General features: G+C 65.1%; 103 protein-coding genes and 2 pseudogenes (2 of these 105 only partly in view). 39 read left to right on the forward strand and 66 right to left on the reverse strand.

Annotated elements, in window-relative coordinates; all coding sequences use genetic code 11:
- Both BC1002_RS08155 and BC1002_RS08160 read left to right on the forward strand, forming a co-directional pair.
- Nucleotides 1–291, forward strand: partial view of a hypothetical protein gene (locus BC1002_RS08155; protein WP_013089580.1) — the 3' portion only. Its footprint begins 81 nt before the window's first position; 291 of the gene's 372 nt are visible here — the last part of the coding sequence; its start codon lies beyond the left edge, outside the window; its stop codon occupies nt 289–291.
- 75 nt (nt 292–366) lie between these two features.
- Complete coding sequence (locus BC1002_RS08160; protein WP_013089581.1) at nt 367–615, forward strand: hypothetical protein; 249 nt, start codon at nt 367–369, stop codon at nt 613–615.
- A 44-nt stretch (nt 616–659) separates the two neighbouring features.
- Here BC1002_RS08160 and BC1002_RS08165 read toward each other — a convergent pair whose 3' ends face one another.
- Together BC1002_RS08165 and BC1002_RS38780 are read right to left on the reverse strand one after the other, a co-directional pair.
- Nucleotides 660–2,042 carry an MFS transporter gene (locus BC1002_RS08165; RefSeq protein WP_013089582.1) on the reverse strand — a complete coding sequence of 461 codons (1,383 nt, stop codon included), beginning with the start codon at nt 2,040–2,042 and terminating at the stop codon, nt 660–662.
- Nucleotides 2,043–2,395: 353 nt separating this feature from the next.
- The gene (locus BC1002_RS38780; RefSeq protein ID WP_049870205.1) at nt 2,396–2,647 is read right to left on the reverse strand and encodes an SDR family NAD(P)-dependent oxidoreductase; all 252 of its coding nucleotides are present in this window, start codon (nt 2,645–2,647) and stop codon (nt 2,396–2,398) included.
- Between the two features lie 258 nt (nt 2,648–2,905).
- On the opposite strand from BC1002_RS38780, the gene BC1002_RS08175 reads away from it, so the two are divergent.
- A complete protein-coding gene (locus BC1002_RS08175; RefSeq protein WP_013089583.1) occupies nt 2,906–3,796 on the forward strand; it encodes a helix-turn-helix domain-containing protein in 891 nt (296 codons plus the stop codon).
- Nucleotides 3,797–3,832: 36 nt separating this feature from the next.
- Here BC1002_RS08175 and BC1002_RS08180 read toward each other — a convergent pair whose 3' ends face one another.
- The 5 genes from BC1002_RS08180 to BC1002_RS38395 form a co-directional block, all read right to left on the reverse strand.
- Nucleotides 3,833–5,023: a 4-hydroxybenzoate 3-monooxygenase gene (locus BC1002_RS08180; RefSeq protein ID WP_013089584.1), complete on the reverse strand. Its 1,191-nt coding sequence runs from the start codon at nt 5,021–5,023 to the stop codon at nt 3,833–3,835.
- A gap of 253 nt (nt 5,024–5,276) precedes the next feature.
- Nucleotides 5,277–6,848, reverse strand: coding sequence for a threonine ammonia-lyase, biosynthetic (gene ilvA, locus BC1002_RS08185; protein ID WP_013089585.1), 1,572 nt, complete (start codon nt 6,846–6,848; stop codon nt 5,277–5,279).
- Between the two features lie 363 nt (nt 6,849–7,211).
- Complete coding sequence (locus BC1002_RS08190) at nt 7,212–8,477, reverse strand: virulence factor family protein (protein WP_013089586.1); 1,266 nt, start codon at nt 8,475–8,477, stop codon at nt 7,212–7,214.
- Complete coding sequence (mprF, locus tag BC1002_RS08195) at nt 8,474–11,065, reverse strand: bifunctional lysylphosphatidylglycerol flippase/synthetase MprF (protein WP_041734633.1); 2,592 nt, start codon at nt 11,063–11,065, stop codon at nt 8,474–8,476. Before mprF ends, BC1002_RS08190 begins: the two co-directional genes overlap by 4 nt.
- Before the next feature lie 428 nt (nt 11,066–11,493).
- A complete protein-coding gene (locus tag BC1002_RS38395; protein WP_013089588.1) occupies nt 11,494–11,637 on the reverse strand; it encodes a hypothetical protein in 144 nt (47 codons plus the stop codon).
- Between the two features lie 232 nt (nt 11,638–11,869).
- Between BC1002_RS38395 and BC1002_RS08200 the strand changes: the two genes are divergently transcribed.
- Nucleotides 11,870–13,273 (forward strand): MFS transporter, encoded by a 1,404-nt coding sequence (locus BC1002_RS08200; protein ID WP_013089589.1) that lies wholly within the window; start codon nt 11,870–11,872, stop codon nt 13,271–13,273.
- Nucleotides 13,274–13,336: 63 nt separating this feature from the next.
- On the opposite strand, the gene BC1002_RS08205 is transcribed toward BC1002_RS08200, so the two are convergent.
- From BC1002_RS08205 to BC1002_RS08225, 5 genes are all read right to left on the reverse strand, one after another.
- On the reverse strand, nt 13,337–13,831 hold the full coding sequence (locus BC1002_RS08205) for a DUF421 domain-containing protein (protein ID WP_013089590.1): 495 nt from the start codon (nt 13,829–13,831) through the stop codon (nt 13,337–13,339).
- Between the two features lie 89 nt (nt 13,832–13,920).
- Nucleotides 13,921–14,586 carry a glycosyltransferase family 2 protein gene (locus BC1002_RS08210; RefSeq protein WP_013089591.1) on the reverse strand — a complete coding sequence of 222 codons (666 nt, stop codon included), beginning with the start codon at nt 14,584–14,586 and terminating at the stop codon, nt 13,921–13,923.
- Entirely contained in the window at nt 14,583–15,188 is a 606-nt protein-coding gene (locus tag BC1002_RS08215; protein ID WP_013089592.1) for an SAM-dependent methyltransferase, read from the reverse strand. The genes BC1002_RS08210 and BC1002_RS08215 overlap by 4 nt, the downstream gene beginning before the upstream one ends.
- Before the next feature lie 34 nt (nt 15,189–15,222).
- Nucleotides 15,223–16,419 (reverse strand): acyl-CoA dehydrogenase family protein, encoded by a 1,197-nt coding sequence (locus BC1002_RS08220; protein ID WP_013089593.1) that lies wholly within the window; start codon nt 16,417–16,419, stop codon nt 15,223–15,225.
- Between the two features lie 120 nt (nt 16,420–16,539).
- The gene (locus BC1002_RS08225) at nt 16,540–18,510 is read right to left on the reverse strand and encodes a PAS domain-containing hybrid sensor histidine kinase/response regulator (protein WP_013089594.1); all 1,971 of its coding nucleotides are present in this window, start codon (nt 18,508–18,510) and stop codon (nt 16,540–16,542) included.
- A 254-nt stretch (nt 18,511–18,764) separates the two neighbouring features.
- On the opposite strand from BC1002_RS08225, the gene BC1002_RS08230 reads away from it, so the two are divergent.
- Nucleotides 18,765–19,025: a hypothetical protein gene (locus BC1002_RS08230; protein WP_013089595.1), complete on the forward strand. Its 261-nt coding sequence runs from the start codon at nt 18,765–18,767 to the stop codon at nt 19,023–19,025.
- A gap of 64 nt (nt 19,026–19,089) precedes the next feature.
- On the opposite strand, the gene BC1002_RS08235 is transcribed toward BC1002_RS08230, so the two are convergent.
- Complete coding sequence (locus BC1002_RS08235) at nt 19,090–20,148, reverse strand: NAD(P)/FAD-dependent oxidoreductase (protein WP_013089596.1); 1,059 nt, start codon at nt 20,146–20,148, stop codon at nt 19,090–19,092.
- Between the two features lie 242 nt (nt 20,149–20,390).
- Between BC1002_RS08235 and BC1002_RS08240 the strand changes: the two genes are divergently transcribed.
- Nucleotides 20,391–20,828 carry a carboxymuconolactone decarboxylase family protein gene (locus BC1002_RS08240; protein ID WP_013089597.1) on the forward strand — a complete coding sequence of 146 codons (438 nt, stop codon included), beginning with the start codon at nt 20,391–20,393 and terminating at the stop codon, nt 20,826–20,828.
- Between the two features lie 42 nt (nt 20,829–20,870).
- Here BC1002_RS08240 and BC1002_RS08245 read toward each other — a convergent pair whose 3' ends face one another.
- On the reverse strand, nt 20,871–21,731 hold the full coding sequence (locus tag BC1002_RS08245) for a LysR family transcriptional regulator (RefSeq protein WP_013089598.1): 861 nt from the start codon (nt 21,729–21,731) through the stop codon (nt 20,871–20,873).
- 149 nt (nt 21,732–21,880) lie between these two features.
- Here BC1002_RS08245 and BC1002_RS08250 point away from each other — a divergent pair, with 149 nt between their 5' ends.
- The 5 genes from BC1002_RS08250 (at nt 21,881) to BC1002_RS08270 (ending at nt 26,308) form a co-directional block, all read left to right on the forward strand.
- Nucleotides 21,881–23,281, forward strand: a complete 1,401-nt coding sequence (locus tag BC1002_RS08250) for a DHA2 family efflux MFS transporter permease subunit (protein WP_013089599.1) — start codon at nt 21,881–21,883, stop codon at nt 23,279–23,281.
- A gap of 94 nt (nt 23,282–23,375) precedes the next feature.
- Nucleotides 23,376–24,305: a LysR family transcriptional regulator gene (locus BC1002_RS08255; RefSeq protein ID WP_013089600.1), complete on the forward strand. Its 930-nt coding sequence runs from the start codon at nt 23,376–23,378 to the stop codon at nt 24,303–24,305.
- Between the two features lie 78 nt (nt 24,306–24,383).
- Complete coding sequence (locus tag BC1002_RS08260) at nt 24,384–24,611, forward strand: hypothetical protein (RefSeq protein WP_013089601.1); 228 nt, start codon at nt 24,384–24,386, stop codon at nt 24,609–24,611.
- Nucleotides 24,612–24,834: 223 nt separating this feature from the next.
- The gene (locus tag BC1002_RS08265) at nt 24,835–25,953 is read left to right on the forward strand and encodes a glycosyltransferase family 2 protein (protein WP_013089602.1); all 1,119 of its coding nucleotides are present in this window, start codon (nt 24,835–24,837) and stop codon (nt 25,951–25,953) included.
- A gap of 133 nt (nt 25,954–26,086) precedes the next feature.
- The gene (locus BC1002_RS08270; RefSeq protein ID WP_013089603.1) at nt 26,087–26,308 is read left to right on the forward strand and encodes a hypothetical protein; all 222 of its coding nucleotides are present in this window, start codon (nt 26,087–26,089) and stop codon (nt 26,306–26,308) included.
- A 134-nt stretch (nt 26,309–26,442) separates the two neighbouring features.
- Here the strand turns inward: BC1002_RS08270 and BC1002_RS08275 are convergent, their stop codons facing one another.
- The 13 genes from BC1002_RS08275 to BC1002_RS08340 all read right to left on the reverse strand — a co-directional run bounded on the left by BC1002_RS08275 (nt 26,443) and on the right by BC1002_RS08340 (nt 45,128).
- Entirely contained in the window at nt 26,443–27,750 is a 1,308-nt protein-coding gene (locus tag BC1002_RS08275) for an MFS family transporter (RefSeq protein WP_013089604.1), read from the reverse strand.
- 286 nt (nt 27,751–28,036) lie between these two features.
- On the reverse strand, nt 28,037–29,560 hold the full coding sequence (locus tag BC1002_RS08280) for a SpoVR family protein (protein WP_013089605.1): 1,524 nt from the start codon (nt 29,558–29,560) through the stop codon (nt 28,037–28,039).
- 237 nt (nt 29,561–29,797) lie between these two features.
- Nucleotides 29,798–31,069: a YeaH/YhbH family protein gene (locus tag BC1002_RS08285; RefSeq protein ID WP_013089606.1), complete on the reverse strand. Its 1,272-nt coding sequence runs from the start codon at nt 31,067–31,069 to the stop codon at nt 29,798–29,800.
- A 162-nt stretch (nt 31,070–31,231) separates the two neighbouring features.
- Nucleotides 31,232–33,154: a PrkA family serine protein kinase gene (locus BC1002_RS08290; RefSeq protein WP_013089607.1), complete on the reverse strand. Its 1,923-nt coding sequence runs from the start codon at nt 33,152–33,154 to the stop codon at nt 31,232–31,234.
- A 721-nt stretch (nt 33,155–33,875) separates the two neighbouring features.
- Nucleotides 33,876–34,637 (reverse strand): 2-keto-4-pentenoate hydratase, encoded by a 762-nt coding sequence (locus tag BC1002_RS08295; protein ID WP_041734634.1) that lies wholly within the window; start codon nt 34,635–34,637, stop codon nt 33,876–33,878.
- Nucleotides 34,638–35,001: 364 nt separating this feature from the next.
- Nucleotides 35,002–36,768 (reverse strand): methyl-accepting chemotaxis protein, encoded by a 1,767-nt coding sequence (locus BC1002_RS08300; protein WP_013089609.1) that lies wholly within the window; start codon nt 36,766–36,768, stop codon nt 35,002–35,004.
- A 283-nt stretch (nt 36,769–37,051) separates the two neighbouring features.
- A complete protein-coding gene (gene rbsK, locus BC1002_RS08305) occupies nt 37,052–37,981 on the reverse strand; it encodes a ribokinase (RefSeq protein WP_013089610.1) in 930 nt (309 codons plus the stop codon).
- 48 nt (nt 37,982–38,029) lie between these two features.
- On the reverse strand, nt 38,030–39,073 hold the full coding sequence (locus tag BC1002_RS08310; protein ID WP_013089611.1) for a LacI family DNA-binding transcriptional regulator: 1,044 nt from the start codon (nt 39,071–39,073) through the stop codon (nt 38,030–38,032).
- Between the two features lie 115 nt (nt 39,074–39,188).
- The gene (locus BC1002_RS08315) at nt 39,189–40,268 is read right to left on the reverse strand and encodes an ABC transporter permease (protein ID WP_013089612.1); all 1,080 of its coding nucleotides are present in this window, start codon (nt 40,266–40,268) and stop codon (nt 39,189–39,191) included.
- Nucleotides 40,268–41,860, reverse strand: coding sequence for a sugar ABC transporter ATP-binding protein (locus BC1002_RS08320; RefSeq protein ID WP_013089613.1), 1,593 nt, complete (start codon nt 41,858–41,860; stop codon nt 40,268–40,270). Before BC1002_RS08320 ends, BC1002_RS08315 begins: the two co-directional genes overlap by 1 nt.
- A gap of 353 nt (nt 41,861–42,213) precedes the next feature.
- A complete protein-coding gene (locus tag BC1002_RS08325; RefSeq protein WP_013089614.1) occupies nt 42,214–43,188 on the reverse strand; it encodes a sugar ABC transporter substrate-binding protein in 975 nt (324 codons plus the stop codon).
- Between the two features lie 312 nt (nt 43,189–43,500).
- Complete coding sequence (corA, locus tag BC1002_RS08335) at nt 43,501–44,478, reverse strand: magnesium/cobalt transporter CorA (protein WP_013089615.1); 978 nt, start codon at nt 44,476–44,478, stop codon at nt 43,501–43,503.
- Between the two features lie 188 nt (nt 44,479–44,666).
- Entirely contained in the window at nt 44,667–45,128 is a 462-nt protein-coding gene (locus BC1002_RS08340) for a hypothetical protein (RefSeq protein ID WP_013089616.1), read from the reverse strand.
- Between the two features lie 260 nt (nt 45,129–45,388).
- Between BC1002_RS08340 and cydX the strand changes: the two genes are divergently transcribed.
- Entirely contained in the window at nt 45,389–45,535 is a 147-nt protein-coding gene (cydX, locus tag BC1002_RS35875; RefSeq protein WP_013089617.1) for a cytochrome bd-I oxidase subunit CydX, read from the forward strand.
- Entirely contained in the window at nt 45,532–46,113 is a 582-nt protein-coding gene (locus BC1002_RS08350; RefSeq protein ID WP_013089618.1) for a P-loop nucleotide/nucleoside kinase family protein, read from the forward strand. The genes cydX and BC1002_RS08350 overlap by 4 nt, the downstream gene beginning before the upstream one ends.
- A 105-nt stretch (nt 46,114–46,218) precedes the next feature.
- On the opposite strand, the gene BC1002_RS08355 is transcribed toward BC1002_RS08350, so the two are convergent.
- Both BC1002_RS08355 and BC1002_RS08360 read right to left on the reverse strand, forming a co-directional pair.
- Nucleotides 46,219–47,316 (reverse strand): saccharopine dehydrogenase family protein, encoded by a 1,098-nt coding sequence (locus tag BC1002_RS08355; protein WP_041734636.1) that lies wholly within the window; start codon nt 47,314–47,316, stop codon nt 46,219–46,221.
- 258 nt (nt 47,317–47,574) lie between these two features.
- Nucleotides 47,575–48,033 carry an Lrp/AsnC family transcriptional regulator gene (locus tag BC1002_RS08360; protein WP_008922942.1) on the reverse strand — a complete coding sequence of 153 codons (459 nt, stop codon included), beginning with the start codon at nt 48,031–48,033 and terminating at the stop codon, nt 47,575–47,577.
- Nucleotides 48,034–48,340: 307 nt separating this feature from the next.
- Between BC1002_RS08360 and BC1002_RS08365 the strand changes: the two genes are divergently transcribed.
- Complete coding sequence (locus tag BC1002_RS08365) at nt 48,341–48,862, forward strand: Spy/CpxP family protein refolding chaperone (RefSeq protein WP_013089620.1); 522 nt, start codon at nt 48,341–48,343, stop codon at nt 48,860–48,862.
- 112 nt (nt 48,863–48,974) lie between these two features.
- On the forward strand, nt 48,975–49,412 hold the full coding sequence (locus BC1002_RS08370; RefSeq protein WP_013089621.1) for a PGDYG domain-containing protein: 438 nt from the start codon (nt 48,975–48,977) through the stop codon (nt 49,410–49,412).
- Nucleotides 49,413–49,430: 18 nt separating this feature from the next.
- Here BC1002_RS08370 and BC1002_RS08375 read toward each other — a convergent pair whose 3' ends face one another.
- From BC1002_RS08375 to BC1002_RS08410, 8 genes are all read right to left on the reverse strand, one after another.
- Nucleotides 49,431–49,796 carry a DUF3022 domain-containing protein gene (locus BC1002_RS08375; RefSeq protein ID WP_013089622.1) on the reverse strand — a complete coding sequence of 122 codons (366 nt, stop codon included), beginning with the start codon at nt 49,794–49,796 and terminating at the stop codon, nt 49,431–49,433.
- A 96-nt stretch (nt 49,797–49,892) separates the two neighbouring features.
- The gene (locus BC1002_RS08380) at nt 49,893–50,789 is read right to left on the reverse strand and encodes a YhfC family intramembrane metalloprotease (protein ID WP_013089623.1); all 897 of its coding nucleotides are present in this window, start codon (nt 50,787–50,789) and stop codon (nt 49,893–49,895) included.
- Between the two features lie 84 nt (nt 50,790–50,873).
- Nucleotides 50,874–51,947, reverse strand: a complete 1,074-nt coding sequence (locus BC1002_RS08385) for a LacI family DNA-binding transcriptional regulator (RefSeq protein WP_013089624.1) — start codon at nt 51,945–51,947, stop codon at nt 50,874–50,876.
- 54 nt (nt 51,948–52,001) lie between these two features.
- Nucleotides 52,002–52,967, reverse strand: a complete 966-nt coding sequence (locus BC1002_RS08390; protein WP_013089625.1) for a 2-hydroxyacid dehydrogenase — start codon at nt 52,965–52,967, stop codon at nt 52,002–52,004.
- A complete protein-coding gene (locus tag BC1002_RS08395; protein WP_013089626.1) occupies nt 52,967–54,256 on the reverse strand; it encodes an MFS transporter in 1,290 nt (429 codons plus the stop codon). The genes BC1002_RS08390 and BC1002_RS08395 overlap by 1 nt, the downstream gene beginning before the upstream one ends.
- Before the next feature lie 123 nt (nt 54,257–54,379).
- Entirely contained in the window at nt 54,380–55,363 is a 984-nt protein-coding gene (locus BC1002_RS08400; protein WP_013089627.1) for a sugar kinase, read from the reverse strand.
- Nucleotides 55,364–55,461: 98 nt separating this feature from the next.
- On the reverse strand, nt 55,462–56,256 hold the full coding sequence (locus tag BC1002_RS08405) for a sugar phosphate isomerase/epimerase family protein (protein WP_013089628.1): 795 nt from the start codon (nt 56,254–56,256) through the stop codon (nt 55,462–55,464).
- Nucleotides 56,257–56,424: 168 nt separating this feature from the next.
- Nucleotides 56,425–57,315: a LysR family transcriptional regulator gene (locus BC1002_RS08410; protein WP_013089629.1), complete on the reverse strand. Its 891-nt coding sequence runs from the start codon at nt 57,313–57,315 to the stop codon at nt 56,425–56,427.
- Between the two features lie 137 nt (nt 57,316–57,452).
- On the opposite strand from BC1002_RS08410, the gene BC1002_RS08415 reads away from it, so the two are divergent.
- The 6 genes from BC1002_RS08415 (at nt 57,453) to BC1002_RS08440 (ending at nt 63,702) form a co-directional block, all read left to right on the forward strand.
- Complete coding sequence (locus tag BC1002_RS08415; protein WP_013089630.1) at nt 57,453–58,532, forward strand: YeiH family protein; 1,080 nt, start codon at nt 57,453–57,455, stop codon at nt 58,530–58,532.
- A 202-nt stretch (nt 58,533–58,734) separates the two neighbouring features.
- Complete coding sequence (locus tag BC1002_RS08420; protein WP_013089631.1) at nt 58,735–59,472, forward strand: glutathione S-transferase; 738 nt, start codon at nt 58,735–58,737, stop codon at nt 59,470–59,472.
- A gap of 112 nt (nt 59,473–59,584) precedes the next feature.
- Nucleotides 59,585–61,318: a ClcB-like voltage-gated chloride channel protein gene (locus BC1002_RS08425; RefSeq protein WP_013089632.1), complete on the forward strand. Its 1,734-nt coding sequence runs from the start codon at nt 59,585–59,587 to the stop codon at nt 61,316–61,318.
- Between the two features lie 152 nt (nt 61,319–61,470).
- Nucleotides 61,471–62,808 (forward strand): C45 family autoproteolytic acyltransferase/hydrolase, encoded by a 1,338-nt coding sequence (locus BC1002_RS08430; RefSeq protein WP_013089633.1) that lies wholly within the window; start codon nt 61,471–61,473, stop codon nt 62,806–62,808.
- A 216-nt stretch (nt 62,809–63,024) separates the two neighbouring features.
- Nucleotides 63,025–63,279: a hypothetical protein gene (locus BC1002_RS08435; protein ID WP_013089634.1), complete on the forward strand. Its 255-nt coding sequence runs from the start codon at nt 63,025–63,027 to the stop codon at nt 63,277–63,279.
- Between the two features lie 192 nt (nt 63,280–63,471).
- Nucleotides 63,472–63,702 carry a DUF2795 domain-containing protein gene (locus BC1002_RS08440; RefSeq protein ID WP_013089635.1) on the forward strand — a complete coding sequence of 77 codons (231 nt, stop codon included), beginning with the start codon at nt 63,472–63,474 and terminating at the stop codon, nt 63,700–63,702.
- Nucleotides 63,703–63,916: 214 nt separating this feature from the next.
- Here the strand turns inward: BC1002_RS08440 and BC1002_RS08445 are convergent.
- Nucleotides 63,917–64,799 (reverse strand): annotated as a pseudogene (locus BC1002_RS08445) (LysR family transcriptional regulator); the annotation flags it as partial.
- A gap of 266 nt (nt 64,800–65,065) precedes the next feature.
- Here BC1002_RS08445 and BC1002_RS08450 point away from each other — a divergent pair.
- The gene (locus BC1002_RS08450) at nt 65,066–65,278 is read left to right on the forward strand and encodes a hypothetical protein (RefSeq protein WP_013089637.1); all 213 of its coding nucleotides are present in this window, start codon (nt 65,066–65,068) and stop codon (nt 65,276–65,278) included.
- A gap of 85 nt (nt 65,279–65,363) precedes the next feature.
- On the opposite strand, the gene BC1002_RS08455 is transcribed toward BC1002_RS08450, so the two are convergent.
- Entirely contained in the window at nt 65,364–65,981 is a 618-nt protein-coding gene (locus BC1002_RS08455) for a TetR/AcrR family transcriptional regulator (protein WP_013089638.1), read from the reverse strand.
- Nucleotides 65,982–66,199: 218 nt separating this feature from the next.
- Between BC1002_RS08455 and BC1002_RS08460 the strand changes: the two genes are divergently transcribed.
- The 3 genes from BC1002_RS08460 to BC1002_RS08470 are packed head-to-tail and all read left to right on the forward strand — an operon-like array spanning nt 66,200 to nt 72,062.
- On the forward strand, nt 66,200–67,348 hold the full coding sequence (locus BC1002_RS08460; RefSeq protein ID WP_013089639.1) for an efflux RND transporter periplasmic adaptor subunit: 1,149 nt from the start codon (nt 66,200–66,202) through the stop codon (nt 67,346–67,348).
- Nucleotides 67,345–70,473, forward strand: coding sequence for an efflux RND transporter permease subunit (locus tag BC1002_RS08465; RefSeq protein WP_013089640.1), 3,129 nt, complete (start codon nt 67,345–67,347; stop codon nt 70,471–70,473). The genes BC1002_RS08460 and BC1002_RS08465 overlap by 4 nt, the downstream gene beginning before the upstream one ends.
- 14 nt (nt 70,474–70,487) lie before the next feature.
- Nucleotides 70,488–72,062 carry an efflux transporter outer membrane subunit gene (locus BC1002_RS08470; RefSeq protein WP_013089641.1) on the forward strand — a complete coding sequence of 525 codons (1,575 nt, stop codon included), beginning with the start codon at nt 70,488–70,490 and terminating at the stop codon, nt 72,060–72,062.
- A gap of 390 nt (nt 72,063–72,452) precedes the next feature.
- Here the strand turns inward: BC1002_RS08470 and BC1002_RS08475 are convergent, their stop codons facing one another.
- Nucleotides 72,453–74,954 (reverse strand): penicillin-binding protein 1A, encoded by a 2,502-nt coding sequence (locus BC1002_RS08475; protein ID WP_041734364.1) that lies wholly within the window; start codon nt 74,952–74,954, stop codon nt 72,453–72,455.
- Between the two features lie 558 nt (nt 74,955–75,512).
- Between BC1002_RS08475 and BC1002_RS08480 the strand changes: the two genes are divergently transcribed.
- The 3 genes from BC1002_RS08480 to BC1002_RS08490 all read left to right on the forward strand — a co-directional run bounded on the left by BC1002_RS08480 (nt 75,513) and on the right by BC1002_RS08490 (nt 78,677).
- Complete coding sequence (locus BC1002_RS08480; protein WP_013089643.1) at nt 75,513–76,184, forward strand: hypothetical protein; 672 nt, start codon at nt 75,513–75,515, stop codon at nt 76,182–76,184.
- Between the two features lie 460 nt (nt 76,185–76,644).
- Nucleotides 76,645–77,325 carry a PspA/IM30 family protein gene (locus BC1002_RS08485; protein ID WP_013089644.1) on the forward strand — a complete coding sequence of 227 codons (681 nt, stop codon included), beginning with the start codon at nt 76,645–76,647 and terminating at the stop codon, nt 77,323–77,325.
- A 167-nt stretch (nt 77,326–77,492) separates the two neighbouring features.
- Complete coding sequence (locus BC1002_RS08490) at nt 77,493–78,677, forward strand: tetratricopeptide repeat protein (protein WP_013089645.1); 1,185 nt, start codon at nt 77,493–77,495, stop codon at nt 78,675–78,677.
- A gap of 92 nt (nt 78,678–78,769) precedes the next feature.
- On the opposite strand, the gene BC1002_RS08495 is transcribed toward BC1002_RS08490, so the two are convergent.
- Nucleotides 78,770–79,438 (reverse strand): TetR family transcriptional regulator, encoded by a 669-nt coding sequence (locus BC1002_RS08495; RefSeq protein ID WP_041734638.1) that lies wholly within the window; start codon nt 79,436–79,438, stop codon nt 78,770–78,772.
- Between the two features lie 211 nt (nt 79,439–79,649).
- Between BC1002_RS08495 and BC1002_RS08500 the strand changes: the two genes are divergently transcribed.
- Nucleotides 79,650–81,140, forward strand: a complete 1,491-nt coding sequence (locus tag BC1002_RS08500) for a flavin-containing monooxygenase (RefSeq protein WP_013089647.1) — start codon at nt 79,650–79,652, stop codon at nt 81,138–81,140.
- Nucleotides 81,141–81,167: 27 nt separating this feature from the next.
- On the opposite strand, the gene BC1002_RS39370 is transcribed toward BC1002_RS08500, so the two are convergent.
- From BC1002_RS39370 to BC1002_RS08520, 5 genes are all read right to left on the reverse strand, one after another.
- Complete coding sequence (locus BC1002_RS39370) at nt 81,168–81,293, reverse strand: hypothetical protein (protein WP_013089648.1); 126 nt, start codon at nt 81,291–81,293, stop codon at nt 81,168–81,170.
- A gap of 45 nt (nt 81,294–81,338) precedes the next feature.
- Nucleotides 81,339–82,157, reverse strand: a complete 819-nt coding sequence (locus BC1002_RS08505) for an ABC transporter permease subunit (protein ID WP_013089649.1) — start codon at nt 82,155–82,157, stop codon at nt 81,339–81,341.
- Nucleotides 82,154–83,086, reverse strand: a complete 933-nt coding sequence (locus BC1002_RS08510; protein WP_013089650.1) for an ABC transporter permease subunit — start codon at nt 83,084–83,086, stop codon at nt 82,154–82,156. The genes BC1002_RS08505 and BC1002_RS08510 overlap by 4 nt, the downstream gene beginning before the upstream one ends.
- Nucleotides 83,083–84,249, reverse strand: coding sequence for an ABC transporter ATP-binding protein (locus BC1002_RS08515; protein ID WP_041734641.1), 1,167 nt, complete (start codon nt 84,247–84,249; stop codon nt 83,083–83,085). Before BC1002_RS08515 ends, BC1002_RS08510 begins: the two co-directional genes overlap by 4 nt.
- A gap of 90 nt (nt 84,250–84,339) precedes the next feature.
- Nucleotides 84,340–85,440, reverse strand: coding sequence for a polyamine ABC transporter substrate-binding protein (locus BC1002_RS08520; protein ID WP_013089652.1), 1,101 nt, complete (start codon nt 85,438–85,440; stop codon nt 84,340–84,342).
- A 535-nt stretch (nt 85,441–85,975) separates the two neighbouring features.
- Between BC1002_RS08520 and BC1002_RS08525 the strand changes: the two genes are divergently transcribed.
- From BC1002_RS08525 to BC1002_RS08535, 3 genes are all read left to right on the forward strand, one after another.
- Entirely contained in the window at nt 85,976–87,277 is a 1,302-nt protein-coding gene (locus BC1002_RS08525) for an Nramp family divalent metal transporter (protein ID WP_013089653.1), read from the forward strand.
- Nucleotides 87,278–87,397: 120 nt separating this feature from the next.
- Nucleotides 87,398–87,601 carry a DUF1289 domain-containing protein gene (locus BC1002_RS08530; RefSeq protein WP_013089654.1) on the forward strand — a complete coding sequence of 68 codons (204 nt, stop codon included), beginning with the start codon at nt 87,398–87,400 and terminating at the stop codon, nt 87,599–87,601.
- Between the two features lie 58 nt (nt 87,602–87,659).
- A complete protein-coding gene (locus BC1002_RS08535) occupies nt 87,660–88,598 on the forward strand; it encodes a uracil-DNA glycosylase (RefSeq protein WP_238537885.1) in 939 nt (312 codons plus the stop codon).
- A gap of 101 nt (nt 88,599–88,699) precedes the next feature.
- Here BC1002_RS08535 and BC1002_RS08540 read toward each other — a convergent pair whose 3' ends face one another.
- A complete protein-coding gene (locus BC1002_RS08540; protein ID WP_013089656.1) occupies nt 88,700–90,292 on the reverse strand; it encodes an ABC-F family ATPase in 1,593 nt (530 codons plus the stop codon).
- A 93-nt stretch (nt 90,293–90,385) separates the two neighbouring features.
- Nucleotides 90,386–91,327 carry an NAD(P)-dependent oxidoreductase gene (locus BC1002_RS08545; RefSeq protein WP_013089657.1) on the reverse strand — a complete coding sequence of 314 codons (942 nt, stop codon included), beginning with the start codon at nt 91,325–91,327 and terminating at the stop codon, nt 90,386–90,388.
- Between the two features lie 266 nt (nt 91,328–91,593).
- Here BC1002_RS08545 and BC1002_RS08550 point away from each other — a divergent pair, with 266 nt between their 5' ends.
- The gene (locus BC1002_RS08550; RefSeq protein WP_013089658.1) at nt 91,594–91,803 is read left to right on the forward strand and encodes a dodecin; all 210 of its coding nucleotides are present in this window, start codon (nt 91,594–91,596) and stop codon (nt 91,801–91,803) included.
- A gap of 108 nt (nt 91,804–91,911) precedes the next feature.
- Here the strand turns inward: BC1002_RS08550 and BC1002_RS08555 are convergent, their stop codons facing one another.
- The 4 genes from BC1002_RS08555 to BC1002_RS08570 all read right to left on the reverse strand — a co-directional run bounded on the left by BC1002_RS08555 (nt 91,912) and on the right by BC1002_RS08570 (nt 96,834).
- Entirely contained in the window at nt 91,912–93,006 is a 1,095-nt protein-coding gene (locus tag BC1002_RS08555) for a BMP family ABC transporter substrate-binding protein (protein ID WP_013089659.1), read from the reverse strand.
- A gap of 61 nt (nt 93,007–93,067) precedes the next feature.
- Nucleotides 93,068–93,997, reverse strand: coding sequence for an ABC transporter permease (locus BC1002_RS08560; RefSeq protein WP_013089660.1), 930 nt, complete (start codon nt 93,995–93,997; stop codon nt 93,068–93,070).
- Between the two features lie 39 nt (nt 93,998–94,036).
- A complete protein-coding gene (locus BC1002_RS08565; protein ID WP_013089661.1) occupies nt 94,037–95,143 on the reverse strand; it encodes an ABC transporter permease in 1,107 nt (368 codons plus the stop codon).
- A gap of 92 nt (nt 95,144–95,235) precedes the next feature.
- Complete coding sequence (locus tag BC1002_RS08570) at nt 95,236–96,834, reverse strand: ABC transporter ATP-binding protein (protein WP_013089662.1); 1,599 nt, start codon at nt 96,832–96,834, stop codon at nt 95,236–95,238.
- A 273-nt stretch (nt 96,835–97,107) separates the two neighbouring features.
- Here BC1002_RS08570 and BC1002_RS08575 point away from each other — a divergent pair, with 273 nt between their 5' ends.
- Nucleotides 97,108–98,040: a LysR substrate-binding domain-containing protein gene (locus BC1002_RS08575; RefSeq protein WP_013089663.1), complete on the forward strand. Its 933-nt coding sequence runs from the start codon at nt 97,108–97,110 to the stop codon at nt 98,038–98,040.
- Nucleotides 98,041–98,128: 88 nt separating this feature from the next.
- On the opposite strand, the gene BC1002_RS08580 is transcribed toward BC1002_RS08575, so the two are convergent.
- Complete coding sequence (locus BC1002_RS08580) at nt 98,129–99,517, reverse strand: 8-oxoguanine deaminase (protein WP_013089664.1); 1,389 nt, start codon at nt 99,515–99,517, stop codon at nt 98,129–98,131.
- A gap of 485 nt (nt 99,518–100,002) precedes the next feature.
- Between BC1002_RS08580 and uraH the strand changes: the two genes are divergently transcribed.
- From uraH to BC1002_RS08600, 4 genes are all read left to right on the forward strand, one after another.
- Nucleotides 100,003–100,356 (forward strand): hydroxyisourate hydrolase, encoded by a 354-nt coding sequence (gene uraH, locus BC1002_RS08585; RefSeq protein ID WP_013089665.1) that lies wholly within the window; start codon nt 100,003–100,005, stop codon nt 100,354–100,356.
- 170 nt (nt 100,357–100,526) lie between these two features.
- Nucleotides 100,527–101,720: a urate hydroxylase PuuD gene (locus BC1002_RS08590; protein ID WP_013089666.1), complete on the forward strand. Its 1,194-nt coding sequence runs from the start codon at nt 100,527–100,529 to the stop codon at nt 101,718–101,720.
- 274 nt (nt 101,721–101,994) lie between these two features.
- Nucleotides 101,995–102,261 (forward strand): helix-turn-helix domain-containing protein, encoded by a 267-nt coding sequence (locus BC1002_RS08595; RefSeq protein WP_013089667.1) that lies wholly within the window; start codon nt 101,995–101,997, stop codon nt 102,259–102,261.
- Nucleotides 102,258–103,604 carry a type II toxin-antitoxin system HipA family toxin gene (locus tag BC1002_RS08600; protein ID WP_013089668.1) on the forward strand — a complete coding sequence of 449 codons (1,347 nt, stop codon included), beginning with the start codon at nt 102,258–102,260 and terminating at the stop codon, nt 103,602–103,604. The genes BC1002_RS08595 and BC1002_RS08600 overlap by 4 nt, the downstream gene beginning before the upstream one ends.
- Before the next feature lie 95 nt (nt 103,605–103,699).
- Here BC1002_RS08600 and BC1002_RS08605 read toward each other — a convergent pair whose 3' ends face one another.
- The 11 genes from BC1002_RS08605 to BC1002_RS08655 form a co-directional block, all read right to left on the reverse strand.
- Nucleotides 103,700–104,212 carry an ureidoglycolate lyase gene (locus BC1002_RS08605; protein ID WP_013089669.1) on the reverse strand — a complete coding sequence of 171 codons (513 nt, stop codon included), beginning with the start codon at nt 104,210–104,212 and terminating at the stop codon, nt 103,700–103,702.
- Nucleotides 104,209–105,219, reverse strand: a complete 1,011-nt coding sequence (gene alc / locus BC1002_RS08610; protein ID WP_013089670.1) for an allantoicase — start codon at nt 105,217–105,219, stop codon at nt 104,209–104,211. The genes BC1002_RS08605 and alc overlap by 4 nt, the downstream gene beginning before the upstream one ends.
- Before the next feature lie 67 nt (nt 105,220–105,286).
- Nucleotides 105,287–105,808, reverse strand: coding sequence for a 2-oxo-4-hydroxy-4-carboxy-5-ureidoimidazoline decarboxylase (gene uraD, locus BC1002_RS08615; protein ID WP_013089671.1), 522 nt, complete (start codon nt 105,806–105,808; stop codon nt 105,287–105,289).
- The gene (gene puuE / locus BC1002_RS08620; RefSeq protein ID WP_013089672.1) at nt 105,805–106,755 is read right to left on the reverse strand and encodes an allantoinase PuuE; all 951 of its coding nucleotides are present in this window, start codon (nt 106,753–106,755) and stop codon (nt 105,805–105,807) included. The genes uraD and puuE overlap by 4 nt, the downstream gene beginning before the upstream one ends.
- Before the next feature lie 209 nt (nt 106,756–106,964).
- Complete coding sequence (locus BC1002_RS08625) at nt 106,965–107,747, reverse strand: aspartate/glutamate racemase family protein (protein WP_013089673.1); 783 nt, start codon at nt 107,745–107,747, stop codon at nt 106,965–106,967.
- Nucleotides 107,748–107,803: 56 nt separating this feature from the next.
- Complete coding sequence (locus tag BC1002_RS08630) at nt 107,804–109,285, reverse strand: NCS1 family nucleobase:cation symporter-1 (protein WP_013089674.1); 1,482 nt, start codon at nt 109,283–109,285, stop codon at nt 107,804–107,806.
- A gap of 366 nt (nt 109,286–109,651) precedes the next feature.
- Nucleotides 109,652–110,365: a GntR family transcriptional regulator gene (locus tag BC1002_RS08635; protein WP_013089675.1), complete on the reverse strand. Its 714-nt coding sequence runs from the start codon at nt 110,363–110,365 to the stop codon at nt 109,652–109,654.
- A gap of 320 nt (nt 110,366–110,685) precedes the next feature.
- Nucleotides 110,686–111,612, reverse strand: a complete 927-nt coding sequence (gene ldcA, locus BC1002_RS08640) for a muramoyltetrapeptide carboxypeptidase (protein ID WP_013089676.1) — start codon at nt 111,610–111,612, stop codon at nt 110,686–110,688.
- Nucleotides 111,613–111,638: 26 nt separating this feature from the next.
- Nucleotides 111,639–112,388, reverse strand: a complete 750-nt coding sequence (gene tadA / locus BC1002_RS08645; protein ID WP_013089677.1) for a tRNA adenosine(34) deaminase TadA — start codon at nt 112,386–112,388, stop codon at nt 111,639–111,641.
- A complete protein-coding gene (locus BC1002_RS08650) occupies nt 112,385–112,786 on the reverse strand; it encodes a DnaJ family domain-containing protein (RefSeq protein WP_013089678.1) in 402 nt (133 codons plus the stop codon). The genes tadA and BC1002_RS08650 overlap by 4 nt, the downstream gene beginning before the upstream one ends.
- Nucleotides 112,787–113,305: 519 nt before the next feature.
- Nucleotides 113,306–113,899 carry a 2'-5' RNA ligase family protein gene (locus BC1002_RS08655; RefSeq protein WP_013089679.1) on the reverse strand — a complete coding sequence of 198 codons (594 nt, stop codon included), beginning with the start codon at nt 113,897–113,899 and terminating at the stop codon, nt 113,306–113,308.
- A 184-nt stretch (nt 113,900–114,083) separates the two neighbouring features.
- On the opposite strand from BC1002_RS08655, the gene BC1002_RS08660 reads away from it, so the two are divergent.
- Nucleotides 114,084–114,512: an amidohydrolase family protein gene (locus BC1002_RS08660; RefSeq protein ID WP_238537886.1), complete on the forward strand. Its 429-nt coding sequence runs from the start codon at nt 114,084–114,086 to the stop codon at nt 114,510–114,512.
- A gap of 45 nt (nt 114,513–114,557) precedes the next feature.
- Here the strand turns inward: BC1002_RS08660 and BC1002_RS38785 are convergent.
- Nucleotides 114,558–114,797, reverse strand: a pseudogene (locus BC1002_RS38785) (DUF2827 family protein); the annotation flags it as partial.
- Nucleotides 114,798–115,343: the 3' end of a glutamine-hydrolyzing GMP synthase gene (gene guaA / locus BC1002_RS08665; protein WP_013089680.1), read on the reverse strand. Its footprint extends 1,038 nt past the window's final position; 546 of the gene's 1,584 nt are visible here — the last part of the coding sequence; its start codon lies off the right edge, out of view; it ends in the stop codon at nt 114,798–114,800.

Consider the following 115,343-nt stretch of genomic DNA (forward strand, 5'->3'; position numbering starts at 1 on the left):
CACGTCGATGTCGGCGTGAATATCGGTGTGCCGGGCATCGCTGTCGCGCCCGCCATCGTCGAGGCGCCGCCGCCCCCGCCGGTGTATGTGCAGCCCGCGCCCGTGTATGCGCCTCCTCCGCCGCCGGCGGTCGTGATCGCGCCGGGCTGGTACGGCGATCGCTACTACGATGGTCGTCGCTATTGGGAGCGTCGCGAGTGGGAACGTCGTCACGACGAATGGCGCGATGCACGCGGCCCGCATCGCGACTGGCACGACAACGGCTGGCACGGTCACGGGCATGACCATTGATAGAAGGCCGGTGGCGTCCATCGCGCCACCATGCCGCGCTTGCATTCGCGCCACCCCTTCGACAGGAGCGACGACGTGCTACGCAATGATCCGAGACGAGTAAGTGCACAGGTCGACGGTGCGCACATCTGCGCCGAATACAGCGAGCTGACCGGCCAGCTGTGCCTGCGCCAGGACGGCACGCTGATGCGCGAATGGTTCCCACCGCATTCGTGGATAGCGATCGCGTCGGTGGCCGGTGCGCGCCACTGGGGCACGCGGCCGACCGACGACGAATTGCTCGCGCTGCTGCACAACGAAATGGCGTTGCTGCGCGCGACCTGAGGTCGCGCGTTGTTGGGGCGTTGCGGCACGCCCGAGGCCGCACTTCACTCGATCGCGATGGCGCCGACGTTGTCATCGACCGATGCATGATCGGGCGGCTCGCGCCGTATCATCAGCACCACCCCACCCGCCGCGATCACGGCCGGCACCGCGAGCAGGCTGAACACCGCGCCGAACTGCCAGCCGAGCCCCATCAACGCCGCGCCGACGAGCGCGCCCGCCACGCCGCCGACCCGGCCGATTCCCAGCATCCACGCCACGCCCGTCGCGCGCGCCCGGGTCGGGTAGAAGCTCGCCGCGAGCGCCGACATCGACGTGACCGCGCTGGTCGCGACCGTGCCGGTCAGGAAGATCAGCGTGCCGAGCCAGACCTGATGGCCGACGCCCCGCCCGACCAGCAACACGAGCGCGCCAACGAGGACATAGGTGAACGCGATCACGCGATGGCCGGCGAAGCGATCCATCACCCAGCCGACGCAGAGATTGCCGAGGATGCCGCCGAGCGGAAACAGCGACGTCATCAATGCGGCCTTTTCACCGGAGAAGCCGGTGTCCTTGAACAGCGTCGGCAGCCAGTTGGTCAGCAGGTAGTAAATCAGCAGCCCCATGAAGTAGGCGAGCCACAGCATCAGCGTGCCGAAGCGGTAGCGCGTCGACAGGATGATCGCGAGCGCCCACTGCGAGCGCGCGTCGCCGCCATTGCGGCGCACGTCGACCGCGAAAAAGCGGCATCCGTCGAAGCGGTCGTGCGGCGCGATGCGTTGCAGGATTCGCGCGATCCGTTGATCGGCCCGCTTGCGCACCGCGAGGAATTGCGCCGATTCGGGCAGCATCAGGATCAGCAGCACGCTCAGCACGATCGGGCCGACGCCGCCTGCGACCAGCACGCTCGGCCACCCGAAATGCGGAATCAGCCATGCGGACGCGAAGCCACCGAGCGCAAGCCCGCCTGAAAAACCGCAGAACATCGCATTGACCGCGACCGCGCGAATCCGCGCGGGTGCGTACTCGGACATCAGCGTGACCGCGTTGGGCATCGCCGCGCCGAGACCGAGGCCGGTGAAAAAGCGCAGCACGGTCAACGATTCGATCGACGTCGCGCGGGCCGCCGCGAGACTCCACACCCCGAAGAAGAACACCGACAGCACCAGCACCGTCTTGCGTCCGATCCGGTCCGCGAACGGGCCGGCCGCGAGTGCGCCGATGCCGAGTCCCACCAGCGCCGCGCTCATCACCGGGCCGAGCGCACTGCGCGCGATGCCCCACTGCTGCACGAGCGACGGCGCGATAAAGCCGACCGCGGCGGTGTCGAAACCATCGGCCGCGACGACCAGAAAGCAAAGCACCAGAATCGTCCATTGAAACGGTGAGAAACGCTGTCCATCGATAAAGGCCTGCACATCTACACTGCGTTCGGAGCGGTTCATGTGCGTGCTCCTTTCTGCCTGGTCATTGCTATGTCTCCTTGAGATGAAGAGGTGTTTTTCTTGTTGTTCGAATTGCCTGGTCGCCTGCCGCCATCGACGCTCAGCACCATGCCCGTGATATAGCTGGCTGCGTCAGAACGAGAAAGCCGATCGCGTTGGCGATTTCTTCGGGACGTTCGAGCGCTTGACGAATGCGGTCGCGCGCATTCACAGGCGAGCGATCCCGTCATCGCGACGATCCCGGTCTTGGCCGCGCCGTATGCGTTGCGCGACGGAATGCCGGCAAGCCCCGCAATCGAGCCGAGGTTGACGGCGCACCGACGCGACATGCACGAGCGCGCCAGTGCCGCGCTTCAACGTGCGTTGACGGAATTGCTGCGAGCACAGATGTAGCCAGTCAAATTCACGCGCAGCATCGCGTTCCATGGATCGAGTCCGATCTCTTCAATGCCGCCCGGCCGCAGCAGACCCGCGTCGTTCACGAGCAGATCGGCGATGCCAAGGCGCGCTTCGACATTCGATACCGCGCCGCGCACGCTTTCGATGCCGCCGATATCGCAGGCCAGCGTCAGCGCTTCGACGCCGCTCGGGTTCAACGCTTGCACGACGTCACGGCACTTCTGCCCATCGCGATCCAGTGCCGCGCGTTACCGTGTGCGTCGCGCCCGTCTTCCCGCTGATCCATTTGCTAAGTCCTCCAGATCTCCATGCTCACGGTAGCCGCGAACGCGCATTGGCTGACCTCCCCAAATTGGGTCATTCGGCCGCGTCTTCGATGGAAAAAGTATAGCCACGCGCTTCGGGACGAAATTGGACAAAGGCCGCACATCGCAGGACAATTCGAACATAGGAGACAAAACCGCATGAGGAATATCCCTAACTACGATCTGTACGGAGAGTCCGCACGGCCGCCGTGGTACGACGCCTTCAATTTCGAATGGATCGTCGAGCGCAGCCGTCCGAACGCCTGGCATATCGCCGCGCACCGGCACGATGCGTTGCTGCAGATTCTCTATATCCGCAGCGGTTCGGGCCACGTGCTGATCGAAAGCGAAAAACTCGCGATCGAAGCGCCATGCCTGATCCTGCTTCCGGCGCAAACGGTGCATGGTTTCGTGTTTTCGCCGGAGATCGACGGCCTCGTGATCACCGCCGCGCAGCGCGCGTTGGAGTCGATTTCGAAAGCGGTGTCGCCGGGCCTCGTGCCGGTGCTGCAACGGCCCGCGCTGATTCCCGTGCGCTCCGCTATCGGCGAGCGCACGTTGATGCCGTTGTTCGGTTTGCTTGAGCAGGAGTTTCGCGGCAGCGCGCGCGGCCATATCGCCGCGGGCATGTCGCTGATGATTGCACTTTTTGTGCAGGTCGCGCGTCTGACCGATGCCGTGTCGAGCACGGGTGCGACCGTCAATGACCGGCGCGCCGCGCAGATCAAACGGCTACGCGAACTGATCGCCGCGCACGTGCGCGAGCATCTGCCAATCGATTTTTACGCGGAAAAATTGGGGGTGACCGCGGCGCAACTGGGCCGCATCTGTCGTGAGGAGCTTGGCCATTCGCCGTTGTCGCTCGTCAACGACCAGTTGATACGCGAGGCGCAGCGCGACCTGGTGTACTCGGGTTCGAGCATCAAACAGATCGCGCATGCGCTCGGTTTCGAAGATGCGGCCTATTTCAGCCGCTATTTCCGCAAGCAGACCGGGGTCACGCCCAAGGAGTTTCAGGCGGCCGCGCATCGGGATCTGTCGATCAATTAGCGATACCGATGACCACGCGGTGCTTGCGGTGGCGTTTTACAGATTCACCTGCATCTGCGCGCCGGCGGCGCCGACGTAGTTCTCCGCCAGTACCGTCGCGGCCGTGCGCGACGTTGTGACGTATTCGAGCTCGGCAACCTGCAACTGCTGCTCGAACGCCGATGCGCCTTCGATACGATGCAGCATGCTGGTCATCCAGTACGAGAAGTGCTCGGCGCGCCAGATGCGCTTGAGCGCGGTTTCGCTATAACGGTCGAGCAGATCGGTGCGGTTTTCCTTGTAGAACGCGTCGAGCGCCTTGCTGAGCACGTTCACGTCGGCGACCGCGAGGTTCAGGCCCTTCGCGCCGGTCGGCGGCACGATATGCGCGGCGTCGCCAGCGAGGAACAGGCGGCCGTACTGCATCGTCGTCGACACGAAGCTACGCATACCGACGATATTCTTCTGGAAGATCTTGCCGTCGATGATCTTGTGACCTTCGTCCGAATCGGCGCGCGCATGCAACTCGGCCCAGATGCGATCGTCGGACCAATTGTCGACCGAGTCCTTCGGATCGCACTGGAAGTACATACGCTGCACGTTCGGCGAGCGCGTGCTGATCAGCGCGAAGCCACGCTCGTGGCGCGCGTAGATCAGTTCGTCCGACGACGGCGGGCCTTCGCACAGAATGCCGAACCAGCCAAACGGATAGACCCGCTCGAAATCCTTGCGCAGCGCTTGCGGAATCGCCTGACGCGATACGCCTTGCGAACCATCGCAGCCGATCACGAAATCACATTGCAGTTCGTGCTCCGCGCCTTCGTGGCGATAGCGGATCGACGGCATATCGGTATCGATGCCGTGCACCGACGTGTCCGACACGCCGAAACGCAGTTCGGCGCCCGCGGCGACGCGCGCCGCGACGAGATCCTTGATCACTTCGTGCTGGGCATAAACCGTGATCGCCTGACCGGTGAGGTCGGTCAGATCGATGCGGCGGCGCTTGCCTTCGAACGCGAGTTCGAAGCCGTGATGGAGCGCGCCTTCGGCCTTCATGCGTTCGCCGACACCGGTTTGCGTCAGCAGGTCCATCGTGCCCTGTTCGAGCACGCCGGCGCGAATTGTCGATTCGATCTGATCGCGGGTGCGCGTTTCGAGCACGACCGAGTCGATACCGCGCAGATGAAGCAGATGGGAAAGAAACAGGCCAGCAGGCCCGGCACCGATGATGCCAACTTGGGTGCGCATAGATGTCTCCTGAATGCGGTGATGAAATTTGCGCTCAGTGTGACGATCGTGACACCTATCCCGCAATGCGATATGGCGGATAGGCCGTATCGCGCTGCGCGATAGAAGGTGTGAGGCGGGAGCGGGTGCAGCGCGGCCGGATCGGCCGCAAACGCAAGACTGTGGGGCTTTCCGACGATTTGGGCGACACCCGGCTCGTTTTGCCGGCGTGGCGCCCCCTCAGGTAAACCCCGATCCGCAAAACGAGCTTCGACTAGCCGAGAAACAGTCGGTAGACCGGGTTTTTCGTTTCCTCCCAGCACGGGTAGCCGAGCGTTTCGATGAAGCGCTCGAACGCTGCATGGTCGCTCTCGGGCACCTGAATGCCGACCAGAATCGAACTGTAGTCCGCGCCCTGGTTGCGATAGTGGAACAGGCTGATGTTCCAGTTCGGCGCCATCGACGACAGGAATTTCATCAGCGCGCCCGGACGCTCGGGAAACTCGAAACGGAACAGACGCTCGTCGCGCGCGAGCGGCGAGCGGCCGCCGACCATGTAGCGGATGTGCTGCTTCGACAGTTCGTCGAAGGTCAGATCGACGGTCGCGAAGCCGTGCGCTTCGAATGCGTCGGCGATCTGCGCCGGTTCGCTGCGGTTGCGGATCTGCACGCCGACGAAGATGTGCGCCGAGTTCGCGTCGGCGATCCGGTAGTTGAATTCGGTGACGCTGCGCGTGCCGACCAGTTCGCAGAAGCGCTTGAAGCTGCCGCGCTCTTCGGGGATCGTCACCGCGAATACCGCTTCGCGTGCTTCGCCCACTTCGGCGCGTTCGGCGACGAAGCGCATACGGTCGAAGTTCATGTTCGCGCCCGACGTGATCGCGATCAGCGTCTGGTTCTCGATGCCTTCCCGTTCGGCGTACTGCTTGGCGCCCGCCACCGCGAGCGAGCCCGCGGGTTCGAGCACGCTGCGGGTATCCTGGAACACGTCCTTGATCGCCGCGCACAGCGCATCGGTGTTCACGAGCAGCACTTCGTCGAGATATTCGCTGCACAGGCGGAAGGTTTCCTCGCCGACGAGCTTCACCGCGGTGCCGTCCGAGAACAGGCCCACTTCGTTCAGCGTCACGCGCTCGCCCGCTTTCAGCGACGCAGCCATCGCGCACGAATCATCGGTCTGCACGCCGATCACCTTGATCTCCGGGCGCACCGATTTCACGTATGCAGCGACACCGGCCGCGAGACCGCCGCCGCCGATCGGCACGAAGATCGCGTGAATCGGCCCCTGGTGCTGGCTCAGGATTTCCATCGCGACGGTGCCCTGGCCGGCGATCACGTATGGATCATCGAACGGATGCACGAAGGTCAGGCCGCGTTCTTCCTGCAGCTTGACCGCGTGACCATAGGCATCGCTATACGATTCGCCGAACTGCACGACCTCGACGGTCGGCCCGCCGTGCGTGCGGATCGCGTCGACCTTGACCTGTGGCGTCGTCACCGGCACGACGATGATCGCCTTCACGCCCATGCGTGCGGCCGACAACGCCACGCCCTGCGCATGATTGCCCGCCGACGCGGTGATCACGCCGCGATCGAGCGCTTCGGCCGGGATATGCGCCATCTTGTTGTACGCGCCGCGCAGCTTGAACGAGAACACCGGCTGGTTGTCCTCGCGCTTCAGATAGACCGGATTGCGCAGCCGTGCCGACAGGTTCGGCGCGCGTTCGAGTTCGGTCTCGCGCGCCACGTCGTAGACGCGCGCGGTCAGGGTCTTTTTCAGGTAGTCGTGGGACGGCGCGACGCGCCTGGCCGCCGCGGCGGCCTGTTCGAGTTCGGTTAACAGCACGGCAAGCTCCTGGATGGCAACGTTCGATGCAACAACGAATCAACCGCGATCGACATCAAACGATCGCAATCGCAGCATGTTCGCCAGGAGGCAGGTAGAGAATGAACCTGAAAGCGGACATAAAAAAACCCGCCTCGTTTGGCGGGTTATGTGTCACTGCAAGTCGACGCGCGCTAACCCACCATTCGATGAATGATGCTAATAATCAGCGCAATACGGATGTCGAGGCAGTTCATGCCGGCGATCTTCGTCGACTTGGCAGGCTTTGTCAATCTTTGCGGACCACGGTTCCGGCCAGAACGGACCAATAAAAAAACGGGGCGCGCCAGCAAGCGCGCCCCGCTGATACGGCCAACGCCGCGATCAATCGCGCACGCCGCTTTGCTTCTTGAATGCCACGAGAATGCGTCGCTCCAGCGCGTTGTAATCGCCGCCGAAGTGATGATCGCCTGAAGTGCGGATGACTTCGACACCGCTCTTGTCGAGCGCGGGACACAGCGTGTCCGTCTCGCTCTCGCCATAGAAGCATTGAACGATCGACGGCGGCACATGCGTCAACTCGGGTCGCACGTTCAGCGCCTTGTCGCTCGCGGGCATGCCGAGCCAGCCGCCGACGCGGATCTGGAAGTCGGCGTCGGGCGCGAAGCCGAGCAGCGACATCAGCGACACCTTATCGCGCTGCGCCTGCGGCAGGCGGTTATACGCGAACGGCATCACGTCGGCGCCGAACGAATAGCCGATCAGCGCGATGTGCTGCGCGTGCCAGCGCTCGCCATAGGTCTGCATCACGCGCGCGAGATCGCGGCTCGTTTGCGCGGGCGGCTTCTCGCTCCAGAAATAACGCAGGCTGTCCCAGCCGACCACCGACACACCATCCTTTTGCAACGCCTGCGCGATCGTCTTGTCGAGATCGCGCCAGCCGCCATCGCCGGAAATCACGATCGCCATCAGGCCGTTCGGATGCGCGGCCGGCAGCTCGATCAGCGGCAGATCGGACACGTCGTCGGCACTCGTCGAGACCGACTGCAGGTGCGGCGTCAGCAAAGCGACGAGACGCGCGCGATCGGCGTTGCCCGTGCTCGCCTTTTCGACGAAGCCCGGCACCTTGTCACGGATCACGGTCGGGTCGGGTGGGCACGGTTGGAAGCGCGCGTCGAGCGTGCGGTCGGCGTCGACCGACACCGCGCCCGCGATCGTATTGGACGGCGCCTGCTCGAGCACGTGCATCGCCAGCGTTGCGCCCTGCCCGGTACCCGCGACGATCGGCGCGAAGTAGCGGCTCGACTGCGATTGCCGTTCGAGCTGATGACTCAGCGCCTCGGCATCGCCCACCAGTTGATGGCAGGTTTCCTTCTTCGCGGCAAGGTTGGCCTCGTAGCGCGCGGTATCGACGCCGACCGTCATCGCGCCCGCTTTCGCGAGCGCATCGGCGCTCTGCTGATCGGCTGCGCTCCAGCCGCTCGCCTGCGAATACAGCACGACGAAGCCGCGCAGCGGCCCCTCGGGCTGCGTGACGCGGACGTCGCCATAGCGGCCGCCCGGCACGGTGGTGGTGGCCGCGTGCGCGAGCGCGCCGCAGCTCAAAACGCTCGCCGCGACGGCGAGCCGGAACAACGGATGCAATGTCATGAACGCCGGCCTCCTGCCAGCAGCGACAGGTCCGCGAGCGTGAAGAACACGCCCGAACCGGATGCCGCGAGATAACGCGGCTCCCAGCGCGGCTGGAACTTGCTCTTGAAAGCACGCAGTCCGCGGAAGTTATAGAAGCGGCCGCCGAAACGCCACACGATGCCGGCCAGCCGATGCCAGCGCGACGCGAGCGGAGTCGGCTGCACGCCGGAGAGCGGCGCAATGCCGAGACTGAGCGAGCGGAAGCCCGCCTGCTTCAGATGCAGCGCGAGCTGCGTGAACAGATATTCCATCGCGTACGGCGACGCGCTTTCGACGTGACGCATCACGCCGACGGTCGCCTCGGTATTCATATCGGTCGTCATGAAGGTCACGAACGCGACCGGCTCGCCGTTCTGGCGCACCAGCATCACCGACTGCGCGGCGAGGTATTCGTCGTGGAAAGCCGCGACCGAGAAACTCTTCTCGCGCGCATCGTGGCTGCCGAGCCAGCCGTCGGAAATGCCGCGCAGCGTTTCGAGCGACGCCGGCACACGCGCCTGATCGATCACTTCGACGCTAAAGCCGTCGCGCTCGCCGCGCTTGAGCGCATAGCGCAGATGCGCGCGGTGCGCGCCCTTCAGATCGAAGTCGTCGAGCACGACGTGCGCTTCCTCGCCGAGCTTCATCAGCGTGAGGCCGGCGTCGAGATACAGCGGCAGCGCATTCGCGCGCACCTGGTAGAACGCGGCGCGACCGCCGTGCGCATGTGCGAGCGCGACGAACTTTTTGATGAGGCCCGCCCACTCTTCGCGCGGCCCCACCGGATCGTGCAACGCGGCCCACGTGCGGCCGTATTTCGCGTACATCAGGAATGCCTCGCGCGATTCCGAAAACAGGAAGCTCTTGTCGCCCATCAAAGCGAGACCGGCATCGCTGCGTTCCTGCGCGCGCACGATGCGCGCGGCGTCTAGCAGATCTTCGGGCGCCGGCTTCACGAAGCGGCCCGGCGCCGGGCGCAGCAATTGCCAGAACGAGAAGGTCGCGGCGAACACGCTCGCGGCGAGCGTTGCGCGCAGCGCGCGCGGCGCGCGCTCGTCGAACGCGAATTGCCACCACAGGTCGCGCGTGTACGGCACGTCACGGAAAGCGAACAGCATGACCCACGTCGCGAACATCAGCACCATCGCGATCGATACGAGCCAGCCGGCCGTGAAACGCTCGGCGAACAGCGACGAATGACGGTTGAAGCGCTTGCGCGTCGCGAGCAGCAGCACGATCAGCATGCCGAGCACACCGGCTTCGACGAATGCGAGACCCTTGGTCAGCGACAACGCAAGGCTCAGCAATGCGAGCGCGAGTGTCATCCACCATGCGGCATCGAGCCGCCGCAGCAGCCCGCGCGCGACGAACAGCAGCAGCACGCCGACTACGCTGCACAGCAGCGCCGAGCTTTCGAGCACCCACAGCGGCACCACGTTGCGCAGCATACGAATGCGCTGCCAGAACGCAGGCGTCGCGCTCGAGATGACCAGCATGCCGCCGACCACGAACGTGACGAGGCTCAGAAACAGCGGCGCGAGTTCCGACACGCGCTCCGCCTGCAGCATCGACAGACGGTTCTTCAGCGCGCGCCCCTCGAAGCCCGCGAGCAGCGCCGCGGAGACGATCAGCGGCAGGCCGAAATAGATCGCGCGATAAGCGAGCAGCGCGGCAACCATCTGATGCATCGGCACGCTGCCGCTCAGCGTGAACACCATCGCCGCCTCGAACACGCCGACCCCGCCGGGCGTATGACCGATCAGGCCGAGCAGCATCGCGGCCGCGTAGACGGTGATAAAGCCGATGAAGCTGACGTTCGCATGCGGCAGCAATGTCCACAGCGCGAGACCTGCGGCGACCACGTCGAGCACCGCCAGCGCGACCTGCGCGAGCAGATCACGGCGCGCCGGAATATCGAACGAGAGCCACTGCCAGCGCGTGCGGATCGGCCGGGTTTCGCGACGGCACGCGGCGGCCGCCAGCGTCAGCGCGATTAGCAGCGCGGCGCCGCTCCAGCGCAGCGCGACCGGCGACAGATGCAGCATCGGCGCGAGCTGTCCGGCCATGCCGAGCATGCCCAGCGCGGTCATCAAAACGAGGGCGAGCGCGAGCGACACGCTCGTGAACACGGTCATGCGGCCGATCTGCGCGGGCGTGATGTTCGCGACGCCGTACACGCGCGCGCGCACCGCTCCGCCCGTCAGCGCGCCGAAACCGGTCGCATTGCCGAGCGCCGAGCCGGCCGTCGCGCCGACCCACAGCGCCGCGCGCGGCACACTCGCGCCGAGATAGCGCAGGCCGACTGCGTCGCGCCCGACCAGCGCGACGTAGCTAAGCGCGGTCGCGCCGAGCGCGCCGATCCACTCGCGCGGCGACAGCTGGCGCAGTTCGCGCATCACCGAACGGTAATTCACCGCCTCCGACAGATGCTGCAGCACGACCAGCAGGAGCCCGCAGATGACGAGCGCGAGCACGGGCGACAGAAGTCCCCGGCTGCCAAGCACTTTCGCGGCACGGCCGAGCAGCGCGCACGGGCGCTCGAAGCTGTGTTGAAGTCGGTGGAACATGGTCAATGCGGGCCTTGCGAGAGCGGTCGCGGCGACGGGCGCGTCACGCGCGGTATCGCCTGTGGCGGCGATTACAAAGTGATAACGGCAAAACGTGCAAAAGGTTGACAGCATTAGCAATTTTGCTGTCGGTTTACCGGTGCGCGGCGCGTCAAAAGCGCGCGATTGTAATGCTTCGTCGCGCGATGCGAGGGGGGCGGGGCCGGCTGGGCGAGCCGTAATCAGGCGCGAAAGCGCGATATCTGGAAGGGAAACGGCGGGCCAGAACTGGCCCGAAGCGAGGGCCTTTCGTGGGACCGATGTCGACGGCGCAGCTGAGGAGCCGAACGCGCCCCGCCTGGCGGGGCCAGAAAGCACAATGCCCGCTACTCGGGCGGGCATCGACACTGTGAGCCGGGGCTTGCGCGACCGGCGCGGGTAACACGCGCTTATTGGGGGCGACGATACGCTTCGGCGATCACCGCGCAGTTCTGCAGATGGAGGTTCAGCGCATGCAGCGCCAGCGCACGCAGCTTGCCGAAGAACGTGGTGGCGGCGGGGGTGGAACGGACGACAGTCGATGCGGTGTTCATGGCGGCTCCTTATTAGGGTTTCTACCTAAGCAATAACCCGATTATAACCCTCTCGTGCCGCAGCGCAACAAAAATCAATATTGATTGGCGCTATTGCAACGCCGCAGTCGCGCGTCGGATACAGAAATTTGGAAAGGGGCGGTATCGGCCGCGCAGGTATTAACAATCCGCACCGTACAGGTGCAATAAATACCCTTTTGCCTGCGACGCTTCGCCGCACCCTCCCGCCGTCATGACCGTCGCCCAGACCCCGAAAGCTCTGATTGCGCCCCTTATCGTCGCGTGCGCGATGTTCATGGAAAGCGTCGACGCCAATGTGATCGTCACCGCGCTGCCGGCCATGGCGCGCGATTTCGCCCGCGATCCGGTCACGCTGAAAATCGCGGTCACGAGCTACGTGCTCGGGCTCGGCGTGTTCATCCCGGTATGCGGCTGGCTCGCCGACAAGTTCGGCGCCCGCTCGGTGTTCCGCACGGCGATCGGCATCTTCATCACGGGCTCGCTGTTGTGCGCCGCGTCGAACTCACTTGCCACTTTCACGGTTGCGCGTTTCATTCAGGGCGTCGGCGGCGCGATGATGGTGCCGGTCGGGCGGATCATCATCTTTCGCGTGGTGGAGAAAGCCGACTTCATCCGCGCGATGAATTATCTGAGCGTGCCCGCGATGCTCGGCCCCGCCGCCGGTCCGCTGCTCGGCGGCTTCATCACCACGTACCTGCACTGGCGTCTGATCTTCTTCATCAACGTGCCGATCGGCATTCTCGGCATCTATCTGACCAATCGCTATATCGCCAATACGCGCGAACCCGACCCCGGCCCGCTCGACTGGATCGGCTTCCTGCTGTCGGCGGCGGGTGCGGTGCTGCTGCTGCTCGGTTTGTCGCTGGTCGGCGGGGAACTGATTTCGAATACCGACGCGTTCGGCATGTGCGCGCTGGGCGCGGTGCTGCTCGCGATCTACGTCGCGTACGCGCAGCGCGTCGCGCTGCCGCTGCTCGACCTGCGCTTTTTCAAGGTGCCGACGTTCCAGGCGAGCGTGCTCGGCGGCTCGCTGTTTCGCATCGGTCTCGGGGCATTGCCGTTCCTGCTGCCGCTGCTGCTGCAGGAAGGCCACGGTATGAGCGCGTTCCAATCGGGGCTGATCACCTGCGCGTCCGCGTTCGGCGGCATGTTCATGCGCACGATCGCCTCCACCGTGCTGCGCCGCTTCGGCTTTCGCCAGGTGCTCGTGTTCAACGCGGCGCTATCGGGCATTTCGATCGCCGCGTGTGGACTCTTTTTCCCGCACACGCCGACGTGGATCATCTGGGTCGTCGTGCTGCTCGGCGGCTTCTTCCCCGCGTTGCAGTTCACCAGCCTCAATTCGCTGACCTACGCGGAGATCGCGAGCCGCGACGTCGGCCGCGCGACGAGCCTCGGCAGCGTCGTGCAGCAGATGTCGCTCGGTCTCGGCGTGACGGTCGGCGGGATCGTGCTGCAGATTTCGCGCGCGCTGCATGGGCATCCGAGCATCACGTGGTCCGATTTCTGGCCTGCGTTTCTGGTGGTCGGGCTGTGCTCGTTCGCGTCGATTCCGGTCACGCTGCGCTTGCCGCGCGGCGCGGGCGCGGAGATTTCGCGAGGCGGGCGCGGCTGAGCCGCGCGTCGAGCCCATACAGCGCGCCCGAACAAGCGCCCCGCCCTTCACGCGTTCGGGCGCTCACGCGCGCTTGCGAATCACGCTCACTTCGCCATTGCGTTCGAGAATCGCGGCGGCCACATTGTCCATCGAGCGCGAGCCGGTTTTCTGCCGCACGCTTTCCTCGATGTCGGTGCGCGTGATGAGCGCCGCGTGCATTTCGTTCGCGTTGAACTTGCCGTCGCTGAACACCTCGCGCTCGACGCCGCACACCAGCAGCTCGAAGCGGCGCGAACGTATGAACGCCCACGCGAGCACCCGGTGGCATACGACGATCACCAGCGACGCGACCACGGTCGCGATGAACGGCGACGCCCCGACGATCGCGCGGCTCAGCGTCGCGCCGAGCAGAATCACGACGACCAGATCGAACGGCGAGCGCTGACCGAACGAGCGCCGCCCCGATACGCGAATCAGCACGATCGCGATCACGAACACGACGATCGCGCGCAATCCCATCTGCAATGGGTCGAGGTCCCTGCCCTGGCCGAATAGAACGAAAAACGCGTCCATCATGTTCGTCCTCCCCGCGGCGTATTGCCGTGCCAATGTTCTGGTGTGCGGATCGTTGCGAGCGAGACCGGCTCGCAACGCAGCGCCGGCGCTCAGGCCAGCGCGCGATCCGTCGCCCATGCGATCAACGTATCGCCGAAACCGCCGCGCGCGCGGGCCGCGGTGCGCGCGCTCGTGGTCACGCGCGGCGCGGCGCTCCACGCGATGCGCGCGCCGGTCGCGATCAGGCGATCGACGAGCGCGACGTCCTCGCTGCACTTGAGCGGCGGAAAGCCGCCCGCGCGCCGATAGGCTTGCGCGGAAACGCCGAGGTTCGCGCCGTGCACATGGCGATGCCCGTCGGCGTCGACATAGGTCTTGCGAAAATATTCGCGCACGCTGTGCGGATGCGCGCTCCAGTCGTCGACGGCGATCGAGCCGCACACCGCATCGGCGCCGAGCGCCAACTGCGCGGCGAGCCAATCCGGCGACACCCGGCTGTCGGCATCGGTAAACGCGAGCCAGCGCGCGCCGAGCGCGAGCAGCAGCGACGCGCCGAGCGCCCGTGCGATCCCGACGTTGCGCGCCTTCAGCGTCAGGGTCTGCACGCCGTAAGCGCGCGCGATGGCCCCGCTGAAATCGCTGCACGCGTCGAGCGCGACGACGATCCGCACCTCCTCGCCGACGAGCGCTTCGTGTCGCGACGCTTCGAGCAAGGCCGCGAGGCACCCCGCGATCAACGCCTCTTCGTTATGCGCCGGGACGATCACGCCGATCATAGAAGCCCCTCCCGCTGCGCGACCGAACGTGCGTCGCGCGACCACACGTCGATCAGCAAGTCGGCTTCGTCATGATGCGCGAGACGCGCGAGGCCGCAGCGCGCATCGAATAGCGCGTGCGCGCGGTCGGCGGATTCGCGCGCTTCGGCGAACGGCCGGCGCCAGTGACAGGCGAGCAGCGTGCCGTCGGTCGTCAACGAGCCGGCGATGCGCGCGGCCAGCGTTTCGAGTTCGGCCGCGTCGAGGTAGTACGCAAACTCGCTGATCACGATCAGGTCGAACGGCCCATGCTCGGTCGGCCATTCGCACGGCACGCTGCGCTGTTCGATCCGCACGTTCGATGCGCCCGCTACCCGTTCGCGCGCGAGCTCGACGGCGCGCGCGTGCAGATCGGCGGCGAGCAGCGCGTCGCAGCGCGTCGCGAGCCCGGCCGTCAACTCGCCGTTCGCGCAACCCGGTTCGAAGCCGTTGCGATAGCGCGGCCGCGGCAGCAGCGCAAGCGTCAGCGAACGCTTGCGGCGTTCGTACCAGCCTTCGCGCAAACGCCACGGATCATCGCTGCGTCGGTAAAGTTCATCGAAGTACAGCATCGGCGAGCTCATCTCAGCGATCCTCCGGAGGCTGGGGAAAAAAAGGTCATAGCGTCCACGACGCGAGTGTTTGCGCCGACGCGTGATCCGCTGCCGGCGCGGCGGTCGTGTCAGCGGACGCGACGAGCCGTTCGCCGAGCGCGGCGAGATCGCGTTCCGCGTGGCTTTGCCGCAGAAACACCGGCAGGTCGGCGAGCGCCCGCGCGAAGCGCGCATCGCGGCACAACGGGCCCGCGCCGAGCGCGCGCGTCGCATGATCGATGACGGCGCTCGCGGCCTGCTCGACGGCAAGACGCGCGCGCAACACGCGAGTCTGCGCATCATCTGATGGTTGCGCGTCGATCCACGCGGCGGTTTCGCGCAAGACCGCGGCGGCCGACTGCAATGCGACATCGGTCGCACCGAGATGAGCCAGCCGATGCGCATCCGCGCGCCGGGCGCACGCGTCGCGCAGCGTACGGCCGATCTGCGCGGCCGCGCCGTACCAGCACGCGGCGATACCGGCGCCGCCATGCCAGAAGCCCGCGCGACGCAGATAGGCATGCGGCGCGCCGACGAGCGTCGCCACGGTGTCGTTGAACGTCACATCGGCGCTCGCGGTCGCCCGCATGCCGACGGCCTGCCACTTCGCCGGGTCGATCGAGATCGAGCTCTGGTCCAGCGCAACCGCCGCGAGCACCGGCTCGTCGTCGCGCCATGCGGTCACGAGCGCGTGGGTGAGCGCCGGCGCGCCGGAACACCAGGCTTTGGTGCCGGCCAGGCGCACCTGAGCGCCCTCGCCGCAGACGTTCTTGATTCCTTCATTGATCGCGCGCACCCGCGCGTCCGGCGCCTCGGCGGCCCACACGCCCCAACGACTTGCCGGCGGCGGCAGCGGACCGTTCAGCTCGGCGAGAATCGCGAGGGCATCGGTATGGCCTTCGAACAGTTTGACGAGACCGAGGTCGCGCGCGGCAACGGCGGACAGCGCGCGCCAGCGCACCAGCGTCTCGCCATGCGCCGGCAACGGCATGGTCGGCGCGCGATCGTAGCCGCGCTCGATCAGATCAGCGAGAAGTGCTCCGAGAGCAGCGGGATCGTTCGCGTCGAAACGCGCGTCGCGCAGGAAATCGTCGAGCGGGATCGGCGGCTTGCCGGCCTGCGATGCACTGGCGCTCGGGCGCGGTGCGCAGCCGCCGTGTTGATTCGAGACCTGCCGTGACTGGGCCTTGAAGCTGGCCGCGTGGTCGCGCGTGTCGAGCATCGTGCCTCCCTGCACCGTTTCGATCCGTGGCCCGCCGAGCGGCGGCGGACCGGAACGTATGCAGAGTCTCAGCAAACACCGTGCCCCAGCTGACGAGGCAGCCGCGCAGCGAAAAAGCGGCTACGTCCCCCCGCTTCCGCTCAATCGTCCATCCGCCTTCGCGAGCAATGCGTCGAGGACCCCCATCTCGACCGGCTTCACCAGGTGCGTATGAAAGCCCGCGTTGCGAGTGCGATCGAGATCGCTCGCATGACCGAAGCCCGTCATCGCCGCGTACATCGTGCGAGCCAACTCGGGCAGCGCGCGCATCGCCGCGAGCGTCGCATAGCCATCCATCTTCGGCATCGCGAGATCGATCAGCGCGAGATGCGGCGAAAAGCGCGGCGCGATCTGCAGCGCCTGCTCGCCCTCGTAGGCGACACGCACCTCGTGGCCCTTCAGTTCGAGCAGCATCGCGAGGCTGTCGGCCGAATCGCGATTGTCGTCGACGAGCAGAATCCGCAGCGGCTGCACGGGGGGCGCGGCACTGATCGCGCCGCTCTCCGCGGTGTCGGACTGCGCCGAGAGCGGCAGACTCAGCGTGAACGTGCTGCCAAGCCCCGGTCCTTCGCTGCTTGCGACGATGCTGCCCCCATGCATTTCGACGAGCGACTTGCACAGCGTCAGGCCGATCCCAAGGCCGCCCTCGCCGAAATTTTGGCCTTCCTTCTCCTGCGCGAACAGCTCGAAGATCTTGTCGAGCGAGCGCACCGGAATGCCGCAGCCGGCGTCGCGCACTTCGAGCACCGCCATGCGAAAGTCCACGCGTCCCTGCATTTCGATCACGCTGCCGTTCGGCGAAAATTTCGACGCGTTGTGCAGCAGGTTTTGCAGCACCTGCACGAGCCGCGTCATGTCGCCGCGAATGCTCACGGGGACGTCGGTTACCTGCGCGACCACGCGCTGCTCGCGCGAGTCGGTGAACGGCCGCGCCGCTTCGATCGCGCGCGCGACGAGCTCGGCGAGGTCGACGCGCGCAATCCGCAGTTCGACCTTATCGGACATGATGCGGCCGATATCGAGCAGATCGTCGACGAGTCGCGTCAGGTGCGTAACCTGGCGATCGATCAGATCACGCGCACGCGCGACCACCGGGCTCAGATTGGCTTCCATCTGCATCGTGCCGACCGCGTTGCGCACCGGCGCGAGCGGATTGCGCAGTTCGTGCGCGAGCGTCGCGAGAAATTCGCGCATGCGCACACCGGAGCGCTCGAGTTCCTCGCGCCGGCGCCGCTCGGTCAGATCGCGCGTGACCTTGGCGAAGCCGCGCAAGCGTCGCGATTCGTCATAGACGGCCGTGATGATCACGTTGGCCCAGAACGTCGAGCCGTCCTTGCGCACGCGCCAGCCTTCGTCTTCGACGGTGCCGATCTGTCGCGCGATCGCGAGCTCGCGCGCGGGCTTGCCGGCCGCGGCCTCCTCGGGCACATAGAACAACGAGAAGTGCCGGCCGACGATTTCATCGTGCGTATAGCCCTTGATGCGCGCGGCGCCCGAATTCCAGCTGACGACGAAACCTTGCGGATCGAGCATGAAGATCGCGTAGTCCTTCACGCTATCGACGAGCAGACGGAAACGCTCCTCGCTCTGGCGCAGCGCTTCGAGATATTCGCGCTGCGCCGTCAGGTCGCGGGTGATCTTCGCGAAGCCCGTGGCCTCGCCCTGCTCGTTGCGTATCGCGGTGATCACGACGTTCGACCAGAACGTCGTGCCGTCCTTGCGCACGCGCCAGCCCTCGTCCTCGAAGCGGCCGGTGAGCGCTGCCTGTTCCAGCTCGTAGTCTGGCCAGCCGCGCGCGATGGCTTCGTCGGTATAGAAGCGCGAGAAATGCTGACCGACGATCTCGCTTTCCGTGTAGCCGTTCAGCTTCTGCGCGCCGGCGTTCCAGCTCACGATGTAGCCCTTCGCGTCGAGCAGAAAGATCGCGTAGTCGGAGATTGCCTGCACGAGCGACGAATAATCGACGCCGACGGGCGTCGACGGCGCGGCCTCGGCCTGCACTCGAGCGGGCTCGCCGTGGACGCGGAAAGTAGAGGCATCAAGCTGGGTCATGGCGGACACGTAATTGGAATTGTCGTGTTAAGCAAACCTCGCGCCTGCCCGGCGGCGATGGCTTCGCGCAAGCGGTTGCGCGGTCCACACATGGGCCGGGATACGTCGCGAAGAGCGCTCGCGCGCCGGCTCATAAGGCGCAAAGCTTATAACGGCGGGCCCCGCGATTGCTAGCCAGCCATCACGGAAAGCGTCGCCTTGCTGCGGTTTCGGCTTTCCGTGTTGCCCTTCGTTAGCAAAAACAGGAGTGTCAATTGAAAAAGGTATTCACGACTTTCGCCACGAATTTCGCGGCCCCATGCGCGCTCGCCGCGGCATTAAGCCTCGCATCTACCGTCGCGCAGGCCGAAGGCTGCGCCAAAGGTGCGGTCGTGGGCGGAGTGACCGGCCACGTTGCCGGACATCATGGGACGGCGGGTGCTGCCGCGGGCTGCGCGATCGGCCACCACGAGGCAAAGAAGAAAGACAAGGCCGCGAGCGCCGCGGCCGCCGCGAGTCAACCCGCTGGAAAATGATGCCAACGGCCGGTCCGGCTCGACATCGCTGCGAATCGAAGTTGCCGCGGCGCTCGTGCGCCCGTCAACCGGCCGCGCCGATCTTTTCCGCGAGCTTCGTGTCGTAGCTCGAATGGACATGCACGCGCTTCTTGTCGGGATACGCGTACGCGTACGCCTTGCGCAGCGCGAGCGACGCCTCGTGAAAGCCTGACAGGATCAGCTTCTGCTTGTTCGGATAGTTCGCGATATCGCCGACGGCGAAGATGCCCGGCCGCGAGCTTTCGTAATTCGAGGTATCGACATCGATACGGCCGCCGTGAATTTTCAGTCCCCACTGCGCGATCGGGCCGAGATCCGCGACGAGTCCATACAGCGCGATCAGGTGTTCGGCTTCGAGCTGTGTCTCGCCGTCGATCTGCCGCAGCGTCAGCGAACGCAGCGCGCCGTCTTCCACATCGAGCGCCGCGATCGCGCCGACGATGAAGTCCATCTCCCCCGCCTCGACCGCGCGCCGCATCAGCTCGACGCTCGAATCGGCCGCGCTGAAGCCGGCGCGCCGATGCACGAGGGTCACGCGCCGCGCGACCTTGCGCAATGCCAGTGCCCAGTCGAGCGCGGAATCGCCGCCGCCCGCGACGACCACGTTTTTGTCGGCGAAATCGGCGAGGCGCGGCACGCTGTAGTGCACGTGGCGCTTTTCGAGCGGCACGGCCTCGGGAAGCCCCAGCTTTTGCGGAACGAACGCGCCATTGCCGGCGGCGAGCAGGATCGCCGCGACGTCGAACACGAGGCCGCGCTGCGTGCGCACGGTCCAGCGGCCGTCGTCGCGTTGCTCGACCGTGTCGACACGCTGTTCGAGATGAATCGGCACATCGAACGGCTTGCATTGCGCGAGCAGTCGCTCGACCAGTTCGCGCGAAGTGCACGACGGAATCGCGGGGATATCGTAGATCGGCTTGTCGGGATACAGCTCGATGCACTGGCCGCCGACCCGTCCGAGTATGTCGACGATCTGGCAGGTGAGGCCGATCACACCGGCCTCGAATGCCGCGAACAGACCCACGGGGCCGGCGCCGACGATCAGGACATCGGTGCGGATCGGCGAAGTGGGCACAGAGGACGGGTCGGCGGCAACGGTCATGGGGCAGATCTCCGGATCACGGTGAAAGGCGCAAAGCAAGCGTGGATGACTCACCTTACCGAATCGGCCCGCACGCGGCAACGATGCCATCGTCGGCGGTAAGGGTGCTACGCGGGCCCGCTCAACGCCTGAAAGTGGCTACCTGAAAATATCTGGAATCGGCCATTTTGATGAACCAAACGACGGACTAAGCTAACAGCTGTCCGATGCATCGCATCGTCCCACCCGCCCAGGAGCCCATCATGGAACAACGTCTCGACTTCTACAAAGCCAACCCCGCCGCGATCAAATCGCTGCTCGGCGTCGAAGAGCGCATCGGCAAGTCGGCGCTCGAAAAATCGCTGACCGAACTGGTGCGGCTGCGCGCGTCGCAGATCAACGGCTGCGCGTATTGCGTCGACATGCATACCAGCGACGCGCGCAAGGGCGGCGAAACCGAGCGGCGTCTCGCGACCGTCGTCGTGTGGCGCGAAACGCCGTTCTTCACGGACCGCGAACGCGCGGCGCTCGAGTGGACCGAAGCGGTCACGCTGGTTTCGCACGATCACGTGCCCGACGCGGTATGGCAGACGGTGCGGCCGCATTTCAGCGACGAGGAACTGGTCGATCTGACGCTGCTCATCTCGGCGATCAATGCCTGGAACCGCTTTGCGATCTCGTTTCGGAAGATGCCGGCCTGAGCGGCGGTATGAGTGGTGGCATGAGGCGGCGCAATGCGTGCCTCACTCGCCGATCCACGACCCGCGCAGATCGCTGTCATGCAGCAACTGCAGCAGCGTGCCAGCCGGTCGGCTCAAGCGCTTCGCCGCCAGCGCGATGAATTCCACCGACGGCAACGTCGGCAGCCCGGCCGCATTCAACGGCGGCGCCAGGCCGCGCGCGGCCAGATACTGCGGCCGCACGGTGATGCCGAGTCCGCCACGCGCGGCCGCGATACAGCCGGAATGACTGCTGCTCGTGCAGACGATCTGCCAGCTCGCGCCGGCTTCGGCGAGCGCATCGAGCACAACCGCGCGCGTCACGCTCGGCTCGGCGACCAGAATCAGCGGCAGCGGCTGACTCAGATCGACGAGCGTGCCGCTGCGCGCGAGCCATTCGAGCCGCCCCGTGAAAAGCGGCACGCCGCGCCGGTCACCGAGCCGGCGCTTGCCGACCAGCAGATCGATCGCGCCCGCGTCGAGCAGTTCGTACAGCCGGCCCGTCATGCCGATCGTGATTTCGAGTTCGACGTCGGGATGCGCGTTGCGAAACGCCGCGAGCACGGTGGGCAGCGGGCCGAGCGCGATGTCGTCCGACGAGCCGAGCCGCACGCGCCCTTTCAGACGCGGCGCGCGAAACTGCGACTCCGCGCGCGATAACGCCTGCAGGATTACGCTTGCATGCGCGAGCATCGCTTCGCCGTCGGGCGTCATCCCGAGCGAATGGGTGTCGCGCACGAACAGGCGCCGGCCCACGCTCTGTTCGAGCCGCCGGATATGTTCGCTGACGCTCGACTGCGTCAGGTCGAGCCGTCGCCCCGCCTCGGTGAAGCTATGGCAGGCCGCGACGGTCGAGAAGGTCTTTAGCCAGATTGGATTGAGCATGCGCGATTGTCGCGCCGCTTATCGGTATTGTCGATAACAGTCAGCGATCTCAGTGGGGTTCCCGATTGACGGGGATGTCAATAAGATGACGGAATTCCGCCTGGCCCCGCTCCGGGCGGCGCTTTGCCGCCGCGCCCGCTGTTGAAAACATGACCAAGGATTCCTCTCAAACCGCCCTGCTGTGGATCGTCGCCGCCGGCTTCTTCATGCAGTCGCTCGACACGACGATCGTCAATACCGCGCTGCCTTCGATCGCGAACAGCCTGCACGTCGCGCCGCTCGCGATGCAACCGGTCGTCGTCGCCTACACGCTGACGATGGCGATGCTGACGCCCGCCTCCGGCTGGCTCGCCGACCGCTTCGGCACCCGCCGCGTCTATTTCGCCGCGATTCTCGTGTTCGTGCTCGGCTCGATCTGCTGCTCGAGCGCGCACACGCTCGGCCAGCTGGTGATGGCGCGGGTGCTGCAAGGCCTCGGCGGCTCGATGCTGCTGCCGATCGGACGACTGGCGGTGCTGCGCAGCGTGTCCGGCGAGCAATACGTGTCGGCGCTCGCGTTCATTTCGATCGCGGGGCAGCTCGGGCCGATCGCCGGGCCGACGCTCGGCGGCTGGTTCGTACAGGCGATCACGTGGCACTGGATCTTTCTGATCAACGTGCCGATCGGCGCGCTCGGTCTGTACGCGGTGCACCGCTTTCTGCCGTCGCATGACGAGACGCAGGCGCCGCGGTTCGACGTGATCGGCTGTGCGCTGCTGTCGCTGTGCATGATCGCGTTTTCGCTCGCGATCGATGCGCCGGTCCGCGCGCATCGCGCGGCGTGGTCGGCGGGGCTGTTCGCGTTGGCCGTCGCCAGCGCGCTCGCCTACATTCCGTATGCGAGAAACCGCCGCAATCCGCTGTTCAAACTGTCACTGTTCGGCGAGCCGAACTTCAGCGTCGGCCTGATCGGCAACCTCGTCTGCCGGGTCGGTTCGAGCGCGGTACCGTTCCTCGTGCCGCTGCTGCTGCAATTGCAGCTCGGCTACTCGCCGCTGCACTCCGGTCTGATGATGTTGCCCGCGGCGTTCGCCGGCACGCTCGCGAAACGCTGGATCGCGCCGCTCGTGCGCCGCTACGGCTACGACACGTTCCTGCTGGTCAACACGATCATCGTCGGCTCGGCGATCGTCGCGTTCTCGCTTATTTCGCGCGGCACACCGCTCGTGATCGAAGTCGCGATCCTCGCCGTTTTCGGCGCGGCCAACTCGATGCAGTACGCGGCGATGAACAGCGTCACGCTGAAGGACCTGTCGCACGAAGACGCGGGCATGGGCAATAGCCTGTTCTCGATGGTGCAGATGCTCGCGATCGGGCTCGGCGTGTCGATCGGCGGCGGGCTCGTCAATCTGTTCGCGGATCAATGGGGCTCGGCGGAACTCGGCTTCCGGCTCGCGTTCGTGTGCGTCGGCGTGATCACACTCGTGTCCGCGTGGATCTTCCGCCATCTCGACGACCCGTCCGGCACGCGCGTGATTCGCGGCCAGGCTGCGACGAGCGCGGGGCGTTGACACGCGACGCGTCTCATCGCGTGTCAGCGCATGAATTCGAAAGCTCTTCGCGTTAGCATGTCTGGCATCCATGGCTACCAGGCAGGTACCCGCGATGCCATTCGATGAGCGCGTGCTGAACGGCATGGGCGTGCTGACCGCGATCGTCGATTGCGGCAGTTTCGCGGCCGCGGGCGAAGCGCTCGACATGTCGCAATCGGGCGTAAGCCGCTCGGTCGCCCGGCTCGAAGCACGCCTCGGCATTCGCCTGTTCGACCGCACCACGCGCTCGGTCACGCTGACCGACGAAGGCCGGCGTTTCTACGAGCAGATCGTGCCGCTGCTCGGCGGACTCGAGGAAGCGGCGGCCTCCGCCGCGCAGGGGGCGACCGCGGTGCGCGGGCGTCTGCGCGTCAACATGGACCCGTTCTTTTCACGGCTCGTGCTCGGCCCGCGCCTCGGCAGCTTCATCGACAAACATCCGGACCTGCAGCTCGAACTGATCACGCGCGACCAGCTGGGCGACATGGTCGCGGACGGCTTCGATGTCGCGATCCGCTTCGGCGACCCGCCGGTGTCGACGCTCGTCGCCCGCAAGCTGCTCGATACGCGCATTCTGACCGTGGCGGCGCCGTCGTATCTGAAGAAGCATGGCAAGCCGGAGAATCCTGCCGAACTCGAAGACGGCCGGCATGTCTGCATCAAGTTTCGCGATCCGCTGACCGGTTATCCGTTCACCTGGGAATTCCATCGGGGCCGCAAGAAGCTCGCGCTGACGCCGCAAGGGCGGCTCACCGTCAACGACGTCGGTACGCTGCATAGCGTTTGCATCGCGGGCCAGGGGATCGCGCAGATTCTCGCGCTCGGCGCGGAGTCGCTGCTCGCGAGCGGCAAGCTGATCGAGCTATTTCCGGATTGGGGCGACGAGGTGTACCCGCTGTATGCGCTATATCCGTCGCGGCACCATCCGCCGGCCAAGGTGCGCGCGTTTCTCGACTTCATCCTGTCGCTGACGGGCCGCCAGCCGAGCCACCCGGCCGCCTGAGCACACACCTTCTGTTTGCCGCCCGCCGGGGTCCGCGTCTTGCTACTGGAGCCTTATCTTCCCTCCAGGAGAGCAGCGATGAGCAAGACGACGGAAAAATCCCAAGGCGAAACGAAAAGCGCGGGTGAAACCGAAACAAAAAGCGAGGCCGGCACCCAGACCGAGGATTTAGCGCATCCGCACCACGCCGTGCATAGCGACAACGCGAAGAGCAAGATGCCCGAGCGCCCCGACGAGGGCCACAAGCAGTCCCCGGCGGACCGTCCGGGCAAAAAGCGCGGCGAAGGCGAACCGTCTGTCGGTTGAAAAGACTCCATAACAGAGCGGCCCTGGCTGCTTCATGCATTCAGGCCGCATCACTTTCCCTTCCATCGCCTTTCTGTAAGGAAACATTTCTTCCTCATTTTTACCGAATATTTTTTCTGCGCCTTGGACTATTTTGCTGCTAGCAGCGAAGTGTGCGCCCCGCGAACCGCCGCACCGCTTTCCGCCGGTTTATGCCGCTTCCGACCGTTAAAAGGCGTCATCCATGTCCAACGCGTCACGTTCTCCCCTCGCCCGTGCGGCCATCGCGCATGTATCCATCTGCGTGCCTACCTGCAATCGCCCCGAGTTGCTCGTCGAATGCGTCGACTCGTGCCTCGCGCAAAGCTATCCCCATGTGGAGATCGTGATCGGCGACGATTCGACGGACGCCCGCTCACGGCAACTGATCTTGCAGCGTTACCGCGACGAGCCGCGCGTGCGCTACGAGAAGCACGACCCGCCGCTTGGGCAGGCGCGCAATGTGTCGAGCCTGTTCGAGCGGGCGCGCGGCGACAAGATCCTGTTGATCCACGACGACGATCTGCTGACGAGCGACGCCGTCGACAAACTCGTGTCGCTATGGCAGCGCCATCCGGCTCTCGATGCGGCATTCGGCGCCCAGTACGAAGCCGACCACGACGGCGCGATCGATCTCGCCGCGAGCGAGCGCCTGAACGCGGCGTTCCGGCGCACCGAGGCCAACGGGGGCCTGCAGCCGCTCGCGGGCCGCACCGGCCTGATCCAGATGTTTCCGAACAATGGCTGGATGGCCGACGCGCGGCTCGTCAAGCGGATCGGCTACGACGAGCGGTACGGCGTCTGCTGCGACTACGTGTTCGGCACCGAGCTCTGCCTTGCCGCGCGGGAGGTGTTTTATCTGCACGACTACGTGTCGGTGTATCGGAAGACCGCGACGTCGATCTCGCACAGCACGCGCGGCACGAGCACTGCCGCGCCGTTGAGCGCGTATGAGTTCGTGAAGTCGCTGCGTCTGCCGGCGCGGCTCGAAGCGTCGCGGCGGCAGGCGCTGCGGCGGCTCGCACCGATCGTCGTGTCGATTCACGCGAGAAACGGCGACGCGCGCGCGGGCTGGCGGATCGCGCGTGCGCACCTGTTCGCCTACAACTACGGCTTTAGCGCGCGGCTTTACTACCATCTGCTGATGCTGGCGCGCGCGGCCTGGCGCGCACGTCTGCCGACGGCGAGCGCCGCGGCCAATGCTGCCGCCCGCGGGGCGGCACCGTCGATCGCGACGGTCGCGGCGAGTGAGGCCGCGAGGGTCGAAGAGTTCGTCGACAAGCTGGTCGACGAATTCGTCGGCGACCGTTCGAAGCCGGTATGAGTTGCGACAAGCGCGTGCGCAAGCCGATTTTCTGCTAAGCATTCCCTGCTTAGCAAACGCGTATTCGTTACTTGGTCCCGCGCGCGCCGCTGATTACGATGGGCACGACCCGTCATCGCAGAGGTGCTTCGCCATGTCAGACAGTGCGTGTTTCAGGCCGCGCGTGATCGAGCCGGTCGTCGAGGATCAACCCGAAGGACTCGGTCTCGCGGTCGAGTTATGGTTCGCGCAGCCGATCGACGGCATCGCGGGCCGCGCGGTGCAGATTCATCTGCGCAGCGGCGCGAGGATGGAACAGGCCGAGAGCTTGCGCGACCTGCTGCATGCTTGGGGGACACGGATCGTCGTCAGTTGAGCGAAGCGCCCTGCGGCCAGTTCGCGTCGTGACGCGCAATCGCCGATGCAATCAAAAACGGCGGCCCGGTTGCCCCGGACCGCCGCTGGAACGCTTCATTGCGGCACGACGTCACGCCGTGCCCGGCTAGCGGTTCACGGCTCGTGCCGCAAATATCCTTCCGTCGACGGATCACGCATGCGCAGTGACACGATGCCCGCGAGCGCGCACAGCGCCGTCACGTACCAGAAGAACATCGTCTCGACGCCGGCCGACTTCAGCCACAGCGCGACATATTCCGCCGAGCCGCCGAAGATCGCATTGGCGACCGCATACGACAGCCCTACGCCGAGCGCACGCACTTGCGGCGGAAACATTTCCGCCTTGATCAGGCCGCTGATCGACGTATAGAAGCTGACGATCGCGAGCGCGACGACGACGAACGCGAACGCCGCGACCGGACTCGTCACGTCCTTCAGCGCATGCAGCAACGGCACCGTGCCGAGCGTCGCGAACAAACCGAAGCACAGCATCGAATTGCGTCGGCCGATCCTGTCGGACAGCGCGCCGAACGCCGGCTGCATCAGCATGTAGACGAACAGCGCGGCGGTCATCACCGAGCTCGCGGTTTTCGCGTGCATGCCGGCCGTGTTGACCAGGTATTTCTGCATATACGTCGTGAACGTATAAAAGATCAGCGAGCCGCCGGCCGTGAAGCCGAGCACCGTCATGAACGCGGCCTTGTGCTCCCACAATCCACGCAGCGTGCCCGCTTCCTTGCGCTGACGCGTCGCGGCGGTGGTGGTTTCGTCGAGCGATTTACGCAGATAGAGCGAGATCAGCGCAGAGATCGCACCGATTGCAAACGGTACGCGCCAGCCCCACGCCTTCAGTTCGTCGGTCGTCAGCAACTGCTGCAGGACCACGAGCACGAGCAGCGCGAACAGTTGTCCGCCGATCAGCGTCACATACTGGAACGACGCGAAGAAGCCGCGCCGGCCCTTCAATGCGACTTCGCTCATATAGGTCGCGCTGGTGCCGTATTCGCCGCCCACCGACAGGCCCTGGAACAGCCGCGCGATCAGCAGCAGCGCCGGCGCGAGCGCGCCGATCTGTGCGTACGTGGGCAGCATCGCGATGACGAGCGAGCCGCCGCACATCATGAAGACCGACACCATCATCGCGGTGCGGCGGCCGCGCTTGTCGGCGAGCCGGCCGAAGAACCAGCCGCCGATCGGGCGCATCAGGAAGCCCGCCGCGAACACACCGGCCGTATTGAGCAACTGCGTAGTGCTGTTGCCGCTAGGAAAGAACGACGGCGCGAAATACAGCGCCGTGAACGAATACACGTAAAAGTCGAACCATTCGACGAGATTGCCCGATGAAGCGCCGACGATCGCGAAGATGCGGCGCCGGGTGTCGTCTGCCTGGGTGACGACGGGTTGGTCGGTTAGATCGTTCATGCTGATGTCGGTCCTTTTGCTTAAAACGAGGATGACGCTCGTGACGCCGCCTTGATGCGCGTCGCGACAACCGCAGACGCGCGCGCGGCGAATTTTACATAAGTGAAAAGTTCAGATGGGGTTTTGTCTGCGGAACTGCAGGAAACCCCTGGGTACGGGCCCGCGGCGAATGAAACGTGCAGCAAAAAAGAAGCCCCCGCCAGCCGCGAGGCTGCGGGGGCTTCGGGTGATCGACGCGGACCGTCCCAGCAACGTTATGTACCGTTGCCGCAGTTGGACGGAGACGTCAGATTCTCACGGACGGCGGCACATACCGGCACTCGTAGCGCTTTCTGACGGTACCGTTTTCGTCGACGCTCTCGAGATATACGTCGAACTGCCACAAGCGCGCCATGTGCTTGAGCACCTCGTCGCTATCCGACGACAGGTGCCGGTTGTCGCTCATGAAATGCCGCAACGTCAGGCTACGATCGCCACGCGTATTGACGGCCCATACCTGGATGTTCGGCTCGCGGTGATGCATGTCGTACTGCCGCGACAGCGCCTGGCGCACGTACTGGTAGCCGCTGTCGTCGTGAATCGCCGATACTTCCAGCGCGTCGCGCATGTCGTCGTCGAGCACCGAAAACAGGCGCATTTCGCGGATCAGATGCGGCGACAGGTACTGCGCGACGAAGCTTTCGTCCTTGAAGTTGCGCATCGCGTAGTGCATCGCGGGCAGCCACGGACTGCCGGCCAGATCCGGAAACCACTTGCGGTCTTCATCGGTCGGCGCTTCGCAGATGCGGCGGATGTCGCTCATCATCGAAAAGCCGAGCGCATACGGATTGATGCCGCTGTAATACGGCTTCGTGACCGGCGGCTGATAGACGACGTTGCTGTGCGAATGGAGGAACTCCATCATAAAGCCGTCTTCCAGCTTGCCCTGGTTGTACATCGTATTGAGCAGCGTGTAGTGCCAGAACGTCGCCCAGCCTTCGTTCATCACCTGGGTCTGCCGCTGCGGATAAAAATACTGACCGATCTTGCGCACGATGCGGATCACCTCGCGCTCCCAAGGTTCGAGCAGCGGCGCGTTTTTCTCCGCGAAATACAGCAGATTTTCCTGCGGCTCGGGCGGATAGCGCTCCTCGACCTCTTCAGGTAGCGGCGTATGGCGCGTGGGCAGCGTGCGCCACAACTCGTTGACCTGCGACTGCAGATACGCCTCGCGCTCACGACGCGCGGCGAACTCTTTCTGGAGCGACAGCTTCTGCGGCCGCTTGTAGCGGTCCACGCCGTAATTCATCAGCGCGTGGCACGAATCGAGCAATTCCTCGACGCGATCGAGCCCATAGCGCTCCTCGCATTCCGCGATGTAGTTCTTCGCGTAGACGAGGTAGTCGATGATCGCGTGCGCGTCCGTCCACAAGCGGAACAGATAGTTGCCCTTGAAGAACGAGTTGTGACCGTAGGCCGCATGCGCAATGACAAGCGCCTGCATCGTCATCGTGTTCTCTTCCATCAGATACGCGATGCAGGGATTCGAATTGATGACGATTTCGTACGCGAGCCCCATCTGGCCGCGACGATAGCTTTTTTCGGTGGAGAGAAAATGTTTGCCGAACGACCAGTGACGGTAGTTCACCGGCATGCCGACGGACGCGTAGGCATCCATCATCTGTTCAGCACTAATGAGTTCGAGCTGGATCGGATACACGTCGAGCTCGTATTGCTCTGCAACACGGGCAATATGCGAGTCGTACTCTTCGATCAATTCGAAGGTCCAGTCGGACGGGCACGGCAGAGGCCGTCTATCGGCTACGTTCATACGGACTTCCCTTTGCCCCTCGTTGGGCGTTCCGGTGTGTCCCGTGCTGCAGCATTGCGGACTGCTCCGGCGCGAGCGGCTGCCGTGCTAGCCGCTCCTGCCTCGGCATGCCCCGACAGTTGCTGCGGCACGCCTTTGTTGCGCTACGGCGCAGTCATACGACGGCTTGCCTCAAGTCGTACGATTCATCGCCGCACGCGTCGTGATCCAGGTGCTGAATGCGCAATCCGCGTTCCATCACGAAGTCGCCGCCTGCTTCTCGAACAGCTCGCGAAACACCGGATAAATATCGGCCGCGGTTTCGACCTTCTTCATCGCCATATGCGGTTGCGAGAGCGCCAGTTGCGCGTATTCGAGCCACAGATTCTGCTCTTCGGGCGTCACCTGAATATACGCAAAATACCGCACCTTCTCCAGGATGTCATCCGAGAGTATCTTGCGGCACTTCGGCGAATCGTCGGTCCAATTGTCGCCGTCCGAAGCCTGCGCCCCGTAAATGTTCCATTCAGTTGGCGAGTAGCGTTCCTCCATCACCTTGCGCATCAGTTCGAGCGCGCTCGACACCACGGTGCCGCCGCTTTCGGTCGAGTGAAAGAAGGTGTCTTCGTCGACTTCCTCGGCGCGCGTGTGATGGCGAATGAACACCACTTCGATGCGCTCGTAGTTACGCTTCAGGAACAGGTACAGCAGGATGAAGAAGCGCTTCGCGAGATCCTTGCGCTGCTCGTCCATCGAACCTGACACGTCCATCAGGCAGAACATCACCGCCTGGCTCGACGGCGTGGGCTGCTTCACGCGATTCACGTAGCGCAGATCGAACGGATCGATGAACGGAATCCGCCAGATGCGTCCTTTCAGATGGTGGATGTCGTCTTCGAGCAGCTTGATCTCTTCACGGCGATCGGCGGGATCGGCCTTCAGCTCTTCGAGCTGCCGCTCCATTTCGTGCAACTGGTTGACGAGCGGCGCGCCGAGCGCGATGCGCCGGCCGAGCGCGCTGCGCAGCGAGCGCACCACGTCGATGTTGTTCGGCGTGCCCTCCGCGGCCCAGCCCGCGCGGATGCTTTTCCACGTCGGCACGGCCATCAGATGGGTTTTGACGAGACGCGGCAGTTCGAGGTCGTCGAAGAAATACTGCATGAACTCTTCGCGGCTAAGCTCGAACACGAAGTCGTCCTGACCCTCGCCCTCGTTGCTGGCCTGACTGCCTCCGCCGCCGCCCCCGCCGCCTTGCGGGCGCTGGATCTTGTCGCCGCGGATGTAGTCCGAGTTGCCGGGATGCACCATCTCGCGCCGGCCGCCCGGTCCATGACGGAACGACGGCTCCGCGATGTCCTTGCGCGGAATCGTGATGCTCTGGGTGTTCTGGATATCTTTGATGCTGCGATCGCGCACCGCGTCCGAAACGGCGCGACGGATATAGTTTTTGACGCGGCGCAAAAAACGCTCGCGATTCGCAATACTCTTGTTCTTCCCTGCCAACCTGCGGTCGATGATTTGATGAAGCACGCCCGGTCTCCCGTCCGTGCAACCGCGTTTCCGCTGCGGCCGCACTAATATTTCCGGTGCGCGAGACGCCCGCCGCGCAGTGCATGCTATGCGGCTTGCGCCTCGCCGGTTGCCCGTACGGTCGAACCGTACGGGCGGCACATCATGAGTATCATGCGCGCATCACGATGACTTGCGCACGCGCAGATACCAGTCGCACAGCAAGCGCACCTGTTTCGGCGTATAGCCCTTCGCCACCATGCGATTGACGAAGTCTTCGTGCTTGCGCTGCTCTTCGGCCGAGCCCTTCGCGTTGAACGAGATCACCGGCAACAGCTCTTCCGTATTCGAGAACATCTTCTTTTCGATCACGACGCGCAGCTTCTCGTAGCTGATCCACGCGGGGTTCTTGCCCGCGTTCGCAGCCCGCGCGCGCAGCACGAAATTCACGATCTCGTTGCGGAAGTCCTTCGGGTTGCTGATGCCCGCCGGCTTCTCGATCTTCTCCAGTTCGGCGTTCAACGCCGCACGGTCGAAGCTCTCGCCGGTGTCGTGGTCGCGGAACTCCTGATCCTGGATCCAGAAGTCCGCATACGTGACGTAGCGGTCGAAGATGTTTTGACCATACTCCGAGTACGACTCCAGATACGCGGTCTGAATCTCCTTGCCGATGAACTCCGCATAGCGCGACGCCAGCACGTCCTTGATGAAGGACAGATACTTCTGCTCGGTTTCCGGCGGGAACTGCTCGCGTTCGATCTGCTGTTCGAGCACGTACATCAGATGCACCGGATTGGCCGCGACCTCGGTCGAGTCGAAGTTGAACACGCGCGACAGAATCTTGAACGCGAAGCGGGTCGACACACCGGTCATGCCTTCGTCGACGCCCGCGAAGTCGCGGTACTCCTGATACGACTTCGCCTTCGGGTCCGTGTCCTTCAGATTCTCGCCGTCGTAGACCTGCATCTTCGAGAACAGGCTCGAGTTCTCCGGCTCCTGCAAACGCGTGAGCACGGACATTTGCGCCATCATCTTCAGCGTGCCCGGCGCGCAGACCGCGGTGGACAGCGACGAGTTGCGCAGCAGCTTCTCGTAGATCTTGACCTCTTCGCCATAGCGCAGGCAGTACGGCACCTTGACGACGAAGATCCGGTCGAGCAGCGCTTCGTTGTTACGGTTGTTGCGGAACGCCTTCCACTCCGATTCGTTCGAGTGAGCGAGGATGATGCCGTCGAACGGGATCGCGCCGAAGCCTTCCGTACCCTTGAAGTTGCCTTCCTGGGTCGCGGTGAGCAGCGGGTGCAACACCTTGATCGGCGCCTTGAACATTTCGACGAACTCGAGCAGGCCCTGATTGGCGAGGCACAGTCCGCCCGAGTAGCTGTACGCGTCGGCGTCGTCCTGCGCGTACTGTTCGAGCTTGCGGATGTCGACCTTGCCGACCAGCGACGAAATGTCCTGATTGTTCTCGTCGCCCGGTTCGGTCTTGGAGATAGCGATCTGACGAAGGATCGACGGATAGCGGCGCACCACGCGGAACTTGCGGATGTCGCCGTTGTACTCGTGCAGGCGCTTGACCGCCCACGGACTCAGGATGCCTCGCAGGTAGCGGCGAGGAATGCCGTATTGCTCTTCGAGGATCGGACCGTCTTCCTCGTAGTCGAACAGACCGAGCGGCGATTCATTGACGGGCGAGCCCTTGATCGCATAGAACGGCACGCGCTCCATCAGTTGCTTCAGCCGTTCCGCGATCGACGACTTGCCGCCGCCGACCGGTCCTAACAGATACAGTATCTGCTTCTTTTCTTCGAGCCCCTGAGCCGAATGCCGGAAGTAGGCGACCACCTGCTCGATCACCTCTTCCATTCCGTAGAACTCACGGAATGCGGGGTATACCTTGATGACCTTGTTCGCGAAGATACGCGATAAACGCGGATCGTTGCGAGTGTCGATCTGTTCAGGTTCTCCGATTGCCGTCAACATGCGTTCGCCTGCAGTGGCGTACGCGGCGGGATTGTCTTTGCAGAGCGCGAGATACTCCTCGAGCGAGAGTTCATCCTCCCGTGTTTTCTCGAATCGGGTCGCGAAACTGCTGTAGATATCCATGCTACCTCCTCGCCGAAGTCTGGGGCGATGTCGTGCGCGGCGCGCTATTCGGAAACGACATCGCTCGAATTCATCCTAAACCCTTTTAAATTTTTTTTCACGGACTACGTTGCGAAAATCGCTCCGTAACCGCGAAGCTACAATCCTCACTTGGAAACAAAGAATCGACCACCTACAATTTTTCATTCACGCTGCAACGAATCAGATCATCCGCTGCTCCGCTGTACCGTTACTTTCTTCACCACCGCATCGCTATTCAGTGCTCCTGCACGACTTCACTTTGCCGCTGCATCGCGTCATGACATCGCGTTGCTATTGCACATACCGTACCTGCACCGTCGACCCTTCATAAAACTGCGGCTGTCTGCGCACGCACACTTCGTCACAAAAAGCAGGCACGTGGTCAGGTTTTCGACGCGTGGCGCCAAACGCGTCAGGCGATTCGTCCGCGCGTGATGGGTTTGGTTCCGCACCGTTCACTTCATGGGCCACCCGCCGTTGCACTCCTCGATCCGTATGACTGGAAGACGGCAGTCGCTCGCGCCACCCTCATAGGTGTATACGGAAGCAAGCGGCAAAGTTGCAACAAATGGATTCGAACAGGTTAACGATTCAAAGACTGCCACCGTTTCAATATCGCCAAAATAAAAACGGCTGCACGCGGGCAGCCGTTGGAATGATGAAGCGTTGTAATTTGCGGTTACAACCGCCGCAGCATCGATCAGGTCAGTTCAATTTCCACTTCACCCAATCCGTCGATATGACCACGCACGATGCCGGGCTCGTCGATCTTGTGCGCGCCGACGTATGAGCCGGTGGTCAAGGTCCAGTCGCGCTCGATCGTGATCCCCATCGCCGCGCAATGGTTGACGAACCAGACGAGCAGCTCGCGTGGATCGCCGGCCGGATTACCCGTCACTTCCGGTATCAGCGAGCGGCCGTTGAAGCTCAGTTCCAGTTCCGGCGATACGAAGTCGAAGCCGCGCGCGAGGCTCGCATAGACGGCCGGATGGCCCGTGATCAGCGCGCCGTTGTTCTGCGCGTCGGCTAGCTGCGCGAGCGGCGCGACGTTCGGCCACTCGGCGAAGCGGCTGTCGACGATCTCGATGGCCGGCAGCACGGCTCCGACCTTCGACAGCACCTCGTCGCGCGCATAGGCCTGCCCGCGCGGCTCGATCGTCACGTCGAAGCGGAACGCGATCTCGAGCTCGACCAGCACGCGAAAGAATCCGTCATGCGCGAGCCGCGCCGGCGACGGCACCACCAGCGAGGCCGGAATCGGCGCGCCCGATGCGGCGCCGCCCGGCGACTTTGCGCCGATCTTCCACGCGCCGGTCGATTCGCCGAGACCCGCTAGCACCGCCTGCTGGATCGCGTAGGCGGTCGCCGCGTCGGGCGGCAGGCTGTCGGGTGCGGGCGCGTCGATCGGCAGGTGCTGCCGGCGTGCCTCGACGAGGTGTTGCGCAAGATCGTATCGCGTCATGTCGGTTCTTTGTGGCTGGCGCATGGCAGGGTTCGCAGGACGTAGCAATAAGTGGGAACCACCTGTTGAAGGTGCGGGCAGCCGCGCGCCGCGCACGCGGATCGGGGCCGTGCCCGTCAATGTACCGGATCACGACACGCGCCGGTGAAAGGCGGCGGCGCGCAAACGTTATTTCTTGCACGAGCCGAAAAAAAACCGCGCCCGGGGGCCCAGGCGCGGCTTTTCGCGAAGCTATCGCCGCTGATGCGGCGCGTGCCGGACAGCCGGCGAGCGAACGGGAACGGATGTTGCAACGAACCGCGCGTGTCGAATCACCTAACGCGCGACAGCGCCACCGTCCATGTACACGTGAACCCGAGCCCGTTCAGAAGGTCTCCCAATCCTGATCGCCGCCGGCCGTTGCCGCGGACCTGGCCGGCGCGCGGCTGGGCGCGGGGGCGGCGGCAAGCTGCGGCGCGACAGCGGCCACCCTCGCCGCCTTCGTCGTAGCCGGCGTGAGCTTGCGTGCGCGAGTAGCGACCGGACCCGTAGACACCGGGCGCTTCGGCGCCGCAAGCGCCGACGCCCCGTCGTGATCGCCACGGCCGCTGTCGTCGACCTGGAACACCGCGACCACGCTGCGCAACCGGGCCGCCTGCTCCTCGAGCGACGCCGCCGCGGCGGCCGCTTCCTCGACGAGCGCCGCGTTCTGCTGCGTGACCTCGTCCATCTGCGTGACCGCGCGCGCGACCTGGTCGATGCCGCCGCTCTGCTCCTCCGACGCCGACGCGATCTCGCCCATGATGTCGGTCACGCGCTGCACCGCGCCGATGATTTCGCTCATCGTGCGGCCGGCCTCGTCGACGAGCGCCGAGCCCGACTGCACGCGCTCGACCGACGTATCGATCAGCTCCTTGATTTCCTTGGCCGCCGCCGACGAACGCTGCGCGAGGCTGCGCACCTCGCCCGCGACGACCGCGAAGCCGCGCCCTTCCTCGCCGGCGCGCGCCGCCTCGACGGCTGCGTTCAGCGCGAGAATGTTGGTCTGAAAGGCGATGCCCTCGATGATCGAGATGATGTCGGCGATCTTCGCCGAGCTCTGGTTGATGTCGCCCATCGTGCCGACCACCTGGCCGACCACCGCGCTGCCCTTATTGGCGATCTCCGACGCGTTGGCGGCAAGCGCGCTCGCCTGGCGCGCGTTATCGGCGTTCTGGCGCACTGTGCCGGTCAGCTGCTCCATGCTCGACGCGGTCTCCTGCAGCGCGGACGCCTGCTCCTCGGTCCGCGACGACAGGTCGACGTTGCCCGCCGCGATCTGCCGCGTCGCGGTCGCGATCGACTCGCTGCCACCGCGCACGCTGCGCACCGTTTCGGTGAGGCTGCGCTGCATTTTGGCGATTCCTTCGAGCAGTTGCCCCATTTCGTCGCGCGAACTCACGACCAGCGGACGACGCAGATCGCCGGCCGAGATCGCCTCGAAGTGGCCGAGCGCTTCGTCGAGAGGACGTGCGATCGCGCGGCTCAGCGTCAGATACGACAGCGCCGCCGCCAGCACGCCCACCACCAGCGCGCCGATGCTGACCATGCGGAAAATATGGAAACTGCTCTGCGCGGAGTCGAAACCCTGCTTCGCCGAATCGAACTGGTATTTGCGCAGTGCGTCGTCGGCGCCGACGAGGTCGTTGAAGACGGCCTGCAGACTCTTCGCATGCTCGACCAGCTTGCTCTGATCGTTCGCCTCGATTGCCGTCGCGAAGCTTTCGAGCTGCTGATGCAGCGCGTTGCGCTTCGCGGCGACGTCCTGCGCGAGCCGGTCTTCGTCCGCGCCGCGCGGCAGATCGAGATACTTTTTCCACCACATGTCGGACGTGCTGCCGAGCATGCGCGCGCGCTCGATCGTGGATGCCGCTTCCGGTGTGCCGACGAGGAACGCGGCGCGGTCGAGCGCGAGCCGTTCGCGCGCCGCGTAGATTTCCGCGTTGCCGATGTTCACGGCGCCCGGCATCGCGTTGGTGAAGGTGTCCTCATAGGCGTCGTTCGAACGGCCCATGCCGAACAGACCGAAAACGCCGATCGCAACCAGCAACGCGGCGAGAAATGCCATCGTGAGTCCAATTCGCGCCTTGATCGTGATGCCTTTATTCAACATGCTTGGTCCTGTAATGAGAGGCTGCTGCTTACGCAGGTTTGGGGCGGCGTGAGTTTGGGTCCGGCGCTTTTTTTGAATGAGCGCTCTAATTCCCGTTTACGGCAGCGCGGTCATAGACTTGAAGCATTTAAAAGGTATGAACAAAGACGATGTAAGACGTTGAAAGCGAGTTGACTGGAGACGTACATATTCGCGTCGCGTTGGGGAAACGCGACGGCATTCGTCGAAGCACGACTTTTGACGTTCGAGCGGCGGGGAGTTGGGTGGAGCTACCGCGACGGCATCAGTCCAACGCGTCGACTTCGGCGCGCGTCGGAATCGACGGCTGTGCGCCCGCGCGCGTCACCGACAGCGCCGCGGCGCGTTGCGCGAAGCGGATCGCCGCTTCGACGCTCGCACCCTGCGCGAGCTGCGCCGCGAAGCCGCCGATGAAGGTGTCGCCGGCCGCGGTCGTGTCGACCGCCTCGACGCGCGGCGCGTCGTACAGCGTCGCGGCCGCGCCTTCGAGCGCCGCATGCACGCCGCGCGCACCCAGCGTGACCAGCACGTTGCGCGCACCGGCCGCGCGCAATGCGGCGGCGGCACGCGCGGCGTCCTCGGGCGAGTCGACGGCGACACCGCTCAGCGCGGCGGCTTCGAGTTCGTTCGGAATCAGGTAGTCGATCAGCGGCAGCCAATCGGCCGGCAACGCGCCGGTAGCGGGCGCCGGGTTCAGGATCACGATCTTGCCGAGCCGGCGCGCCGCGGCCAGCGCCGCATACACCGATTCGGGCGGGGTTTCGAGCTGGCAGATCACGACCTCGGCGGCGGCGAGCGTCCCTTCGTGTCGCGCGACGGCGGCCGGCGTGAGCTCGCCGTTGCTGCCCGCGACGATCACGATCGTGTTCTGACTCGCATCGTCGACGACGATCAGCGCCACGCCGCTCGGCTCGCTGCCGGTTTCGAGCGCGGCGCAGTCGATGCGCTCCGCTTCGAGACCCGCGCGCAGCTGCGCGCCGTTCGCATCGGCACCGACGCAGCCCAGCATCGACACCTGCGCGCCGAGCCGCGCCGCGGCGACCGCCTGGTTGCCGCCCTTGCCGCCCGCGACCTGCGCGAAGCCGCGGCCGGCCAGCGTCTCGCCCGGCTGCGGCAGGCGCGGCGAGCGCACCACCAGGTCCATGTTCAGACTACCGACCACCGTGACGCGTGCGCGCGTTTGCTTGCTTGCCACTCGAGTGTCCTCCGTTGCACGACGGGCCGCGTTGCGATTGCGAGCGCGTCAGGCCGCCAGATCCCGCCTTGCGTCGCCCGCCCATGTCGCGGTGGACTCGCGCACGATCAGCCGCGGCGATACCACGCGCCGGCGCGCCGGGGCCCGCGCCGTGCTGTTCGATGCCGCCTCGGCGATCCGGTCGACCAGCGTCTGCGCAGCGGTGTCGCCAAGCGCGCGCACCGACTGCCCGACCGTCGACAGCGACGGGAACGTGAAGCGCCCCAGCTCGATATCGTCGAAACCGATGATCGAGCAATCGCGCGGCACGCTGATATTGCGCTCCGCCGCCGCGCGCAACGCGCCGATGCCCATCATGTCGTTGACCGCGAAAATCGCCGACGGCCTGACCGTATCGAACAGCTGCGCGGCCGCGCGGTGTCCGCCGGTCGCCGAGATATCGCTTTCGACGATCGCGTCGGCCGGAATCTCGATGCCGCGCTCGGCCATCGCGCGAATGAAGCCGTGCACGCGCATCGCGCTGACCGCGGTCTGAATCGGCCCCGTGATGCAGCCGATCCGCACATGCCCGAGCTCGAGCAGATGACGGGTGGCCAGGTACGCGCCCTTCTCGTGATCGATCTGCACGAGGTCCGCGTTGATCCCCTCGATGTTGCGGTCCACCACGACGAGCGGCTCGCGCGCGTCGGCGAGCGTCTGAGCGAGCACGGCGTCGTCGCCGGCCGACGCGACGATCAGCCCGTCGATGCGCTTTTCCTGCAACACGCGCAGATAGTTGCGCTGCTTCGCGGGGTCATCGTCGGAGTTGCAGAAGAACACGCAGTAGCCGTTGCGCGCGCAGCCGTCCTCGATGCCGCGCGCGAGCTCCGCGAAATACGGGTTGGTGCTGTTCGGCACCACCAGTCCGATCGTCGCGGTCGCCCGCGCCTTCAGCGAGCGCGCGACCGCCGACGGCACATAGTGCAGTTGACGGATCGCGTGTTCGACTTTCGCGCGCACATCGGCCGACACCGGCCGCGAGTTGTTCACGACGTGCGATACCGTCGTGAACGACACGCCCGCCACGGCCGCTACATCCTTGATCGTCGCCATAACCTGTTGCTCTCCTACTGCCTGTTGTTCCCGTCGGATGCGCCGCCTGGCGACCCGCGGACGTCTTCATCGAAGACCCACCACACTGATTCAACGTTGCGCCGCGGCGCACTCCTCAGCCGCGTTTGCGGCGGCTGCGGTAGGTATCGAGCACCACCGCCACCACGATCACCGCGCCGGTGATCATGCGTTTGGTCGGCTCGTTCGCGCCGATCTGCGCGAGGCCCGCCGCCAGCACCGAAATGATCAGAACGCCAAAAAACGTGCTGATCACCGAACCACGCCCGCCCATCAGACTCGTGCCGCCGATCACGACCGCCGCGATCACCTGCAGCTCCAGGCCGACGCCCGCATTCGGATCGGCCGCCTCGAGCCGCGAGATCTGGAACAGCGCCGCGAGTCCGGACAGCGCGCCCATCACCGCGAACACGATCACCTTGTACGGCCGCGGATTGACGCCCGCGAGCCGCACCGCTTCCTCGTTGGTGCCGATCCCGACCAGATAGCGCCCGAACACCGTGCGCGTCAGCACCAGCTGCGCGATCACCATCACCGCGACCGCGACCAGAAACGCGGGCGAGATACCGAGCGCGATCGGGTTCGACAGAAAGTCGAACGCGTCGCCGATATACGCGGTGCGCGAATTGGTCATCTGATACGCCAGGCCGCGCGCCGCTTCGAGCACACCGAGCGACACGATGAACGACGGAATCCGCCAGCCCACGGTCACCGCGCCGGTCACGGTACCGGTCAGCGCCGCGACCGCGACGCCGAGCAGCGCACCTGCGGCCGGCCCCCAGCCCCACTTCAGCGTCACCACGCTGACCACCGACGCCCCGAGCGCGAGCACCGAACCCACCGACAGATCGATCCCCGCGATGATCAGCACGAAGGTCATGCCGACCGACATCACGACCAGATCCGGAATCTGGTTCGCGATCGTGCTGAACGTGTCGTAGGTCAGAAAATGCGAACTCAGCAGCGAGAACAGCACGATCATCGCGAGCAGCGCGCCGGCGAGGCCCAGGTAGTTCGAAAAGCCGAGCCGCGTGCCGGCCGGCTTGCCGCTCGCGAGCGGCGCAGACGGATCGGCCGGCGGCGTCACAACGGCCGCGTCCGGCGCGCCAGCTGGCTTTTCGTCCTGCTTGCCGCCCTGCTTGACACCCGCCGCGTCGCGCCACGATTGATCGGTCATCACAGACTCCCTGCTTCGTTGACGCCATGCGTATGCAGCAGCGCCTCGCGGCCGCGGTAGCCGGCGAACGCGGCCGCGAGCAGCGCATCCTGGCTCCAGCTCGCGCGCTCGAACACGCCCGTCATGCTGCCCGCCGACATCACGCCGATCCGGTCGCAGATCAGCATCAGCTCACGCAGATCACTCGACACCACGACGAGCGCGCGGCCGTCGCGAGCGAGCGCACCCATCAGGCCGTAAATATCGAACTTCGCGCCGACGTCGATGCCGCGCGTCGGTTCGTCGAACAACAGCACACGGCAGTCGCGCGCGAGCCAGCGGCCGATCACGACCTTCTGCTGGTTGCCGCCCGACAGCTCGGCGACGATCTGCGCGGGCCCCGAGCTGCGAATCCGCATCGCGGCGATCTGCTTCTTCGCCAGCGCGTTCTCGCGCTTCGCGTCGACCACGCCATGCCGCGCGACGCTGCCGAGATTGCCGAGCGATACATTGGCCGCGATCGGTTGCGGCAGCAGCAGGCCTTCGCCTTTGCGGTCCTCGGTGATCAGCGCGATGCCCGCGCGCACCGCGTCCGCCGGCGAGTCGATCTGCACCGGCGTGGGCGGCGCGCCCGGCGTCGCGGCGAGCGACACGCTGCCGCCGTCCTTGCGGTCGGCGCCGTAGATGAGCCGCATCAGCTCGGTGCGGCCCGCGCCGATCAGCCCGCTGACACCGAAAATCTCGCCCGCGCGCACCTCGAACGACACGTCGCGCACGACCTTGCCGCGCGTGAGCCGATCCACTTTCAGCAGCGGCGCGCCGATGTTGCGCTCGCCGAGATCGATATGCTCGCCGAGTTCGCGACCGACCATCCACGTGACGATCTGCTCGCTCGTGATGTCCGCCATCGCGTCGACATGCACGAGGCGGCCGTCGCGCAGCACCGCGACCCGTTCGGCGACTCGCGCCAGCTCTTCGAGCCGGTGCGAGATATAAACGAGCGCGACGCCTCGCGCCTTCAACCGCCCGATCTGCTCGAACAGCAGATCGACCTCGCGCGCGGTCAGCATCGCGGTCGGCTCGTCGAGGATCAGCACGCGGCAGTCGCCGATCAGGTTGCGGGCGATCTCGACCATCTGCTGATGACCTATACCGAGTTCGCCGACCAGTGTGTCGGGATCGATCGCATCGAGCCCGACCTGGGCCATCGCCTCACGCGCGTTCTCGCGCAGCTTGCCGCGATCGATCCAGCCGAAGCTGAACGCGCCCGCGCGCGGCAGCCGGTTCAGGAACAGGTTCTCGGCGACCGACAAGGTCGGCAGCAGATTCAACTCCTGCATCACCATGCGCACGCCGAGCGCCTCGGCCTCGGTGCGGCTCGCGGGCGCGTACGGCGCGCCGGCGAGCTGCATCGTCCCCGCGCTCGGCTCGACCAGCCCGCCGACGATCTTCGACAGCGTGCTCTTGCCCGCGCCGTTCTCGCCGGTCAACGCCAATACCTCGCCTGCTCGCAGCGACAGCGATACGTCGGCGAGCACCGGTTCGGCATAGGTCTTGCCGATGCCGCTGACGCTCAGCACGACAGGCAAGGCGTCGTGGTCGGTTGAATCCATCGCGCTCCTGATTGCATGGCGCTTCTGGCGCCTTCGTGACACCCGGGCGGTCCGCTGCGCTTGCCGCACAGCACATCGCTCCCCGATGCCACGAGTCATGCCGGCCCACTGCGCGGAATGCGCAGGCGCTCACGGCCGCGCTTCTCTCATCGCGCGAGCCGCCGTCATGACGCTTATCTCTGGAATTAACGGCGGCCCGACGGAATTCTTGAGCGTTCGTTGAATAAAAGCGGATCGGCGGGTCGCCGCATTGCCGCTCAAGCGTGCTGTGCGCGCTTCACGGCGAAATTTGCGGTTCCCCGCGGGCTTGTCCGGCCGCGCCCGGCTCGCGCTCGACGCCGGGCGCGCCGCGCTTACTTCAGCGTTTCCTTCGTGACCAGAACGACCGGCGTTTCGACGACGCCCGACAGCTCCGACTGCTTCCTGTTTTCGCTCAACGCCTTCAACGCGGTATCGATGCCGAACACGGCCTGCTTCGCCGCGAACTGGTCGGCGGTGGCGAGCACGCGGCCGTCCTTCAGCATCGGATGGATCGCGTTGATGTTGTCGTAGCCGACCACCAGCACCTTGCCCTGCTTGCCGGCCGCGCGCACGGCCGACACCGCGCCGATCGCCATGTTGTCGTTGCCGGCGAGCAGCGCCTTCAGGTTCGGATACTCATTGAGCATCGCCGACGCGACCGCGTTGCCCTTGTCGATTTCCCACTCGCCCGACTGCACCGACACGATCTTCGCGCCGACCGTCTGCATCGCATCCTTGAAGCCCGCGGTGCGCTGCTGTGCGTTGGTGGTGGTCGACACGCCTTCGAGAATGCCGACTTCGTCGCCGGACTTCAGCCGCTTCGCCAGGTAGTCGCCGACGAGCCGCGCGCCCTTGCGGTTGTCGGGGCCGACGAACGGCACGTTCAGGTCTTTCGACTTCAGCACGTCCTGATCGAGCCGGTTGTCGATGTTGACGACGATGATGCCCGCGTCGACCGCCTTCTTGACGACCGGCACCAGCGCCTTCGAATCGGCCGGCGCGAGCACGATCGCGTCGACCTTCGACACGATCATCTGCTCGACGATGCGGATCTGATTGGCGGTGTCGGTTTCGTCCTTGATGCCGTTGGTGATCAGGTCGAACTTGGCCGGGTTCTGCTTCTGATAGTCCTTCGCGCCGGTCTCCATGGTCAGGAAGAACTCGTTGGCGAGCGACTTCATCACCAGCGCGACCTTGGGTTTATGAGCCGGGGCGTTCTGCGCGTGGGCGACGGAAAATGGCAGGACGGCGGAGGCGGTGGCGAGAACTGCGGCGGCAACGATGCGACGACGGGTTCGATGGCTCATGCGTATCTCCATGGTTGTCAGGCTCGCGGGCGAGCCGTATTTTTTGTGATGCGCAAACGTTTGCGAGGCTTATTCTCAGCGCAAGCTTTTCGGAATGTCAACGATTCGCGGTGCTGCAACGCACCGGCGCGCGCCATCGGCGGCGCCATGCGCTCGATCGATCCGGGCAGCGTGTGGCAAGGTCTCCTCGCTCAGTCCGTGCAGTCGATAACGCCGATGCGTCGCGTGCGGCGCGACACACCGGCCGCTTATGCTGGCCTGGTATCGCGCGCGCTGCAAGCGAAACCGCGAGGATATTGAAAGGCGCGCCGGCTACAGCCAGCCGGCCTTGCGAAAACGCCGGTACAGCACGAGGTCGATCGCCAGCATCACGACCAGCACTACCGGATAGCCGAACTTGAAATGCAGCTCGGGAATGCGCTCGAAGTTCATCCCGTAGATACCGGCGATCATCGTCGGCACCGCGAACAGCGCCGCGAACGAGCCGAGCCGCTTGGTGATTTCGCTCTCGGCGAGCGAGATCATGCCGAGGTTCACCTGCACCGCCGTGACGACGATTTCGCGGCGCCCCTCGATGGTTCTGACGATCCGGTCGAGGTGGTCGTAGACGTCGCGGAAATAGGCCTGCATGCCGGCGCAGATGCTCGGAATGCGGCCACCCGTCAGTTTACCGACCGCTTCCTGCAGCGGCACGATATGGTGCTGCAGAGTCACGAGCCGGCGCTTCATCGTGTACAGCTCCTGCACGATCGCGCGCGAGGCGGCCGAATCGTTCTTCTCGAAGATGCGGTCCTCGAGCGCTTCGAGCTCGGTGCTCATCGCCTCGACGATCGGGAAATAGCGGTCGACCACGTCGTCGATCAGCGCATACAGCACGAACGCCGAGCCTTCCTTCAACAGATGCGGCTCGTGCTCGCAGCGCTTGCGCACGCTCTGAAAGCCGGTGCGCGCGCCGCGCCGCACCGACAGCACATAGTTGCTGCCGACGAACACGTCGACTTCGCCGATCACGAACTCTCCGTTCTCGTCCATCTCGACCGTGTGCATCACGGTGAACAGCGAATCGCCGTACTCCTCGATCTTCGGGCGCTGATGGCCGTGTTGCGCATCTTCGATCGCGAGCTCGTGCAGATCGAACTCTTCCTTCATCACCGCGAGTTCATCGGGGCTCGGGTCTTTCAATGCGACCCAGACGAAGCACTCGGGCCGCGCGACATAGTCGCTGATGGCGTCGATATCGATGTCGGCGAGCTTCCGGCCGTCCTGATAGGCGGCGCAATTGATCAGCATGTTCGGATTACCCTGGCTACAAAACCGGACCCGGCCGCCCTCTCGCGTAAGCGTTGCGTAAGACGGGCGACAGGTCTGCGTGAACGGACAAGCACGTTTCCAGCAGGCTTGGATCAGCCGCCATGTTAAGGCGCGCTGCGTACGGCGCGCGTTTCGAATTGTTAATGCCCGACGACATGCTACTGCGGCTACTGCGCGACCCGCTGCAGGCCGATGCGATGATCGTCGTTGAACGTGACCGACGCGCGGTTCGTGTAGCGCGGGTCGGCCGTCACGATGAAGTTCAGCTCGATGACCGGATCGAACTGCGTCGAGACGCCGATCCGATGCGTGCCGGGCGGCAGATAGAACACCACGTGCTCGCCGTTCATCAGGTCGGTCACGCGCTCGCCGTCGATATAGACGAGCGCATCGCGGAACCGCACGATCACGTCGCGCGAACGCTCGCGCCGCACGTCCACCGCGACGAGGCCGGGGCCCGGCTGCGTATAGCCCTGTCTGACGATCCGCTCGGCGGGAACCGGTTTGAACGGCACCGGCTCGGCCGGCGTCGACGCGCAACCGGCCAGCGTGAGCACGCTGAGCGCGACGCATGCAGCCGACGCGGCGCAGCGTGCGGCCCGGCCGCGGCAAGACAGGCGCATCGGCATGCTGGTTCTCCCGGGTGCTCTCGACGGTGGGCCGAGTTTCTGACTACGCGGTGCGCTCGTACGCACGACTGTCCCGCATCATAGCAACGCGCGCACCTTGCGCCAGTCAACGCGAACGGAGCACGCGCGCCGCGCCCTCTTGCACGGCGCGGCGTTCTTCTTCATGATCGTTGAAGGCGGCCGCGCTCACGGCTGGCCGTCGTTGGTAACCGGCAAGCCTGTCGATCCGCGTCGGCGGACGCACGATCAAGGAGACTGCGATGTGGTATTTCACCTGGATTCTCGGCGTGGGGGTGGCGCTCGGCTTCGGCATCATCAACGTGTTGTGGCTCGAGACCAACGGCAAGTTCGCGCGCGACCCGCGCCCCGATGCGGCCGCCGCGCCGCGTGAGGACAAGCCTGCGTGACTTCTCTGGTTTTCTTTTGCGGTCATGCGGGCACGGGCAAGACGACGCTGGCGAAAAAACTGTTCGGCCCGCTGACGAAAGTGAGCGGCACTCCCTTCTGCCTGCTCGATAAGGACACGCTGTACGGCGGCTATAGCGCGGCCGCGATGGCGATGGTGACCGGCGATCCGAACGATCGCGACAGCCCTCTTTTCCTGCAGCATCTGCGCGACCCCGAGTATCGCGGCCTCATCGATACCGCGCGCGACAATCTCGAACTCGGCATCAGCGCATTGGTCGTCGGCCCGCTGTCGCGCGAGGTGCGCGAGCGGCGGCTGTTCGATCATGCGTGGCTCGGCGTCGCGCCGGACGTGAGGGTGCGGGTCGTATGGGTGTGGACCTCGGAGGACGTGGCGCGGCAGCGGATCGTCGCGCGCGCGGATCCCAACGATGCGTACAAGCTCGCGCACTGGGACGACTACCGGCGCCGTCGCTTCGAGCCGAGCGGCGCAAGCCGCGAGGGTCTGCTGATGTTCGACAATACCGCGCCCAGTTCGGCGGACTATCAAGCGCTCGTTGCGCAAATTGTCGCCGGATGAGTGCCTCGCGAGCGCAGCGCAGCCCCGCTGATCGGCTGAAAAGCAAAAAATCCCCGTACGTCGGTGACTTACGGGGATTTCCATTTGACGCGAGCGATTCGAACCTCAAACTGTCACCATCGCCTCCAGCGACTGCCCTTCATACAGTTTGCCGAAGCGGTTCGCGAGGAATTCGCCGAGCGACACCTGCTCCTGCCGCACGAAGCCCCTTTGCGGCAGCTTGCGCTCGCGGAACAGATCGAGCACTGCGCACATCGCGCCGGCGGTGGTGATCTGAATCGCGCTCATCGGCACGCCGCAGACGGTCTTCGCGAAAATCTTGCGCGTGAACACCTCCTGCACGAGCTGACCGTCGCGCATGCCGCTCACGGTGATGAACACCAGCACGACGTCCTGCGCGGTCGACGGCACCGAGCGGCGCATGATGGTCTTCAGCGTATCGCGGTCGCTCGACAGACGCAGGTCCTCCAGCAGGAACTGCATCAAATTGCGATGACCCGGATAGCGCACCGACTTGTAGTCGAGCGATTCGACGCGGCCCGCCAGCGTTTCGCATAGCGTGCCCAGCCCGCCCGACGTATTGAACGCTTCGTACTCGGTGCCGTCGAGCGAGAAATGCTCGAGGCCTTCGAGCGGCTGCACCCACTGCGTTCGGCCATCGCGGATCGCCTCGCACGGCTGGCAGTACTCGTTGATCAGGCCGTCGACGCTCCACGTCAGGTTGTACTTCAGCGCATTGGTCGGAAACTCGGGCAGCGCGCCGACGCGCATCTTCACATCGCGGATCTCCGTGAAGCGATTCGCGAGCTCGTGCGCGGCAATGCCGATGAAGCCGGGCGCGAGACCGCACTGCGGCATGAACGCGTGATCGGCATCGTCGGCGATTGCGCGGATCGCGTGCGTCGCGCGTACGTCCTCGGTCAGGTCGAAGTAATGGACACCGGCGCCCTTCGCGGCCGATGCGACGTTCACCGCGAGGTAGTACGGCAGCGCGTTGATCAGCACGTCGAAGCCCTGGATCGCGGCGCGCAGCACGGCGGCGTCGGCGGAATCGATGCGGCGGGTCGGAATGCCCTGGGCGGCGAGCTTGTCGAGTGCGTGCTGATCGCGGTCGAACGCGACGACTTCGTAGTCGCCCGTCTCGCGCAGCATATGAGCAATGGTGTGACCGATCAGACCTGCGCCAACGATAGCTACTTTCATCTGCTTCTCCTTGTTATCCATGTGCTGTCTCCGAGTTGGGGAAGTGCGCCGCGTATCGCACGCGGCGCCTGCGGGCCGAACCCTTGAATGACAGTGTAGGAAGAAGCAAAAACAGTTCATACGCGCAAAATGCTGCGCTATGACCATCAGGTTCGACGTTATGACGAAAGGGTCAAACGATTCGTCGAAAACGCGTAAAAAAAAGCGTAAACGACGGACTCTGGAAGCACTCGCGAAGAGGTTACGCCGGGCGCCAGATCACACCGTGCCGCGGTCGATCTTGCGCGCCAGAATGATCGACGTCGTGGTTCGCTCGACGCCTTCGAGCCCGCCGATCTGATCGAGCAGGTCGTTGAGCCGCTCTGGCGAATCGGCACGCAGCCATGCCACGTAGTCGAACTCACCGCTGACCGCGCACAGCAACTGCACTTCGGGCATCTTGCCGAGGCGCTTCTGCACGGCCGGCCCGTGCTTCGGCGCGATGATGATGCCCACATACGCGACGATGCTCGAATCGAGCACGTCCTGGCCCAGCCGCACGCTGTAGCCGGCGATCACGTTGCTGCGTTCGAGCCGCGCAATCCGCGCGATCACGGTCGTGCGCGCGACGCCGAGCTGTCGCGCGAGATTCGCGACGCTCTCGCGCGCGTTGGCTTGCAGCAGTGCAACGAGATTACGGTCGAGGTCGTCGAGCTGGTCGAGGCGCGGAGGTCTCATCGAAGGGGCGGGAAGTTGGTGTGGAATGTCGCGGATTATCGCGCGTCTGCGCGGGCAGCGGCGCTGTGTCACGCGCGTCCTCGACGCAGCGTGTCGGAGCACTCGCCGCTCAGCGCGAGCCGTTTCCCTTTCGTTTCGGTTGTAAGCGTTTGTCGCACAGGAGCCGCATTGCAGGCATATCGTGTTACTAATAGCGGCGACGGGCGAATGCGGCAGCCGGTTGCGGTGCGCCGCTATTCGTCGCTGGCGCGAGGCGAGTCGCACGCCGCGCGCCGAGTCTCAATACGAACAGACATCAGGAGTTTCGATGAAAAAAGCACTGGTTATGCTGGCTACGGCCGTATCGATGGGCGGCGCGTTCGCTCAAACCGCCGCCGCGCCGGCCTCGGCACCGGACACCACGGCAACGGCTTCCACGGCCAAGGCCGGTCACGAACGCAACGTCGAAGACCGTATCGCTTATCTGCATTCGCAACTGAAGATCACGCCCGCGCAGGAAACGCAATGGAAGGCGTTCGCCGACGTGATGCGCAGCAACGGCGAAACGATGGGCCAGCTGTTCGAGCAGCGCAAGGCCGCCACCAACGTCAGCGCGCTCGACGACATGAAACAGTACGCAACGATTGCGCAGGCGCACGCGGACGGCATGAAGAAGCTCGTCGATGCGTTCGAGCCGCTGTATAGCAGCCTGTCGCCGGAGCAGAAGAAGCTCGCCGATGCGACGTTCCACCATGGCGGTCCCGAGGGTCATCAGCGCGGCCACCATGGCAAGGGCAAGGGCGGCAAGCCCGCGGCCGAAGCCGCGAGCGACGCGACTGTCAAGCCGTAATCAAAGATCGCCCGCGGCGGGGGTTGCCCCGTTGCGGGCATCTGGCATGATTCGGGTTCGCAAAGCGGCGAGTCTCGCCGCAACGCCCACCTTCTAATCTCCCACCCGCTTCATGACCGAACTCAGGAATGTCGATCTGCGTGACGATCCGCACGCCCAACGCGTCGTCAAGGATGAAACGGTGAGCGTCGAATTCGCCGCCGCCGAAGGCCAATTGATGAGCCTCGAAGGTCCGAATCGCTATGTGCGCGGCGATGCGCTGATCACCGGCTCGACCGGCGACCGCTGGGTCGTGTCGCGCGAGCGCTTCGACGCGAAGTACCTGCCCGCCGATGCGGCGCTCGCCCACGGCGAAGCCGGCGCCTATCGCAACCGGCCGGCGGTCGTGCTTGCCCGCCGGATGGACGAGCCCTTCTCGCTCGCGCGCTCGGCGAGCGGCGGTGACGTGCTGCACGGCGCGGCCGGCGACTGGGTCATGCAGTACGCGCCCGGCGACTATGGTGTCGTGCAGGCCGCGCGTTTCGCGAAGGTCTATCGGCTGGCGGACTGAATCCGCTTCGCCCGCGCTTCATGCGAACTCGTCGCCGAGCTCGACCGTGACTTCGCGCGGGACCGCCTCGCCGTTCGCGTACATTTCTTCGAGTGAGCCCAGGCTCGCTTCGACGTACGCGCGCAAAACCGCGAAGCTGCGGCCACGCAGCCGCGCCGGCATCGCGCAATAACGCGCGAGCGCCGCCGGCGCGATCGCGACCGTCATCTCGATACGACGCGCGGTCGAACCGAAGCGCATCGCTACCCAGTGAATCGTCAGTGTGGGGGTGCCATTGTCGGCGGCACGCTCGATGAACTGCGTCTGCTCGGGAAACAGATCGCTGATGACGCGCGCGAGTTCGTCGAACTCCGGATGCGCGCAGTCGTATTGGTAAGCTTCCATGAAGGCTGCCGGGAAAAGAAGATCCTGAAACGTAGGCGCATTTTAGAGAAACGCCGGAGGGATAGCGAGGCGCCTGCGATCCAGCGGTTCATCCGCTCACGCCGCCGGCCGCCGGTAACTCCGGATCAACAGTCCCGCGACGAACACCGCCGCCACCGCATAGATCGTATCGACCGCTGCGAGCGGCAGCAGCCGCGCCTGCGTCATCGCTGCGGGCGCGTCGATCAGCGCGTGCACCACGATCGCGAGCGGCAGGATGCCGCGCGAGCCGGCCCGCACGCCGCGCCACATCAGCACCGACAGGCCGATCTGGAACACCAGCGCCGCGACGCGTTCGAGCGCGAAAATGCCGGCCAGTTGCGGCGTCAGGCTCGCGAGAATCAGATGCACGCGCATTACTGCTTCGGCCGGCAGATTGCCGAGGTAATCGCCGAGCCTTCCGCGGTTTTCGAGCACCGCGAACACGAGCCACTGGATCTGCACGAGCACGCCGACCATCCACGCTTCCGCGCCGCCGTGGCCGAGTCCGTAACTCAGCGCGGCGCCATCGTCGGCACGCAACGCGGCGGTGCGTTTGTCGGCGGTCGCACTGGCGGCGGTGCTGCCCCCCACGCTTGCAGCGACGCCGGTGGGCGCGTCCACGCTCGACTTCTTGCGCACGGCCGGCTGCGTCGCCGCGCGCTTCATCAGCAGCCGCATGCCGAAGAACCGCCCCACTTCCTCGCAAACGCCCGCGGCCAACGCTCCGTAGACAACGAACGCTAGCGGCTGCGAAAGAAACGCCGCCGTCGCCGCGTTACCGCGCAGCAGACAGTCGTTCAGCGCCCGCTCGATCACCATCGCGAACAGCGCGAACACCGCGACGCCGGCGATCGCATCACGCGGCCTGAGCGCGAGCGGACGGTGCAACTGCCGGTAAATCAGAAAAGGTAAAGCGGCGATGACGAGCGTGGCGAGCGCGAGGCTCGCGAGGGTAAGCGGTGGCACGACCATGAGTATCCTTGCGGGGTTCCTTGCAATCCCCGGCGCGCAACCGCTGCGCGCCGCAGCCCCGAATGATCGCAGATTGACCGGAAATCAGCGCGCCGTCGACGCACGCACGATCAGCTCGCCGGGCAACAGGCAGTCGCGCGCGCCCGTCAGCGCGCCTTCGATGCGCTCGTGCAGGAATTCGACCGCGCGATATCCGATGTCATAGGTCGGCTGACGAATCGTCGTGATGCCGGCGAGCTCGGCCCAATCCGGATCGTCGACGGAAAGCAGCGCGACGCGGCTCTGCCAGTGCGCGCCGTAACGGGCGTTCAGGTGCAGCGCGAGGCGCAACGCGACCGGTGCGTTGGCCGCGAACAGCGCCACGCGTGGGGCGGTGCCGGCCCCGCCTGGCGAGTCGATCGCACCATCCAGCTCCGCAAGGGCGCGCTCGACAGCAGCTTCATCGGCGAGATCGAGTACAAGCGTATGACCGCGCGCGCGGCCCTCGTCGCGCATCGCGCGATCGAACGCTTCGACGCGCTGCCGCCGCGAGCTGACCCGCTCGAACGGCTGCACGACGAACCAGATATGCTCGAAGCCCCGTTCGAGCAGATGCCGCGTCCCCAGCTCGGCGGCCGCGCCATTGTCGAGACCGACCATGTCCGCGATCAGCCCCTCCACGCGGCGATCGACCAGCACCGCCGGAATCCCGCCGTCGCCGACCGGCCGCAAGGTCTCCTCACGCACGCCCAGCGCGTTGACGATCACGCCTTCCACGCGATACGTGGTCAGCAGTTGCAGGTAACGCCGCTCCATCTCGACCTCGTTCGCCGCGTGGCAGATCAGCGGCATCAATCCGAGCGCGTGGCAGGCGGCCTCGACGCCTTGCAGCACTTCGACGGAATACGGATTGGTCAGGTCGGCGACCAGCATCCCGATCAGCCGGTTGCGGCCGCGCTTCAGGCCACGCGCCATCTGGTTCGGCTGATAGTCGAGCCGCGCGATCGCGGCTTCGATGCGCGCGCGCAGCTCGGGTGACAGCGCGCTGAACTCGCCGTTCAGATAGCGCGAGATGCTGGTCTTGCCGGTGCCGGCTTCGCGCGCGACATCGGTGATCGTCGCGCGGCGCGTCGGCGCGGGCGGCGGATTGGGTGGCGTGCCGGGCGGGGTCGTGCTCATTCGCTGATCGCTCGTGTCGGTGCAAGGGCGGCAGCTTGCGCGCCGCCCGGCGATTCACTTCGCCAGGACTTCACGATTGACGATGTTGGTCGTCAACGTGCCGTCGAGCGCGGCGACCAGGTTTTGCGCCGCGTTGAGCGCCATCGCATGACGGGTCTCGTGCGTCGCCGAGCCGATATGCGGCAGCGCGACCACGTTCGGCATCGACAGCAACGGCGAGTCGGCCGGCAACGGTTCGGTGTCGAACACGTCGAGGCCCGCGCCGTGAATCGTGCCGTTTTGCAACGCGTCGATCAGCGCCGGTTCGTCGACGGTCGCGCCGCGCGACGCGTTGATCAGGATCGCGCTCTTCTTCATCGCGCGCAATTCGGCCGCGCCGATCAGATGCCGCGTCTCTTGTGTGAGCGGCACCTGCAGGCAGACGAAATCGGACTGCGCGAGCAATTCCGCCAGCTCGACGCGGCGCGCGCCATACGCCTCTTCCGCATGGCGGTTCGCACTGCGGTTCGAGTACAGCACCTTCATGTTGAAGCCGAGCGCCGCGCGTCGCGCGACCGCGCCGCCGATCCGCCCAAGCCCGACGATGCCGATCGTCTTGCCCTGCACGTCGAGCCCGAACTGCGCGGGCCCGATGCTCGTGCGCCACTGCCCCGCCTTGACCCAGTCGGCCAGCTCGACGACGCGCCGCGCGGACGCGAGGATCAGCGAGAACACGGTATCGGCGGTCGATTCGGTCAGCACGTCCGGCGTGTGTGCGAGCACGATGCCGCGGCGCGTGAGGTCGTCGACGTCGAACTGGTCGTAGCCGACCGAGATCGTCGACAGGGCCTTCAGCCGGCTCGCGCCTTCGAGCATCGCCGGCGTGATCTTCACGCTCGCGCCGATGCCGCCGTCGGCATCGCGCAATGCGGCGACGAACGCATCATGCTGTGACGGATCGACCGGCACGACCTGCGCATGCTGTTGCAGATAGGCGAGCACATCCTCGGGCAGCGACTTCCAGGCGACGATCTTGTTCATCAGCTAATTTTCCTTGCGACAGTGGGACGAGCGGAGTCGCGTTGTTCGGCGGCGGCCGGCTTGACGGCGAGCGTCAGGATCACCGCGGCGACGAGCGCCACGCTCATGAACGCATACGATGCCGCGGGCGAGCCGGTCGCGCCGTTCAGATACCCGACCACGTACGAGCCGACGAACGAACCGAGCGCGCCCATGCTGTTGATCAGCGCCATCGCGCCGCCCGCGACGTTCTTCGGCAGCAGCTCCGGCACGATCGCGAAGAACGGGCCGTACGGCGCATACATCGCGGCGCCCGCGATCACGAGCAGCGCATACGAAACCCAGAAATGCGCGGAGCCGAGCCCGTACGACGCCGCGAACGCGATTGCGCCGACCAGCAGGAACGGCCACACGAACACCTTGCGGCGGTTGAGTTTATCCGATGCCCATGAAGCTGCAAGCATCGCGATCGTCGCGGCCGCATACGGCAGCGCAGACAGCCAGCCGGTCTCGACCATGCCGATCGACGAGCCGTTCTTCAGGATCGACGGCAGCCACAGCACGAAACCGTACACGCCGATGCTCCAGCAGAAATACTGCGCGCACAGCTTGATGACCGCGGGCGTGCGAAACGCCTCGCTGTAGTTGCGCACCGGCTTGATCGCGGCCTGCTCGGCGCGCAGCGTCTGCGCGAGCGTGTCCTTTTCCTGCTGCGTGAGCCACGACACCTGCTCGGGTTTGTCCTTCACGAGGAACCACCAGCACACCGCCCAGAGGATCGCGGGCGCGCCCTCGGCGATGAACATCTGCCGCCAGCCGAACGAATGCACCAGATAGCCCGATACGACCGACATCCACAGCACCGTGACCGGATTGCCGAGAATCAGGAACGTGTTGGCGCGCGAGCGTTCGCTCTTCGTGAACCAGTTGCTGATGAAGATCAGCATCGCCGGCATCACCGCGGCTTCGACGACGCCGAGCACGAAACGGATCGCCATCAGCGACGGGATGTTGCTGACCATGCCGGTCAATGCGGCGCAGCCCCCCCACAGAATGAGGCTCCAGAACACGAGCTTCTTCACGCTGCGGCGCTCGGCGTAGATCGCGCCCGGAATCTGGAAGAAGAAATAGCCGAGGAAAAACAGCGCGCCGATCAGCGACGCGAGCCCCTTGCTGATGCCGAGATCCTGGTTGATGCCGGCCGCCGCCGCGAAGCCGAAATTCGCGCGATCCAGATACGCGAGGCTGTAGGTGATGAACACGATCGGCATGATCGTCCACCAGCGACGAATCGCAAGTGATGTGGTCATGAAAGTCTCCTTGGACGGCGTCGTCCCGAATCAATGATGAAAAAATCTGGGCGCGCTGCGGGCGCTCTTGTTGTCGTCGATGCTGGTCGCGGATGCATCGCGATCGATGCAGTCCGCTTCGCGTCAGGCCGCGCTTGCGATACCCGGCACCTCGGCCAGTTCCAGCGCGTCGAGTTCGGCGCGGCTCGGCAAGCCTTCCGAATCGCCGATCACCTGGATAGCGAGCGCGCCGATCCGGTTGCCGCGCGCGACCGCCTGCGCGAGCGTGCGGCCTTCGAGCAGCGCGCTGATCACGCCGACCGCGAAACCATCGCCCGCGCCGACCGTATCGACGACGTTCGCGACCGGCCGGCCGGCGATCGTCGCGGCGTCGGTCGCGGTGCGGTAATACGCGCCCTGCGCGCCGAGCTTGACGATCACGCCGCGCGCGCCGCGCTCGAGGTAGAACTTCGCGATGTCCTCCGGCTGCGTGTAGCCGGTCAGAATCTCCCCCTCGCCGATGCCGGGCAGCACCCAGTCGGCGAGAGCAGCCAGCGCGTTCAATCCCTCGACCATCGCCGCGCGCGACGGCCACAGCGTCGGGCGCAGGTTCGGGTCGAACGAAATCGTCTTGCCTGCCGCACGCATTTCGCGGGCCAGATGGAACGCGAGTTCGCGCGAACTCGCCGAGATCGCCGGCGCGACGCCGGTCAGATGCAGATGACGCGCGGGCAGCACGTAGTCGGCGACGTAGTCGTCGAGCGACAAATGGCTCGCCGCCGAGCCTTTGCGGAAGTATTCGACCGCCGGGTCGCTGCCGTCGTCGTTCTTCGACTTCAGCTGGAAGCCGGTCGGGTACCGCGCGTCGGTGCTCACGCATTGCTGGTCGATGCCCTCCTTCGTCAGCGTGTCGCGCACGTACTGGCCGAACGAATCGTCGCCGACGCGGCTCATCCAGCCCACCCTGAAGCCGAGTCGGGACAAGCCGATCGCGACGTTCAGATCCGCGCCAGCGATGCGCTTCGTGAAGTGCCCGACGCCCGCGAGCGGGCCGGTTTCGGCGGCGACGAACATCGCCATCGCTTCGCCGTAGGTGATCACGTCGAGGGCGGGGTACGGGTGGGTCATGCTGGGCTCCTGGTGGTGCTTCTGATGCCGATCATTGATGTTGCGTGGGATGCGTCGGTTGCTGCTTCGGTTGCTGTCTTGCTTGCCGCGTCGCGGGCCTATATCCGCGCTAGCGAGTTCACATAGCGCGCGGCATCCGCATCGATCCGGCTCGGGTCGAACGGAAACTCGATGCCGCGCGGCACATCACGCGGCAGTCGGTCGAGGACCGCGCGGAAGGTAGCGTCATCGTCGGCCGGCGCGGTCGCGAAGCGCCGCGCGCCCTCGCCCGTCGTGGTCTTGCAATGGATGTACTCGACGTACGGCGCAAGCTGCGGCGCGATTTGGAGCGGCGCGACGTCGAGCCACCCCCAGTTGCCGATATCGAAAGTCATGCCGAGCGCACCCGCGTGGCCTTCACGCGCGAGCGCGTCGAACAGCCCGACGAACTGTGCGGGCGAGCCGCCCTGCGCCAGTTGCCCGTTTTCGACGACGAGCCGTGGGTGCGCGCCGCGCGTGGTGCCCGAGCCGCTCGCCAGCTGCGCGACGATCGCCGCACCGTGAGCCTCGCGCGCAAAGCCGCCGAGTTGCAGCTTGACGAAGCGCGCGCCGAGCGCGGCCGCTTCGTCGAGCGCCAGACGCAGCGCGTCGGTATCGAGTTCGCCGTCCGTCGCGAACAACGATGCCGGCGTCGAGAACACCGACCACAGCCCGAGATCGCCCAACGCCGCGCCGAGCGCGCGCAGCCGTTGCGGGGCCGTGTCCGCGTCGCTCGCGAACAGCTCGCGGCGCACTTCGAAACCCGCCGCGCCGGCCCGCTTCGCGGCCTGTGCCCATTTCAGATGGCCGTCGGCGCGCACGGCGTTCACACCGAACGCACTGGCGACGATCACGATCTCGACTGCATCAGCCATGTCCAACTCACTCAATCTTGATGCGAAACCGGCTTTTGGAACCGGTTCCAACCACAATTCGAAAAAAAGCGCCGAGGCGCTGCGATGTGCGAATAGTGCGCGGGACAGCCACCGCGCACCATAGAGGAAATCCCCAGGCGCGCCGGGCCCCAGCTGCCAGCGCTGCGGTCAGCCCTCGTCCGCGATACACATCGCCAGAAACTGTTCGACCACCCGAGAGGGCGCGCTCGCATGCGGCACCAGAATCGACAGCCGCCGCGTCAGCGGCTGCGGGCTCAGCGACATCAGCCGCAGCGCACCGTTCTCGTGCCGCATCGACATTGCCGACACGAAGCCGACGCCCATACCTGCCCGGACCGCTTCCTTCACGCCTTCAACCCCCGCTATCTCGAGCGCCACGCGCATTGGCACGCCCGCGCGCGCGAACTCGCGCTCCACCGTCTGCCGCACGCCCGAGCCTTCCTCGCGCAACACCAGCGGATACGCGCCGAACGCGGCCAGCTCGATGCGCCCGCCGTTGTCCGCCTGCGCGAGCGGATGCGAGCGCGGCATGATCGCGACGATCTCGTCCTCGCGCCACGCATGAACGACCGTGTCCGGCGGCAGATCGGCGCCGGCGGGACCCTCGATCATCGCGATGTCGACCGAGCCGAGCGCGCCGACGATCTCGGCCGTGTTGCCGTTGGCGGTATGCACGGTGACGTCCGGAAAGCGCCGATGGAATTCGGCGATCAGGTACGGCAGCAGGTAGCTCGCCGGCGTCGTGCTCGCGCCGATCCGCAAAGTGCCCTGCTCCAGACCGCGCAGCGCGTCGCGATACGCATGCGCCTGCCGCCAGGTGTCGCGCAGCCGCGCCGCATAGCTGGCGAGCTGCTCGCCGGCCGGCGTCAGCCGCACGCCGCGGCCATCGCGCTGATACAACGGCTCGCCGAACTCGTCCTGCAATTGCCGCAGCTGTCCCGACACCGCCGGCTGCGATAGATGCAGCGCCACCGCCGCCCGGCTGATATTGCGATGCTCAGCGACGGCTGCGAACGTTATAAGCTGATCCGGGGTCATTTCGATGAAATATCCATTGAACCGATACTTCACATTCTAAATCACGATTTTTCATATTGATATATCTAATTTAGGATTAGCCCCATTGCTGCTCATGCAGTTCCGTGCAAGTTCGCTACGAAGTCAGGCACCCGATCATGTCCACACCGACCGTCCCGCTCACCGCCGCCTCCCCCGCATTGTCCACTCGCGGCCAGCTCAATGGCGTGCTGTTCGTCGCGCTGTTTGCCGCCGCCGTCACGCGCATCGCCGCGATTCCGGCGGTTGCCGGTCTTGGCCTGAGTCCGCTGATCGTCGGCATCGTCGCTGGTGCGATCTATGGCAACGCGCTGCGCGACAGCATGCCGGCCAGCTGGGCGGCCGGCGTCAACTTCTCGGCGCGCAAGCTGCTGCGCATCGCGGTCGCGTTCTTCGGCCTGCGCGTGAGCCTGCAGGAAATCGCCCAGGTGGGCCTGCCGGGCCTCGCGGAATCGGTGCTGATCGTCGTCAGTACGCTCGTGATCGGCACCTGGGCCGGCATCAAGATCATGAAGCTCGATCGCGACACCGCGCTGCTGACGGCGGCCGGCAGCGCGATCTGCGGCGCGGCCGCGGTGCTCGCGTTCGAATCCACTCTGCAATCGAAGCCGCACAAGAGCGCGATGGCGGTCGGCACTGTCGTGCTGTTCGGCACGCTGTCGATGTTCCTGTACCCGGTGCTGTTCAACGCAGGCTGGCTGCATCTCGATACGGTCGGCGCCGGTCTGTTCTTCGGCGGCACGATCCACGAGGTCGCGCAGGTGGTCGGCGCGGCGAGCAACGTGAGTCCGGAAGCGACGCACATCGCGACGATCGTCAAGATGACCCGCGTGATGCTGCTCGTGCCGGTGTTGCTGGTGGTCGGCCTGTGGGTGAACCGCGCGGCGCGCGGCGCGAAGGATGGCAGCACGGATGGCGCCGCCCCGCGCAAGCTTGCGATCCCCTGGTTCGCACTGGGCTTCCTTGCCTGCGTCGCGATCAACTCGCTGCACGTGCTGCCGCAAAGCGCCACCTCGTCGCTGAACCTGCTCGACACCTTCGCGCTGACGATGGCGATGACCGCGCTGGGCATGGAAACGCGCATCTCGCAGATTCGCGAAGCGGGTCCTCGCGCGCTGACCACGGGCCTGATTCTGTATGTGTGGCTGATCGCGGGCGGACTGGGCATCACATGGACCGTCCAGCACCTGGTCCGCTAAGCCGTCGCCGGCTTCGCCCCCTTCCCCGACACCCCGCCGCGCGCGGGGTTTTGGGCTTTGTGGCGCCCCATCCGGCCCGCTCACACGGCATACTCGTTGCTGCGAACTTTGCTCCCACAACCCGCCTGTGCGCACGATCCGAGGGCAGCGGTGAAACCGCCTTCCCGCGACGCGTCCCGGCGACCGGAATGAGGATCGATCGATGAGCCTGGAACTGTATTACTGGGATGGCCTGCAAGGCCGCGGCGAATTCGTGCGGCTCGCGCTGGAGGAAGCCCGCGTCGACTATGTCGAAGTCGCGCGCGGCAAGCCTTCGAAGGGCCTTGGCACCGAGGCGATGATGGCCGTGATGGACAGCCCCGACGAGCCGTATCCGCCGTTCGCGCCGCCGTTTCTGAAAGACGGCGATCTGGTGATCGCGCAGACCGCCAACATCCTGTTCTACCTCGGCCCGCGTCTGAAGCTCGCGCCGGAGGTGGAGAGCCTGCGCTACGTCGCGAACGGCCTGCAACTGACGATCGCCGACGTCGTCACCGAAGCGCACGACACCCACCATCCGCTCGCGAGCGGCCTCTACTACGAGGAGCAGAAAGACGCGGCGAAGGTGCGCGCGCACGATTTCATCGACCATCGGATTCCGAAGTTCATGTCGTACTTCGAGCGCGTGCTCGCGCAGAATCCGGCCGGCGACAATTTCATGGTCGGCGACGCGCTGACCTATGTGGATCTGTCGATGTTCCAGCTGATCGACGGTCTGCTGTATGCGTTTCCGCGCGCGCTAAAGCGCTTCGGCGAACACTATCCGCGGCTCGCCGCGCTGCACGACCGGGTGATCGCCAGACCGAACATCGCCGCGTATCTGGACTCGGACCGGCGCATCGCCCATAACGAAAGCTGCGTCTTCCGCCACTACCCGGAACTCGACAAGGCGGCGACTTGAACCGCGCCGCCCGCCCCCGCCCGTTCGCCGCCGCGCGCCCGCCATTCGAGGCGGGCGCGCTTTTGCTGCGGCGCGCGTTTTTCAACCTTCCATCACGCCCCGTACCGTCGACGTGCTTTCATTCCTGCTGAAGCTGCGCACCCGCGCCCAACGCCTTTTCCGCCTCTCCGATGCCCACACGATGCTGGTCTGGTCGGTCGTCGTCGGCATTGCCGGCGCGTTCGCCACCGTTGCGTTTCGCAAGGGCATCGAACTGCTGCAACTGGCGATCACCGGTCACTCCGGTAGCTTCGTCGAAACGGCGCGCAGCCTGCCGTGGACCGTGCGCATCTGGGTGCCGGCCGCGGGCGGTCTGGTCGCCGGCGTGTTTCTGCTGATCGCGCAGCGTCACGCCGACAGGCACCCTCACTCCGACTACATGGAAGCCGTCGCGATCGGCGACGGCGCCGTGCCGGTGCGCCTGAGCCTGTGGCGCAGCGTGTCGTCGCTGTTCACGATCGCCAGCGGCGGCTCGATCGGCCGTGAAGGTCCGATGGTGCAGCTCGCGGCGCTCGCCTCGTCGCTGATCGGCCGCTGGGTCCACTTTGATCCGCCGCGGCTGCGCCTGCTCGTCGCGTGCGGCGCGGCGGCCGGTATCACGTCCGCGTACAGCGCGCCGATCGCGGGCGCGTTTTTCGTCACCGAGATCGTGCTCGGCTCGATCGCGATGGAGAGCTTCGGGCCGGTGGTGGTCGCGGCGGTCGTCGCAAACATCACGATGCGCGAATTCGCTGGCTACAAGCCCCCCTACGAGATGCCGGAGTTCCCGACCGTAACCGGTCCCGAGGTGCTGCCGTTCGTCGCGCTCGGCGCGTTGTGCGGCGCGGCCGCGCCGCAGTTCCTGCGGTTGCTCGATGCCTCCAAGCGGACCTTTCGCAAGCTGCCGGTGGCGCTGCCGGTGCGGCTCGCAATCGGCGGTCTCGTGGTCGGCATCATTTCGGTCGCGGAGCCCGAGGTGTGGGGCAACGGCTACAGCGTCGTGAACTCGATCCTGCATTCGCCGTGGACGTGGTCCGCACTCGTGCTCGTGCTCGTCTGCAAGCTCGCGGCGACCGCGGCGACCGCCGGCTCCGGCGCGGTCGGCGGCGTGTTCACGCCGACCCTGTTCGTCGGCGCGGCGGTCGGCTCGCTGTTCGGTCAGGGCATGCACGCGTTGTGGCCGGATGCGACGTCGGCCGCTTATGCGTATGCGATGGTCGGCATGGGCGCGTTCCTCGCGGGCGCGACCCAGGCGCCGCTGATGGCGATCCTGATGATCTTCGAGATGACGTTGAGCTATCAGGTCGTGCTGCCGCTGATGGTGTCGTGCGTGGTCGCATATTTCATCGCGCGGGCGATCGGCAAGACCTCGATGTACGAGATCACGCTGCGCCGCAATCGCGAGGAGCAGGAACGCACGCGGCTGCGCGCGACGCAGATGCGCGAGCTGATTCGCCCCGCGCAGACCGTCGTGCCGCCGAACGCGACCGTGCACGACATGACGCGCGTGTTCCTCGAATATCCGGTCAAGTATCTGTACGTCGCGAACGATTCGGGCGCGTTTCTCGGCGTGGTCGCGCTGAAGGACATCACGTCCGATCTGCTCGATCGGACCGACACGTCGATGAAAACCGCCGCCGACTATCTGCAGCCGCATTTCGACGTGCTGACGCCGGACATGTCGCTCGCCGTCGCGTTGCAGCACTTCATGGCGTTCCAGGGCGAGCGGCTGCCGGTGATCGAGAGCACCGCGCGTCCGTTGCTCGCCGGCGTCGTCTACAAGACCTCGCTGCTCGACGCGTACTTCCGCATGAATCCGTCGCGCTAGCACCTTCGCGCAAGCTGCGCGGCGCGCGATGCAAAGCGCCGCGGATTCTCTACAATGGACAGACCGTCGGCCCTTCGTGCGGCCGGCACGCGTGAGCCCGGCATGGGCGCAACGAAAGCGCCGGCCCTATCCGCCGCATAGTCGGAGCGAAGATGAGCGAACCGTCCCCCGAGGCCGTACGCCGCGATCAGGCCGGCTGGATTTTCGTGCATATCGAAGGCGAGCCGTACGATCGCGGCGAGCAGCACGGCCAGTTGCTCGCCGACGAAATCAGAAACGCGATCCGCACCGCGCGCTATCTCGCCAGGTGGGACACCGGCGAGGAGTTCGACACCTTCGTCAACGCCGCGACGAGCCAGTTCGCGAGCAAGCTCGACACCGAATTCGCCGACGAAATCCATGGCATCGCCGATGGCGCGAAGCTGCCGTTCGCCGAAGTGCTCGCGTGGAACGGCTACATGGATCTGCTGCAAAGCTGGTGGCCGACGTATGCGGCGCAGGCGCAGCCGCATCTGGGCGCGAAACTGTGGCGCGGCCGGCGCGGCCACCATTGCAGCGCGTTCATCGCGACCGGCAATGCGACGCGCGACGGCCGCATCGTGATGGCGCACAACTCGTGGGACCGCTATGCGGCCGGCGACGCGTTCAACGTCGTGTTCGACATCGTGCCCGACCGCGGCAACCGCATCCTGATGCAGGGACTGCCGGGCTGCATCTCGAGCCTGACCGATTTCTGGGTCACGGCGGCCGGCCTGATGATCACCGAAACGACGATCTCGAACTTCGCGGGCTACAACCCGGCCGGCGCACCCGAGTTCTATCGCTCGCGGCGCGCGTCGCAATATGCGAACAGCATCAAGGAATGGTGCGACATGTTTTCGCTCGCGAACAACGGCGGCTACGCGAACAGCTGGCTGCTCGGCGACACGAAGACCGGCGAGATCGCGCGTTACGAACTCGGGCTGCACTATTCGGGCTTCGAAACCACCAAAGATGGTTTCTACAGCGGCTACAACACCGCGACGGATCTGAAGATCCGCAACCAGGAATGCATCGGCGAAGGCGAGGACTATACCGACGTGCGCAAGAACGGCGCGCGGCGTCTGCGTTTCATGCAGCTCGAGGAAATGCATCGCGGCAGTATCGACGTCGAACTCGCGAAGCAGATGATCGCCGATCATCACGACGTCTATCTCGATCGCAACGACAACCCGTGCTCGCGCACGATCTGCGGGCATCTGGAGCTCGACGACGCGCGCTTCGGCGGCACCGATCACGGCCCGTTCAATCCGTGGGGCGCGAACGACGGCAAGGTGGTCGACAGTGAAATGGCGCGCGAGATGGCGTTCACCGCGCGCTGGGGGCATCCATGCGGCCGGCCGTTCGATGCGCAGGCGTTCATGAAGCGGCATCCGCAGTGGAACTGGCTGAACGGCTATATGCGCGACCGGCCGTCATGGCCGTGGACGCGCTTCGACGTGCTGCGCTAACGCATGGCGGACCCGCGTGCCGGTTCGTGCGATGATGGAATCTTCAATACGGTTTTGTCGCAAATGTGCGCGCTTTGCAGTATTTGCCATCTAAGATGGTAAGGAGCTTGGGCCGCGCAGCGCCACGCCGTCCTTGGCTTGCACCGTCCTTTCGACGCGGGACGGCACAGGGTTTGCTCGATTGTCAGCGCCGCATGAGCTTTAGGAGGTCGGGCGATGAAAACCTCGACACTGTTAATCATGGTGACGCTGTCAGCCTCGTGCTTCGCCGCACCGGTTCATACCGCGCCGGACAGCAGGGATTCCATTACGCTTGCGCAACGCGTGGACGCCGCACCGGTCGCGCCTCCTGCACCGGACGTGGCGAGCGCCGATGCGAGCCGTCCGCAGCACTGGGAGCATATTGCGCTGCCGAAGTCCCGACATCTGGAACGCAGCCTGACCGGGCAGCACGAGCATCTGACCACGTGAGGGCGGCTGCAGCGGCGGGCGATAGCGCGGCCGCAACGGCGCGCCGGCCCGGGTTGCGCCGGCTGTCATGAAGATGGGGTGGCGATGCGCGCGGGATTGCGACACACTGCGAGAAACTCATCGCGGCGAGGCGCTGGCTTTTCGCGGCGGCAATAACAACGTGACTAACTCGAGCTCGACAGGAGCATGCGCATGACCGCCTCGGACATCCCCGGCGAATCGATCGATCTGCAGATCGCCGATCTTCTCAGCGAAGTCAAATTTCCGACCAACAAAGACGCGCTCGTCGACGCGGCGCGCGAAGCCGGCGCGAGCAACGAGGTGCTGGCGATGCTCGATAGCATGCCGGAGCAGGATTATGTCGACATCGAGTCGGTCACGCGTCTGATCGGCGGCAATTATGGTCCGGGCTTAGGCATCTGAAGCCGGATTCAACACGCGTCACCTCACCTTCAGAACTGCGACGACGCCGCGATCCGCGTGCGCGGCACCCGTGGCACACGGCGTGTCGTGCCGGTGCTTCCGAGCGCGTCTTCGGCCATGTCGCGCGCGGCGTGATCGTCGGACCCGCTCACCTGCGCTACCGCTCGCATCAGCGCCGCGCTACGCGAATCTCGCGCCTGCGCGCTTTCCGGCTGAAAATGCTCGACCAGATGATCGATGAACGTCCGTACCTTCGCCGGCAGATGCAGCCGGCTCGGATACGCAATCGTGATTTCGATGGGCGGCAGGCTGTACTGGTCGAGCAGACGCACGAGCCGCCCAGCCGCCAGATCCCGCCCGATCAGGTAGCTCGGCAGAATCGCCACCCCCATGCCCAGCAGCGCGAACTGCCGCAGCATCTCGGCGTTGTTCGCCGCGATCGCGTTGGTCGGCCGCACCCGCACTTCGCCGTCCGGCCCGCTGAACACGCGCTCCTCGCCGCCGCCCTGATCGGTCGGCCGGCTCAGGCACGAATGGCCGAGCAGATCCTCGGGGCGTTTCGGCGTGCCGTGCTGCGCCAGATACTCGGGCGTCGCGCACACCGTCATGTAGCCGGTCGTGAGCCGCCGCGTGACGATGCTCGCACTGCGCATCTGCCGCGCAACCAGGATACCGACGTCGAAGCCCTCTTCGACGAGATCGACGTGGCGGTCCGCGAGCGTGACGTCGGGCACGACGTCCGGGTAGCGCGCCGCGTACGACTGCACGACCGGCGCGAGACTATGCAGTCCGAACACGACCGGCGCGACGATGCGCAGCGTGCCGACTGGCTCGTGATTGCGCGCCACCACCATCTGCTCGACGCCTTCGAGATCGGCAAGGATGTGACGTACGCGCTCCAGATAGGTCGCGCCGGATTCGGTCAGCGACAGACGGCGGGTCGTGCGGTTCAGCAAGCGGGTGCCGAGCCGCGCTTCGAGATCCGCGACGTGCCGCGTGACGACCGCGGTGGACAAATCCAGCGCGCCCGCCGCGCCAACGAAACTGCCGAGGTCCGCCACCTTGACGAACACGCGCATCGACTGCAGTTGATTCATGGGACCACTCCTGCCTCGGTAAAGCCGGGCCGGCGCAATTGTTGCCGCCTGTATCGACCCACGCCACATGGGCGCGGGCCTGCCCAACCCAACCGATTCTAGCTATCGGACATGTCCCAACCCTGACCCAGACATGACATTCCGGTCAGATTCGGCGTGGCGTGTCGATCTCGCCACTATTGCGACGTCTATTGTGGCTTTAATCTAGGTATAAACCCTAGTCTACTGGTAAGATAGCGGGCGAAGGAAATTACCGCCACATCGCCATGCCACATCGTTTTCATCTGCTCGAAAAAATCGCGTTTTCGCTGGTTTGCTGGTCGGCCGCCGCCAGCTCGGCGTATATCGCTTACGAGCGCTGCCCGGATATCAAGGTCGCGCTGCACGCCGGGGCAAATTTCCTCGACGCCAGCGGCCAATACGCGTTCGCGTGCGCGGCGCCCGCCGCCGAAGCGTGCGCGCAACTGCCGGTCGACTGATCTTTGCGGTTTTAGCCGTATCCGATGCGCGATCCGCCGGAGTCGCGCGTTTTCACATCCGCTCCTGCGGGCTCGACGCCCACTGTCACGCATCGCGCCCGAACACCACGCGCGAGAAAAAGCCCGCCAGCACCATTTCGGCCATCTCCGTCGGCACATTCTGCGGATCGACCGTGTAGAAGAACTGCACGCCGTCGCACAGCCCCATCAGGCCGATCGCGAGCTGCTCGGGCGGCATCGACATCGGCGTGCCCACGCGCTCCGAGAACTCGCGCACATAGGCGCTCAACTGTTCGATCTTTTCGTGCATGAACGCGTTGAAGCGCAGCCGGAAGCGGCCGTCGCGCACCGCCAGCAGCTTCGCCTCGACCCACAGCAGAAAACACTTGTTCTCGCGATGCAGCGAGCTGTAGTAGCGCAGCACGCGCGCCTCCATCTCCTCGCGCGACGCCGCGCTCTCGAAGATCGCATGCAGTCCCGCCTGCATCGCTTCGTGATCGCGCCGCAATAGCTCCAAAAACAGCTCGGTCTTGCTGCGGAAATTCGAATAGAACGCGCCGCGCGTATAGCCGGCCGCCGCCGCGATGTCCTCGACACTCGCCGCAACGAAGCCCTTCTTCATGAAGGTTGCCTGCGCAGCATCGAGCAGCCGCCCCCGCGTCTGGTCCTTGCTTTGCTCTCGTGTCAGTCTTTGACGTTTCATGGCCGCAAGCCTAGCACCCAAAAGAATTCAAATCCATCTATACATTCAGATACAGGAGTGTATTAGAATGCATTTCTTCATCCAAAGCCATACTTGTATGCCATTAGCATGAAGCGGCGTGCAGGTCTTCGCTGGCGGGCCGCGCGGCTTGCCGTGTTCGTTCGCTGTCTCCAGTTGGGGTAATTGTGAAGCGTCCCGGTTCTCCCGCATCGTCAGCGATGCGCCAGCAGTCTCCCCGATCCCCTCAGCGCGGTTTGTCCAGCCAGACCTGCGCGCTGGCGCTGGCAGGCGTGCTCGCGCTCGCGGCCTGCTCGAAGAGGGAAGCCGCGGCACCCGTGCCGCGCCCGGTGGTCGCGCTCGCCGTGCATGCGGACGGTCACGCGCTGCAAGCGGCGTCGCTGCCCGGCGAAGTGCAGGCGCGCTATTCGACGCCGCTGTCGTTTCGCGTCGCCGGCAAGATCATCGAGCGGCGGGTGCGGCTCGGCGACACGGTGAAGAGCGGCGAAGTCGTCGCCCTGCTCGACCCGGCCGATGCGCAGAAAAACGCCGCCAGCACGCAGGCGCAGCTCGACGCCGCGCAGCACAACCTCGCCTATGCGCAGCAACAGCTCGAACGCGACAAGGCGCAGGCCAAAGAAAACCTCATCGCGCCTGCGCAACTGGAACAGACCACCAACGCCTACGCGTCCGCGCTCGCACAGCGCGATCAGGCGCAGCAGCAGGCGGCGCTCGCGAAGAACCAGCTGCAGTACACGACGCTCGCCGCCGGTCATGCGGGCGTCATCACGGCTGAACAGGCGGATACGGGGCAAAACGTGTCGGCGGGTCAAGCCGTCTACAACCTCGCGTGGAGCGGCGACGTCGACGTGCTGTGCGACGTGCCCGAGAGCGCACTCGCCGCATTCGCGGTCGGCCAGAACGCGAGCGTCACGCTCGCCGCGCTGCCGAGCCGCAAGTTCAGCGCGCGGGTGCGCGAGCTGTCGCCGGCCGCCGATCCGCAAAGCCGCACGTGGCGTGCGCGTCTGACGCTGCTCGATGCCGGCGCCGACGTGCGCCTCGGCATGACCGCCGACGTCACGCCGGCCGTGCCGCTCGCCGTGGCGGCCGCGCAGCACGGCGTGTTCACGCTGCCCGTCACCGCGCTGTTCCACGAGGGGCGCGAACCGGCCGTGTGGGTCGTGCGCGCCGCGGACAACACGCTCGAGCTGCGTCGCGTGACCGTCACGCGCTACTACGAGCGCACGTTCGTCGTCAGCGAGGGCCTGAAAGATGGCGAAAGCGTCGTGCTGCAAGGGGTGCACACCGTGAGCGCCGGCGAGAAAGTCCGCGCGATCGCGCCGCTGCATCCCGAGGACTTCGCTTCATGAGCACCGCGCACGAAGAAGGACGCTTCAATCTATCTGCGTGGGCGCTGCGTCATCAGGCGCTGGTCGTGTTCCTGATCGCGCTTGCCACCGCGTTCGGGATCCTCGCCTACACGCGGCTCGCGCAGTCGGAAGACCCGCCCTTCACGTTCCGCGTGATGGTGATCCGCACGTTCTGGCCCGGCGCCACCGCGCGTCAGGTGCAGGAGCAGTTGACCGATCGCATCGGCCGCAAGCTGCAGGAAACGCCGCACATCGATTTCGTGCGCAGCTACTCGCGTCCCGGCGAATCGCTGATCTTCTTCACGATGAAGGACTCGGCGCCGGTGAGCCAGGTGCCGGAGACGTGGTACCAGGTGCGCAAGAAAGTCGGCGACATCTCGGCGACCCTGCCGCCCGGCATCCAGGGCCCGTTCTTCAACGATGAATTCGGCGACGTCTACACCAACATCTACACGCTCGAAGGCGACGGCTTTTCCGCCGCGCAACTGCACGATTACGCGGACCAGCTCCGCACGGTGCTGCTGCGCGTGCCGGGCGTCGGCAAGGTCGACTATTTCGGCGACCCCGATCAGCACATCTTCATCGAGATCGCGAACACGCAGTTGACGCGTCTGGGCATCTCGCCACAACAGCTTGGCCAGGCGATCAATGCGCAGAACGCGATCGCGCCCGCGGGCACGCTGACCACCACCGACGACCGCGTGTTCGTGCGCCCGAGCGGCCAGTTCAACGACGTCAACGCGCTCGCCGACACGCTGATCCGCATCAACAACCGCACGTTCCGTCTCGGCGACATCGCGACGATCAGGCGCGGCTACGACGACCCGATCGTCACGCAGATGCGCTTCGGCGGCAAACCCGTGCTGGGCATCGGCGTGACGATGCAGCCGGGTGGCGACGTGATCCGCCTCGGCCGCGCGCTCGATCAGCAGATGACCCAACTGCGCGCCGCGCTGCCCGTCGGATTGACTCTGGTCGAAGTATCGAGCATGCCGCACGCGGTCGCGCGCTCTGTGAACGACTTCCTCGAAGCGGTCGCCGAAGCGGTCGCGATCGTGCTGATCGTGAGTCTCGTATCGCTCGGCGTGCGCACCGGCATGGTCGTCGTGATCTCGATTCCGGTGGTGCTCGCGGTCACCGCGCTGTGCATGTACCTGTTCGATATCGGCCTGCACAAGGTATCGCTCGGCACGCTCGTGCTCGCGCTCGGCCTGCTCGTCGACGATGCGATCATCGCGGTCGAAATGATGTCGGTGAAGCTCGAGCAAGGCTGGAACCGCACGCGCGCCGCGGCCTTCGCGTACACCAGCACCGCGTTTCCGATGTTGACCGGCACGCTCGTGACCGTGTCCGGCTTCCTGCCGATCGCGCTCGCGAAGTCGAGCACCGGCGAGTACACGCGCTCGATCTTCGAGGTGTCGGCGATCGCGCTGATCGCGTCGTGGCTCGCGGCGGTCGTGCTGATTCCGCTGCTCGGCTATCACATGCTGCCCGAGCGCAAGCGCCACGCGCACGAGCCCGACGATCACGAGCACGACATCTACGACACGCGCTTCTACACGCGTTTGCGCGGCTGGGTCGGCTGGTGCATCGAGCGGCGCTTCGTCGTGCTCGCGATCACCGTGCTGCTGTTCGTGCTCGCGATGGCCGGCTTCTCGCTGGTGCCGCAGCAGTTCTTCCCGAGCTCGGACCGGCCGGAGTTGCTGGTCGACGTGCGGCTGCCCGAAGGCGCGTCGTTCGATGCTACGCTGCGCCAGGCGCAGCGCCTCGAACAGGCTCTCAAGGGGCGGCCGGAAATCGATCACTCCGTCAGCTTCGTCGGCACCGGCGCGCCGCGCTTCTATCTGCCGCTCGACCAGCAATTGCAGCAGCCGAACTTCGCGCAGTTCGTAATCACCGCGAAATCGGTCAAGGATCGCGAGAAGCTCGCGCAGTGGCTCGAACCGGAGTTGCGCAACAACTTCCCGGCGATCCGCACGCGCCTGTCGCGCCTCGAGAACGGGCCGCCGGTCGGCTATCCGGTGCAATTCCGTGTGAGCGGCGACGACATCGCGACCGTGCGCTCGATCGCCGAACGCGTCGCCGCGACGATGCGCGCCAATCGCGGCACGCGCAACGTGCAGTTCGACTGGGACGAACCCGCCGAGCGCTCGGTGCGCTTCGAGATCGACCAGAAGCGCGCGCGCGAGCTCGGCGTGAGTTCCGAAGACATCTCCAGCTTCCTCGCGTTGACGATGTCCGGCTACACGGTCACGCAGTATCGCGAGCGCGACAAGCTGATCAGCGTCGATCTGCGCGCGCCGCGCGCCGAACGCGTCGACCCGTCGCAGCTGACCGCGCTCGCGATGCCGACGCCGAACGGCCCGGTGCCGCTCGGCACCCTCGGACATCTGCGCAATGACCTCGAATACGGCGTGATCTGGGAACGCGACCGTCAGCCGACCATCACCGTGCAGTCCGACGTGTCGGCCGGCGCACAAGGCATCGACGTCACGCACGCGGTGGACCGCGCGCTCGCGCCGATCCGCGCGACGCTGCCGGTCGGCTACCGGATCGAGATCGGCGGCTCCGTCGAGGAAAGCGCCAAGGGTCAAACCTCGATCAACGCGCAAATCCCGATCATGGTGATCGCGGTGCTCACGCTGCTGATGATCCAGCTGCAAAGCTTCGCGCGCGTGCTGATGGTGGTGCTGACCGCGCCGCTCGGCCTGATCGGCGTCGTGCTGACGTTGCTGCTGTTCGGCCAGCCGTTCGGCTTCGTCGCGATGCTCGGCGTGATCGCGATGTTCGGCATCATCATGCGCAACTCGGTGATTCTCGTCGATCAGATCGAGCAGGACATCGCGTCGGGGCACAAGCGTTTCGATGCGATCGTCGGCGCGACCGTGCGGCGATTCCGGCCGATCACGCTGACCGCCGCGGCCGCCGTGCTCGCGCTGATCCCGCTGCTGCGCTCGAACTTCTTCGGGCCGATGGCGACCGCGCTGATGGGCGGCATCACGAGCGCGACGATCCTCACGCTGTTCTATCTGCCCGCGTTGTACGCCGCGTCGTTCCGCGTGCGTGCCGACGAGCGCGAGCCGCAGACGCCGTCCGGTTCCGGCGCCACGCACACGGGTAACTGAGCATGAGCACGAGCATGACTATTCCCGCCCTGTCCCGCCGCCGCGCGTGCTTCGACGCGCTGGCCCGCACCACGCTTGCAGCCAGCATCGTGGGCATCACCTGCATGCTCGGCGCCTGTTCGTTCGGCCCGAACGGCGACGCGCCCGCGATGCCGCAGCCCGCGCACTACGGTGCCGAGCCGCTGCCGACGCAAACCGTGCCCGCGCAGGGCATCACGCAACAGTTCGTGACCGGGGCGCAGCCGGTGCCCGAGTGGTGGAAGCTTTATCGCTCGGAGGCGCTGAACGCACTCGTCGACGAAGGCCTGCGCAATAGTCCGACGCTCGACGCGACCGACCGCAGTCTTGCCGCCGCGCGCGAGCAGTTGCGCGCGCAGGTCGGCAGCTCGCTGCTGCCGACCATCGACGCCGGCGGCCAGGCCACCCGCAATCGCGCGCTCGCGATCCCCGAGATCGGACCGAACACGTTTCTGTACAACGTGTTCGTCGGCCAGTTGCAGGCGCACTATACGTTCGATCTGTTCGGCTCCGCGCGGCTCGCGAACGCGGCGCTCGCCGCGCGCGTGAACGTGCAGGTCTACCAGCTCGAGGCGGCGCGGCGCGCGCTCGCGGCGAACATCGTGAGCGCGACGATCACGAGCGCCGCGCTGCACGCGCAGATCGATACGACCGAGCGGCTCGTGGTCCTCGCCAACGATCAGGCGCGCGATACCGAACGGCGCTTCGCGCTCGGTGCGGTCTCGCATGCCGATCTGCTGAATGCGCAGCAGAGCGCGGCGAGCGTGTCGGCGAGTCTGCCGGCGCTGAGGCAACAGTGGCTCACTACGCGTCACGCGCTCGCGGTGCTGCTCGGCCGCACGCCCGATGCCGCGCCGGACGACATCGATCTCGCGCAATTGCATGTGCCGGAGCAGGTGCCGGTCGTGGTGCCGTCGGAGCTGCTGCGCACGCGGCCTGACATCGAGGCCGCCGACGCCGCGCTGAAGGCCGCCGCGACCGATGTCGGCGTGGCGACCGCGCAGATGTTCCCGAGTCTGTCGCTGTCGGCATCGATGGGACAAGGCGGGTTTAGCTGGCCGGTCGCGATGTCCGGTGCGGGGGCGATCTGGAGCATCGGCGCGTCGCTGTCGCAACCGCTGTTTCATGGCGGCGCGCTGCTCGCGCAGCGCCGCGCGGCGCAGCACACGTACGAAGCGAGCGTGTCGCAGTACAAACAGACCGTGCTGGCCGCGTTCCAGAACGTCGCCGATACGCTCGCCTCGCTCGAGCACGACGCGCAGTCGCTCGATGCCGCGAACATCGCCGCGCGTTCGGCACAGGGCGTGTTCAACGAGACGTCGGCGCGCTACCGGCTTGGCGCGCTGCCCGTCGCGGCGACGCGTTCGAGCGAACAGCAATGGCGCAACGCACAGCTCGACGAGATCCGCTATACGAGTGCGCGGCTGACTGACACGGCTGCGCTGTTTCAGGCGATGGGCAATCCGCCGCTCGATCAGGGCCGGACGTCGTCCGCGCCGGCGGCCCCTGCTTCTACTGCTACTTCCGCGTCGGCGTCCGTCGGTACAACGAACACGACCGCATCCGACTAAACCAGGGATTCCGTACGGAACAGCGCGCACTTATCCCCAGTTTGTGTTGACAGACTTGTTGATAAGCCTGGGGCGAAGCGTCTAAGTGCTTGAGGCGAATCGCTTTGTCCCGCGCGTTATCGGGCGCGGCAATTTCGAAGCATCGACGCGGCCAAGCGCAATCACGACGGGAAATCAACGGCCAGCGCCGTTATCCACAGAATGTGTTGAAAGACCTGTTGATAAGGCCTGGAGATCGCGCCCAAGTGCTTGAGCGCGCGATGGATTCAGGCGCCGATGCATTCACGCACGCATCGGGCAAAGAAGGAGCGATAGATCAGGATTCCGACCCGAAGGGGTGAACGCGTGCGCGGTCCGCCAAAGCCGACCACGCACGCGCAATCAAAAACATCAAGGCTTGTTCGACTCGAACAGATCCATGATCTGCTTCTTCTCGGTCGTCGACACGCTAGGCGGCGGCACCACCGGCGGCGTCATGCCCGCCGGCCCGACACCGCCCACCGCATCGGTCGCGCCGGCCATCGGATTGCCCGAATCGAGACCGATGCTCGCGACGAAGCCCTGCCCCGGCAACTTGTCGCTGAAGAACAGCTCGCCGTCCATCACCGTCACGCCGTCGGGTTGCGGCGGCTCGGCCTGCGGCACACCGCGCAGCGCGCGCTGCATGTACTCGACCCAGATCGGCAGTGCGAGCTGCGCGCCGAATTCGCGACTGCCGAGACTCTTCGGCTGGTCGTAGCCCATCCACGCGACCGCCACCAGCGACTGCTGATAGCCGGCGAACCAGCCGTCCTTCGCGTCGTTGGTCGTACCGGTTTTGCCCTGCAGGTCCGAGCGCTTCAGCACGTTGGTGCCCGCCCCCGTACCCGCGGTCGCGACCGAGTGCAACAGGCTGTTCATGATGTATGCGTTACGCGGCTCGAGCGTGCGCGGCGCGTCGTGCCCAGCGACGAGCGGCTGCGCGCGCGAGATCGCCACGCCACGCGCGTCGGTCACCTCGTTGATCAGATACGGATTGATCCGGTAGCCGCCGTTCGCGAACACCGAGTACGCGCCCGCCGACTGCAGCGGCGTGACGAGGCCCGCGCCGAGCGCCATCGGCAGATACGGCGGGGTTTTGTCGGCGTCGAAGCCGAAGCGCTGCGTGACGAAGTCCTGCGCGTACCTGGTGCCGATGAACGACAGGATGCGGATCGACACGAGGTTCTTCGACTTCTGCAGCGCGAGGCGCATCGACATCGGACCATCGGGCTGGTCGTCGTCCTTCGGCTCCCACGCGTCGCCGCCCGGCGTGGTCGGCGGGAAGTACAGCGGCGCGTCGTTGATGATCGTCGCCGGGGCGAGACCCTTGTCGAGCGCGGCCGAATAGATGAACGGCTTGAAGCTCGAACCCGGCTGGCGCCACGCTTGCGTCACATGGTTGAACTTGTTCTTGTTGAAGTCGAAACCGCCGATCAGCGCGCGGATCGCACCGTCCTGCGGTGTCAGCGACACCAGCGCGCCCTCGACCTGCGGCAGCTGCGTAATCTGCCAGTTGCCCTTGTCGTCGGCGATGAGGCGCACGATCGAACCCGGCCTGATATGCAGCGTCTGATTCGCGCGCGGGCTTAGCGCGGCGGCAACGAAGCGCAGGCCGTCGCCCGACACCGTCACCTGCGTACCGTCGACCAGTTGCGCGACCACCTGCTTCGCGTTCGCCGCCGTCACCACGCCGGCGATGATCTCGCCGTTGTCCGGGTGATCGGTCAGCGCGTCGTCGATCGTCTGGTCGCGGTCGTCGCCGGCCTCCGGCAACTGCACGAAGCCTTCCGGTCCGCGATAGCCGTGGCGCCGCTCGTAGTCCATCACGCCCTTGCGCACCGCGCGATACGCGGCGTCCTGATCGGCGGAATCGATCGTCGTCGTGACGTTCAGGCCGCGCGTGTAGGTTTCGTCCTTGTACTGCGCGTACATCATCTGCCGCACCATTTCGGCGACGTACTCGGCATGCACGCTGTACTCGTTGCCCGGATTCTTCGTGTGAATCTCTTCCTTCACGGCCTGGTCGTACTGCTGCTGCGTGATGTAGCGCAATTCGAGCATGCGTCGCAGGATGTACTCCTGACGGATCTTCGCGCGCTTCGGATTGACGACCGGGTTATACGCGGAGGGCGCCTTCGGCAGGCCCGCGAGCATCGCGGCCTGGGCCAGCGAAATGTCCTTCAGGTCCTTGCCGAAGTACACGCGCGCGGCCGCGGCGAAGCCGTACGCGCGCTCGCCCAGATAGATCTGGTTCATGTACAGCTCGAGGATCTGGTCTTTGGTCAGCGCGCGCTCGATCTTGTACGCGAGCAGCATTTCGTAGACCTTGCGGGTATAGGTCTTCTCGCTGGAGAGGAAGAAGTTGCGCGCGACCTGCATCGTGATCGTGCTCGCACCCTGCGACGCGCCGCCATGCGCAAGGTCGGCGAAACCGGCGCGCAGAATGCCGAGGAAGTCGACGCCGCCGTGTTCGTAGAAGCGGTAGTCCTCGATCGCGAGCACCGCTTTTTTCATCTGATCGGGGATGTCCTGGAAGCGCACGAGGCTGCGGCGCTCCTCGCCGAACTCGCCGATCAGCACGTGATCTGCGGTGTAGACGCGCAGCGGCACTTTCGGGCGATAGTCGGTCAGCGCGTCGAGCGACGGCAACTGCGGCCCCATCACGACGAGCGCATAGCCGACGATCAGCGCGCCGATCACGGCGACGGTCGCGATCAGGCCGATAAACCACAGCACGAGCGACGCCCCGATCGAACGACGGCCGTACTCGGCGTCGCGCGAAGCGGCGTTGCGTCCAGGTGTGCGTTGATGGGAGTCCCGGTTTTCACCGGCCGGAGAGTTCGAGGAATGCGGTCGTTTGATGATTGGCATGACTGGAGTAATGGCCCGCAACTGCGCGCCTGTCTGCACGCGCACTCGGCGCGCGCATGGGTCGTGATCGACATCCTGGCCGGGACGTACGCCGCCCTGCGGACATTGCCCCCGGCCGCCCGCACGGCACGCCTCGGACCATGTCCGGCGCAACGTAACAGCGCATTTTAAAGAAATCGGCAGTGGTCCAACGCAGTTTTTTTGTAAGAATTCCCTTCGCCGGCCGCCTTTTCCTGGTAAGGGTCTGTAATTTCGCGCAGCGCGAATGGCAGCGCGGATGCGAAGCCTGGCTTATGCGGGGTTATCAACATTTTCTGTTGAAAGGGCTGTGGACAAACCGCCCGCAAACACTACAACTCTTTGATGTCATGGGATTTTCGCACCGCGCTTGTTCCGTGGCGAGGCAACTCGTCATATGATGAACCCCGCGCGCGTCTTTCGATGCGCGCGACGGGGACCCCAACGGCGGGTTCCAACGGCAGCTCCGATGACGGGTTTCGACACCATATCCGGAGGCACGCGCCGACCCGCCCATGCCAACAAGACTGCGAGTCGATCATGTCCAAGCCCAGCGAGCGCATCGTCGTATTCGTCACGACCGCGCAGAAACGTGCGATTACCGCGACCGCGGAGGAACTGGGCATCAGCGTAAGTGAACTGATGCGGCGCGCGGTGCTGAGCTTCGGCGCGACCAGCGAGCAGGTCAAGGCCGCGAGCATCGTCGACCGGCTGCGCGCGCCGCGCGCGCCCGATGCGCTGAACGCGGCGCTGCAACGCGTCGCGCGCGGTACGCGCTATGCGCGGGCCGCGCTGCCGGTGTCGCTGCAAGCACCCGACAAAGATGCTGCAGGTACCGCAAGCGCGGCGGCCGGCGCGGCCGATGCCGCGGACCCGTCCGCAATGCCGCAAGCCGGTCGCCCCGCTGACGCACTCGACGCTGCCGATTCCCGCGCCCCGCTGCTTCCCGCGGGTGTCGCCGCCGCGCTCGCCGCCGAGCAGGACGAACAGGCCGCGGCCACCGCCGAAGCTGTCGCGCGTCTGACCGCGGCACGCGCCGTCAACAACGCGGAAAACGTCGAGACGGACGCAATCGAACATGCCGCGTCGCAACGGCTGTCCGGCACGTCGGCGCGTCTGCGCAACTCACTGAAGCGCCGCCCCACCGACCAGGCCCCCGACGACGAGGAACCGCACAGCGACCCGAGCGCCGAAGGCGGCCGCTTCGCGTGACGGAACGCGTGACGGAAAATTACCGCGCATCGAGCCGCGCTCACTGCATTCGAGCGAACAGGCCGGGGTATGCAACGAGTGCCCGTTGCATATCGTTACATCGGTGACACCTGCATGAGTCGCCACTCGAAGACGCCCGCCGACACGCGCAAACGCGGGCTTTTGCAGTATCGTTCGAGCCTTCGAGCGGCCCCATCGATCGAGCCATCTTTAAGACCGCCGATGGTGTAATATCCGCCGTCAAGTCCATGCCCATCATGGCTTTCTATCATCCAGTCAATCCTCAACCCGCAATTGCGCCCCACCAAAAACGGACCGCGCTATTGCAATTGGCAAGTGTGCCCCTAACTCCGGTCCGACGGTTGCGCAGCATCGCGCGCGGCGGCGTAAAGTAGCAGTAGTTCAAAGCAGTCAGGCGCGCACGCATCGTCGGCGCCGCTCACATTCTCTGGAGGTTTTCATGTCGCTTTTTGACAGCATTTCGCGCACGCTCAAAGGTCTTCTGAACGATGCGGCCGACTCGGTGCAGGATCCGTCGCGTGACTCGCGCCAGATCGTGCGCGAACTCGACGACAGCATCGGCAAGGCCGAGAACTCGCTGATCGAGATTCAGGCGCAGGTCGCCACCCAGCAAAGCAAGCGCGATGTTGCCGCGGACAAGGCGAAGAAGTACGAAGACGGTGCTCGCCGCGCGTTGCAGTCCGGTGACGAAGCGCTCGCGCGTGAAGCGCTCGGCGCGCAGGCCACCGCCGAAGCCGAACGTGATGCGCTGACGAAAGAACTGACTTCGCTGGAGCCGTCGGTCGCGCAACTGAAGAGCCAGATCGAGGACATGCGCACGCGCCGCAACGACCTGAACGCGCGCTCGAACATCCTGCAAGCCAAGCAGCAGATCGCACAGGCGAAAGATACGGCGGCCACGGCACTCGGCGGCATCGGCGGCAAGAACCTGTCCGAAGATTTCCAGAAGCTCGAAGATAAGGTCGCGCTGTCGAATGCGCGTTCCGACGCACGTCTGAACTCCGCCGATGAAAAGAGCGGCAAGGCGCTCGACGACAAGCTCGCGGATCTGAACCGCGGCCCGTCCATCGACGATCGGCTCGAAGCGCTGAAGAAGCAGCTCAATACGCCGGCGCAGTAAATGCTGAATGCGTGTACCGGCTTCACGGCAAGTACACGCGGCAATGACAACGGCAGTAGCAGTACATGCCGGTGCGGGCTCTCTGCTGAACGCACCGGCATACCGGCCGCCATAGGCAGCCACCGCAATCGACTGATGGAGACGGGCGCGCTCCGCCCGGTCTGCAAATGAAAAAACTTTTCGCAACCGCCTTCGCTTCGCTGCTGCTCGTGTCGGCCGCGGCGTTCGCGGTGCCGACCGCTCAGCAAATCGAATCGGCGATGGCGCAGGGCAACTGGCAGCAGGCCGACGCCGGCCTCACCGAAGTCTTGCAAGCGCATCCGAACAACGCACACGCGCACTATCTGTACGCCCAGGTGCTCGATCGCGAAGGCCGTTTCGCCGAGGCGCTCGCGCAGCTCCAACAGGCGAAGACGCTCGATCCGCAGATCCGTTTCACCGACCCGAGCCGCTTCGCGCAAACCGAAGCGCGCGTGCGCCGCGACGCGGAGCGCGCGGGCGACAACGTCACCCGTCACGCCGCCAATCCGTTCGCGCAGCAGAATGCGCCTGCTGTGCAGCAACAGTCGGCGATGATGTCGCAAGCGCAATTACGGCATGGTCCGGGGGTGGGTATGTGGATCGGTATCGTTGTTCTGATCGTGGCGATCGCGCTCGTGCTGCGCTGGACCTTGCGTCGCGCGCGCAGCCAGGAAAACACGCGCGCCGACGACGACCGCCGCGCGCAACTGAAGCGCGCAACCGACATGCTGAACACCGTGCGATCGATCAAGCTCGACGTAAAGCTGTCCACCGCGCCGGGTCACGAGCTGCTCGAGAAAGACGTCGAAGCGACGGAGGAGCAGTTGCGCGGTACCGTCGAAACGCTGTCGAACGGCAAGAATCCGCTGCCCCCTTATGCACTCGACGAGTTCGAGCAACGCATCGCGAGCCTGCGCGCGCGTGCCGACGGCCGGCCCGACCCGACCGCCGCGTCGGTGGGCACCGGCCAGCAATCGGCGTATGCGCAGGAGGCCGAGCGCTTCGGCAATCCGCAGCCGCCTTATCCGCAACAGGGCCCGGTTCAGCAGCAGCCGCAGGTCATCGTGCAGCAAGGCGGTGGCATGGGTGGCGGCATGGGCGGTCTGCTGACCGGCGTGCTGCTTGGCGAGGCGCTCAGTCATGGGCGTGACCGCGTGATCGAGCGCGACGTGATCGTCGACCCCGACGAACTGCGCCGGCGCGGCAACGACGGCGGAAACGGCGGCGGGCTCGACTTCGGTCAGGGGTCGAACGACTGGAACGATGACGGCAGCGGCGGCGGCATCGACATGGGCAGCAACGACGATTCCGGCGGTTGGACCGATACCTGATCGAAGCCGATCGACCCGCGTCGAATGAAACACAGGCTCCTTCGCGGAGCCTGTTTTTTGCCGGCCGGTTTTGTGTACCGCCTTCGTTCAATTCAGGCCCGCGCCGACTCCACCTGGCTACCCTCGTGCTGCGCGAGCATGTCCGCCCCCGCGAACAGCCGCACGATGAAACGCTCCGCGTAATCGATCAATGCGTCGCGGCGCGCGTCGTTCGCGTCGATGTATTCAGCGGCTAGATGAAACAGTTGCAGCACGATCTGCGTGCAGACTTCGTCGACCGTCTCGCGCGCGAGTCGCGGCATCACTTCGAGCTGCACGATGTCGTCCGCCATTTCCGCCGACACCTCGTGCAGGTTCGCGCGCACCGCTTCGCGCAAAGCCGGCGACGTGCCGTGATATTCGGCCAGCGCGCTCAGGAACGCTTCGCGATTGGCCAGCGCGAACGTGAAAAACGCGACGCACGCGCGCCGCGGCACGCTGTGCGGCTCGTCGTGCGCGGCGAGCCAGCGCTCGCGCCGCAGCATCGGCCGAAGCCGACGGCTCACGGCGGCGATCGCTTCGCGCGCGAGCTCGTCGAGCGCGCCGAAATGGCGGTAGAAGGTGTTCGGATTGAGCCCCGCCTCGCGCGCGAGCTCGCGCAAGCCGAGGCTCGCGAAACTGCGGCCGCTGGCGGTCAACCGCAGCGCGGCTTCGATCAGCTTGCGCTTGCCGGGCGGCAACTCCGGTCCGGCGACGGACGATGCTTCCGGGACAGTGGTCATCGTGCGTTCAATCATCGCGCGGTATACGCGTTTAATAGCTGCACTCTAAACGATCTTGACGCGATGTGTACGGTTGTCTACCCTGCGCGTTAAGCCATGTATAGACAGGTGTAGACGCGCGATTTCGGCTCCGGCCGTCGCGCCGCTCGAGGCCGCCGCGCCGTAGCCGCTGTCGTTTCACCCCCGCTTTCGCCCCGTGCCGGAGACCGCCTTGACGCCTGCCCCTTCCGCTTCATCCGCCGCACCGCGCATTGCGATCGTCGGCAGTGGCTTTGCCGGCATCGGCATGGCGATCCGTCTGCAGCAGATGGGCATCACATCGTTTACGGTCTACGAAGCCGCGGGCAGTATCGGCGGCACGTGGCGCGACAATACCTATCCCGGCGCGGCCTGCGACGTACCCTCGCATCTCTATTCGTTTTCGTTCGAGGCGAATCCAGCGTGGTCGCGCTCGTTCAGCAGCCAGGCCGAAATTCTCGCGTATCTGCAGCACTGCGCGCGCAAGTACGGCGTCGATCGCTATGTGCGCTGCAATGCGAAAGTGAACGCCGCGCGCTTCGACGAAGCGCGACAGGTCTGGCTGATCGAACTCGACACGAACGGCGCGCGCGAAATTATCGAGGCCGACGTGCTGATCGCCGCGAACGGTCCGCTGTCGCGTCCCGCGCTGCCGCGCATCGCCGGTATCGAACGTTTCGAAGGCAAGCTGTTCCACTCGGCGCGCTGGGATCACGCGTATCCGCTCGACGGCAAACGCGTCGCGGTGATCGGCACCGGCGCGAGCGCGATCCAGTTCGTGCCGAAAATCCAGCCGCGCGTCGCGCATCTGGACCTTTTCCAGCGCACCGCGCCGTGGGTGATGCCCAAGCGCGACAAGCCGATCGGCCCGCGCGCGCAATGGCTGTTTCGTACGCTGCCGTTCACGCAGCGCTTCGTTCGCAGCGCGATCTATTGGCAGCTCGAATCGCGTGGGATCGCGTTCGTCGTCAATCCGAAGCTGATGGAGATGCCGATGAAGTTCGGCCTCAGCTATCTGGAGCGACGCGTCAAGGACCCGGCGCTGCGCGCGAAGCTCACTCCGAACTACCGGCTCGGCTGCAAGCGCGTGCTGCTGTCGAGCGACTACTACCCGGCCGTATGTCAGCCGAACGTCGATGTCGTGACGAGCGGCATTCGCGAGATCGTCGCGGATGGCATCGTGACCGAGGACGGCGTGCATCACCACGCGGACGCGATCATCTGCGGCACCGGCTTCCAGGTCAACGACGTGCCGGCGCCGTTCGAAGTGACCGGCCTCGACGGCACCGATCTCAGCACGCTATGGCTGCGCGATGGCCCGGAGGCCTATCTCGGCACGAGCATCGCGAACTTCCCGAACTTCTTTATGATCGTCGGCCCGAACACGGGACTCGGCCATAACTCGATGATCTACATGATCGAGTCGCAACTGCGCTACATCGGCGATTGCCTGCGCGTGCTGCGCAAACGCAATGCGCGCACGATGACCTTGCGCGCCGACGTGCAGCGCGATTTCAATGCGCGTTTGCAGCAGGAGATGCGGCACGCGGTATGGACGAGCGGCTGCCACAGCTGGTATCAGACCCAGAGCGGCAAAGTCACCGCGATCTGGCCCGGCTTCACGTTCAGCTTTCGCAAGCGTACGCGGCGCGTGCGGCCGCAGGATTACCGCTTCGCGCGTTGAATCAGCCCCGCGCGGCGGCGGGCGCAGTCACTGCCCTCCGCCACCGCTCAGCAACCGCAACAGCTCCCACAGAAACTTCACGATGATCACGATCAGTTCCCACAACCGGTAAAGCGGCTGCCAGTCCAGCACGCGCAGAAGGGACTCGATCATCGCTATCGCCAGAAGAAGTGAAGGCGCCCAATGCGTCGCGCAACCTCAAACCGCCATCACGGCCCGCTTGCGCTCCGCGCGCTGCATGAAGAAGTTCGTCGCGACGACGCCGACCGTGACGACTGCGATGAACAGCGTCGCGAGCGCATTCATCTCCGGGTTCAAGCCGAGACGCACGCGCGAGAACACGACGAGCGGCAAGGTCGTCGAACCGGGACCCGACAGGAACGCGGACAGCACGAGGTCGTCGATCGACAGCGTGAACGACAGCAGCCAGCCGGACACCAGCGCTTGCGAAATCAGCGGCAGCGTGACGGAGAAGAACACGCGCAGCGGGGTCGCACCGAGGTCGAGCGCGGCTTCCTCGAGCGACGGATGCAGCTCCCGCACGCGCGACTGCACGATGATCGCGACGTACGAAATACACAGCATCACGTGACCGATCCAGATCGTGAAGATGCCGCGTTCGGCCGGCCAGCCGATCCAACGCGCCATTTCGATGAACAGCAGCAGCAGCGAGATGCCCTGAATCACTTCGGGGATCACCAGCGGCGCGTTGATCATGCCCGTGTACAGCGTGAAGCCGCGAAAGCGCCCCATCCGCGCGAGCACGAAGCCCGCCCACGTACCGATGATCACCGACGCGAACGCCGTCAGCAAGCCGATCCGCAGCGACAGCCACGCCGATGCAATGAGCTCGTCGTCCCGCAACAGCGCCGCGTACCAGCGCATCGAAAAGCGTGTCCACACCGTGACCAGTTGCGATTCGTTGAACGAATACACGATCAGGCTGACGATCGGGATATACAGAAACAGAAAGCCGATGCCGAGAGCAATCAGCTGCAGCATGCGATTCGGCTTCATTGGCGGCCCTCCTCCAATGCCTTCGCCTGCGCATGCTGGAACAGCGCCATCGGCACCAGCAGCAGCAACACCATCGCGCAAGTGACGGCGGACGCCATCGGCCAGTCGGCGTTGTCGAAGAACTCGTTCCACATTACGCGGCCGATCATCAGCGTGTTCGCGCCGCCGAGCAGCTCAGGAATCACGTACTCGCCCACCGCCGGAATGAATACCAGCAGACAGCCCGCGACGATGCCGTTCTTCGACAGCGGCAGCGTGATCTGCCAGAACGCCTTCCACGGCTTCGCGCCGAGGTCGTACGCGGCTTCGAGCAAGGTCAGGTCCATTTTCACCAGGTGGGCGTAAAGCGGCATCACGAGAAACGGCAGGTACGAATAGACCATGCCGATGTAGACCGCCGTGTTCGTGTGATACAGCTCGATCGGTGCATGGATCAAGCCGACCGACATCAGGAAGTTATTCAGCAGCCCGTTGTTCTTCAGAATGCCGATCCATGCGTACACGCGGATCAGGAACGAAGTCCAGAACGGCAGCATCACGGCCATCATCAGCAGATTGCGGGTGGCTGCATTGGAGCGCGCGATGTAGTACGCCATCGGATAGCCGATCAGCAGACACAGCACGGTCGATATCGCCGCGACGACGACTGAATTCACATAGGTCGCGAAGTACAGGCTGTCGGTCAGCAGAAATGCGTAGTGCGACAGATCCAGCCTGATGTGCAGCGCGCCTTCCGCGAAGGTGACGAGCTGGGTGTACGGCGGAATGCCGAGCTGCGAATCGGCGAAGCTGATCTTCACGACCAGCAGGAACGGCACGAGGAAAAACAGCAGCAGCCAGATGAACGGCCCCGCCACCACCGCGCCACGTCCCGTGAGCTTCAGACGCCGCACGGGCCACGTGAAGAACGAGCCAAGCGCTTCTTTCATGATGTCAGCACCACGCCGGCCGATGCGCTCCAGCGCACGTAGACTTCGTCGCCCCAGGACGGCGGATCGATTTCGGTGAGCGCGAGGCTCGTCACGTTCGCGATCACGGTCTTGCCGCCGTCGAGCTTCACGTGATACAGCGAATAGCCGCCCATGTACGCGATATTCGTGACGACGCCCTTGCCCCAGTTGTACGCGCCCTCGGGCGGCTTGCGCGTGATCGCGATGCGTTCGGGCCGCACCGAGATCGTCACCGGCATGCCGAGCGGACCCGTGATGCCGTGATTGACGTGCAGACGGCAGGTCAGATCCGGCGTTTCGATGAACACGTGATCGGGTTCGTCCTCGACCGTGCGGCCTTCGAACAGATTGGTCGAGCCGATGAATTCCGCCGAGAAACGGCTGTTCGGATACTCGTAGACTTCATGCGGCGTGCCGAGCTGCACGATCTGACCTTCGCTCATCACGGCGAGGCGGTTGGCCATCGTCATCGCTTCTTCCTGATCGTGCGTGACCATCATGCAGGTCACGCCGACCTGGTCGAGGATGTTGACGAGCTCGATTTGCGTGCGCTGGCGGATCTGCTTGTCGAGCGCCGACATCGGCTCGTCGAGCAGCAGCAGCTTCGGCCGCTTGACGAGCGAGCGCGCGAGCGCGACGCGCTGCTGCTGCCCGCCCGACAGCTGATGCGGCTTGCGCTTCGCGAAGCGGCCCATCTGCACGAGTTCGAGCGCGTTGTGCACGCGGTCTTTCAGCTCGGCCTTCGGCACGCCCTCCTGCTTCAGACCGAACGCGACGTTCGCCTCGACCGTCATGTGCGGGAACAGCGCGTACGACTGGAACATCATGTTGACCGGCCGGCGATACGGCGGCAGTTGCGCGAGATCTTCGCCATCGATCAGGATCTTGCCCGACGTCACGGTTTCGAGCCCGGCCATCATGCGCAGCAGGGTCGACTTGCCACAGCCCGAGCTGCCGAGCAGCGCGAACAGCTCGCCCTTCTTTACCGTCAAGTTGACCCCTTTGACCGCGACGGTCTCGCCGAACTTCTTCACGACGTCGACGATCTGGATGAACTGTTCCGCTGCGTCTCCCGTAACGGCGCTCGGGCCCGTCGACGGCATGGCCGTCCCGGCCAGCGCGCCCGGCTGGTCACTACTCATCATAATGCTGCTTCACTCCGGCGTTTGACGAACAAAGCCCCCGGTGAACACCGAGGGCTTCATAGGCTTCTTATCTGTTTGTTGCCGCGCTTAGCGGCCGGACTTGAACTCGGTCCACAGTCGCGTTTGCAGCCGCTGGATTTCCTGCGGCAGCGGTTTCAACAGGAACAGCGTCTTGATGGTTTCCGGCGACGGGTACACGGCCGGATCGTTCGCGACGTCCTTGTCCACGTACTTGCGCGCTTCCATATTGACGCTCGGATAGTACACGGCGTTGGTGATCGCGGCGTGCACTTGCGGCGTCTCGATGTAGTTGATCCACTCGAGCGCGGCTTCCTTGTGCTTTGCGTCCTTCGGAATCGCCATCACGTCGAACCACACCGGCGCGCCGCCCTTCGGCACGAAGTACTCGATCTTGTACGGCTTCTTCGCTTCGAGCGCGCGATGCTTGGCGATCACGACGTCGCCCGACCAGCCGTACGCGAAGCACACGTCGCCGCCGACGAGGTCGTTGATGTAGCCCGACGAGTTGAACTGCGTGATGTACGGACGGATTTTCTTCAGCATCTCGAGCGCGGCGCGGTAGTCGGCCGGGTTCGTGCTCATCGGGTCCTTGCCCATGTAGTGCAGCGCGGCCGCGAACATCTGGTCCGGCGCGTCGAGCACCGATACGCCGCAGGCCTTCAGCTTCGAGATGTTTTCCGGCTTGAACAGGATGTCCCAGTTGTCGAGCGGCACGTCCTTGCCGAGGATCTGCTGGACCTTCGTCACGTTGTAGCCGAGGCCGGTCGTGCCGTACGCCCAGGGCACCACGTACTTGTTGCCCGGATCGGCGCCGGCGACGAGCGCCATCAGCGACGGGTCGAGGTACTTCAGGTTCGGCAGCTTCGATTTGTCGAGCGGCTCGAAGATGCCCGCGGCGATCTGCTTGCCCGCGTAGTTGCTGGTCGGCACGACGATGTCGTAGCCCGAGTTGCCGGTGAGCAGCTTCGCCTGCAGCGTGTCGTCGCTGTCGTAGTTGTCGTACTTGACCTGAACGCCGGTCTGTTTCGTGAAGTTCGGGATCGTATCCTTCGCGATGTAGTCGGACCAGTTATACACGTTCAGCTGCGTATCCTTCGCAGCGGCCGTCAACCACGGCACCGCGCACAAGATCAGCGCCGCCACATGCCCCACCATCCGTTTGTTCATCCCGTTCTCCGCTCCCGTCGTCATTCAAGCCGCGCCCTCGCGCGCACGGCCCCCTGAAAACCCCGAAAACTACCACCAATTATTGCTCGCTCCAAAAAAAACCCGGAGCTGTCGCACAAACGGTACAGGCTGTGGCCGCACCCTTGCAAAATGGCCGCAATTTTAACGGGTTATCGGCGCGTGTCTACCGAAAAATACGCGGGCCGCGGTCGCGCCTGATCCCCGCTGGGCGCAGGTTGCGGGGGTTTCGTCGCGTCGCTGTTATCCGCTTGTCAGGTCGGCGTCGGCTCGCACCTGGGCGGTCGCCTTGCTCGCCCGCGCCGGTGCCGGGACGGTGCATGCCGGCGCAGAGCCGCGTAGGTACCGCGGCGCACCTTTCATGCGCACCGGCTTCGCCACGACGGCTCGAATGCTCCTATCATGATCCATTGATGCGGATTGCGCGACGTCGTCGCGCGACGGCCGGCCAGCCGCTGCGCGCCGGCGATGGGCATATGACTTGCAACAGGATGCGTTTCCCAGAAGCTCTGGCACGATGAACACCAATCCTTTCGCGATGCGTCCCAACCGGCGCCGGCGTCTGCCGGGCGAGCCCACGCGTCCGGCGCACTGGTTTTCGTTCCTCGGCGCCGGCGCGCTGATCGCGGTCGGCTATATCGACCCCGGCAACTGGGCGACCGCGCTCGGCGCCGGCGCGGGTTACGGCTACGGCCTGCTCGGCATCGTGCTGCTGTCGAGCATGGTGGGCATGCTGATGCAATGGCTGTCGTCGCGCCTCGGCGTCGTGACCGGGCGCGATCTCGCGCAGCTGTGCCGCGAGCGCAATGGCCGGCGCGCGACGCTGTTCCTGTGGCTGACGAGCGAAGTCGCGATCATCGCCTGCGATGTCGCCGAGGTGGTCGGCAGCGCAGTCGCGCTGCAACTGCTGCTCGGCGTGTCGCTGACGGTCGGCGTGCTGATGTCGGCGGTCTGCACGTTCGCGCTGCTCGCACTCCAGCAGGCGGGCGGCCGCAGGCTGGAGGCGGTGATCGCCGCGCTGATCGGCTTCGTCGGGCTGTGCTTCGTCGTGCAGCTCGCGCTCGCGCGGCCCGACTGGCACGCGGCGCTCGCCGGCACCGCGCCGAGCATCGAGCTGATCAGAAACGCGGGCATGCTATGGCTCGCGGCGGGTATCGTCGGCGCGACGGTCATGCCGCATAACCTGTATCTGCATTCGGCGCTCGTCAAGCATCACGCGCCCGACAGCAGCGACGCGCAGATCAAGGCCGCGCTGCACGTCGTCAATCTCGATACCTTCGGCTCGCTTGCGTTCGCGTTCGTGATCAACGCGGCGCTGCTGATCGTCGCGGCCGCCGTGTTCTATTCCAGCGGCCATCGCGACGTCACCGATCTGGCCGATGCGCATCGGCTGATCGCGCCGCTGGTCGGCAACCGCTGGGCCGGCATCCTGTTCGCGGCGGCGCTGCTCGCGTGCGGACTCAGCGCAACCGTCACCGGCACGCTGGCCGGTCAGGCGGTGATGGAGGGCTTCCTGCGGCTGCGCTTGCCGCGCTGGAAACGCGCACTGCTCACGCGTGCGCTCGCGATCGGGCCGGCCCTGCTCGCGGTGGGCATGTTCGGCCAGCACGGCTCGAATCAACTGCTGGTCGCGAGCCAGGTGGTGCTGAGCCTGCAATTGCCGCTCGCGGTCGTGCCGCTGATCCGCTGTGCGTCCGATCCGACGCTGATGCGCGGCTGGCGCGTGCACGGCGTGCCGCTGGTGCTGGCTTGGCTGTCGGCGTGGTTCATCATTGCGCTCAACGGCGCGTTGTTGTGGCAACTGGCGACTGGGGCATGACGACAGCCGGACGTCCACGCGGTTATGTGAACTTCGCATCGCGCTGAGCGCCGCGTGCAAGGCGTGCGCCGCGCATCGGTTAACATAGCGGGACTTTGCCTCAACGCCCCAAGGTTTCCGATGACTTCGAATCTCCACGATCTTCCCGACAGCCCGTGCATCGGTGTCTGCTCCACGCTCTTCGACGAGGTCTGCAAAGGCTGCGGCCGCACCGCGGCCGAGGTGTCGAACTGGGTGTTCCTCAGCGACGAGGAAAAGCGCGCGATCTGGACCCGGATCGAACGGGAAGGCACCGCGATGCGGTTTCAGAACGACAAGGTGTGAGCCGGTTGTCTGCACGCATCGCAGTTCGAGGTTGCATGCGACCATAAAAAATGCCGGGATGTCCCGGCATTTTTTATGGTTTGCGTTTTTCTCCACGCGCGTTGGCAGCGCATGTCGCCCCTGTCGCCCGGCATCTGGAAAGCGAGCCGGCCCGCGAGCCACAATCGCTTCAGATACGAATGCATCCAAACCCGAGAACGCTTCGGAACACTTCTGCTCCATGACCACCACCAGGGACTTCGTTCAGTGCCTCGCGGAATGGCGCCGAATGGCCCACGTGTTCAATCCGTGGTCCGAGACCGATGAACGCGATCAGCCCGGCATCAACGCGCCACTGATTCGCCAGCAACAGCTTGCCGCCTACCTGCAAGCCCGCCAAACGAGCGTCAAGGTGATCCTGATTGCGGAGGCGCTGAGCTGCCGTGGCGGGCGTTTCACGGGCATCGCGATGACCTCCGAGCGGATTCTGCTCGGCAACGATACGAAGCTCAACAGCTTCGCCAAGGGAACGGACCGCGGCCCGGTACCGGACTATCTGCCGGGTTCGGCAACCCGCACCAGTTGCCGCGATTCTCTGACTCGAATGACGGACCGCGAATACGGTGTCTATGAGAGAACCGCGTCGGTCGTCTGGCAGACGATGCTTTCCAATGGCTTCGGTCCAACCGAGTTTGCGCTATGGAATGCGTTCCCGTTTCATCCGTTCGCGGACGAAGACACCGAGAGCAACCGCCGCCCATCGAATTCAGAGCTACGCGCGACAGTCCAGATTCTGACTGACTTCCTCAGCCTGTTCCCTCGCAACGTGCGCTTCGTTGCGCTTGGGCGTGAGGCGGAAAGCGCGTTGCTCAGTCATCCGGTGCGTCCTCTGCACGAACTCGTGAGGCACCCTACGGCTAGAGCGGCGAACCCTGCAAATAGCGCGCTTCGAGCGAAGAATCGCCCCATGGGTAAGCTGGATGAAGTCATTCGACGGCTCGCGCTGGGCCGGTATTAGTCCAGCGCTTAGGCTACCAGAGCCACCAAAGCAAAAAGGCCCACGCCGGCAGACTGCCGGCATGGGCCTCTGGGAATCGCTGAAATCCAGCGACCCAGCGCTTATTGAACGCCCTGACTCGTCAGGAAGTCCTCATAGTTGCCGCCAAAGTCGTTCAGCGTGCCGTCCGTGCGCACTTCGATGATCCGGTTCGCCAACCCGCTGACGAATTCACGGTCGTGCGAAACGAAAATCAGCGTGCCTTCGAACTTGTCCAGCGCGATCTGCAGCGATTCGATCGACTCCATGTCCATGTGGTTGGTCGGTTCGTCCATCAGCAGCACGTTGTGGCGGCCGAGCATCAGCTTGCCCCAGATCATGCGGCCCTTCTCGCCGCCCGACAGCACCTTGACCGACTTGCGGATGTCGTCCGCATTGAACAGCAGGCGGCCGAGCGTGCCGCGCACCATCTGCTCGTCGTCGCCTTCCTTGCGGTACTGGTCGATCCAGTCCATCAGCGTGACGTCGTTCGGAAACTCTTCGTACGTGTCCTGCGGCATGTAGCCGACGTTCGCGTTTTCCGCCCACTTCACCGTGCCGTGATCGAGCTGCAGATTGCCGAGCAGCGAGCGCAGCAGCGTGGTCTTGCCCGCGCCGTTCTCGCCGATGATCGCGATCCGCTCGCCCGGCTGCACGCTGATGCTGAAGTTATTGAAGATCGAGCGCTCGTACTTCTTCGAAATGCTGTCGGCGACCACCGCGATGTTGTGCAGCTTCTTCTCGAACTCGAAGCGGATGAACGGGTTCTGCCGCGACGACGGCTTGAATTCCTCGATCTTGATCTTGTCGATCATCTTCAGACGGCTGGTCGCCTGGCGTGCCTTCGACTTGTTCGCCGAGAAGCGGCGCACGAAGTCCTGCAGATCGGCCACGCGCTCCTTCGCCTTCGCGTTGGCGGCCTGCTGACGCTCGCGCGCCTGGGTGCTGGCGAGCATGTAGTCGTCGTAGTTGCCCGGATAGACCTTCAGCGTGCCGTAGTCCATGTCGGCCATGTGCGTGCAGACCTGGTTCAGGAAGTGCCGGTCGTGCGAGATGATGATCATCGTCGAGTTGTACTGGTTGAGAATATCTTCCAGCCAACGGATCGAGTTGATGTCCAGGTTGTTGGTCGGCTCATCGAGCAGCAGCACGTCCGGCTTCGAGAACAGCGCCTGCGCGAGCAGCACGCGCAGCTTCCAGCCCGGTGCGACGTTGCTCATCGGGCCGTTGTGGTCTTCGATCGCGATGCCGATGCCGAGCAGCAGTTCGCCCGCGCGCGCTTCGGCCGTGTAGCCGTCGTACTCGGCGAACTTCGCTTCGAGTTCGGCCGCGTGCATGTAGTCGTCGTCGGTCGCGTCGGGGTTCGCGTAGATCGCGTCGCGCTCGGTCATCGCGGCCCACATTTCGGTGTGGCCCATCATCACGACGTCCAGCACGCGCACGTCTTCGTATGCGAACTGGTCCTGGCGCAGCTTGCCCAGACGCACGTTCGGCTCGAGCATCACGTTGCCCGAGCTCGGCTCCAGATCCGAACCGAGAATCTTCATGAAGGTGGATTTACCGCAGCCGTTCGCACCGATCAGGCCATAGCGGTTCCCTTCCCCGAATTTGACCGAAATGTTCTCGAAGAGGGGCTTCGGCCCGAATTGCATGGTGATATTGGCAGTAGACAGCACGGCGCGTCCCTTTGAATGTGATATCGGCGAAAAACCCAATATTTTAGCAGGTTTAGAGATTTCAACCCGACAGTTCGCCCGCCCCGGCCCACGTCACCCGTGCGAGCCGTCGCGCGGCGTCTGCAGAATGTCGATGAAGGCCGAAAAATCCGCGCCGGCGAGGCCCATCGCGGCACCGAGTCGCAGCAATTGCTGGACCGTCGATGCGACCGGCATCGGCGTGCCGGTCTCGTAGGCGGTCGCCGCGACCGTATCGACGTCCTTCTGAAACGTGCGCAACGCGCCGATCGGCGCGAGATCGCTTTGCGTCATCCGCGGCACGAAGGTCCGCAACAGCACCGAATCGGCCCAGCCGCCGGCGAGCGCCTCGGGCAGCTTCGCGGCGTCGGTGCCGCTGCGCTGCGCGAGGCTCACCGCCTCGGCGATCGCGGCGACGGTCGCGGTGACGATCGCCTGATTGCACAGCTTCGCGGTTTGCCCGGCGCCGACCTCGCCCATGTGCGTGACGCGGGCGGCGAAGGCATCGAGCAAGGGGCGCACCGCGGCGAGATCGCTGGCCGCGCCGCCGGCCATGATCGCGAGCGTGCCCGCCGTGGCGCCGGCGACGCCGCCCGACACCGGCGCGTCGATCCAGCCGATCGAAGCGCCGTCCCGACAAGCTCCCGTGCCCGCCGCGCCGCCCTGCCCGGCGAAATCCGCCACCCGTCGCGCCAGCGCGCGCGTCGCGGCGGGCGGAATGCTCGAATGATCGACGATCCAGCGCACCCGGCGCGGAGTCGAAGGATCGCCATCTAGCAGCCCCGCCGCGCCGAACACGGTCTGTTCGACCGCCGCCGCGTCCGCGACGCACAGCAGCACCGCGTCGCAGCGCGCGGCCAGCTCACGCGGCGTATCGACGACGTGCGCGCCCTCGGCCCGCAACGCCTCGGCCTTCGCTCGCGTGCGGTTCCACACATGCACGGTATGACCCGCGCGCAGCAGGTGCCGGATCATCGGCGCGCCCATCAGACCGGAGCCGCAAAAACCAGTTTCCACGTTCGAACCTCGTTGGCTATCAGATTGAATGGATTGTGTTGCGTACACATGATAACGACCATGCGATGCGCCGAAGTCGCGCGGTACCGGGCACGCGACGTGCGTCATCCATGGTTCGGGCGGCGACGTTTGATCCGCCCTGCAGACGGTGACGCTCGCGACCACGCATATGTCCGACGGACCGCGCGAACCGTTGCCTATACTTTTTCCATGCGCGTTTCCGAGCAGCGTTTCACTGAGCAGCGGCGCACACCAAGGAGGAATTCATGTCAGAACATGTTTACAAGAAGATCGAACTGACCGGTTCGTCGAAGAATTCGATCGACGACGCGATCACCACCGCGATTGCCAAAGCGTCGGAAACGCTGCGCAATCTGCACTGGTTCGAGGTCACGGAAACGCGCGGCCAGATCGAGAACGGCAAGGTCGCCTACTGGCAGGTGACGCTGAAGGTCGGCCTGCGCATCGAGGACTGAGCAGCGACCGCACGACACGCTTGCGCGCTGCCACGTGCAGGCCGTAAACAGAAAAGCTGCGTCCAGCCCACGCTGGACGCAGCTTTTTTCAACAGCGCACCGCCCGATTTACTTCGGCAACGACCCGTCGACACCCTCGACGTACCAGTTCAGGCGCTGCAACTCCGGATCGGTCAGGGTCTTGCCTTCCGGCACCTTCACCGTGCCCGACTGATCCTTGATCGGGCCCGTGAACACGTCGCGCTTGCCGGTCGCGAGTTCTTCGCGCTTCGCGGCGACCTGCTTCTGCCCATCGGCCGGAATCGCCGACGTGTTCAGGTTCTCGAGGTTGACGGCCTTCTGCGGAATGCCCCACCACACCGGATCGTTCTTCCACTTGCCGTCGAGCACCTGCTGGATCACCGCGCTGTAGTACACGCCCCAGTGAGCGACCACCGAGCCGAGATGCGCATCAGGACCGAACTTCTTCATGTCCGAATCCCAGCCGAACGCGTGCACGTGCTTCTCCGAAGCTGTGGCGAGCGTCGCGCTCGAATCGGTGTTCTGCAGCAGCACGTCGGCGCCCTGGCCGATCAGGGTTTCGGCGGCCTGCTTTTCCTTGCCCGGATCGAACCAGCTGTTGATCCAGATCACCTTCGTATGCACCTTCGGATTCACCGAGCGCGCGCCCAGCGTGAACGCGTTGATATTGCGCACCACTTCCGGAATCGGCACCGACGCGACGAAGCCGAGCGTGTTGCTCTTCGTCACGTAACCCGCGGCGACGCCTGCCAGATATGCGCCCTGGTACATGCGCACGTCGTAGGTGCCGAAGTTCGGCGCCTTCTTGTAACCGGTCGCGTGCAGGAAGATGGTGTCCGGGAAGTCCTTCGCGACCTTCAGCTGGAAGTCCTGGAAGCCGAAGCTCGTGCCGAAGATGATCTTGTTGCCCTTGTTGGCGAGATCGCGGAACACGCGCTCGGAGTCGGCCGATTCCGGCACATTCTCGACGCGCGTGATCTTGATCCTGTTGCCGAACTTCGCTTCGGCTTCACGCGAGCCCTGGTCGTGCGCGAAGGTCCAGCCTGCATCGCCCGGATTGCCCAGATAGACGAACGCGACGCCCGGCACGTCGGCGGCCTGCGCGGTTTGCGCGAGCGGTGCGGCGAGCGCGAGCGACGCCGCGCCCCACGCGAAAGCGGTCAGCAGATTTCTTCTCTTCATGTTTTCCCCTGTCGTGATGAGCGAATAGTAGTGAGCGGATCGAAAAAAACCTGTGTCGCCGTCAGCCCGCCGAAAAAAACGGCTTGCCGAGCGACGCGGGCGCATTCAGGCGAATCGTGTTCGGATTGCGCGAGATCAGCGCCAGCACGACGATCGTCGCGACATACGGCAGCATCGCGAGGAACTGCGTCGGCACCGGCACGCCGATCGCCTGCGCGTAGAACTGCAACCCCGTCACCGCGCCGAACAGCAGCGAACCGATCAGCAGACGCCCGGGGCGCCACGTCGCGAACACGACGAGCGCCAACGCGATCCAGCCGCGGCCCGACGTCAGGTTCTCCTGCCACAGGTGCAGATTGACGATCGAATAGTAGCCGCCCGCGAGCCCCGCCATGCCGCCGCCGAACGCGACCGCCCCATAGCGCACGCCGACCACCGGAAAGCCGACCGAGTGCGCGACCTGCGGCGATTCACCGACCGAGCGCAGCACGAGCCCCGCGCGGGTGCGATACAGGAACCAGCCGATCGCGGCGAACATCAGGAACGCGAGGTAATCGAGCGGCGTGAGCGTGAAGAGCGCGGGGCCGAGCACCGGGATTTTCGACAGGCCGGGGATCGTCCACGTATCGATCGTCGCGCGCACCGCGGCCGAAGTGTACGGCTTGCCGACGTACGCGGACAGACCGATGCCGAAGATCGTCAGCGACAGGCCGGTCGCGACCTGGTTGGCGAGCATCGTCAGCGTCAGGAACCCGAACAGCAGCGACATCGCGAGACCGGCGCCGATCGCGGCGAGCACGCCGAGCCACGGGCTGCCGCTAATCGAAGTGACCGCGTAGCCGCTGACGGCGCCCATCAGCATCATTCCTTCCACGCCAAGGTTGAGCACGCCCGATTTTTCGGCGACGAGTTCACCGGCGCCCGCGAACATCAGCGGGATCGACGCGGTGATCGCGCTCGACGTGAGCGCGCTGGCTTGCTGAATATCCATATCGAGTCTGAAAGCGGATTAGCGAGCTGATTGGCAAACTTAATGGCCCACCGCCACGGCCGAGCGGCGCCGCACGCGGTAGTTCACGAACAGGTCGGCGCCGAGCAGGCAGAACAGCAGCAACCCCTGAAATACGCCCGACAACGCCTGCGGCAATTGCATCGAGGTCTGCACCGCTTCGCCGCCGAGATACAGCAGCGCCATCAGCAGACTGGCGAGCACGATGCCGAGCGGATGCAAGCGGCCGACGAACACGACGATGATCGCGGTGAAGCCGTAGCCCGGCGACCACGTCGCCTGCAACTGGCCGATCGGACCGGCGATCTCGCCCATGCCGGCGAGACCCGCGAGGCCGCCGCTAATCAGCAGCGAGATCCAGATCGTCTTCTTGTCGGAGAAGCCGGCATAGCGCGCGGCAAGCGGCGCGAGTCCGCCGACGTTCATCCGGTAGCCCGCGAAGCTCTTGCGCATGAACAGCCAGACCAGCGGAATCGCGATCAGCGTGAGGAACACGGACGCGTTCAGGCGCGTGCCACGCAGAAATTTCCAGCGCCAGTCGCCATACAGCGTCGGAAACAGCGCATCGCCGCTGAACATCTCCGACAGCGGGAAGTTCATGCCCTGCGGATCGCGCCATGGACCACTCACCAGGTAGATCAGCAGTTGCGCCGCGACGTACGTGAGCATCAGGCTCACGAGAATCTCGTTGGTATTGAAACGGCTCTTCAGGAACGCGGGAATCGCGGCCCATGCCATGCCACCGAGGATGCCCGCGAGCATCATCGTCGGCAGGATCCACCAGCCGCTCGCCTGATCGAAATAGATCGCGACGCCGCTCGCCGCAATGCCGCCGAGCAGCATCTGCCCTTCGGCGCCGATGTTCCACACGTTCGCGCGATAACCGATCGCGAGACCAAGGCCGATCAGGCACAACGGCGACGCCTTCAGCAACAGCTCCGACCAGCCGTTGATGCTCGACAGCGGCTCGATGAAGAACGCGTGCATCGCCTGCAACGGGTCGCGGCCGACGAGGCCGAAAATCAGAAAGCCGATCGCCAGCGTCAGCACTGCGGCGATCAGCGGCACGGCGAGCTGCATCGTGCGCGAGGGCGTCGTGCGGGCTTCGAGTCGATAGGGAAGCATCATGGGTAGCGTGGGTTTGTTCGGGTTCTGTTCTTCAGGGTCCGCATTCGCGCGCGTGTTTAACGTTTTGGCGTGGCCAGGGGCAACGCCTCGCGTCACGCATGCGCCGGCTGGTCCGCCGCGGGCGCCGCGCCCTCACGGTCGCCGAATAGCCCCGCCATCCAGCGGCCGATTTCCTCGGCGTTGGTCGCACCGGTCGCGCGCACCGGCGACAGCCGCCCGCCCGCGAGCACCGCGATGCGGTCGCAGATATCGAACAGCTCTTCCAGTTCCTCCGAGATCACTAGAATCGCGACGCCGCGCGCGGACAAATCGAGCAACTGCTGACGGATGAACGCGGATGCGCCGACATCGACGCCCCACGTCGGCTGCGCGACCACCAGCACCTTCGGCGCCTGCAAAATCTCCCGGCCCATGATGTATTTCTGCAGATTGCCGCCCGACAGACTTTGCGCGAGCGCGTCGGGGCCGCCGCAGCGCACGTCGAACGCGTCGATGCAGCGCTTCGCGAACGCGCGCATCGCGCCCGTTCTGATCCAGCCCGACTTGACCATGCTCTGCCGATGCGCGGTCAGCAACGCGTTGTCGGCAAGGCTCATCGCCGGCACCGCGCCGCGGCCGAGCCGCTCTTCGGGCACGAAGCCAAAGCCGAGCGCGCGCCGCCGTCCGGCGCCGAGGCGCGCGGCCGGCTTGCCGCAGATCGTGATCGCGTCGGCGGGCAGGCTGCGTTTTTCAGCGCGCTTTTCTCCGGACAACGCCGCGAGCAGTTCCGCCTGGCCGTTGCCCGACACACCGGCGATGCCGAAGATTTCGCCCGCATGCACGCTGAACGACACGTCGCGTAACGACGTGCCGAACGGATCGTCGCTCGCGACCGACAACTGCCTGACATCGAGCAGCACCGCGCCCGGCTTGTGCTCGCGCCGCGTGTAGTCGGGCAGCGAGTGGCCGACCATCAACTGCGCGAGCGACGCATGCGTCTCGTTCTTCGGCGTCACGTTGCCGGTCACGCGGCCACCGCGCATCACGGTCGCGGTGTCGCACAACTCCTGGATCTCGTCGAGCTTGTGGCTGATGTACAGAATGCTGCAGCCTTCGGCGGCGAGCCGGCGCAGCGTCGTGAACAGCTTGCGAACCGCCTGCGGCGTCAGCACCGAAGTCGGTTCGTCCATGATCAGCAGACGCGGATTCTGCAGCAGGCAGCGCACGATTTCGACGCGCTGGCGCTCGCCGACGGTGAGGCTGTGCACGTGCCGTTGCGGATCGATGTCGAGCCCGTAGTCGGCCGACACCTCGCGAATGCGTTTCGCAAGGGACTTGAGATCGAAGGGTTCGTCGAGCGCGAGCGCGATGTTTTCGCCGACCGTCAGCGTCTCGAACAGCGAGAAGTGCTGGAACACCATGCCGACGCCGAGCTTGCGCGCGGCCGCCGGGCTCGCGATGTCGACCGTCTCGCCTTCCCAGCGAATCTCGCCGGCGTCGGGTCGCACCGCGCCGTAGATGATCTTCATTAGCGTGCTCTTGCCCGCGCCGTTCTCGCCCAGCACCGCGTGGATTTCGCCGGGTGCGACGACGAGCGTCACGTCGTCGTTGGCGCGCACGGCCGGGTACTGTTTGGTGATGCCCGTCAGCGCGAGCCGGGGCACCGGCTGTCCGGTGAGTCGTGCGCCGTCGCTAAGTGGAGTGTCGCTCATGAGATTCCATAGTGCGTTTGAGACGCCGCTTGCTGCCGTGAATACCGCCGGGTCGACGTCGATGACGTCCACCGTGCCGACGGGCGATCCGTCACCACAACCGGATGACGATACCTAATTCGACCCACTCAGTCGAGTTGACAAAATTCCCGCAAACCCGCGCCGCTACAAGCTCTGCGGGTATGTCACCCTTGACGTCGTTTTTCGTCCATATTAAAACGCATATACCCCCACGTCCGTTCGATCAGCCAGCACATATATTTGGGAGAATCCATGAGCCAGCAACGCGAGGCGATCGACACATACCTGCTGCGCGTGTTGCACACGCTACTGATGGAGCGCAGCGTCACGCGCGCCGCCGTCAAACTGAACCAGTCCCAACCCGCGATCAGCGCGGCGCTGCGCCGTCTGCGCGACATCACCGGCGACCCGCTGCTGGTCCGCGGCAAGTCCGGCATGGTGCCGACGGAGTACGGCCTGCGCCTGCTCGAACCGGTGCAGAACGCGCTGCGCGAAATCGAGCGCATCAAGTTCCAGCAGCACAACTTCGATCCGGCCACGTCGATCCGCTGCTACCGGATCGGCTGTCCCGACTACCTGAACGTGCTGTTCGTGCCGACGGTCGTCGAACGTTTCCGCCTGGCCGCGCCGAACGCGACGCTCGAATTCCATTCGCTCGGCCCCGCGTTCGACTACGAACTCGCGCTCGAGGACGGCAAGCTCGACATCGTGGTCGGCAACTGGCCGGAGCCGCCCGAGCAGCTGCATCTGTCGAACCTGTTCGTCGATCAGATCGTCTGCCTGATGAGCAACACGCATCCGTTCGCCAAACGCGGCGGGCTGACGCTCGACCAGTACCTGAACGCACCGCATCTCGCGCCGACGCCGTACTCGGTCGGCCAGCGCGGCGCGATCGACGTGCATCTCGCGCGCGAGCGGCTCAAGCGCCATGTGGTCGTCACGCTGCCCTACTTCAATCTCGCGCCGTACGTGCTGATCAAGTCCGATCTGATCTTCACGACGACGCGCCTCTTTGCCGACTACTACGCGAAATTTTTGCCGCTGACCGTGGTGCCCGCGCCGCTCGACTTCCCGCCGATGCAGTACTACCAGCTATGGCACGAGCGCGTGCACTACTCCGACGAAGTGCGCTGGCTGCGCGGTCTGGTTGGCGAGGCGACCCGGACGTTGATCGACAAGCCTTGAGCCCGCATGCGGCGCCGCTCGGATATCAACGACTCGCGGCACCAGCGCATCAGGGCGTGAGTGGCGCCCCTTCCGCTCAAGCTCGAGCTCAAGCCGCCGCCTCGTAAAGCTGCCGCGCGAGCGCGTTATGCCGCTCGATCACCGGCCCGAGTTCGAGCGTCGCCAACTGCCCCTCCTTCACCACCACCTTGCCGTCGATCACGCTATAGCTGACCTGCGACGGCGCGCAGAATACCAGAGCCGCCACCGGATCGAGCAGTGCGCCGGCAAAGTGTGGCTGACGCAAATCGAACGCGACGAAATCCGCGGCCATGCCGGGCGCGAGCGCGCCGATGTCGTCGCGATTGAGCACGTGCGCGCCGCCCAGAGTCGCGATTTCGAGCGCCTCGCGCGCGGTCATCGCGTCGGGCCCGAAACCGACGCGCTGCAGCAGCAGCGCCTGGCGCACTTCGGCGACCATCTGCGCACCGTCGTTCGACGCCGAGCCGTCGACACCGAGTCCAACCGGCACGCCCGCGAGCCGCATCCGCTTGACCGGCGCGATGCCCGACGCGAGCCGCATGTTCGAGCACGGACAGTGCGCGACGCCGGTGCCGGTGCGTGCGAACAGCGCAATGCCTGCATCGTCGAGTTGCACGCAGTGCGCATGCCACACGTCATGGCCGACCCAGCCGAGATCGTGCGCATACTCGGCCGGCGTCATGCCGAACTTCTTGCGGCTGTACTCGACGTCGTTCACGTTCTCCGCCAGATGCGTGTGCAGCGACACGCCGTACTGACGCGCGAGTGCCGCCGATTCGCGCATCAGGTCGCGGCTCACCGAAAACGGCGAGCACGGCGCCACGACGACGCGCAGCATCGCGTAGCGGCCGTCGTCGTGATATGTCTCGATCAGACGCTGCGTATCCTTCAGGATGTCCGCTTCGCGCTCGACCACCGAATCCGGCGGCAAGCCGCCGTCTTTGCGTCCCACGCTCATGCTGCCGCGCGCCGCATGAAAGCGCATGCCGATGCGGCGCGCCGCGGCGATGCTGTCGTCGAGACGGCTGCCGTTCGGGTAGATGTACAGATGGTCGCTCGACGTCGTGCAGCCCGACAGCAACAGTTCAGCCATCGCGGTCAGCGTCGATACTTCGATCATGTCGGGCGTGAGGTTCGCCCATACCTTGTACAGATTCGTCAGCCAGCCGAACAGTTCGGCGTTCTGCGCGGCGGGAATCGCACGCGTGAGGCTCTGGTACATGTGGTGATGCGTATTGACGAGGCCCGGAATCACCAGATGGCCGCGCAGGTCGAGTACCTGGTCGGCCGTTTGCGGCAGTTGCGCGGTGGGTCCGACCGCGACGATCCGGTTGTCCTCGATATACAGCCCGGCATCGCGCAGTTCGCGCCGCTCGCCATCCATCGTAACCAGCACCTCAGCGTGCTTCACGAGCATCGTTTTGCCGGGTTGTTTCAGTGCTTCATTCATCGTCATTCGTCTGTCCGCCTGATTGCCTGCATGCAAAGCCGTTCGAACGCGATGCGGCGGCACGCCACCGCGCCGCCGCGTTCGGTTGAACGCCGTTGGCCCGGTTACCCAGCGTGAATCGCCGTCTTCGGGGTTTGCCGTGCCTAAGCACGTGTGTCGCACAGCGCTTACCTTCGGTAGCCAAAATCCCGCTGGCAACTCGCGCGGTTGCGATACCCAACTTCACGCCGCCAATATAGTGGTCCATTTTTGGCGCCGGTACGATCGGCCGATGAGCCGGCGCGGCTTTCGACTGCCTGTCCATCATGCGCGAACTATTATCTTTCCTATCGCTCGCGCGCTGAACGGGGCATCCTTTTTACAATGGCTGCCACGGCGCTCGCTTCAATCGCCGACGGGTATGTAGCCACTGACGTGGAGCCTCGATCCGCCGCAAACGTACTGGATCGGGCCGCCGCCGACACCTCGCATTCACACAAGGACAATTGCGAATGGGCAAGCTCACTACCCACGTGCTCGACACCGCGAACGGCCGTCCCGGCGCAGGCATCAAGGTCGAACTCTTCGCGCTCGCCGGAGACACGCGCCGCGCACTCAAAACCACTGTCACCAATCACGACGGCCGCTGCGACGAGCCGCTGCTCGAAGGCGACGCGCTCGTCGCGGGCGAGTACGAACTCGTGTTCGGCGCGGGCGACTACTTCGCGTCGCTCGGCGCGAAGTTGCCGGAACCGCGCTTCGTCGATCGCGTCGTGCTGCGCTTCGGCGTCGCGGATGCCGACGCGCACTATCACGTGCCGCTGCTGGTGTCGCCGTTTTCGTACAGCACGTATCGGGGCAGCTAGCCCTGCCGGATGCAAGCCGCGTCCGCACCGGCACGCACAGACACAAATACGCACAAGCGCCCCGCGATTTCCATAACAACCCGCGCTGCGTCTTCTATCCGCAGTCGGCGCGATCACCGGCGACGTCGAACGTCATCGCGCGCACAACGAATCAGAAGTGGAGGAGTTTCATGGAAGGCTTTATCACCGACTGGTTGAACCTCGCGATTCGCTGGTTCCACGTCATCGCCGCCATCGCATGGATCGGCGAATCGTTCTATTTCGTCGCGCTCGACAACAGCCTGAAACCGCCGACCGATCCGAACCAGCGCCGTCGCGGCGTGTTCGGCGAGCTATGGCACGTGCACGGCGGCGGCTTCTACAACATGCAGAAGTACACGGTCGCGCCGCCCGAAATGCCCGAAGACCTTCACTGGTCGAAATGGCCGTCCTATACGACGTGGCTGTCGGGCTTCGGTCTCTTTACCGTGCTGTATCTGTTCTCGCCGAGCACCTACCTGATCGACAAGAACGTGCTCGACATGGGGCCGGTGGTCGCGGTCGCCTCGGCGATCGGTTTCCTCGCGGCCGGCTGGATCGTCTACGACTCGCTGTGCCGCATTCTCGGCACGCGCGACAAACTGCTCGGCATCTGCGTCGGCGTTTATGTGCTGATCGCGGCGTATCTCGCCTGTCATATCTTCGCGGGCCGCGCGGCGTATCTGATCATGGGCGCCATGCTCGCGACGATCATGTCGGCCAACGTGTTCTTCGTGATCATTCCGGGCCAGCGCAAGATGGTCGACGCGATGCTGAAGGGCGACACGCCGAACCCGATCTACGGCAAGCGTGGCAAGCAGCGCTCGGTGCACAACACCTACTTCACGCTGCCGGTCGTGTTCGCGATGCTGTCGAACCACTACGCGATGACCTACACGCATCCGTACAACTGGGCGGTGCTCGTCGTCATCATGCTGGCCGGCGCGCTGATCCGGCAGTTCTTCGTGATGCGCCATCGCGGCCAGGTGTTGTGGTATCTGCCGCTCCTCGGCGTCGCGCTGATGTGCACGGCGCTCGTGTGGACCATGCCGCGTCCGGTGGTGCCGCAGGCGCAGGCCGCCAACGCGCCGACGCTGAAGGTCGCCGACATCGCGCCGGTGCTGCAGCAGCGCTGCGCGGCCTGCCACTCCGCGCATCCGACGATGATGGGCAGCGCGCCCGCGGGCGTGCTGATGGATACCCCCGACGAAATCTCGCAGAACGCACAGCGCATTTACCAGCAGGCGGTCACGTTGAAGGCGATGCCGCTCGGCAACGTCACGCACATGACCGACGACGAGCGGATGAAGATCGCCGCGTGGTTCGAAGGCGGCGCGGCGAAGTAAGGAGGACTGTCCGGGTCACGGATCATCCGGTGCGAGGTAGAGGCTGCAGGGAGAAGCGGGCTTGTCGCGACAGCGGCAAGCCCGTTGTCGTTTTGGGGAGGGTGGCGGGTGCAGTCAGCGGCATCGATACATCGAGCCTGTCGCCGTTGGGCTACAAAAAGCGCCGAAGGCACGTAAAATGTAGCCTTGAAGGCACAAATATGGAACGCCTTGTTGTGTCTCTTGGGCTACAATAGCTATCAAATACGCTAAATTTGATGCCTTGAGGCTACAAATGACCAACCTCGCCGATGTCTCGGACATGCTGAAAGCCGTACGACGCGACAGCAAGCTATCGCAGGAAGAACTTGCGCGCCGCGCGGGCGTGGCCCGCACGACCGTCGCGCGGATGGAGACGCTCGCCAGGAACGATATGAGTGTGTCCGTGCTCGTGCGCCTGCTCGAAGCCGCCGGTTACGACCTCAAGTTCGTCGCGCATGGACATGGCCGCACGCTCGAAGACATCCTCGCCGAACAGCGCAGCCCGGAAGCGCAGCCATGAAGCTAGACGTCCAGGTACTAGGCAAGAACGTTGCCACGCTGTTTCGCGAGCGCGACGACTATGTCCTCAAATACAACCGCGATGCGAGCGCGGCCGACTTCGTCAGTCTGACGATGCCGGTACGCGAAGAGGCCTGGCGCTGGCCGCGCGACCTGCATCCGTTTTTCCGGCAGAACCTGCCCGAGGGCTATCTGCTGAATCTGATCCGCGAGCAATTCGGGCCCTTGCTCGACGGAACCGATCTGTCGCTGCTCGCCGTCGTGGGTTCGATGGGAATCGGCCGCGTCACCGTGACGCCCGAGGGCGTGGCGCCGGGCACCGAACTGGAGGCGCTCGACGTCCAGCACATCCTGCACGGCGACAACACCGCCGAACATTTCGCGCAACTGGTACGTGAATACGCGCGGGCGGCCATTTCGGGTGTCGTGCCGAAGTTCATCGCGCCCGAAGCGCAGTCTGCCGCTTCCACACCGTTGCAACTCGGTAAGCCGACGATTCGAACGAGCCGTCACATCGTCAAAGGTTCGGACGACAACACGCCCTTTCTCGGTTTCAACGAGTTCCATTCGATGCGGGTGCTGGAGCGGCTCGGGGTGGCGCCCGTTGCGCGCACCCAGATGTCGGACGATGGCCGGGCTCTCGTCGTCGAGCGCTTCGATGTAGACGAACAAGGGCTGCCGGCGTACGGCGTCGAAGACCTGTGCGGCCTGCTCGGTTTGCCGCCGCACGAAAAATACAATTCGACCAGCGAGAAAATGCTCAACGCGGCAAGAGCGTATCTGCTCGATCGCGACACCATGCGGATGCAGCTCCAGCAGCTCGGCTGGCATCTGCTGACGAACTACGTCGTGCGCAATGCGGACTGCCACACCAAGAACGTTGCGTTGTTCTATACGTCGGTCGACGATGTCGCGTTCACGCCCGTCTACGATGTCGTGACGACCCAGGCTTATCCGCGCTTCGCCGCCAATCCGCCGGGCCTCGCCATCGACGGCCGCAAAACCTGGGCAGCCGGTAAAACGCTGGAACGATTTTTCAACACGCGCATGGGCATCGCCCCCCGGCAATATGCGCAGATGGTTGAAGCGCTGTGCGACTCGGCTGTCGACGTCGGCCACGAGTTGATCGAAGCAGCGCGCAACGAACCGCAGTGGCGCACGGTCGCCAAGCAGATGCTGCATGCGTGGGACGACGGCATGACATCGCTGCGTTCGCCAAAGAAGAGTCTGCAATTCAGGGGGCTCAAGCCGGCGATCGAAGCAGCGGGATTTTCGGCGCCGGAGCCGGCCGAGCGGTCGAGGGAAGTCATCGGGCATTCGCCGCTGCTTGGCCGGCGCAAGTGATCGCCATCGATGCAAAAAGCCCGCGACGTAAACGCACGTCGCGGGCTTTTCTTTCCAACCACAACGCTACCAGAGCCCCGGTAGCTGCATTGCCATCAAACCGCCACCGCGCTCAACGCATCTTCCGTGAGCCACTGCGACTCCGCCAGATCCTGCTCGTTCAGATTGAGCCCCTCGCCGCCACGATCGACGACGATAAAGTCGCTCACCTCGCCCAACGCGATCAGCGGATGGTGCCATACGCCCTTCGCGTAGTTGACGCCCTGCCAGCCACTCGTGACGAACGCGCGGATCTTCGCCGCGTCGAGTTCGCCCGCTGGCGCGACGACGACCAGATACGGCTTGTCGTTCAGCGGCACGAACGCCTGGCTGCCGAGCGGATGACGCTCGAGCATCTTCACTTCGAACGGCAGCGTGCGCGGCTGGCCACGAAACAGATTGACGAGCGTGCGGCCGTGCTCGTCGGTCACGTCGACTTTCGCGAGGTCGTGATAGCGGATCGTCGTGCCGAGGTTGATCGGAATCTGCTTAGCGCCTTCGAGTTCGATCACGTCGCCGAATGCGGCGAACGCCTCTTTCGTCAGCGGTTCGATGGCGAGCGTTTTCATTCGAGCGTACCCCACAGACGCAGACGCGACACCCCGCCGTCCGGATAGATGTTGAAGCGCACATGCGTGACGGGCCCGAGCGCCGCGATCTCGCTTTCGAAGAAGTGCTGCTTGTCCATCTGCAGTTTCTGTTCGCCGAGCAGCACCGGCCAGAACATCGCCTGCGTGACGAGCGAGCTGTCGGTGCCGCCCTTCACGTACGCGGCCTGGATCGAGCAGCGATCCGGATAGTTGCCCTTGAAGTGCGCGGTGTCGACTTCGATCTTGCGGATCACGCCCGGCTGCGCGAGCGCGATGATCGCCCAGTCGTTGCCCGGCTCGCGACGACGACGCGTTTCCCAGCCGTCGCCCATATTCACGCCGCGACCCGGCATCAGCAGCGTCGAAGCCGCGCCGAAATGCTGGTTGTTCGCGCTAACCAGATATGCGCCGTTTTCCATCGCAGCGAGATCGAACTGCTCGGTGCGGCTCGCGCCCGCCCAGTCCACCTGCGGCTGACCATACACGCGCAGACGCGCAATGCCGCCGTCCGGATAGATGTTCACGCGCAGATGCGTGTACGCGTTCGCGTCACCGACTTCGAGGTAGTGGTGGCTATTGCCCTGCAACGTGGTGGACGGCACGATCTCGGTCCATTGCGTGGACTGGTTCGGCTCGCCATCGACGACGCGCGCCGCTTCCACCGACGCCGCCGGCGGGAAGTTGCCGGTGAAGTGGCTCGTATCGAGGTCGAGTCCCTTGATCACACCGGTCCGCGCGAGCTTGACGACGCACCAGTCGTAGCCGGTCGTACGCTTGCGGCGGGTTTCCCAGCCGTCCATCCACTTGCCGTTGTCGTCGTACTTGCCCGCAATGAAGACGGCCGGTTCCGGATTCAGCATGCGGTCCTTCGGCGCGAAGAATTCGTCGCTAGCCTCGAGCGCCTGCGCGCCCAGACGCGGGTCCGCCAGGTTCACGTAACGGCGCGTGAATTCCGGTGCGTTGGGGTCGAGAATCGGAAGTGCCATCTTTGTCGTCCTTGATATCGATTGGTGCGGAAAAAACGTTGCGGCTCGCTGCGTGACGAAATGCGCGTCACGCGCCGATCAGGTCGTCGAGCCGGAAACGTGCAATGCGATAGATCTGATCGAGACTCGCGCGCATTTCGTCGGCGCGGCTATTGTTCAAGCGCGCTTCAAAGTTCGCGATGATGCCGTGGCGATCGTAGCCGCGCACCGCGAGAATGAACGGAAAACCGAACTTCTCGCGATACGCGTGATTGAGCGCATGCAGCTTGTCGAACTCTTCCTGCGTGCATTGCGCGAGACCGGCGCCGCTTTGCTCGCGCGTCGATTCGGCGGTCAGCTCGCCACGCACCGCGGCCTTGCCGGCCAGCTCCGGGTGCGCGTTGATCAGCGCGAGCTGCTTGTCCTCGCCCGAGGTTTCGACGATCTGCGACATGCTCTGATGCAACTCGTCGATGCTCGCGAACGGCCGCTGTCGCGCCGCCATCTCCGCGACCCACGGCGAGTGCTCGAAGATGCCCGACAGCGTCGCAACGAACGCGTCGGTCGAGAGGCTGTTGAGTTGGTCCAGGGTGTATCGCATCGCCTTCATGCCGCAGCCTCGCGGTCGTCTTGTCGGTAAGGGTGAGTTTCGTGCCAGTGCCGCGCGATATCGACGCGCCGAGACACCCATACGCGATCGTGCTGTTCGATGTGATCGAGAAAGCGCTGCAGCGCCCGGAAACGCCCCGGCCGACCGAGCAGCCGGCAATGCATGCCGATCGACAGCATCTTCGGTACTTCGTCGCCCTCTTCGTACAGCACGTCGAACGCGTCGCGCAGGTAGGTGAAGAAGTGGTCCGCGGTGTTGAAGCCTTGCGGAGTCGCAAAGCGCATGTCGTTGGTGTCGAGCGTGTACGGCACGATCAGTTGCGGCACGCTCTTGCCGCCCGCCACCTCGACGTCCATCCAGAACGGCAGGTCGTCGCCGTAGTAGTCGGAGTCGTACAGGAAGCCGCCGTATTCGGCGACCAGCCGATGGGTGTTCGGACTGTCGCGGCCGGTGTACCAGCCAAGCGGCCGCACGCCGGTCACGCGCTCGATCGCCTCCATGCCGAGGCGCATGTGCTCCGCTTCCTTTTCCGGCGACATGTCCTGATAGTGAATCCAGCGATAGCCGTGGCACGCGATCTCGTGCCCGAGTTCGACGAACGCCCGCGCGACTTCCGGATTCCGCTCGATCGCCATGCCGACGCCGAACACCGTCAGCGCGAGGTCACGTCTCTCGAATTCACGCAGGATGCGCCACACGCCCGCGCGCGAACCGTATTCGTAGATCGACTCCATGCTCATGTGTCGCGCCGGATACGCCGCCGCGCCGACGATCTCCGACAGGAACTGCTCGGAACCTGGATCGCCGTGCAGCACGCAGTTTTCGCCGCCCTCTTCGTAGTTGAGGACGAATTGCACCGCGACGCGCGCGCGCCCCGGCCAGTTCGCGTGCACCGGGTGGCGGCCGTAGCCGATCAGATCGCGTGGGTAGTTCGGGTCGAGTGGCATGGTTTGACGGATGCGTAGTGACGGGACCAGGAATTTGCGTGAAGCTCGCGCATGAAACTCGGGCTCTAAACGCCTCGCAGCGACGGCGGGATCGGCCTTCGCAAGCGCTCGCCTGGCGGCTTCAGCGGCGGCCGAAGCCGCCGCACCGAGTTGACCCAGTGTAGCGAAAACACCCTGGTGAGCCCATACGGCCGGGCAGATAGTGCGTGTTACAGCGAGTGTATGTGCGCGTCCGCCGACTCGGCGTTTACCCGCAGCGGACCAGGGCTGAACGAGGCGAGCGCGCCGTCGTAGCGCTTCGCGAGCGGCCGTGCATAGTCGCCGCGCTTGGCCGTCGCGAGACGCAGCGCCACCAGCGCCTCGGTCCATTTGACGGCCGCCGTCACGCCTTCGATCACCGGTGCGCCGAGCGCGTCCTCGATCTCCGCGCACAGCTCGGCCATGCCCGCGCAACCGAGCACGATCGCGTCCGAGCCGTCCTCGTCGAGCGCACGCCGGCATTCGTCGAGGATGATGCGGCGCGCCGCCGAACCTGGCTTGTCGAGATCGAGCACGGCGACGTCGGTCGCACGCACGTTGCGGCAGAAGCGCTTCATACCGTAGCGCTCGGCCAGATGCCAGGCCATGCCGCAGGTGCGCGCGAGCGTCGTCACGACCGAAAAGCCCGGCGCGAGCACGCTCGCCGCGTGCATCGCCGCCTCGGCGATGCCGATCACCGGGCCGCGCGCCAACTCGCGCGCCGCATAGAGACCGGGGTCGCCGAAGCACGCGATCACATAGCCGTCGCAGCCTTCCCGCTCGCCGGCCGTGACTTCGGCGAGTAGACCGGGTGTGGCGAGCGCTTCGTCGTAATAGCCTTCGATCGACGGCGGGCCCATCGTCGGATTGACGGCGATCACTTCGGTGCCGGGCGCGGCGACCTCGCGCGCGCAGCGCCCCATCGCCTCGGTCATGCGGCGCGTCGTGTTCGGATTGATCAGTTTGATACGCATGGCGACTCCTGTTCGACTCGTTATTGCAGCGGCGAAAACTTGACGCTCGATGAAGCTCAGCGCGCGAGCATCCGGTAAAACAGCGCGCCGAGTCCCGCGCCGATGAACCATGAGAAATTCGCGCAGCCGTCGAGGCCCGGCACCATCACGCAGATCACCGCGATCAGCGCGGCCGGCAGCAACGCGGCCACCGCGCGATAGTTGACGCCGTTGCGATACCAGTACGAACCGTTCGGCGCGACCGTGTACAGATCGTCGAGCACGATCTTCTGACGCTTGATCAGGTAGAAATCGACGATCAGAACACCGTACAAAGGTCCGATGAAGCTGCCGAGCACGTCGAGCGTGTAGTGGATCACGGCCGGATTGTTGAACAGGTTCCACGGCGTGATGAACACCGACGCGACCGCCGCGAGCATGCCGCCCGCGCGCCAGCTGATCAGACGCGGCGCGACGTTGGAGAAGTCGAAGGCCGGCGACACGAAGTTCGCGACGATGTTGATGCCGATCGTCGCGATCGTGAAGGTCAGCGCACCGAGAATCACCGCCATCGGATAGTCGATGCGGCCCACCGTCTCGACCGGGTCCGTGATCAGCTCGCCGAACACCGGCAGCGTGGCCGCGGTCGTGATCACCGTCACCAGCGAGAACGCCAGGAAGTTGACCGGCAGGCCCCAGAAGTTGCCGCGCTTGACGCTGCGAAAGCTCTTGCCGTAGCGCGAGAAGTCGCCGAAATTCAGCATCGGTCCGGAGAAGTACGACACCACCAGCGAGATCGCCGTGATCATCACCGGTATCACTTCCATGCCGTGATATTTGACACCGCCGAGGTTGATGCCGATGTTGCGCCAGCCCGCGCGATACACCATGTAGCCGGCGAGAATGAACATCACGACATAGACGGCCGGCCCGGCGAAGTCGATGAACCTCTTGATGGTCTCCATGCCGTGCCAGAACACCAGCGCCTGCAGTACCCACAGCAGCATGAAGCCGGCCCAGCCGAGCGTCGACAGACCGAACAGGCCATGCCGATGCACGTCCGCATACGGCAGCAGTTGCGGCACGAACTTCAGCACGACGATCACGAGTGCGCTCGACGCGAGATAGGTCTGGATGCCATACCACGCGACCGCGATCAGGCCGCGGATCACCGCGGGAACATTCGCGCCGAGCACGCCGAAGGTCGCCCGGCACGCGACCGGGTACGGCACGCCGTTCAACTGGCTCGGCTTCGCGATCAGGTTGCACAGCACGTTCACGAGTGTGATGCCGACGAGCAACGCGACCAGCACCTGCCAGCTCGTCAGGCCGAGCGCGAAGAGACTCCCCGCGAATACGTAGCCACCCACGCTATGCACATCCGACATCCAGAACGCGAAGATGTTGTACGCGCTCCAGTTCTGCGCGCGCAGCGGCGCGAGGTCCGCGTTGTAGAGCCGCTCGCTGTAGCCGGCCGGCATCGACGGATCGGTTTGAGCCGTGCCTTCCGGATAGTTGGAGATGGGGTGACTGCCTGGCGCTGCAGTGAACTGAGCCATGATTCCTCCTTTGGATTGGGGCCGTCGAAAGCGCATCGACGGACATTGCATCGGCCATGCCAGTTGCTCGCTTCTTGCCCTGTGGGTCGCAGAAATCGGCGTCGTGGTCCCGGACCGTGCCGCGCGTGTCTCCGTACTGACGTACTTGTGGTTGTCGCATCGCCAGCCGCCGCGGATTTCCGGCGATACGTCGCTACCCTGAGGTCCGTCGTCTCGCGACGGACGTGCGTGTTCAGACCGGCGGCGCTCACGCGAGGCCGCCCTGCCGTGCATTTATCGGTTCAGTTCAATTCAGTGCGGCGCGCACCACCAGCGGGCGCTTGCCTGCTATCTGCCTCAGCCTGGGGTGGAGTCGGCTTCGGCTCTTTACGTGGACGTTTCTTTCGGCGCGAGCGCGCCGAATACTTCATGCAGATCCGCTGCCCCGCGCGCGGGGCGCTCCAGCATCTTCAACTCGACGCTTTGCAGATGGCGCGACATCAGCGCGGCCGCCTGCTTCGCATCGCCGGCGTCGAGCGCGGCGAGAATCGCTTCGTGGTCCTCGAACGAGCACGGGCTGCGTCCGAGCGACTCGTACAGCGCGGAAATCAGCGTGGAACGCGCGACCAGCCCGTTCAGGCAATCGCACAACACTGAGTTGCCGGTCAGGTTCGCGAGCTCCGTATGAAACTCGCCCGACAAGCGGATCCATGCCGGAAAATCCCGCGTTTCGAATGCCTTGCGTTCCCGGCCGATCATGCCGCCGATGTTCTTCAGGCGCCGCATGCCGTGTCCGCTACAGATCTTTTCGACGACGGCCAGCTCGATGATGCGGCGCATTTCGAACACCTCGTGCACCTCCTGCAACGACGGACTCGCGACGAACGCGCCACGGTTCGGCTCGAGATCGACGAGGCGCTCACCCGCCAGCTGCGACAGCGCCTGACGGATCGGGCCGCGCTTCACACCGAATACTTCGCATAGCTGCGCTTCGGTGAGCTTCGCGCCGGGTGCCAGCCGATGCTCGAGGATCGCGGCGCGGATGCGCTCGGCGATTGCTTCGGGCTTCGAACTGTTCGCGACTGCTTCGGTGTCGGACATGATTGGCGTCTCGGTATGTTGGTCATCATAGGACGGACACAAATATTGTCAACAATTTTTGCGTCGATCTTCGACAGTTTTCGTGCTGCGTTGCGTCATGGAAAGCGTGCAAGTCAAGCTGCACGGCTGTCTGGCGGGAATCTTACCCCCGTTCTGGCGGGGCGAAGCCGATTGTTGGCGGCCCAGTTTTTGTCAACAAAAACTGAAAACATTGGCGAATGGTGTGGGAGGTGGCGAGCGGATGATGCTGACAGTTAGTTGCGATGCCAATGTAAAAAAAAAGCGGGCGTTGCGCCCGCTTCTGCCCAACCCACTCGGCTTCAGCCAAGGCTCGGATAGCCCGACGCCGTCAGCCTGAAGCCATGCGCATTGGCGACCAGATGCGCATTAGCGCCGACCGGCAGCGTCACCATGTTGTGGACGTGCCCGAACTGTAGCCCCGTCACGACCGGAATGCCGATCAGCGAGCGCACTTGCTCGACCATCGCCTGCAGGTCGTAGCCGTTGTCGTAGTCGTAGGGCTTACCGCCCGTGAAGTCGCCCAGCACGAGCGCCTGCTGCTGCGCGAGGATGCCGGCCAGATGCAGCTGATAGATCATCCGCTCGATGCGGAACGGCTGCTCGTTGACGTCTTCGACGAACAGGATGCCGCCCTGCACCGGCGGCATGTACGGCGTGCCGATCAGCGACGCCACGACCGCCAGATTGCCGCCCCACAACGTGCCCGTTACGTCGACGTTCTGCGCTTGCGGCGTGTTGCTCTCGACGGTGATGGTCGGCTGCGTCAATGCCGACCAGAAATGCCGCATCGTGAATTCGCTGAGCTCCTCGGCGCCGAAATCGCTCATCAGCATCGGGCCGCCGAAGGTCTTCAGGCCGGCGCGCGCGAGCAGCGCCAGTTGGATCGCGGTGAAGTCGCTGTGACCGACCAGCGCGATCGGCTGATCGGCGAGCCGCCGCTGCAGCCCTTCGTAGTCGAGACCGTGCAGGATTCGCACCGCGCCGTAACCGCCGCGCACGGCCAGCACGACATCGGGCAACTCGCGCGATGGATCGGCTAGCCGGTTCAGATCGGCCGCGCGCTCGCCGTCGGTGCCGGCGAAGCGCTGGTAGCGGCGCTTCGCGGCCTCCTCGCCGTCGACACGGTGCCCCTGCGCCCGCAGCCGATGCAACGCGCGATGCAGCACCTCCGGATCATGCGGATAGCCGGATGGCGCAATCAGTTCGATGGTGCGATGAGCGGTCATGGCGAGACCCGTTGGCATTTGTCGTTTTAGAGCGGCGTGGTTGGGGGCGGTTCGCTGTTGGGCTGAGTGGCGGAGTCGGTGGCGGTGCCAACGGACCCTTCGGCCACTTCAACCGCTTTGGTCGCTTCACCACGAGCCGCCGCGCGCGCTGCGCGGCTCGCGCGACGCCGCTCGGCAAAAAACGACCTGAGCGCGGCACCGCATTCGGCTTCGAGGACGCCGCCGCTGACCGTCGTGTGATGGTTCAGCCGAGGATTCGCGAACGCATCGACCACGCTGCCGCACGCGCCGGTTTTCGGATCGCGTGCGCCGAACACGACACGTGCGATGCGCGCGTGCATGATCGCGCCGGCGCACATCAGGCAAGGCTCGAGCGTCACATAGAGCTCGCAACCCGGCAAACGATAGTTTTCTAGCGACTGCGCGGCGGCGCGCAGCGCGACCATTTCGGCGTGCGCGGACGGATCGTGCGCGCCGATCGGATGATTGAAGCCCGTGGCGATGACTTCATCGCCGCGCACGAGCACCGCGCCGACCGGTACTTCGCCGGCTGCGCGCGCTTCTTCGGCGGCGGCCTGAGCGAGCGCCATGAAGCGCAAGTCGCGTTCGGAGATGATGGGGGCTTCGGAATTTCCGGGAGGGACGCCGGGACCGGCCACAGGGTGATCAGCCGTGGGCGCGGAGACCGCGCCGATGCTGGCGTCGACGGATTTCTCGCTGTCCTCGGTTTGGGCCGAAGAGCCGATCGATGCGGTACACGCGAGCGGCTCGTTCACTGTGAACCCGCTCCGGCCACATCGACGTTACCCGCGCGTTCCGACAGACGTTCGGCGATGCGGCGGCAATATTCGCGCGGCAGGACCATCGGGCCGCCGCGCAGCGATTCGAGCGCCATATCGAGCGCGAGCATGCGCGCCTGGAGACGGCAACGGGTCGCCTGATCGCTCACGGCATTCAGCTCCGTTTGCAGGTCGCGCAACGCGCGAAGCTGCTCGACAGCGGGCGGCACGAAGCCCGCGTTTTTCAGAATCCGGTTGGCGACGCGCACTTCTTGCGGCACCAACGCATCGTCATCGAGAGCCAGCGGCGCGCCAGCACCCGGTAAGTCGTCGAACTCTCCGCGCGCGGCGGCGGCGGCAATACGCTGTTCGACAAGCGCATCAAGCAATTTCATCTGCAATCCACTACGTTGCGGCCCGAGCATTCTATCAGGGAGCGCACGGGCGTTCAGTGCTCCATCGACGGCATAAAAGCGCCGATTTGCCGGCTATTCGGCCTTTGACGGTGCTTCAGCGTCGACTTAGAGTAAGTCATCGAGCCGTACGACGCGCGCGGCGCTCGACTGGCGCGGCACGCCGGGGTTTTCCTGTCATCAAATTGATGCCGCAATGCCATTCAAGCCGATCGGCCGTCCCAGTACTTTTCCCGTCGCGTGTCCTCGTCCTATCTGCGCCGCGCAGCCGGTGCAAGTGCGCCCGCACAGATGCGGGCGCATCGGCGTAGGTCCCGCCCTGGCGGCGGTTACCGCGGCCCTGCTGCTTTCCGGCTGCGGCGTTTTTTGCGGTGGCGCCGCGACAACCGGTGGCGCCTACGCCGCGGGCTGCGGAACGAGCGTGCGGTTCTAACCGTTGCGTCGCGAGACGGCCGGGAACTCGACACCGCCGTGGCCGACGCGCTCCCCCGCCCCTCGGCTTTACCCCACCAACGGCCACCGCGCGAGGACGATATGCCTGGTTCGTCCCAGCAGGCTGTGCATCAGCGCAAACTCGCGCACATTCCAGCATGCCGGCTCGGCCGGACGGCGCTCGATCCACGGCATCCCGTACGCCAGCGTCACGTGCGGCGTAAAACGTGCATCGGGCTCGATGCCGTCGTCTCGCAAGCTCGCTTCGAGCGCATCGTGAAGGGCCTGCAGTCCGCGCACACCCTGTTCGCCGACCAGCACAGCCGGCCCGAGCCGCGGCCTTTTCGCGAAGCTGGCGACCGCGTCGAATTCGACCGTAAACGGCGCCAATCTGACGGCGACGGCCGCCCGTTTCGCCGCCTCGACCACGTCGGCCGGCAAGCCGCCCGCGAAATTGCCGAGATGCCTCAGCGTCACATGCAAACGGTTCGCCGCGATCGCTTTGCCGCGCACGCGGCTGCGCTCGCGTGTGTCTGCGCAAAGCTGCTGCGCATACTTCGCCATGCCGGCCGCGGTATTGGCATCCGGATAAACCGCGAAAAAGAGCCCATCGGTGGGCGGAGGCGGCGCCTCTAGCCCGGGCAACCACAGTTGTTCAGGCATTGCGCCTCGTTCCCTCGCTAAATTTTTCTGCCGATCCGCACAACGCCGCACAAGCGGCCCAATGCAGCGATGTTACTGTATATTCATACAGTATCACAGACCATGCGCAACTACAGTGCTACAGGCGGGACGGCTTGCCGATGCGCTTGTACCAAAGATGAGGACTCGCGGCGGGCGACAGCGAATGCTCGGCGCGTCGGATCAGACTCACGTCGCGCGTACGAGCGGCGCTTCGAGCCGGCGCGCGACCAGATCGCGGTTCTTCGACCAGTATCCGAATCTGAAACTCATCGCGTCGCATGCGGGCGGTGCATTGCCTTATCTCGCCGGCCGCTTCGAGAAAGGCAACGAGGTCGAGATTCCGCAACGACGCAAGATGAAGCGCAAGCCGATCGATTATCTGCGCCATATTTACTACGAGTGCATCACATATAGCCCGGCGTCCCTCGAATTTCTGGTCTCGGTGGTCGGCGCGGATCGCGTGATGTTCGGCACGGACTGGCCGCATCAGGTGTACGACATTCGCGGCGCGTTCGCCAACACCGCGCGTCTGCCGAAGGAACAATGCGATGCGATCCGCGGCAACAACGCGTTGCGGGTGTTCGGGTTCTGACGACCACCGCAGTGACCGCTCGATCAGATCGTCGAGCAGCGCCACGTACGTGGCAACCAGCTGACGATTATCCGGCCGATAACGCGCGATCTCCGTGCGCTGCATCTCGCGGTACCACGCCGTGCGGGCGTCGTGCCCGTCGATCGCTTCGATGGCCTGACGCGCCCCCTCTTCAGCGTCGTTGTCACGATAGGAGTAACGGGGCGCACACAAAAAAAGCCCGCGAAAACGCGGGCTTTGGTGTGTGGTGTTGCTATGTCGTGCAGGTACGGTCGAGACGCCCAATCACTCCCACTCGATTGTCGCAGGCGGCTTCCCCGAGATGTCATAGACGACCCGGTTGATCCCGCGCACTTCGTTGATGATCCGGTTCGACACATGCCCGAGCAGTTCGTGCGGCAGATGCGCCCAATGCGCGGTCATGAAGTCGAGCGTCTGCACCGCGCGCAGCGCGACGACGTACTCGTAGGTGCGCCCGTCGCCCATCACGCCGACGCTCTTCACCGGCAGAAACACTGCGAATGCCTGGCTCGTCAGGTCGTACCACGACTTGCCGGTTTCCTTATCGATCGTGTTGCGCAGCGTCTCGATGAAAATCGCGTCCGCGCGGCGCAGCAGGTCCGCGAAATCGCGCTTCACTTCGCCGAGAATCCGCACGCCCAGACCCGGGCCCGGGAACGGATGGCGATACACCATCGAGTGCGGCAGACCGAGCTTCACGCCAAGCTCGCGCACTTCATCCTTGAACAGCTCGCGCAGCGGTTCGAGCAGCTTCAGGTTCAGCGTCTCCGGCAGACCACCAACGTTGTGGTGGCTCTTGATGGTTTGCGC

Origin of the sequence: Paraburkholderia atlantica, assembly GCF_000092885.1 — a bacterium.
Taxonomy (GTDB): domain Bacteria; phylum Pseudomonadota; class Gammaproteobacteria; order Burkholderiales; family Burkholderiaceae; genus Paraburkholderia; species Paraburkholderia atlantica.

Coding starts and splice junctions, on each gene's coding strand:
- BC1002_RS08435 (WP_013089634.1), top strand. CDS start 63,025: ATGAAAACCTCGACACTGTTAATCATGGTGACGCTGTCAGCCTCGTGC.
- BC1002_RS08650 (WP_013089678.1), bottom strand. CDS start 112,786: ATGAAATTGCTTGATGCGCTTGTCGAACAGCGTATTGCCGCCGCCGCC.
- mprF (WP_041734633.1), bottom strand. CDS start 11,065: ATGTTCCACCGACTTCAACACAGCTTCGAGCGCCCGTGCGCGCTGCTC.
- BC1002_RS08370 (WP_013089621.1), top strand. CDS start 48,975: ATGACCGAACTCAGGAATGTCGATCTGCGTGACGATCCGCACGCCCAA.
- BC1002_RS08565 (WP_013089661.1), bottom strand. CDS start 95,143: ATGATGCTTCCCTATCGACTCGAAGCCCGCACGACGCCCTCGCGCACG.
- BC1002_RS08400 (WP_013089627.1), bottom strand. CDS start 55,363: ATGACCCACCCGTACCCCGCCCTCGACGTGATCACCTACGGCGAAGCG.
- BC1002_RS08460 (WP_013089639.1), top strand. CDS start 66,200: ATGCGCCAGCAGTCTCCCCGATCCCCTCAGCGCGGTTTGTCCAGCCAG.
- BC1002_RS08560 (WP_013089660.1), bottom strand. CDS start 93,997: ATGGATATTCAGCAAGCCAGCGCGCTCACGTCGAGCGCGATCACCGCG.
- BC1002_RS08495 (WP_041734638.1), bottom strand. CDS start 79,438: ATGACCACTGTCCCGGAAGCATCGTCCGTCGCCGGACCGGAGTTGCCG.
- BC1002_RS08260 (WP_013089601.1), top strand. CDS start 24,384: ATGAGCAAGACGACGGAAAAATCCCAAGGCGAAACGAAAAGCGCGGGT.
- BC1002_RS08205 (WP_013089590.1), bottom strand. CDS start 13,831: ATGATGGACGCGTTTTTCGTTCTATTCGGCCAGGGCAGGGACCTCGAC.
- BC1002_RS08480 (WP_013089643.1), top strand. CDS start 75,513: ATGTCCAAGCCCAGCGAGCGCATCGTCGTATTCGTCACGACCGCGCAG.
- BC1002_RS08360 (WP_008922942.1), bottom strand. CDS start 48,033: ATGAGACCTCCGCGCCTCGACCAGCTCGACGACCTCGACCGTAATCTC.
- BC1002_RS08280 (WP_013089605.1), bottom strand. CDS start 29,560: ATGAACGTAGCCGATAGACGGCCTCTGCCGTGCCCGTCCGACTGGACC.
- BC1002_RS08395 (WP_013089626.1), bottom strand. CDS start 54,256: ATGACCACATCACTTGCGATTCGTCGCTGGTGGACGATCATGCCGATC.
- BC1002_RS08515 (WP_041734641.1), bottom strand. CDS start 84,249: ATGAGTAGTGACCAGCCGGGCGCGCTGGCCGGGACGGCCATGCCGTCG.
- BC1002_RS08300 (WP_013089609.1), bottom strand. CDS start 36,768: ATGTTGAATAAAGGCATCACGATCAAGGCGCGAATTGGACTCACGATG.
- BC1002_RS08450 (WP_013089637.1), top strand. CDS start 65,066: ATGCCACATCGTTTTCATCTGCTCGAAAAAATCGCGTTTTCGCTGGTT.
- BC1002_RS08535 (WP_238537885.1), top strand. CDS start 87,660: ATGTCCCGGCATTTTTTATGGTTTGCGTTTTTCTCCACGCGCGTTGGC.
- BC1002_RS08660 (WP_238537886.1), top strand. CDS start 114,084: ATGCTCGGCGCGTCGGATCAGACTCACGTCGCGCGTACGAGCGGCGCT.
- BC1002_RS08375 (WP_013089622.1), bottom strand. CDS start 49,796: ATGGAAGCTTACCAATACGACTGCGCGCATCCGGAGTTCGACGAACTC.
- BC1002_RS08465 (WP_013089640.1), top strand. CDS start 67,345: ATGAGCACCGCGCACGAAGAAGGACGCTTCAATCTATCTGCGTGGGCG.
- BC1002_RS08600 (WP_013089668.1), top strand. CDS start 102,258: ATGAAGCTAGACGTCCAGGTACTAGGCAAGAACGTTGCCACGCTGTTT.
- BC1002_RS08475 (WP_041734364.1), bottom strand. CDS start 74,954: ATGCCAATCATCAAACGACCGCATTCCTCGAACTCTCCGGCCGGTGAA.
- BC1002_RS08405 (WP_013089628.1), bottom strand. CDS start 56,256: ATGGCTGATGCAGTCGAGATCGTGATCGTCGCCAGTGCGTTCGGTGTG.
- BC1002_RS08580 (WP_013089664.1), bottom strand. CDS start 99,517: ATGACGATGAATGAAGCACTGAAACAACCCGGCAAAACGATGCTCGTG.
- uraD (WP_013089671.1), bottom strand. CDS start 105,808: ATGAAGGCGATGCGATACACCCTGGACCAACTCAACAGCCTCTCGACC.
- BC1002_RS08595 (WP_013089667.1), top strand. CDS start 101,995: ATGACCAACCTCGCCGATGTCTCGGACATGCTGAAAGCCGTACGACGC.
- BC1002_RS08575 (WP_013089663.1), top strand. CDS start 97,108: ATGAGCCAGCAACGCGAGGCGATCGACACATACCTGCTGCGCGTGTTG.
- BC1002_RS08430 (WP_013089633.1), top strand. CDS start 61,471: ATGAGCGAACCGTCCCCCGAGGCCGTACGCCGCGATCAGGCCGGCTGG.
- BC1002_RS08570 (WP_013089662.1), bottom strand. CDS start 96,834: ATGAGCGACACTCCACTTAGCGACGGCGCACGACTCACCGGACAGCCG.
- BC1002_RS08390 (WP_013089625.1), bottom strand. CDS start 52,967: ATGAACAAGATCGTCGCCTGGAAGTCGCTGCCCGAGGATGTGCTCGCC.
- BC1002_RS08270 (WP_013089603.1), top strand. CDS start 26,087: ATGTCAGACAGTGCGTGTTTCAGGCCGCGCGTGATCGAGCCGGTCGTC.
- BC1002_RS08365 (WP_013089620.1), top strand. CDS start 48,341: ATGAAAAAAGCACTGGTTATGCTGGCTACGGCCGTATCGATGGGCGGC.
- BC1002_RS08605 (WP_013089669.1), bottom strand. CDS start 104,212: ATGAAAACGCTCGCCATCGAACCGCTGACGAAAGAGGCGTTCGCCGCA.
- BC1002_RS39370 (WP_013089648.1), bottom strand. CDS start 81,293: ATGATCGAGTCCCTTCTGCGCGTGCTGGACTGGCAGCCGCTTTACCGG.
- BC1002_RS08625 (WP_013089673.1), bottom strand. CDS start 107,747: ATGCGTATCAAACTGATCAATCCGAACACGACGCGCCGCATGACCGAG.
- alc (WP_013089670.1), bottom strand. CDS start 105,219: ATGGCACTTCCGATTCTCGACCCCAACGCACCGGAATTCACGCGCCGT.
- BC1002_RS08180 (WP_013089584.1), bottom strand. CDS start 5,023: ATGCGCACCCAAGTTGGCATCATCGGTGCCGGGCCTGCTGGCCTGTTT.
- BC1002_RS08340 (WP_013089616.1), bottom strand. CDS start 45,128: ATGCCGATGCGCCTGTCTTGCCGCGGCCGGGCCGCACGCTGCGCCGCG.
- BC1002_RS08325 (WP_013089614.1), bottom strand. CDS start 43,188: ATGAGCCATCGAACCCGTCGTCGCATCGTTGCCGCCGCAGTTCTCGCC.
- BC1002_RS08220 (WP_013089593.1), bottom strand. CDS start 16,419: ATGCTCGACACGCGCGACCACGCGGCCAGCTTCAAGGCCCAGTCACGG.
- BC1002_RS08410 (WP_013089629.1), bottom strand. CDS start 57,315: ATGACCCCGGATCAGCTTATAACGTTCGCAGCCGTCGCTGAGCATCGC.
- BC1002_RS08555 (WP_013089659.1), bottom strand. CDS start 93,006: ATGAAGAGAAGAAATCTGCTGACCGCTTTCGCGTGGGGCGCGGCGTCG.
- BC1002_RS08175 (WP_013089583.1), top strand. CDS start 2,906: ATGAGGAATATCCCTAACTACGATCTGTACGGAGAGTCCGCACGGCCG.
- BC1002_RS08355 (WP_041734636.1), bottom strand. CDS start 47,316: ATGAAAGTAGCTATCGTTGGCGCAGGTCTGATCGGTCACACCATTGCT.
- BC1002_RS08290 (WP_013089607.1), bottom strand. CDS start 33,154: ATGGATATCTACAGCAGTTTCGCGACCCGATTCGAGAAAACACGGGAG.
- BC1002_RS08295 (WP_041734634.1), bottom strand. CDS start 34,637: ATGACGCGATACGATCTTGCGCAACACCTCGTCGAGGCACGCCGGCAG.
- BC1002_RS08385 (WP_013089624.1), bottom strand. CDS start 51,947: ATGAGCACGACCCCGCCCGGCACGCCACCCAATCCGCCGCCCGCGCCG.
- BC1002_RS08420 (WP_013089631.1), top strand. CDS start 58,735: ATGAGCCTGGAACTGTATTACTGGGATGGCCTGCAAGGCCGCGGCGAA.
- BC1002_RS38395 (WP_013089588.1), bottom strand. CDS start 11,637: ATGAACACCGCATCGACTGTCGTCCGTTCCACCCCCGCCGCCACCACG.
- BC1002_RS08245 (WP_013089598.1), bottom strand. CDS start 21,731: ATGCTCAATCCAATCTGGCTAAAGACCTTCTCGACCGTCGCGGCCTGC.
- ldcA (WP_013089676.1), bottom strand. CDS start 111,612: ATGACCGCTCATCGCACCATCGAACTGATTGCGCCATCCGGCTATCCG.
- BC1002_RS08320 (WP_013089613.1), bottom strand. CDS start 41,860: ATGGATTCAACCGACCACGACGCCTTGCCTGTCGTGCTGAGCGTCAGC.
- BC1002_RS08165 (WP_013089582.1), bottom strand. CDS start 2,042: ATGAACCGCTCCGAACGCAGTGTAGATGTGCAGGCCTTTATCGATGGA.
- BC1002_RS08265 (WP_013089602.1), top strand. CDS start 24,835: ATGTCCAACGCGTCACGTTCTCCCCTCGCCCGTGCGGCCATCGCGCAT.
- BC1002_RS08635 (WP_013089675.1), bottom strand. CDS start 110,365: ATGTCCGACACCGAAGCAGTCGCGAACAGTTCGAAGCCCGAAGCAATC.
- BC1002_RS08455 (WP_013089638.1), bottom strand. CDS start 65,981: ATGAAACGTCAAAGACTGACACGAGAGCAAAGCAAGGACCAGACGCGG.
- puuE (WP_013089672.1), bottom strand. CDS start 106,755: ATGCCACTCGACCCGAACTACCCACGCGATCTGATCGGCTACGGCCGC.
- BC1002_RS08490 (WP_013089645.1), top strand. CDS start 77,493: ATGAAAAAACTTTTCGCAACCGCCTTCGCTTCGCTGCTGCTCGTGTCG.
- BC1002_RS08485 (WP_013089644.1), top strand. CDS start 76,645: ATGTCGCTTTTTGACAGCATTTCGCGCACGCTCAAAGGTCTTCTGAAC.
- BC1002_RS08415 (WP_013089630.1), top strand. CDS start 57,453: ATGTCCACACCGACCGTCCCGCTCACCGCCGCCTCCCCCGCATTGTCC.
- BC1002_RS08190 (WP_013089586.1), bottom strand. CDS start 8,477: ATGACATTGCATCCGTTGTTCCGGCTCGCCGTCGCGGCGAGCGTTTTG.
- BC1002_RS08215 (WP_013089592.1), bottom strand. CDS start 15,188: ATGAGCTCGCCGATGCTGTACTTCGATGAACTTTACCGACGCAGCGAT.
- uraH (WP_013089665.1), top strand. CDS start 100,003: ATGGGCAAGCTCACTACCCACGTGCTCGACACCGCGAACGGCCGTCCC.
- BC1002_RS08240 (WP_013089597.1), top strand. CDS start 20,391: ATGGAACAACGTCTCGACTTCTACAAAGCCAACCCCGCCGCGATCAAA.
- BC1002_RS08525 (WP_013089653.1), top strand. CDS start 85,976: ATGAACACCAATCCTTTCGCGATGCGTCCCAACCGGCGCCGGCGTCTG.
- corA (WP_013089615.1), bottom strand. CDS start 44,478: ATGCTGATCAATTGCGCCGCCTATCAGGACGGCCGGAAGCTCGCCGAC.
- BC1002_RS08310 (WP_013089611.1), bottom strand. CDS start 39,073: ATGGCGACGATCAAGGATGTAGCGGCCGTGGCGGGCGTGTCGTTCACG.
- BC1002_RS08250 (WP_013089599.1), top strand. CDS start 21,881: ATGACCAAGGATTCCTCTCAAACCGCCCTGCTGTGGATCGTCGCCGCC.
- BC1002_RS08275 (WP_013089604.1), bottom strand. CDS start 27,750: ATGAACGATCTAACCGACCAACCCGTCGTCACCCAGGCAGACGACACC.
- BC1002_RS08505 (WP_013089649.1), bottom strand. CDS start 82,157: ATGAAGCCGAATCGCATGCTGCAGCTGATTGCTCTCGGCATCGGCTTT.
- BC1002_RS08235 (WP_013089596.1), bottom strand. CDS start 20,148: ATGACCGTTGCCGCCGACCCGTCCTCTGTGCCCACTTCGCCGATCCGC.
- BC1002_RS08520 (WP_013089652.1), bottom strand. CDS start 85,440: ATGAACAAACGGATGGTGGGGCATGTGGCGGCGCTGATCTTGTGCGCG.
- BC1002_RS08550 (WP_013089658.1), top strand. CDS start 91,594: ATGTCAGAACATGTTTACAAGAAGATCGAACTGACCGGTTCGTCGAAG.
- BC1002_RS08630 (WP_013089674.1), bottom strand. CDS start 109,285: ATGGCTCAGTTCACTGCAGCGCCAGGCAGTCACCCCATCTCCAACTAT.
- cydX (WP_013089617.1), top strand. CDS start 45,389: ATGTGGTATTTCACCTGGATTCTCGGCGTGGGGGTGGCGCTCGGCTTC.
- BC1002_RS08510 (WP_013089650.1), bottom strand. CDS start 83,086: ATGAAAGAAGCGCTTGGCTCGTTCTTCACGTGGCCCGTGCGGCGTCTG.
- BC1002_RS08590 (WP_013089666.1), top strand. CDS start 100,527: ATGGAAGGCTTTATCACCGACTGGTTGAACCTCGCGATTCGCTGGTTC.
- BC1002_RS08225 (WP_013089594.1), bottom strand. CDS start 18,510: ATGACCCAGCTTGATGCCTCTACTTTCCGCGTCCACGGCGAGCCCGCT.
- BC1002_RS08255 (WP_013089600.1), top strand. CDS start 23,376: ATGCCATTCGATGAGCGCGTGCTGAACGGCATGGGCGTGCTGACCGCG.
- BC1002_RS08210 (WP_013089591.1), bottom strand. CDS start 14,586: ATGATCGGCGTGATCGTCCCGGCGCATAACGAAGAGGCGTTGATCGCG.
- BC1002_RS08200 (WP_013089589.1), top strand. CDS start 11,870: ATGACCGTCGCCCAGACCCCGAAAGCTCTGATTGCGCCCCTTATCGTC.
- BC1002_RS08380 (WP_013089623.1), bottom strand. CDS start 50,789: ATGGTCGTGCCACCGCTTACCCTCGCGAGCCTCGCGCTCGCCACGCTC.
- BC1002_RS08440 (WP_013089635.1), top strand. CDS start 63,472: ATGACCGCCTCGGACATCCCCGGCGAATCGATCGATCTGCAGATCGCC.
- BC1002_RS08655 (WP_013089679.1), bottom strand. CDS start 113,899: ATGCCTGAACAACTGTGGTTGCCCGGGCTAGAGGCGCCGCCTCCGCCC.
- BC1002_RS08470 (WP_013089641.1), top strand. CDS start 70,488: ATGACTATTCCCGCCCTGTCCCGCCGCCGCGCGTGCTTCGACGCGCTG.
- BC1002_RS08530 (WP_013089654.1), top strand. CDS start 87,398: ATGACTTCGAATCTCCACGATCTTCCCGACAGCCCGTGCATCGGTGTC.
- BC1002_RS08315 (WP_013089612.1), bottom strand. CDS start 40,268: ATGACCGATCAATCGTGGCGCGACGCGGCGGGTGTCAAGCAGGGCGGC.